This window comes from Enterobacter sp. J49, from assembly GCF_002148625.1.
Classification (GTDB): domain Bacteria; phylum Pseudomonadota; class Gammaproteobacteria; order Enterobacterales; family Enterobacteriaceae; genus Enterobacter; species Enterobacter ludwigii.
The window spans coordinates 57,672-173,014 of sequence record NZ_MWPY01000031.1 but is presented as its reverse complement, the minus strand read 5'-3'; the positions used below and the strand labels follow the sequence as shown (position 1 = coordinate 173,014).

96 protein-coding genes and 7 pseudogenes (2 of these 103 cut by a window edge) are annotated in these 115,343 nt (G+C 48.1%); 47 read left to right on the top strand and 56 right to left on the bottom strand.

Annotated elements, in window-relative coordinates; translation table 11 throughout:
- The 5 genes from BJP35_RS12575 to BJP35_RS12555 all read right to left on the bottom strand — a co-directional run.
- On the bottom strand, positions 1-1,222 hold the 5' portion of the coding sequence (locus BJP35_RS12575; protein WP_086463259.1) for a heparinase II/III family protein. 776 nt of this gene lie to the left of the window's left edge; the window shows 1,222 of its 1,998 coding nt (coding positions 1-1,222); the start codon lies at positions 1,220-1,222; its stop codon lies beyond the left edge, outside the window.
- A 20-nt stretch (positions 1,223-1,242) separates the two neighbouring features.
- Positions 1,243-2,514: an MFS transporter gene (locus BJP35_RS12570; RefSeq protein WP_086463258.1), complete on the bottom strand. Its 1,272-nt coding sequence runs from the start codon at positions 2,512-2,514 to the stop codon at positions 1,243-1,245.
- Between the two features lie 283 nt (positions 2,515-2,797).
- A complete protein-coding gene (locus BJP35_RS12565; protein ID WP_086463257.1) occupies positions 2,798-3,781 on the bottom strand; it encodes a PTS glucitol/sorbitol transporter subunit IIB in 984 nt (327 codons plus the stop codon).
- Positions 3,772-4,152: a PTS glucitol/sorbitol transporter subunit IIA gene (locus BJP35_RS24270; protein ID WP_143349632.1), complete on the bottom strand. Its 381-nt coding sequence runs from the start codon at positions 4,150-4,152 to the stop codon at positions 3,772-3,774. The genes BJP35_RS12565 and BJP35_RS24270 overlap by 10 nt, the downstream gene beginning before the upstream one ends.
- The gene (locus BJP35_RS12555) at positions 4,152-4,670 is read right to left on the bottom strand and encodes a PTS glucitol/sorbitol transporter subunit IIC (RefSeq protein ID WP_052768135.1); all 519 of its coding nucleotides are present in this window, start codon (positions 4,668-4,670) and stop codon (positions 4,152-4,154) included. Before BJP35_RS12555 ends, BJP35_RS24270 begins: the two co-directional genes overlap by 1 nt.
- A gap of 284 nt (positions 4,671-4,954) precedes the next feature.
- On the opposite strand from BJP35_RS12555, the gene BJP35_RS12550 reads away from it, so the two are divergent.
- Positions 4,955-5,407: a helix-turn-helix transcriptional regulator gene (locus BJP35_RS12550; protein ID WP_143349631.1), complete on the top strand. Its 453-nt coding sequence runs from the start codon at positions 4,955-4,957 to the stop codon at positions 5,405-5,407.
- A 445-nt stretch (positions 5,408-5,852) separates the two neighbouring features.
- Here BJP35_RS12550 and BJP35_RS12545 read toward each other — a convergent pair whose 3' ends face one another.
- The 4 genes from BJP35_RS12545 to BJP35_RS12530 form a co-directional block, all read right to left on the bottom strand.
- Positions 5,853-6,548: a hypothetical protein gene (locus BJP35_RS12545; RefSeq protein ID WP_086463255.1), complete on the bottom strand. Its 696-nt coding sequence runs from the start codon at positions 6,546-6,548 to the stop codon at positions 5,853-5,855.
- Positions 6,549-6,550: 2 nt separating this feature from the next.
- Complete coding sequence (locus BJP35_RS12540) at positions 6,551-7,057, bottom strand: hypothetical protein (protein ID WP_086463254.1); 507 nt, start codon at positions 7,055-7,057, stop codon at positions 6,551-6,553.
- Positions 7,054-7,884 carry a ParA family protein gene (locus BJP35_RS12535; RefSeq protein ID WP_086463253.1) on the bottom strand — a complete coding sequence of 277 codons (831 nt, stop codon included), beginning with the start codon at positions 7,882-7,884 and terminating at the stop codon, positions 7,054-7,056. The genes BJP35_RS12540 and BJP35_RS12535 overlap by 4 nt, the downstream gene beginning before the upstream one ends.
- A 1,011-nt stretch (positions 7,885-8,895) precedes the next feature.
- Positions 8,896-9,768 carry a hypothetical protein gene (locus BJP35_RS12530; protein WP_086463252.1) on the bottom strand — a complete coding sequence of 291 codons (873 nt, stop codon included), beginning with the start codon at positions 9,766-9,768 and terminating at the stop codon, positions 8,896-8,898.
- Positions 9,769-10,043: 275 nt separating this feature from the next.
- Between BJP35_RS12530 and BJP35_RS12525 the strand changes: the two genes are divergently transcribed.
- From BJP35_RS12525 to BJP35_RS12515, 3 genes are all read left to right on the top strand, one after another.
- Positions 10,044-10,946, top strand: a complete 903-nt coding sequence (locus tag BJP35_RS12525; protein WP_086463251.1) for a hypothetical protein — start codon at positions 10,044-10,046, stop codon at positions 10,944-10,946.
- Between the two features lie 38 nt (positions 10,947-10,984).
- Positions 10,985-11,284: a hypothetical protein gene (locus BJP35_RS24445; protein WP_179193667.1), complete on the top strand. Its 300-nt coding sequence runs from the start codon at positions 10,985-10,987 to the stop codon at positions 11,282-11,284.
- A 261-nt stretch (positions 11,285-11,545) separates the two neighbouring features.
- Positions 11,546-12,304 (top strand): hypothetical protein, encoded by a 759-nt coding sequence (locus BJP35_RS12515; protein ID WP_086463249.1) that lies wholly within the window; start codon positions 11,546-11,548, stop codon positions 12,302-12,304.
- Positions 12,305-12,675: 371 nt separating this feature from the next.
- Here the strand turns inward: BJP35_RS12515 and BJP35_RS12510 are convergent, their stop codons facing one another.
- On the bottom strand, positions 12,676-13,281 hold the full coding sequence (locus tag BJP35_RS12510) for a hypothetical protein (RefSeq protein WP_086463297.1): 606 nt from the start codon (positions 13,279-13,281) through the stop codon (positions 12,676-12,678).
- Between the two features lie 220 nt (positions 13,282-13,501).
- On the opposite strand from BJP35_RS12510, the gene BJP35_RS12505 reads away from it, so the two are divergent.
- From BJP35_RS12505 to BJP35_RS12485, 5 genes and pseudogenes are all read left to right on the top strand, one after another.
- The gene (locus BJP35_RS12505) at positions 13,502-13,849 is read left to right on the top strand and encodes a hypothetical protein (RefSeq protein ID WP_086463296.1); all 348 of its coding nucleotides are present in this window, start codon (positions 13,502-13,504) and stop codon (positions 13,847-13,849) included.
- A gap of 146 nt (positions 13,850-13,995) precedes the next feature.
- A pseudogene (locus BJP35_RS24625) lies at positions 13,996-14,194 on the top strand (hypothetical protein).
- A pseudogene (locus BJP35_RS12495) lies at positions 14,191-14,373 on the top strand (hypothetical protein); the annotation flags it as partial. The pseudogenes BJP35_RS24625 and BJP35_RS12495, both read left to right, overlap by 4 nt.
- A gap of 150 nt (positions 14,374-14,523) precedes the next feature.
- Entirely contained in the window at positions 14,524-15,732 is a 1,209-nt protein-coding gene (locus tag BJP35_RS12490) for a DNA cytosine methyltransferase (RefSeq protein ID WP_086463248.1), read from the top strand.
- Positions 15,729-16,379 carry an Eco29kI family restriction endonuclease gene (locus BJP35_RS12485; protein ID WP_086463247.1) on the top strand — a complete coding sequence of 217 codons (651 nt, stop codon included), beginning with the start codon at positions 15,729-15,731 and terminating at the stop codon, positions 16,377-16,379. The genes BJP35_RS12490 and BJP35_RS12485 overlap by 4 nt, the downstream gene beginning before the upstream one ends.
- A 393-nt stretch (positions 16,380-16,772) precedes the next feature.
- Here BJP35_RS12485 and BJP35_RS24440 read toward each other — a convergent pair whose 3' ends face one another.
- On the bottom strand, positions 16,773-16,949 hold the full coding sequence (locus BJP35_RS24440) for a hypothetical protein (protein ID WP_179193666.1): 177 nt from the start codon (positions 16,947-16,949) through the stop codon (positions 16,773-16,775).
- Between the two features lie 141 nt (positions 16,950-17,090).
- On the opposite strand from BJP35_RS24440, the pseudogene BJP35_RS24265 reads away from it, so the two are divergent.
- Positions 17,091-17,216, top strand: a pseudogene (locus tag BJP35_RS24265) (IS481 family transposase); the annotation flags it as partial.
- Between the two features lie 123 nt (positions 17,217-17,339).
- Here BJP35_RS24265 and BJP35_RS24435 read toward each other — a convergent pair.
- From BJP35_RS24435 to BJP35_RS12470, 5 genes are read right to left on the bottom strand one after another with little or no spacing between them, the layout of a single operon-like run.
- The gene (locus tag BJP35_RS24435; RefSeq protein ID WP_179193665.1) at positions 17,340-17,477 is read right to left on the bottom strand and encodes a hypothetical protein; all 138 of its coding nucleotides are present in this window, start codon (positions 17,475-17,477) and stop codon (positions 17,340-17,342) included.
- Entirely contained in the window at positions 17,474-17,641 is a 168-nt protein-coding gene (locus BJP35_RS24430; protein WP_179193664.1) for a hypothetical protein, read from the bottom strand. The genes BJP35_RS24435 and BJP35_RS24430 overlap by 4 nt, the downstream gene beginning before the upstream one ends.
- Positions 17,628-17,972, bottom strand: coding sequence for a hypothetical protein (locus BJP35_RS12480; protein WP_086463246.1), 345 nt, complete (start codon positions 17,970-17,972; stop codon positions 17,628-17,630). The genes BJP35_RS24430 and BJP35_RS12480 overlap by 14 nt, the downstream gene beginning before the upstream one ends.
- The gene (locus tag BJP35_RS12475; protein ID WP_086463245.1) at positions 17,963-19,066 is read right to left on the bottom strand and encodes a hypothetical protein; all 1,104 of its coding nucleotides are present in this window, start codon (positions 19,064-19,066) and stop codon (positions 17,963-17,965) included. Before BJP35_RS12475 ends, BJP35_RS12480 begins: the two co-directional genes overlap by 10 nt.
- A gap of 35 nt (positions 19,067-19,101) precedes the next feature.
- The gene (locus tag BJP35_RS12470; protein WP_143349630.1) at positions 19,102-19,581 is read right to left on the bottom strand and encodes a hypothetical protein; all 480 of its coding nucleotides are present in this window, start codon (positions 19,579-19,581) and stop codon (positions 19,102-19,104) included.
- Positions 19,582-19,902: 321 nt separating this feature from the next.
- Here BJP35_RS12470 and BJP35_RS12465 point away from each other — a divergent pair, with 321 nt between their 5' ends.
- From BJP35_RS12465 to BJP35_RS24615, 6 genes are all read left to right on the top strand, one after another.
- Positions 19,903-20,217: a hypothetical protein gene (locus tag BJP35_RS12465; protein ID WP_143349629.1), complete on the top strand. Its 315-nt coding sequence runs from the start codon at positions 19,903-19,905 to the stop codon at positions 20,215-20,217.
- A gap of 38 nt (positions 20,218-20,255) precedes the next feature.
- Complete coding sequence (locus tag BJP35_RS12460; protein ID WP_086463242.1) at positions 20,256-21,296, top strand: HNH endonuclease; 1,041 nt, start codon at positions 20,256-20,258, stop codon at positions 21,294-21,296.
- 682 nt (positions 21,297-21,978) lie between these two features.
- Positions 21,979-22,713 (top strand): hypothetical protein, encoded by a 735-nt coding sequence (locus BJP35_RS12455; RefSeq protein ID WP_086463241.1) that lies wholly within the window; start codon positions 21,979-21,981, stop codon positions 22,711-22,713.
- A 608-nt stretch (positions 22,714-23,321) separates the two neighbouring features.
- Positions 23,322-23,948 carry an HNH endonuclease gene (locus BJP35_RS24620; protein WP_256971759.1) on the top strand — a complete coding sequence of 209 codons (627 nt, stop codon included), beginning with the start codon at positions 23,322-23,324 and terminating at the stop codon, positions 23,946-23,948.
- A 70-nt stretch (positions 23,949-24,018) separates the two neighbouring features.
- On the top strand, positions 24,019-24,585 hold the full coding sequence (locus BJP35_RS12440) for a hypothetical protein (RefSeq protein ID WP_086463240.1): 567 nt from the start codon (positions 24,019-24,021) through the stop codon (positions 24,583-24,585).
- Between the two features lie 620 nt (positions 24,586-25,205).
- A complete protein-coding gene (locus BJP35_RS24615; RefSeq protein WP_256971758.1) occupies positions 25,206-25,604 on the top strand; it encodes a hypothetical protein in 399 nt (132 codons plus the stop codon).
- A gap of 74 nt (positions 25,605-25,678) precedes the next feature.
- On the opposite strand, the gene BJP35_RS24425 is transcribed toward BJP35_RS24615, so the two are convergent.
- Complete coding sequence (locus tag BJP35_RS24425; protein WP_179193663.1) at positions 25,679-25,828, bottom strand: hypothetical protein; 150 nt, start codon at positions 25,826-25,828, stop codon at positions 25,679-25,681.
- Positions 25,829-25,946: 118 nt separating this feature from the next.
- Complete coding sequence (locus BJP35_RS12430; protein ID WP_086463239.1) at positions 25,947-27,311, bottom strand: RES domain-containing protein; 1,365 nt, start codon at positions 27,309-27,311, stop codon at positions 25,947-25,949.
- A 94-nt stretch (positions 27,312-27,405) separates the two neighbouring features.
- On the opposite strand from BJP35_RS12430, the gene BJP35_RS12425 reads away from it, so the two are divergent.
- The 7 genes and pseudogenes from BJP35_RS12425 (at position 27,406) to BJP35_RS12395 (ending at position 37,502) form a co-directional block, all read left to right on the top strand.
- Entirely contained in the window at positions 27,406-27,690 is a 285-nt protein-coding gene (locus BJP35_RS12425; protein WP_256971757.1) for a hypothetical protein, read from the top strand.
- 647 nt (positions 27,691-28,337) lie between these two features.
- Positions 28,338-28,817 (top strand): hypothetical protein, encoded by a 480-nt coding sequence (locus BJP35_RS24610; RefSeq protein WP_256971756.1) that lies wholly within the window; start codon positions 28,338-28,340, stop codon positions 28,815-28,817.
- Positions 28,818-29,521: 704 nt separating this feature from the next.
- The gene (locus tag BJP35_RS12415) at positions 29,522-33,373 is read left to right on the top strand and encodes a hypothetical protein (protein WP_086463238.1); all 3,852 of its coding nucleotides are present in this window, start codon (positions 29,522-29,524) and stop codon (positions 33,371-33,373) included.
- A 481-nt stretch (positions 33,374-33,854) separates the two neighbouring features.
- Positions 33,855-34,397 (top strand): DUF2335 domain-containing protein, encoded by a 543-nt coding sequence (locus BJP35_RS12405; RefSeq protein WP_086463237.1) that lies wholly within the window; start codon positions 33,855-33,857, stop codon positions 34,395-34,397.
- A gap of 501 nt (positions 34,398-34,898) precedes the next feature.
- Positions 34,899-35,279, top strand: a pseudogene (locus BJP35_RS24605) (IS3 family transposase); the annotation flags it as partial.
- Between the two features lie 106 nt (positions 35,280-35,385).
- On the top strand, positions 35,386-35,754 hold the full coding sequence (locus tag BJP35_RS12400; RefSeq protein ID WP_086463236.1) for a hypothetical protein: 369 nt from the start codon (positions 35,386-35,388) through the stop codon (positions 35,752-35,754).
- A gap of 812 nt (positions 35,755-36,566) precedes the next feature.
- Positions 36,567-37,502 carry an ATP-grasp fold amidoligase family protein gene (locus BJP35_RS12395; protein WP_086463235.1) on the top strand — a complete coding sequence of 312 codons (936 nt, stop codon included), beginning with the start codon at positions 36,567-36,569 and terminating at the stop codon, positions 37,500-37,502.
- On the opposite strand, the gene BJP35_RS12390 is transcribed toward BJP35_RS12395, so the two are convergent.
- Together BJP35_RS12390 and BJP35_RS12385 are read right to left on the bottom strand one after the other, a co-directional pair.
- A complete protein-coding gene (locus BJP35_RS12390) occupies positions 37,499-38,560 on the bottom strand; it encodes an ATP-binding protein (protein ID WP_086463234.1) in 1,062 nt (353 codons plus the stop codon). The genes BJP35_RS12395 and BJP35_RS12390 overlap by 4 nt on opposite strands.
- Positions 38,557-39,261, bottom strand: a complete 705-nt coding sequence (locus BJP35_RS12385) for a response regulator (protein ID WP_086463233.1) — start codon at positions 39,259-39,261, stop codon at positions 38,557-38,559. The genes BJP35_RS12390 and BJP35_RS12385 overlap by 4 nt, the downstream gene beginning before the upstream one ends.
- A gap of 286 nt (positions 39,262-39,547) precedes the next feature.
- On the opposite strand from BJP35_RS12385, the gene BJP35_RS24840 reads away from it, so the two are divergent.
- The 4 genes from BJP35_RS24840 to BJP35_RS12365 all read left to right on the top strand — a co-directional run bounded on the left by BJP35_RS24840 (position 39,548) and on the right by BJP35_RS12365 (position 44,821).
- Entirely contained in the window at positions 39,548-39,934 is a 387-nt protein-coding gene (locus BJP35_RS24840) for a transporter (RefSeq protein ID WP_373419692.1), read from the top strand.
- A gap of 206 nt (positions 39,935-40,140) precedes the next feature.
- Complete coding sequence (locus tag BJP35_RS12375; protein ID WP_086463231.1) at positions 40,141-41,055, top strand: ABC transporter six-transmembrane domain-containing protein; 915 nt, start codon at positions 40,141-40,143, stop codon at positions 41,053-41,055.
- Positions 41,056-41,092: 37 nt separating this feature from the next.
- Complete coding sequence (gene kexD, locus BJP35_RS12370; RefSeq protein WP_086463230.1) at positions 41,093-44,209, top strand: multidrug efflux RND transporter permease subunit KexD; 3,117 nt, start codon at positions 41,093-41,095, stop codon at positions 44,207-44,209.
- 75 nt (positions 44,210-44,284) lie between these two features.
- Positions 44,285-44,821, top strand: coding sequence for a GNAT family N-acetyltransferase (locus tag BJP35_RS12365; RefSeq protein WP_086463229.1), 537 nt, complete (start codon positions 44,285-44,287; stop codon positions 44,819-44,821).
- Between the two features lie 214 nt (positions 44,822-45,035).
- On the opposite strand, the gene BJP35_RS12360 is transcribed toward BJP35_RS12365, so the two are convergent.
- Positions 45,036-45,509: a GNAT family N-acetyltransferase gene (locus BJP35_RS12360; RefSeq protein ID WP_086463228.1), complete on the bottom strand. Its 474-nt coding sequence runs from the start codon at positions 45,507-45,509 to the stop codon at positions 45,036-45,038.
- Between the two features lie 230 nt (positions 45,510-45,739).
- Between BJP35_RS12360 and BJP35_RS12355 the strand changes: the two genes are divergently transcribed.
- Together BJP35_RS12355 and BJP35_RS12350 are read left to right on the top strand one after the other, a co-directional pair.
- Positions 45,740-46,723, top strand: coding sequence for an alpha/beta hydrolase (locus BJP35_RS12355; protein ID WP_086463227.1), 984 nt, complete (start codon positions 45,740-45,742; stop codon positions 46,721-46,723).
- Between the two features lie 188 nt (positions 46,724-46,911).
- Positions 46,912-47,452: pseudogene (locus BJP35_RS12350) on the top strand (integrase).
- 54 nt (positions 47,453-47,506) lie between these two features.
- Here the strand turns inward: BJP35_RS12350 and BJP35_RS12345 are convergent.
- The gene (locus BJP35_RS12345) at positions 47,507-48,421 is read right to left on the bottom strand and encodes a DMT family transporter (RefSeq protein WP_086463226.1); all 915 of its coding nucleotides are present in this window, start codon (positions 48,419-48,421) and stop codon (positions 47,507-47,509) included.
- Between the two features lie 103 nt (positions 48,422-48,524).
- Between BJP35_RS12345 and BJP35_RS12340 the strand changes: the two genes are divergently transcribed.
- Positions 48,525-49,439 (top strand): LysR family transcriptional regulator, encoded by a 915-nt coding sequence (locus tag BJP35_RS12340; protein WP_086463225.1) that lies wholly within the window; start codon positions 48,525-48,527, stop codon positions 49,437-49,439.
- Positions 49,440-49,750: 311 nt separating this feature from the next.
- Here BJP35_RS12340 and BJP35_RS12335 read toward each other — a convergent pair whose 3' ends face one another.
- Both BJP35_RS12335 and BJP35_RS12330 read right to left on the bottom strand, forming a co-directional pair.
- On the bottom strand, positions 49,751-50,497 hold the full coding sequence (locus BJP35_RS12335) for an SDR family NAD(P)-dependent oxidoreductase (RefSeq protein WP_086463294.1): 747 nt from the start codon (positions 50,495-50,497) through the stop codon (positions 49,751-49,753).
- Between the two features lie 72 nt (positions 50,498-50,569).
- Complete coding sequence (locus BJP35_RS12330; RefSeq protein ID WP_086463224.1) at positions 50,570-51,259, bottom strand: YafY family protein; 690 nt, start codon at positions 51,257-51,259, stop codon at positions 50,570-50,572.
- Between the two features lie 1,310 nt (positions 51,260-52,569).
- Between BJP35_RS12330 and cspG the strand changes: the two genes are divergently transcribed.
- The 3 genes from cspG to BJP35_RS12320 all read left to right on the top strand — a co-directional run bounded on the left by cspG (position 52,570) and on the right by BJP35_RS12320 (position 53,722).
- The gene (gene cspG / locus BJP35_RS12325; protein WP_086463223.1) at positions 52,570-52,782 is read left to right on the top strand and encodes a cold shock protein CspG; all 213 of its coding nucleotides are present in this window, start codon (positions 52,570-52,572) and stop codon (positions 52,780-52,782) included.
- A 160-nt stretch (positions 52,783-52,942) separates the two neighbouring features.
- Positions 52,943-53,182: a hypothetical protein gene (locus BJP35_RS24250; RefSeq protein ID WP_143349627.1), complete on the top strand. Its 240-nt coding sequence runs from the start codon at positions 52,943-52,945 to the stop codon at positions 53,180-53,182.
- Between the two features lie 327 nt (positions 53,183-53,509).
- Positions 53,510-53,722: a KTSC domain-containing protein gene (locus BJP35_RS12320; protein ID WP_086463222.1), complete on the top strand. Its 213-nt coding sequence runs from the start codon at positions 53,510-53,512 to the stop codon at positions 53,720-53,722.
- 324 nt (positions 53,723-54,046) lie between these two features.
- Here BJP35_RS12320 and BJP35_RS12315 read toward each other — a convergent pair whose 3' ends face one another.
- Positions 54,047-55,069 carry a S66 peptidase family protein gene (locus tag BJP35_RS12315; RefSeq protein WP_086463221.1) on the bottom strand — a complete coding sequence of 341 codons (1,023 nt, stop codon included), beginning with the start codon at positions 55,067-55,069 and terminating at the stop codon, positions 54,047-54,049.
- 668 nt (positions 55,070-55,737) lie between these two features.
- Here BJP35_RS12315 and BJP35_RS12310 point away from each other — a divergent pair.
- On the top strand, positions 55,738-56,148 hold the full coding sequence (locus BJP35_RS12310) for a hypothetical protein (protein ID WP_218778080.1): 411 nt from the start codon (positions 55,738-55,740) through the stop codon (positions 56,146-56,148).
- A 605-nt stretch (positions 56,149-56,753) separates the two neighbouring features.
- On the opposite strand, the gene BJP35_RS12305 is transcribed toward BJP35_RS12310, so the two are convergent.
- Positions 56,754-57,074: a hypothetical protein gene (locus BJP35_RS12305; RefSeq protein WP_086463220.1), complete on the bottom strand. Its 321-nt coding sequence runs from the start codon at positions 57,072-57,074 to the stop codon at positions 56,754-56,756.
- A gap of 12 nt (positions 57,075-57,086) precedes the next feature.
- On the opposite strand from BJP35_RS12305, the pseudogene umuC reads away from it, so the two are divergent.
- From umuC to BJP35_RS12280, 4 genes and pseudogenes are all read left to right on the top strand, one after another.
- Positions 57,087-58,010, top strand: a pseudogene (umuC, locus tag BJP35_RS12300) (translesion error-prone DNA polymerase V subunit UmuC); the annotation flags it as partial.
- 319 nt (positions 58,011-58,329) lie between these two features.
- Positions 58,330-58,794, top strand: coding sequence for a PACE efflux transporter (locus BJP35_RS12295; RefSeq protein ID WP_086463219.1), 465 nt, complete (start codon positions 58,330-58,332; stop codon positions 58,792-58,794).
- A gap of 870 nt (positions 58,795-59,664) precedes the next feature.
- Positions 59,665-60,072 (top strand): NUDIX domain-containing protein, encoded by a 408-nt coding sequence (locus tag BJP35_RS12290; protein ID WP_086463218.1) that lies wholly within the window; start codon positions 59,665-59,667, stop codon positions 60,070-60,072.
- A 1,167-nt stretch (positions 60,073-61,239) separates the two neighbouring features.
- On the top strand, positions 61,240-62,241 hold the full coding sequence (locus BJP35_RS12280; protein ID WP_086463216.1) for a Kdo(2)-lipid IV(A) acyltransferase: 1,002 nt from the start codon (positions 61,240-61,242) through the stop codon (positions 62,239-62,241).
- 28 nt (positions 62,242-62,269) lie between these two features.
- Here BJP35_RS12280 and BJP35_RS12275 read toward each other — a convergent pair whose 3' ends face one another.
- From BJP35_RS12275 to BJP35_RS12230, 10 genes are all read right to left on the bottom strand, one after another.
- Positions 62,270-63,802, bottom strand: coding sequence for a cyclic diguanylate phosphodiesterase (locus BJP35_RS12275; protein ID WP_086463215.1), 1,533 nt, complete (start codon positions 63,800-63,802; stop codon positions 62,270-62,272).
- Between the two features lie 961 nt (positions 63,803-64,763).
- Positions 64,764-65,294, bottom strand: coding sequence for a GNAT family N-acetyltransferase (locus tag BJP35_RS12270; protein ID WP_086463214.1), 531 nt, complete (start codon positions 65,292-65,294; stop codon positions 64,764-64,766).
- 4 nt (positions 65,295-65,298) lie between these two features.
- On the bottom strand, positions 65,299-65,568 hold the full coding sequence (locus BJP35_RS12265) for a DUF1778 domain-containing protein (protein WP_086463213.1): 270 nt from the start codon (positions 65,566-65,568) through the stop codon (positions 65,299-65,301).
- A gap of 701 nt (positions 65,569-66,269) precedes the next feature.
- Positions 66,270-66,749: a hypothetical protein gene (locus BJP35_RS12260; RefSeq protein ID WP_086463212.1), complete on the bottom strand. Its 480-nt coding sequence runs from the start codon at positions 66,747-66,749 to the stop codon at positions 66,270-66,272.
- Positions 66,746-67,492 carry a winged helix-turn-helix domain-containing protein gene (locus BJP35_RS12255; RefSeq protein ID WP_086463211.1) on the bottom strand — a complete coding sequence of 249 codons (747 nt, stop codon included), beginning with the start codon at positions 67,490-67,492 and terminating at the stop codon, positions 66,746-66,748. Before BJP35_RS12255 ends, BJP35_RS12260 begins: the two co-directional genes overlap by 4 nt.
- A gap of 657 nt (positions 67,493-68,149) precedes the next feature.
- Positions 68,150-69,103: a spore coat U domain-containing protein gene (locus BJP35_RS12250; protein WP_086463210.1), complete on the bottom strand. Its 954-nt coding sequence runs from the start codon at positions 69,101-69,103 to the stop codon at positions 68,150-68,152.
- Positions 69,094-71,385 (bottom strand): fimbria/pilus outer membrane usher protein, encoded by a 2,292-nt coding sequence (locus BJP35_RS12245; protein ID WP_373419691.1) that lies wholly within the window; start codon positions 71,383-71,385, stop codon positions 69,094-69,096. Before BJP35_RS12245 ends, BJP35_RS12250 begins: the two co-directional genes overlap by 10 nt.
- Positions 71,306-72,082 carry a molecular chaperone gene (locus BJP35_RS12240; protein WP_086463208.1) on the bottom strand — a complete coding sequence of 259 codons (777 nt, stop codon included), beginning with the start codon at positions 72,080-72,082 and terminating at the stop codon, positions 71,306-71,308. The genes BJP35_RS12245 and BJP35_RS12240 overlap by 80 nt, the downstream gene beginning before the upstream one ends.
- A 2-nt stretch (positions 72,083-72,084) precedes the next feature.
- Positions 72,085-72,582 carry a spore coat protein U domain-containing protein gene (locus BJP35_RS12235; protein WP_086463207.1) on the bottom strand — a complete coding sequence of 166 codons (498 nt, stop codon included), beginning with the start codon at positions 72,580-72,582 and terminating at the stop codon, positions 72,085-72,087.
- 256 nt (positions 72,583-72,838) lie between these two features.
- Entirely contained in the window at positions 72,839-73,477 is a 639-nt protein-coding gene (locus tag BJP35_RS12230; RefSeq protein ID WP_086463206.1) for an EAL domain-containing protein, read from the bottom strand.
- Positions 73,478-74,610: 1,133 nt separating this feature from the next.
- Between BJP35_RS12230 and BJP35_RS12225 the strand changes: the two genes are divergently transcribed.
- Complete coding sequence (locus BJP35_RS12225; protein WP_086463205.1) at positions 74,611-75,861, top strand: MFS transporter; 1,251 nt, start codon at positions 74,611-74,613, stop codon at positions 75,859-75,861.
- Positions 75,862-76,134: 273 nt separating this feature from the next.
- Here the strand turns inward: BJP35_RS12225 and BJP35_RS12220 are convergent, their stop codons facing one another.
- The 4 genes and pseudogenes from BJP35_RS12220 to BJP35_RS12205 form a co-directional block, all read right to left on the bottom strand.
- A complete protein-coding gene (locus BJP35_RS12220; RefSeq protein WP_086463292.1) occupies positions 76,135-76,734 on the bottom strand; it encodes an NAD(P)H-dependent oxidoreductase in 600 nt (199 codons plus the stop codon).
- A gap of 74 nt (positions 76,735-76,808) precedes the next feature.
- A complete protein-coding gene (locus tag BJP35_RS12215) occupies positions 76,809-77,402 on the bottom strand; it encodes a TetR/AcrR family transcriptional regulator (RefSeq protein WP_086463204.1) in 594 nt (197 codons plus the stop codon).
- Between the two features lie 46 nt (positions 77,403-77,448).
- A pseudogene (locus BJP35_RS12210) lies at positions 77,449-77,803 on the bottom strand (hypothetical protein); the annotation flags it as partial.
- A 292-nt stretch (positions 77,804-78,095) separates the two neighbouring features.
- Complete coding sequence (locus tag BJP35_RS12205) at positions 78,096-78,965, bottom strand: LysR family transcriptional regulator (protein WP_086463203.1); 870 nt, start codon at positions 78,963-78,965, stop codon at positions 78,096-78,098.
- A 100-nt stretch (positions 78,966-79,065) separates the two neighbouring features.
- On the opposite strand from BJP35_RS12205, the gene BJP35_RS12200 reads away from it, so the two are divergent.
- On the top strand, positions 79,066-80,052 hold the full coding sequence (locus BJP35_RS12200; protein ID WP_086463202.1) for a zinc-dependent alcohol dehydrogenase family protein: 987 nt from the start codon (positions 79,066-79,068) through the stop codon (positions 80,050-80,052).
- A 464-nt stretch (positions 80,053-80,516) separates the two neighbouring features.
- On the opposite strand, the gene BJP35_RS12195 is transcribed toward BJP35_RS12200, so the two are convergent.
- From BJP35_RS12195 to BJP35_RS12180, 4 genes are all read right to left on the bottom strand, one after another.
- The gene (locus BJP35_RS12195; RefSeq protein WP_086463201.1) at positions 80,517-81,509 is read right to left on the bottom strand and encodes a tyrosine-type recombinase/integrase; all 993 of its coding nucleotides are present in this window, start codon (positions 81,507-81,509) and stop codon (positions 80,517-80,519) included.
- Positions 81,510-81,841: 332 nt separating this feature from the next.
- A complete protein-coding gene (locus BJP35_RS12190; RefSeq protein ID WP_086463200.1) occupies positions 81,842-82,480 on the bottom strand; it encodes an SDR family oxidoreductase in 639 nt (212 codons plus the stop codon).
- Between the two features lie 8 nt (positions 82,481-82,488).
- Complete coding sequence (locus BJP35_RS12185) at positions 82,489-83,430, bottom strand: alpha/beta hydrolase (protein WP_086463199.1); 942 nt, start codon at positions 83,428-83,430, stop codon at positions 82,489-82,491.
- Positions 83,430-84,350: an alpha/beta hydrolase gene (locus BJP35_RS12180; RefSeq protein WP_086463198.1), complete on the bottom strand. Its 921-nt coding sequence runs from the start codon at positions 84,348-84,350 to the stop codon at positions 83,430-83,432. The genes BJP35_RS12185 and BJP35_RS12180 overlap by 1 nt, the downstream gene beginning before the upstream one ends.
- 138 nt (positions 84,351-84,488) lie before the next feature.
- Between BJP35_RS12180 and BJP35_RS12175 the strand changes: the two genes are divergently transcribed.
- Positions 84,489-85,388 carry a LysR family transcriptional regulator gene (locus BJP35_RS12175; protein WP_086463197.1) on the top strand — a complete coding sequence of 300 codons (900 nt, stop codon included), beginning with the start codon at positions 84,489-84,491 and terminating at the stop codon, positions 85,386-85,388.
- A gap of 168 nt (positions 85,389-85,556) precedes the next feature.
- Here the strand turns inward: BJP35_RS12175 and BJP35_RS12170 are convergent, their stop codons facing one another.
- On the bottom strand, positions 85,557-86,198 hold the full coding sequence (locus tag BJP35_RS12170) for a recombinase family protein (protein ID WP_086463196.1): 642 nt from the start codon (positions 86,196-86,198) through the stop codon (positions 85,557-85,559).
- 167 nt (positions 86,199-86,365) lie between these two features.
- On the opposite strand from BJP35_RS12170, the gene BJP35_RS12165 reads away from it, so the two are divergent.
- Positions 86,366-89,353, top strand: coding sequence for a Tn3 family transposase (locus tag BJP35_RS12165; RefSeq protein WP_086463195.1), 2,988 nt, complete (start codon positions 86,366-86,368; stop codon positions 89,351-89,353).
- Between the two features lie 173 nt (positions 89,354-89,526).
- On the opposite strand, the gene BJP35_RS24595 is transcribed toward BJP35_RS12165, so the two are convergent.
- The 3 genes from BJP35_RS24595 to BJP35_RS12155 all read right to left on the bottom strand — a co-directional run bounded on the left by BJP35_RS24595 (position 89,527) and on the right by BJP35_RS12155 (position 91,061).
- Positions 89,527-89,655 (bottom strand): hypothetical protein, encoded by a 129-nt coding sequence (locus BJP35_RS24595; protein ID WP_256971753.1) that lies wholly within the window; start codon positions 89,653-89,655, stop codon positions 89,527-89,529.
- A 174-nt stretch (positions 89,656-89,829) separates the two neighbouring features.
- The gene (locus tag BJP35_RS12160) at positions 89,830-90,282 is read right to left on the bottom strand and encodes a hypothetical protein (RefSeq protein WP_086463194.1); all 453 of its coding nucleotides are present in this window, start codon (positions 90,280-90,282) and stop codon (positions 89,830-89,832) included.
- Positions 90,279-91,061 carry a winged helix-turn-helix domain-containing protein gene (locus tag BJP35_RS12155; RefSeq protein WP_086463193.1) on the bottom strand — a complete coding sequence of 261 codons (783 nt, stop codon included), beginning with the start codon at positions 91,059-91,061 and terminating at the stop codon, positions 90,279-90,281. Before BJP35_RS12155 ends, BJP35_RS12160 begins: the two co-directional genes overlap by 4 nt.
- A 386-nt stretch (positions 91,062-91,447) precedes the next feature.
- On the opposite strand from BJP35_RS12155, the gene BJP35_RS12150 reads away from it, so the two are divergent.
- From BJP35_RS12150 to BJP35_RS12135, 3 genes are all read left to right on the top strand, one after another.
- Positions 91,448-92,077, top strand: coding sequence for a LuxR C-terminal-related transcriptional regulator (locus tag BJP35_RS12150; protein WP_179193661.1), 630 nt, complete (start codon positions 91,448-91,450; stop codon positions 92,075-92,077).
- A gap of 96 nt (positions 92,078-92,173) precedes the next feature.
- Complete coding sequence (locus BJP35_RS12145; RefSeq protein WP_086463191.1) at positions 92,174-94,954, top strand: autotransporter outer membrane beta-barrel domain-containing protein; 2,781 nt, start codon at positions 92,174-92,176, stop codon at positions 94,952-94,954.
- Positions 94,955-95,773: 819 nt separating this feature from the next.
- Positions 95,774-96,184, top strand: a complete 411-nt coding sequence (locus BJP35_RS12135) for a hypothetical protein (RefSeq protein WP_086463189.1) — start codon at positions 95,774-95,776, stop codon at positions 96,182-96,184.
- A 182-nt stretch (positions 96,185-96,366) separates the two neighbouring features.
- Here the strand turns inward: BJP35_RS12135 and BJP35_RS12130 are convergent, their stop codons facing one another.
- From BJP35_RS12130 to BJP35_RS12120, 3 genes are all read right to left on the bottom strand, one after another.
- Positions 96,367-96,714: a hypothetical protein gene (locus tag BJP35_RS12130; RefSeq protein ID WP_086463188.1), complete on the bottom strand. Its 348-nt coding sequence runs from the start codon at positions 96,712-96,714 to the stop codon at positions 96,367-96,369.
- 25 nt (positions 96,715-96,739) lie between these two features.
- A complete protein-coding gene (locus tag BJP35_RS12125) occupies positions 96,740-97,498 on the bottom strand; it encodes a hypothetical protein (protein ID WP_086463187.1) in 759 nt (252 codons plus the stop codon).
- A 141-nt stretch (positions 97,499-97,639) separates the two neighbouring features.
- On the bottom strand, positions 97,640-98,569 hold the full coding sequence (locus BJP35_RS12120; RefSeq protein WP_086463186.1) for a hypothetical protein: 930 nt from the start codon (positions 98,567-98,569) through the stop codon (positions 97,640-97,642).
- Positions 98,570-99,002: 433 nt separating this feature from the next.
- Here BJP35_RS12120 and BJP35_RS12115 point away from each other — a divergent pair, with 433 nt between their 5' ends.
- Positions 99,003-102,122: a hypothetical protein gene (locus tag BJP35_RS12115; protein ID WP_086463185.1), complete on the top strand. Its 3,120-nt coding sequence runs from the start codon at positions 99,003-99,005 to the stop codon at positions 102,120-102,122.
- A 1,563-nt stretch (positions 102,123-103,685) separates the two neighbouring features.
- Here BJP35_RS12115 and BJP35_RS12100 read toward each other — a convergent pair.
- Positions 103,686-105,146, bottom strand: a complete 1,461-nt coding sequence (locus BJP35_RS12100) for a colicin-like pore-forming protein (RefSeq protein WP_086463182.1) — start codon at positions 105,144-105,146, stop codon at positions 103,686-103,688.
- 621 nt (positions 105,147-105,767) lie between these two features.
- Here BJP35_RS12100 and BJP35_RS12095 point away from each other — a divergent pair.
- Positions 105,768-106,214, top strand: a complete 447-nt coding sequence (locus BJP35_RS12095; protein ID WP_086463181.1) for a TonB family protein — start codon at positions 105,768-105,770, stop codon at positions 106,212-106,214.
- 1,503 nt (positions 106,215-107,717) lie between these two features.
- Here the strand turns inward: BJP35_RS12095 and BJP35_RS12090 are convergent.
- The 4 genes from BJP35_RS12090 to traD form a co-directional block, all read right to left on the bottom strand.
- Positions 107,718-108,275, bottom strand: coding sequence for an Ail/Lom family outer membrane beta-barrel protein (locus tag BJP35_RS12090; protein WP_086463180.1), 558 nt, complete (start codon positions 108,273-108,275; stop codon positions 107,718-107,720).
- A gap of 29 nt (positions 108,276-108,304) precedes the next feature.
- A complete protein-coding gene (locus BJP35_RS12085; protein WP_086463179.1) occupies positions 108,305-108,616 on the bottom strand; it encodes a hypothetical protein in 312 nt (103 codons plus the stop codon).
- 304 nt (positions 108,617-108,920) lie between these two features.
- Positions 108,921-114,026, bottom strand: a complete 5,106-nt coding sequence (mobF, locus tag BJP35_RS12080) for a MobF family relaxase (protein WP_086463178.1) — start codon at positions 114,024-114,026, stop codon at positions 108,921-108,923.
- On the bottom strand, positions 114,026-115,343 hold the 3' portion of the coding sequence (traD, locus tag BJP35_RS12075) for a type IV conjugative transfer system coupling protein TraD (protein WP_086463177.1). The gene runs 758 nt beyond the window's last position; 1,318 of the gene's 2,076 nt are visible here — the last part of the coding sequence; its start codon lies beyond the right edge, outside the window; the stop codon is at positions 114,026-114,028. The genes mobF and traD overlap by 1 nt, the downstream gene beginning before the upstream one ends.

Below are 115,343 nucleotides of genomic sequence, written 5' to 3'. Positions count from 1 at the left end.
GCTTGTCGTAGTGATCGTGCTCGCCCCCGTACGGGGTGTGTTTGAGCACTACGGCCCGGCCGTGTTCGGGACGGCGGATAATGGTGATGCCGTTGTCCGGATCGTGATAGTTCCCCGTCTCCCGGACCGGCTCCGTGAGGCGCAGGCGCGGATCGCCGTAAAGGAACGCCGCCAGGCTGGTGCGCGGCTCCCGGTCGTAGATGATGGAGAGCATCCGGGCGCAGGCCTCGTCCCCGGTGCAGGCGTAGGCAAACTCGTACAGGTCCGGGTACCTCACGGTGTCCTTGAGCGGTATACAGTCGTTAAAGGCAGGCTCGGTGTCATCGGGCATGAGCAGGTGTAAGGGCAGGGTGAGCATCCTGCGGTACTGCGGCATGCTCATCATGCTGTACTCCTGATGGGCGTAGCGGATCATGCGCTCAAACTCGAAGAAGCCCTGCAGGGCATAGTGGTGGTAGTGCAGGGAGCCTTCGAACCACAGCCCGCCCTTCAGCACGCCGCAGCGGAGCTGGTCCCGCAGCCCCCATGCCTCGTTCACCCCGACCTCGAGATAGTGCGCGTCGTCCAGCACTGCGCCTGCCATGGCCAGCGCGCTGTTGATCCGCACCTCATGGTTATGGAGCTGCTCCCAGCGCTTGCTGATAAGAAACTCGGCGCAGGCGCGAAGCAGATCCCGCTCGATGACCAGCCGCTCGTTCTCCGTCAGGTCGTCGAAAATCAGGTCATACCCCTTCACAAACTCGCACAGACACAGTGCGTCGCAGAGGGTCTGGGCGTTCATCTTGCCGGGGCCGTTGTAGGGGATCCCCCCGTGCTCGGCGTAGCCGGGGTAGTACCGGGCGTACTGCATGAGGATCTCCCGCACCCGGTTAAAGTAGGTTTTGTCGCCGGTGAGCATCCAGGCGATGCCGAGCTGGTAGCAGGCCCGGGCGTTGAGATCGTTGAGCTTGCGCCACCATCCTCCCCGGAACGGCTCGCCCGTCAGGACCTCGTCGCCGACCGGGCAGCGGTAGTGCTCGGAGGCGTGGCGGTCCCAGATAAGCGGCACGCCGTGGGTGGGGCAGAAGTAGAAGAGCTCCCAGCTGGCGCAGCCGGTTTCCGGCACCAGGACCGGATTGTTTAGCATCACGTCATTGTCCTCACGGATTTTCGTGAGGATGCGGGGATCGTCCTGATACGCCTGTCTCAGGCGCTGGATATCGGCTTCACTGAACTGTTTCATGGTGGTTTCTCCCTGTGGGGTTACAGACCTGGAATAAACGCGCTGTCGTGCGCGGGGGCGGGACGGGGCTGCCGGAGCAGCGTCCAGAGCAGGGCGGCCCCGATGAGATCGAGGAAGCCCAGCACGTCAAAAACGAGGTGGTAGCCGATGCTGGCCACGGCCGCACCGATGAGAAGCGTGCCGGTAAAGCCGCCCACGCCGCCGATGAGTCCGGCAAAGCCGGTGACGGTCCCGACCTCGCTCTCGTCGAAGTAGTCCCCGGACATGCTGATGACGGTGATGGAGGCGCACTGGTGGGCGAACCCGGCGACGCAGAAGAGGGTGATGGCCATCCCGGCGCTGGTCACGTGGTTGATGAGCGGCATCAGGGTCATCAGGAGGGCCGCAAAGGTGAAGGTGATCCGCTTGGCGTTGACCAGGCTCACCCCCCGGCGGTTGAGCATTTCCGCGCAGAACCCGGCGAAGAGGCAGCCCACGTCGGCGGTGAGAAACGGCAGCCAGGCGAAGAGGGCAATTTGCTTCAGGTCAAGATGGCGGACAGTGACGAGATAGAGGGGCATCCAGAAGCCCAGCGCCGCCCAGGTGGGGTCGGCAAACATCCGGGGCAGCGAGATGGCCCAGAGGTCGCGGCGGGGCAGCAGGGTTTTTAGCGAGACGCGGCGGCGGACCACCGGTGACGTGTCCCGGCCGATCAGGGCGAGCTCAGCGCCCGACATCAGGGGATGCTTCTCCGGAGCGCGGTAGGCCACGCACCAGAGCACGGCCCAGAGGATGCCGAAGACGCTGGCAATGACGAAGGCGACCCGCCAGTTATAGTGCAGGATGGACCAGGCGACGACCGGCGGGGCGAGCATGGCTCCCGCCGAGGTGCCGACGCTGTAGACCCCGCAGGCGAGCCCGCGCTCCCGGGCGGGGAACCACTGGGTGGAGACCTTCATCCCGGCGGGGTTGAAGGTGGATTCGGTGAGGCCGATGCCGAGGCGCAGTATCATCATGGGGATCCACGAGCTGAAGAACCCGGTCAGGGCATTAAACACCGACCAGAGGACGGCCATGAGGGAGAAGACCGCGCGCACCCCGAACCGGTCCATGATGTAGCCGGCGAAGACGCCGCCGATGGGATAGGCCAGGTTGAAGGCGGCGGTGATCCAGGAATACTGCTGCTCGGTAAACCCGATTTCCTTCAGCATGGTCGGGGCGGCAATCCCGAGCGTGTTGCGGGACAGGTAGTTGGTGATGGTGCCCAGCATGACCAGGACAATAATGTACCATCGCAGATTCTTGATTTTCATGGTGTAGCGCCTCCTTTTCTGAGGGGTAAGGAACAGATGTTGTTGTTATTGCCGGACGCGAGCGGCACCCCGGATACAGCCGGGAGACCGCCAGCCACCGGCGTCGGTAAAACACAGGCAACGCGGGATAGCCAGGGGCCTCCCCGCCGCCGGGTGAGCCGAATTCAGGCAACAGCCATCCCCACCCGGTGAAGGGTGTTGTCAACGCGTGCTGTCAGGCCCTCGCGGGCACCCGCTCCGGCGACGTCCGGTCCGTCAGGCCCGAACCGTCACCCGCCCGGCGTCAGGTGAAGAGCCCCGTGGCGCAGGCCCAGCCAATGACCACCGCCAGGGGGCCGGTCAGCTGGCGGGAGAGCAGGAAGGCCGGGACCCCGGCGGCGATCGTGGCCCGGGTGGCCCCCTGGGTGGCGAGCCCGACGGGAATGAAGTCGCACCCGACCTGGACGTTGATGGCGAACAGCGCGGGCAGGGCCAGGGCGGGGGGCAACGTCCCGGCCCCGATCTGCGTCCCGATGATGACTCCCACCACCTGGGTAAAGGCCGCCCCGGGGCCGAGGAGCGGCGAGAGAAAGGGAAAGCTGCAGATGACCGAGAGCAGCACCAGCCCCCAGACCGAGCTCACCAGGGGGGTGAGCAGGTGCGCGAGAGCGGTCCCGACAGTGGAGTCTTCGGCGAACGCCATCAGCAGGGCAATAAGGGCCATAAAGGGGAGGATGTCACGGAGGGCCACCTGGATCGCATCCCGGGCGGCGTCGCGCAGCAGCGGCAGCATCTCCCCGAGCAGGACGGCGAGACGCACTTCCGTCGCCACCACGCGCCGCACGCCCCGGAGGGGCTCCTGCTCCTGGTGCACCACCGCGTCGTTCACCGGGAGGGTGAGCGGCTCCGGGTCGGGAAGGCGCTGCCGGTCCGCCTGGGCCAGCTCGGTGAGGGTGACGCCGGAGACCCAGGTATCGTCGTCGATGAAGCAGGCGAGGCGGCCCCGGTAGCTGCCCGGCCGGACGTTGATGACCGGGATATGCTTCTGCGGGTACAGGCCGCAGAGAAACGACCCCGGATCGTCCAGAACCACGCAGAGAACCTGCTCGTCCGGGGGCAGGATGGCGTAGCCATTGACCAGCTCGGACTCGGTGAGAGCGGCGAGCTCGATGGCCACCGGGTGAAAGTCGCCTCCGGTGAGGCAGAGAATGACGCGCCCGCTGCGCACCGGCAGCCAGAGGCCGGTGCCGGTGCCGCCGGGGCCAGGCCGGACGTGGATCAGTTCCATGGGTATCCCTCCTCGATGATAAAGTCGCCCCGCAGGTCGCGCATGTCCGGGGCGGGACCGCCCAGATGCAGGGCGGCGTCATGCAGGGGCGTCAGGGCGTGGTCGAAGCACAACACCAGCAGCCCGGTGCTAAAAAGCGATTCCCGGGCCCGGTCACCTGTAGCGGTGATGAGAGACAGGCGGTGGCCGAGGCGCAGCGCGTCGCCGGGGCCGAAGGGCTGCCGCTCGTCCCGGAAGGTGCACTCCAGCGGCAGGGCGTACGCCCGCAGCCGCCCGGTCATGCTGTCCGGACAGGCAATCAGGATCCCCCGGGAAAGCCAGCGTTCGACATACGTTCCGGGCTTGCGAATGCGCGCATGATAGAGCTGCATCAGGCTTTCCTCCGTGCCGCGAGCCTAAGGAAAATCCGCTCGGTGACGATGCCCCGAATCAGCCCCACCACCACGGCCGTGAGCACGTAGCGCAGGGCCAGCTGGGTGACGGAGAGCCCGTGGGCCCGGAGCCCGGCGCAGATGCTGAGCCAGGCGACCAGCTCGGGCGTGACCACCCCCGGAAAGGCGGTGGACATGGGATGGGCCAGCGTGGTGAGGGCATCCTCAAAGCCGGGTTTGCTCTTCTCGGGCAGCACAAACCCGAGCGCCAGCGCCCCGGGGGCCCGTAGCAGCAGCCAGCCGATGACGGGCAACAGCCCGTAGGTCAGGATGCGCGAGCGCCCGAAGGTTCTGGCCAGCGCTTCGGTCCGGGCGGTCCCGGCAAGGCGCAGGGTCACCGTCAGGAGGATGCGCAGTAGCACAAAGGCAGGCAGGACGGTTCCCGCCAGGGTGATAAAATGGCCGTAAGCGCAGTGGATAAAGCCAAACACGCCCCCGGTCAGGCTGAGCAGTGTCATGTTCAGTCCTCTCTGGATGTAAAAAAAATCCGGGGTGCCCGGGCTAACCGGACGGGAGGAGCGAGCATGACGGCTACAACAGTCAGAGCCCCCGGGAACAGTGGCGGTACAGACTTCGCCTGCTTAGTTTTTTCAGGGCGAGCGCAGGCGTGGCATTTCAGCCCTGTTTATGCGATTCTCAAAGATGGATTTACAAGCAGAGATTGCTTGTATTATGTACAAATAGGCTGCCACGAAATTTCGCGAAAGTAAAGTGAGTTTTCGTGATTGGTCGGTTTGTTTGCATGAGCTATTCAGGCAAACAATTAGTTGATGTTTTGGAATGGCATATGACTAATAAGAAAGTAACTGACGATGCGAGTGATAGCGATTTCAACTTTGGTGAAAGAATCGCGCTGGCGATGGAACAATCGAAGGATACGATAGGTTCTTTAGTGGAAAAAACAGGCATCCCTGATTCAACTTTGAGGGGGTATATAAACAAGAAATCCGTACCTACAGGGTGGACCCAAATTCGCAAGATAATCAAGGAAACAGGCGTAAGCGCGTCTTGGTTTTTTGGTGAAAAGCAGGGCGATGAGGAAAGAGCCGAAAGGAGTGTAGCTAAAGATTTAGAGTTACTAAATGGTCTCTTCCGATATATGGATCCAACTCAGCGTGGAGAAGTTCTCAAACGTATTTTGGACAGTCTTTCTGAGCAACTGAAAACGCAAATCGAGAAGGGTAAGGAAAAATGATCTTTGTTATCGGTTTTCTTTCGTTTAAAAAATGAAATGTTATACATAGAAAATGATTGAAGAACTTTACGTTCTTCAATTTGAAATTAACTAGCTGTAAGTCAGCCCTCAAAGGCCGCGTCATCCAAATGGCCAGCTGCGGGGAAGGGAGTTAATTTCGGTTAGTACTAGAAAAAGAAAATGAAGAACTCCATCAAAAAACCTAATTCTCATTCTCTGGTGAAAAATTATGAATCGATAACTCTATGGTCGGTCGGTTGTGTGATATTCGGGTCGATTGATAGTGTTTGAGTATATGCTTGATAGTATTGCTAATTTTAGTATATTCAAAGTGAATCTAAATGTGTAATTGACGGATGGAGATTTTTATTCTAATGCGTGAAATTGTCTGATATCCAACATAAAAACTATCGTAATAGTGATAGTTTTTATGTTAATAGATCAACTATTCATTATAAGAATGGAGTTCAGCTCGTTGTGCGGGGGTTAGGCTAATAAGTATTTTTTCTCTATATTCTGAGGCAAAAGAAAAAAATGCGTCACGATACATTTTTATAACTATAATAATCATTGATTTAACAGTTTTATCAATAACTTTTGACAAACTATCAATGCTGGCTATATCTATTTCTGGAAAAACATTAAGAGCTTTTATATGCGCCATTTCCTTTTTCGTTGCAGTGTGAACATGGCTACAAAGAGAGGAATACTCTTTTTTTAATATCTCATAGATATGAGGGTTCTGCTCAAATATTGAGTGCTCTCCGGTCCTTTGTATAACTTTAAAGAGGGATTTTTCCTCTAGAATAGATGAGTCAATCAGACAGCCTATTGATTTTATGAAGTTTTCAATGCAGCTACGCATCATTAAATTTGCTGGCTTATAAGCACCGTTAATAACCAGAAACATGGCAGTACCGAGATCAGATGAAGTCTCTTGTAATCTTTCCATCGCCTTAACATCCACTTTATTTCGAGAAAAGTGAAATAGACAATATACAAGAGACATAAGAGAGTAGTACCTCTTGTGTATCATACTTATTTTACCTTTGGTTTTTTCATTTCCAAAGATACCCACGATTTTATATTCGGAAAAATGATTCACCAACTCGATGAAATCTTTATTCAATTCTCTAGACATATTCAATCCTTATTAAATATATCTTTTATTACTTGATTCCAGTCATATGCTTTGTTTTGAGCACTAGATAATATTTTCTTTTCTTTAATTTTACTTAAAACAAGAGGGTTATTAGACATAGAGTTTATTACATTATAAGCCTTCTCTAAGTCCGAAAGATTTTTGTCATGAACATCACAAACTATTATCCCTATCATCTCTTCACGTGAACGTTTTTCAGGACGACTTATTTCAATACCTAAAGTACGTGCAAAATCATCAATGTCTTTATTTTTTTGAAATAAATCTTTGTCCAATAAGATTCTTGGAAGATAACCTACGAGATAACCTTTAATATCATCTTTGTTATTTTGTATATATCTTTCTGAAACATCTAAATTGTCATTATAGACGCTGTTAAGTAAATCTGAATAATTAATTCTAGAAAATTTCTTAGAAATAAAAGAAAATTCTTCTAAAAAATTAATGAGCTGTTTGATCTCTTTTTGTGTGATTTTTTTATCAATCATATGTCACCTACCCTGGAAAGGAGTTCATCAACAATCTTTGAAAGAGAAAGCTTCATCTCTTCGTCTGTTAAATTGTTAACAAACAAACCTCTCGTTTGAAATCGCGCTAGTTCGGTACGTTTACTAAGATAAGATGTAAAAATCTTATCTCGCCAACGTTTTTGTTTTTTGAAGTATCTGAGACTTTCTTCATATAAGTTACTATTACCTTCAACCATATTAAAAACGATACCAGCACATTCTATCTTAAGATCGAAATTATCGCGCTTTTCACTTATGATACTATCTAAAAGATCTATGCCTGTAATTGAAAGAGGGTCAGGTTTTGCTGGTATCAAATAATAACCCGAAGCTATCAATGCACTAGACATCCAAACCGATGGGGTGGGAGGGGTATCGATTATGACATAATCATAACTATTCTCATGAAGTTTTAGGAAGCGCCGTAGCTTATTTTCAATTCCTTCGCCCGGTTTCATTTCAATTTTATATAATCCAAGGCTTCCAGGTATAATATGGAAATTAGCATTCAATTCAACCGGCTTTATGTCTTTTAATTCCTTAGGTGAATTTACCAAAGGACCAGTCATGGTGGATAACTGAATCTTAGAGCTATAAAAAATATCACATATGTTATCTCCACCGTTTTTCATGTGTTCAACGTATCTTGCAGTATCCATGACACATTGTGTGGCGTTAAATTGTGGATCGATATCGATTAATAATATTTTTTGCCCTAGTTTATCCGAAAGGTGGTCGGCAATATTAGTCGCCAATGTAGACTTACCAACTCCTCCTTTCATATTAATCAAGCTTATTACTTTCAATTATTTTTCTCCCGAGTTTATTGTCAACCAAATCCATATAAATAATTTTATATACTTTATTAAATATATTTATTTTAGCAGTTCTTTCTTGAATAGTAAACACTATGTGTCATTAAAAATAAATAAATTCATATTGGTATTTTTGTGATGCTAAGCTTAAAATTCTTGCTAATAATGGAAAAGACAACAGCACTTATACAATCGCTATATTTATCCGAATAAAGTATAAGATCAATTGTCGTTATGCTTCATCAGCAACATGCTAATCCTTCATTAGTAGATGCGTATTCTCAGTAAGATCAATATGTAAAAGAACTCTATTCAAATGGATACTTATAACACAGATGAGCGCGATTACCATAGTTGACATTTAAACTAATCATTCTTTTAGAGGGTTTTTCAGTCCGTCAGGCGATGAAGGTATTTACTGTAATCTGTATTGGTCTCGGGTACATAAATGAAAAAGAATAGGCGGTAGCGAGCTTCAGAATCATAGCGTTTAAAAGCACGTCGTATTTTCCTCTATCCCTGGCCCGGGTAAACGGTGAGGTACCAACAGTTAGCCAGTTCTGCTGCAGTGCCTCGCTAGATATCCTTATGAAAAGGGTCTTGGTGATGCTGATGATAACCCCAAAAGCCAGTTTCTGTCGCTTCCCGACACCGTTGATACAGCACCACTCGTATCTGCTGCGGCATCAATTCTTGCCGGGAATGCTTCCAGCGACTCCGTAGAACATTTCATGACAATTCGTAAACGGTGCAAAGAATGGCGGAATTAAGACCCCGTTCCCCTGGTAACGGGTTAGGCTCAATAAACTAGGGCAGGGTAACTCGCATGCTACCAGCATAATCTTGTTGTGTAAGCTATTTGATTGTTGGCAAGGGAAGGGCAAAGCTTGTAGGAGCTATATCTTAGTTGCCAGAGCCTTGAGCGTGGGAGTCGGCTTTGAGCCAACAGCGGAAGTATCTAGCAACAGTCTGCATTGACCAATGGGGAGCAGGTCAATATGTCTATTTAATAATTCCATTTTTGAAAACCATCTGCTTAGTGCCGGAAATATAGTTCTGCACAATACCTAATAAATCTTTGGAGTAATCAATCGTTGAAATGGTTTCTGCTGGCTTGCTATGTATATACGTAAGCGAAAATCCTTTGAGCTTTATACTCAGATGCCCATTTTCAGATTCTAAGTACGCGTCATCTAACGTTTCCTTATATGTACCTTCACCGTATTGAATGTCAGGTATTCTTCCAGCCAATGAGTTTGCTAAGTCATAGAGGGAATACCTAGAGTCAGATGTTTTATCTACAATGAATATCTCGTTGTTAAGTAGTCTACTGAAGCTCGAATTAATCGTTTCAACGTTTAAATCATTTCTTGATTCAAGCCATTTTGCATCGACTAACGGTGAGAACGAAGTTATTCTTGGTGGAAAAATTGCAACAATATTCAACTGGATTGTTTTTATCAATGGCGTACCATCAGGAGCACACCAATCGTTATTGTCAGCCTCGCGGACAATCAATAGATCGATTTTATGTTGTTCCGCTTTTTTTTGCGTTCCGCTTTGATATCCAGTTTTTGTGGCATATATTAGCCTTAGTCCGGGGATGTCGGCAGTTTTACCAATAAATGCGTCAATTTTTTCAATGGTTATAGACGAGGCATAGTCCTTACATTCAATTACTGATTTATATTCATACCCTCCTAGGTTAAATTCCCAATAAACATCGAATTGTCTTGTTATGCCGTTTCTATCAACTATTTTTTTATTTACCTCAACATTAATGTTTTTTAAATGAGAGATTTGTTCTGCATTTATCAAACTTTGTTGTATAGCTCCAACAAACTCTTCGTAAGCCTTACCAGTATTTTTAGTCATTGTGCACCCTTTTACCATTCGTTAAAGCAACAGATAGCTATTTGTACACCTTGAATCCATACGCGGATTTTTGCCTCTTCGCGGTGTATTGCACGATGTATTGCAACTCGCAAAATTGATTTCTCATTAGACGAATTTTATCACATAAATCATCTACATCCTTTCATATTTGACTCATGCAGCCAAAGGACGAAGAGCGCGACCTTAACCCGTTTAATCCCCTCAAACTTCTTCGTATAATGAGCTGAAACGCGCCTCGGCAAAAGGATGTCTTCATGGATCTCTTCCCTGATATTGAACAGGCTGTGCCCTTACCCCATGAAGTAGTGCTCCGTTACATGGTATGTAAAATCCGTGATAACCGGTCGGAAGAGTGGCTTGTAGAGATGTGCAGGAAAAACAACCTCTCTGATGTCTGTCAGGAGTATCTTCAAAAGGGAGTGCTGAAGGCTCTGGAGGGGGAACCTGATGTCAGTTTTTACCCGCCAAGACTGACCATTGAGCTGGTGCCCCGGACATGCTGGTTCGATAACGTCAGAAGTGCGGTATCTTCATCGGACTGGAAACGGTTACGGCAACAAACGGCCAGAACAGCAGGGTGGAAATGCCAGGTCTGCGGCGGAAAGGGGCCACGATGGCCTGTGGAGTGCCATGAAATCTGGCATTACGATGATGACAGGCAGTGTCAGACCCTCACCGGGCTCATCGCGTTATGCCCATCCTGTCATGAAGTCAAACACATGGGGTTCAGCGGGCTCCGGGGTAAAAAGGACGAGGCGGTGGCTCATCTGGCGCTCGTCAACGGCTGGTCCCTTCAGGGCGCATTTGACTATGTGGATGAGGCCTTTGACGTGTGGCGGGAACGCTCTCGTCATGCCTGGCAACTGGATATCTCCTGGCTCGAAGCGCAGGGGATTAAACTCCGGGATGAGACAGCAGCAGAGGGCGACAACATCCCAGCTGAGGATCAGCTTTCGCTGGAGCTTGAGGTTGCGCCTGTCGCGACGCAGAGCACTGTAGTGCCCGCCGTGGTGGAACAACAGAGCATCTCCGGCGATGAGAGGCCAATCCAGAAGGACAACCCTGTATCCCGCTCATCGTCCGTAGGGTCAACGTTCTGGTCAGTCTGCCAGCGGGTGTTCTGCCAGGTGAAAAAGGTGATACGGGAGCAGCGGTGATTAGACCCGTGGCGATTCAGTCCCGGTGAGAGAGGCGAATGCGTTTAGCGCCGGATGAAAACGCATCTCTTTTTTCAGGACGTAATGTCGATCTGGCTGGTGATGAGCGCATCCCCTTTAAACTGTATCGGTGTCAGCAGATCGACACCGGTCTCAGGTACATGCAGGGAGACGATGAGGCTGTAGCGCGCTTCAGAATCATAGCAGTTCAGAGCACGCCGTGTTTTCCACCCGCGCTGCTTTCTGGCAAGCGGTTTGGTTATGGGCAAGGGAAGGGCAAAGCTTTCCCAGGAGATATGTCATTGATGTTTGCGCTTGAAACGTGCGTCTCCCCTTGATTAAGAATAGCGTTGCATCGACCTGTTGAACCCACGGCTCTTAAAGGACATCTAACACACCTTAAAACAACATTTACAAGTATCCTATTAATGTCAGGTAGAAACCTGAATCCCGAAAATTTTCGAACTAGGAGAGCAATATAATACGGCAGGTATAAACAAGTACAAAAAGGAGATGAGGACTATAAATTGGTGATGAAATGCTTTAACATAATGGAGGTTCTTGTTTTTTTGGATTAAACAACTTTTTGTGACACAGATATGAACGCTTTACAACGCTTAGCTTCCCAGATATACAGGTTTGTGCTTTTTCCTTTTTTTATTTTATTGCTGGTTATCATAGGTATATTCTCCGCATGCATACTTTATAACACACTGGCGCTTAAAACCGATGCTGGTTCCTTTCCGGACTGGATAGCCGCCGCATCCTCTTTGGTAACAACAGTTATAGCGTGGCTTGCATTTAGATCTGCCCCACACTGGTTACAACAGAAAGTGGACGAAAAAGCGTTAAATGACGCAGAGTTACTTATTGAAAAATATGTCGATTTGCGGCTTATCCTTGGTCGGATGAAACTGGCTAAAGAGAATCTCATATCAATCTTTAGTAATATTGATGCTAAGGAGGAGCTATATGGGCAGGTCATACGTGCCGTGGCCGAGTTACAAGATAAAACCAGCGCCCTTAACCCAGCCCTCAAAGAGCTCGAGAATCTCCAGTCTAAATTATCGCGAAGGGGATGGTCGATTAAGAAAGAATACGTATTTCTTGATGAATCAGGGCTCGGCAGGATCTTACTTCTTAATGAGTTTGACGATTTGATCTCAACTACACTTCTTACTAACATGTCTTTACTCGAACATTCAACGCGAGGTGATAATGAACAGTCAGTCCGTGAAATGATTACAGAACTCAATGCAAACAGTAAAAGGTTTGATGATGCATACATAAAAACTGCTATCATCACCAATAAAATCCTTAATTTAACTCGTCCTGTTGTTGATATTTTCCATAAGTGATAAGAGTGCCAAATTTGTAATTATTCCTCTACTGTAGGGGGTGTTGATTTTAAATTAGCAATAATTACTATCAGTTCAGGAAGTTAACTTTAGTGAGTGTGACCTGCCCCCTGTATTAGCTACAACCGTCAGTTAGTAATGTCGGTTGATTTTTCTTCATATTTCCTGTTTCGCCAGTCCGTTATGAATTCAGTCGGTGTTTGGTAATCCAGCGGTGCATCTTGGATTGCGTACCTAAGTGCGTGGGGGGAAAGTGCGGTAAGAAATGCGCCAGGTGCGTGTATGACGAAAAAGGCCTGATATATCATCAAGCCTATAAAAATTATATTGCTCAAGGTGAAAAAAAATTAACATGTATCGCTTGAAAAGGTTTATTTTGTGTCAGTTAGAACACCACTTTTCCTTAACGCCCGCAATGTTATGTTAACATTTTCTTTTAATACAAAATGTTGCGTTTTTAAAGTTTTTGCATAATCAATGAGCCCTTTTTCTTGGGCTCGAAGCCTTTCAAGGTGAATTTGTTGCTGAGTCTCAGCATAAACAAAGTTCCAGTGTTCTGTTTTTTGTACTAAATCATTATTCAATCGGTACGAGTCAATCATACCCTTGCCTAATGTATAGGTTTTGATAATGTTTTTTCTGAGGTCGTGGTCTTTGATTCTTCCTATCAGAAAGGTATTGCCGTTATAAACATTAAAGAAATCACTTACTAAAGGGTAATACCAAAAAAGGGGGTGTCCATCTTGTAAGGATTCGAGTCGATTCCCCATTGTTGTTTGATAATTTTCGAAGACAGTTTCAATTTCGTCGTGAATTGCTTGAAGTAAACTTTTGATTACCTGAAGCTCATTATGCTCGGCAATTTCCTTTTGATTAGCATGCGATTGGTTTGTCGCTCGAAGCGAAAAGTAACCAGCGATAATCCCGCCAATCACAGCACTGATAACTGATATCGAAACTGTGATAAAAGTATTCAAGTGTTTTCTCCAAAAAGTATCCAGCAAAAAAATGTTCATAAGTAAGTAATTTATCCGTAGGATTAATTATATCTAAATCTATTTTCTAGATAGTTTATTAATTATTTATCGATATCCTAAATAAGGAACGATTACTGTAAGATAGTAACTGCAACTTGCTACTCGCATTGTTTTGGAAGACTATGACAAAGAGAAAACTCTAACTCCTTGGATGATGAGCATGCATCGTTTGAAAGAAATTAAGAAAAAGCTCGACGCAATCGAGCAAGCGCTGAACGACCAATACCCACGTTTCAAAGCGGATCCGGCATTAACAGAGCTTATCACTGAACTGAAAGACTATGTAGATTCTGAGCGCAAGCAACTAGCAAAGCAAAAAGCGCGAGGGGAACTCACTGAGTTTGAATCCTGCTTCATAGAACCTGCGGTCAGAGATGTATACCTTGCTTCGTTGGACAAAATCAGACGGGGATCTAAACCCAGCAGTAGCGTCAATAACAACATTTGCGATACATCTATGACCCTAAGTTATTGGCTCCATCAAATTGAAGAAAGTCAGGAGAAATAAAAACTGACTATGTCGTTTCATCAGGCCGGGGAGACCCGGCTTTTTTGCGTTTGGAAATGATTAATCTGTTTTTCTAAAAAAAAATTAACTCACAATTTTTAGCAATTACTCATTGTGTCCTGTTTACTTATACAGTAGAGGTCATCCTGACAGTCATGAACGATTTAAACACTGGCGAGACTAAAGGTGTCTCTATACATCTGGACGACGGCTTAAGCAGTACCGCATTGACCATCTTAAAGCTCACCCGGGACGCCGTTACCCGGCGTTGCACAGATTGTTCGGCATGCTGTTAACGCATGGCTTAATGAGTTCAGCTTTGCAGTAACGGAAGTTGGAAAATGAAAGGCTGGTACGCCATAAAAACAGCCAGTAGTGGTAACAGTGCTGATATCAGCATTTACGAGGAGATCGGCGGATGGTGTATCACTGCCCAGCAATTTTCAGAGGAGCTGAAAGCCCTGGACGATATTTCACATATCAACTTTTACATTCACTCACCTGGTGGCGATGTTTTCGACGGCAAACATGCTAAAATTTCATGCTGTCTGCAGCTTTAGCTATCAATGGCGCTTAATTTGCATGCTTCCTCCGTTACAGAGCATTGCAGGTTTCGATACGTGAATTATCTTGATAAAATGCAGCTCATAAGCCACAGGCGGAGATTAGTTAGAATGAAATCAGTAGAGCTATTTGCCGGAGCTGGCGGCTTGGCTATGGGGTGTGAGATTGCAGGCTTTGAGCACCTGGCTGTCGTCGAGTGGGATAAATGGGCTTGTGATACGGTACGAGAAAACCAGAAAAACGGTTTCCCTTTGCTTGAAAACTGGGATTTGTTTGAAGGTGACGTGCGAGAATTCGACTGGTCTCAGGTCCCCAAAGGCATCGACCTTCTCGCGGGAGGACCGCCTTGCCAACCGTTTTCCATTGGCGGCAAACACAAGGCAAATTCCGACATGCGGGACATGTTCCCGGCGACAGCAGAAGCTATCAGACGTATACGACCTAAAGCATTCATTGTGGAGAACGTGAAGGGGCTTACCCGTGCCACATTTGCCGCCTATTTTCAGTATATTCAGCTTCAGCTTGAGTTTCCTGAAGTCCCTCCAGTCCCTGGTGAGGACTGGAGCGAACATCTCAAACGGCTGCAGGAAGAAAGGACCAGCGGTAAGCATAAAGGCAAAGGCCTGACTTATAATGTGCTCGCAACGCTGGTCAATGCAGCTGACTTCGGTATTCCGCAGAAGCGAGAGCGCGTTTTTATCGTGGGATTCAGGGACGATCTGGGAATTGAGTGGTCATTCCCTAAACCAACTCACAGTTACGATGCGCTGCTTTACGATCAGTGGGTGACCGGAGAGTACTGGAAACGTCATGGCCTCAGGATGCCCGTGCCGCCAGCAAAACTGGAGAACCGCATTGTTAAGCTCAAAAAAAATCCTCCGGATACGCTTCCATGGAAAACGGTAAGAGACGCTATTGCCGATTTACCGGATCCCGAGACACCAGCGGCGTCCCGAATTCGAAATCATACCTTCCAGGGCGGTGCCAAAGTCTATCCTGGTCATACCGGAAGCCCGTTAGATCTGCCAGCCAAAACGCTTAAAGCGGGCGATCATGGTGTGCCCGGTGGGGAGAATATGCTTGTTCGTGATGATGGCTCCGTGCGCTATTTTACCGTTCGGGAAAGTGCGCGTATCCAGACGTTCCCGGATAGCTATCGTTTCCATGGCAGCTGGACAGAAACTATGCGCCAGCTCGGAAATGCGGTTCCTGTCCATCTGGCATATTGCGTGGCATCAAGTGTTGCGGAAAAACTATTAACCTCGGAAATAGGCAACATGATCAAGCAATCACAAAATAATAAAAAGGTTTCTGCATGACAGGTAACGTCATTCCATTTAATCCACTGGACAAGCAAAACTTAGGGGCCAGTGTTGCGGAAGCTCTGCTGAGTAAAGATGCACATCCACTCGGCGAGCTTACTTCGTTTATGGGGGCGGGTATTTATGCGATTTATTACACAGGCTCCCATCCTGCCTATCAGACTTTATCTGAGCTCAATAAAGACAACAAATTCCTGCTTCCGATCTATGTGGGTAAAGCGGTGCCGCCGGGCGCGCGCATGGGCTTAACAAATCCTGACATTGTTGGCAATGTCTTGTTCCGGCGTCTGAAAGAGCATGCCGAAAGCCTCAGAGCTGCGGAAAACCTCGATATTAACGATTTTTATTGCCGTTTTCTCGTAGTCGATGATATCTGGATCCCTCTGGGAGAGTCACTGGTCATCTCCCGTTTCAAACCAATATGGAATTCCTTTATCGACGGATTTGGTAATCATGATCCGGGACGGCATCGCTATACCGGACTTCGTCCTCGTTGGGATTTCATGCATCCGGGGCGAGGTTGGGCCCAGAATCTGAGAGAGCGAAATGAAACAGTTGATGAACTCATCCGTGATGCACAGCAGTACCTTATGAATCTTCCTCCGTGCTTAGCTCAGCGTTTCATTGAGGCAGATGGTGACTAAAGAATATTTACATAAAGTCGACAATATTAAGAAACATCAATAAGCTCAGTAGTTATCTTAAGCTAATATCATTGTTATGTTAGATGATGATGCTCTTATCCGGTCAGAGTTAACCATTCATACCGATATATTAAAACCGGCCTCACCAGCCGGTTTTTTTACGCTTTCACATTGCCCTTTCAGGTAACCCCTATTCATCGATTGACTTGGGCCCCGCTGACTTATAGACCATGATGTTAGTCGTGTCTTTATCAGCAGTGTGGGTGGACCCCACAGAAGTAATGTCCTTCTGAAGCCACTGTCTACTCCCCGCACAAGAAATTCCCCGGTACGGCTCAGTCCGGGCCAGAGAGAGGGATATTATTAGATTCAGATTAAAACGCATCACTGTTTTCAGGACGTAATTTCGATCTGGCTGGCGATGAGCGCATCCACTTTGAGCTGTACCGGCGTCAGCAGATCGACATCGGTCTCCGGTACATGGAGGGAAACGATGAGGCTGTAGCGCGCTTCAGAATCATAGCGGTTCAGAGCGCGTCGTGTCTTCCACCCGCGCTGCCTCCTGGGCAAGCGGTTTGGTTGTTGGCAAGGGAAGGGCATAGCTTTCGCAGGAGGTATGTCATTGATGTTCACTGGTAAGAATGCATGTCCGCTTTGTGCTAATAGCGAACGTTACTAGCATGTATCTGTATCAATCTATGGAGCAGGTAAGAATGGCTAACTCACTATAATAATGAACGGACCCATCAGGGAAAAATGTGCTTTGGGCGGACGCCAATGGATACATTACTTGATGGAAAACGCATCTGGGCTGATAAAAATTTAAGCCAGAGGTAATCTGACAGACACCTGTATAAATAACCGGTAACTGTCAGATCAGGTCTGAGCTAATACATATCAGATAACGAGTAATGGACATCATCAATATGCTACATATGCTTGATCATAATACTTCGTCATTCATCGCTGGTCACTATCACGAAACTTTTTCTTTTTTGCCTCCTGCATCGCCTGATGTCTTCTTCGTCTGGGCACCTCATTGGCGCCAAAAAAAATAACAAAAGCAATTAAAGCAATAACAATAAATAAAATAATCATTTGCCGTCCTTTTTCAGTTTTTTATCAATCCCATTCTCTTCCTTTTCAAGCGCTTTTTTACGATGTTTTTCAAGATGGTCTGAAGCCTTTTTCCCTACAAAAGCTGATGAAATGGCAGTCACTAATAACCCAACAGCGGTAAGGATGTTTTTACTTTGTGACAAGACCATATTCCTCGTTCAGTAATCTGTAGAAACCTTTGTCTATATTGCCGTTATCGAAAGGTTCCCGGCCATGGACATCGATTAAAGTATTACGCAGTTTTTGTATCTGCGACTTTAAATCATCTACCGACATTTCGCCAGATGCGTACTCATACCTCAGTAGTTCAAGCGAGACAATCGTTTCGAGTTGGGCGGTATCAGCAGCATTAAGGTCTTTGCTTTGCCGCAAACGCTCAGCTGCTGCTATCACTACAGCAGGCTCGCAACAGTCATCGGAGTCTTCAAAATGATAAAAGTTTTTCGTATTAGTGGCATGGTTTACTAAACGCATACAGTTTTTACCCAGTCGTCAAAATTTGATTCGCTGTCATTAAGTACGGCAATAGATTTCTCGTAATGAGTCATAACCTGACGATGCTGTTTATGGACTATCAACACCGAGCGGGCACTGTTCCAGAGGAACGGACCGGCAATAAGGTAGTTCAGCTTTCCGGTTCGTCCAAGAGTTCCAGTTACAAGCAGAAGCATTTGTATAACAAGCGCAGTGCCATAAGCGATCACTGCAAGTTGCGTCTTATGTAGCTCTTTTTCATCTTCAGGAGTATCCAGTCCCCTATGGGCAAAAGCGCCATAAGAGAGTAAAAGTAACTTCATAACAGCGTAGCTGGATGCATCTGCTGCGTTTATTGTTCCGTACTCATCTCCAAGAGCTTCCATCAAAGGGTTAGAAGCCGCATAGCCTGATGATTTGGTTGGGTCCTCTTTCCATTCTGTAAAAAAAGAAGAAAAGGGTAAAGGTAACCCTTTCGTTGTGGGTAAATCGGAAAGATAGTGGGTCAGAATATGCAGGATTGCTTTAAGATGCAGGCCGAGTCCACTACTCCCTGGAAAGTTACTTTCGAGGTATTTTAGTACCAGTGAATATACAGTTTGCCCACCGACATCTTGCCCTCCATACGTATAACCGTCTGGCAGCTTCTGATTGAGGTTAAAATCGTGCCCAAAGATAGAACGATGGTTACCACCTGCCCGGTAATCTAAGGGGCTGGCACCTGTAGCCTCAGGCTTAAAATACTCATGCAGCTTTACGAACTTTTCTTCCAATGCATCGGCATAGTGATTTGTAATATGCGCAGCGCCAACCCCCATGATCCCAATGCAGACTGCCACAACAATATCATTAGAATTGAGCGCACGATAATCCATCGATATCTCCAGGTCGGCAAGCATCGTCTTGAAGTCTATCGTACCGACTGCCATTTTTGCCCTGTCATCCAGAGACAAGTGAGCTGTGGTCGGATCAACTACAATTTCACCCGTATGCCGCTTCACCAGATAGTCCAGGTTGGTCGCTCTTTGATCCCAGTATTCATCTTCCGGTTCTGCTATGAAAACCGATTTAATTTTGTGCCATATATTCGCCATTACGTCCTCATGTGCTTTTTTAAGCGGAGCTATGTTTAAGGCTGGCTATCCGTCAGCATGATGGAATAGTGGATCCCATGTGGCAGACTGATTGATAAAGGCTTATTGAGTGTCAGCGGGATGGCCTGTGGTGCAAGTGGTATTGTCCTGACGATACCTCCTACCAGACGGGCATTCACATATTGCTCGTGATCATAGTAATTTATCTCACCACTAATCTCGGCCGTACTGTTTCCTTTATCTGCGTATAAATCGACATAGATTGTCGCTGCTGCAAATTTTCTGTCAAGATCAGAGGTGAATACTTTTCCACGCAACGGGCGGAGTGCGTACAGTAGCAAATTACGAGTATTGTCTTTTTTCAGAAGGCTGTCAGCGGTTACAGTTATTGTGATTGGCCCTGAAACTGGTGACTGCATTTCAGTTCTCAGGTACTGCGTTTTGTTTTCTGAAGGCATAGTACTGCATCCCATCAGCGCAATACATAAAACAGCAATTCCTGTCATTCTGTTCAATTCAAGTATCCTTCTTTCATTATCATCAAATGATAGTCATTCTGTCTGTATCGGCATGGTTCACAAATAGTTGATACTAATAAGCTCGGAGGCTATGAAAAGCGATACCATATCCGGCTCATGAGATGAATGTTGTTAGTAACCTCTGCTTTGGTTGTTATCCTTTCAACTGGTTACTCCGCTCCAGGTCCATTGATGATCATGTGCAACGTCCGCTCCTCGCTCAAAGCAGCCATATGAAATGGATGGATGACAGTAAGCAGGTTAGGCCACAGTGAGGGGGCGGTTAGGCATCTGGCCTACGTAAACGGCTGGTCCCTAGTGGGTGCATTAGACTATGTGGATGAGGACTTTGACGTGTGGCGGGAACTCTCTCGTCATGCCTGGCAGCTGGATATCTCCTGGCACGCAGCGCAGGAGATCAAACGCCAGGATGAGACAGCAGCAGAGAGCAATAACTTCTCTGCTGAGGATCAGCTTTCGCTGGAGTTTGAGGTTCCGCCTGTCGCGGTGAAGGGCACTGCGGTGCCCGCCGTCGGGGAGCAGAGAAGCATTTCCGGCGATGTGAGGCAAATCCTGAAGAATCATAGTCCTTTCAACTCTATCGCAACTTTTCACTCTGAGTCGAAAGGTTAATAACAACTGGCTTTTATCAGATCATACAGGTTTATACGATGAGTATGAGGCAGAAAGGATATCCAAACGGTCCCCTGGTGAGAGCAATATGGGATTGCTGTGATGAGCTGTATGAGCGTTTAGGCCGTGTTCCTGAAAGACAGGAACTCTTGCAGGAGATGAAGCTACGGGAACCCGAAAGGGCAGGTCTAAGTACTTATGGAAGACAGAGAATTGAATGGAAGCTGTACCACGGTTTTGAAAGCACGGAGAAAGCAGATAGTTGCCTTAATATTATACCCGAGGAATTTTTAGAGCCACAGCTACGCCGAGTTGTTTATGCCGTTACACAACTGGGGGAAGTTTCGATTCCACAGGTCATTGAATGGCTTGATTTTAGCAACGCCCCGCTAAAGTTGAATGAAATTCGATCACAATTCCAGGCACTCACTGTCAATGATAATCAGCGTGCTCGATATCGTGCATCCCGTACCAGCATGGTTAGCGATCAGGGGCATTATATGGACAAGCTCTTCCGCACCGGAAAAGGGAGGGCGACCCGCTATGTTCTTTATGATCCAAACATACACGGTGTCTGGGATATTGGCGATGACGGAAAAACGCCAGTAGAGATTGTAAAACCTACTTCCCTGGAGAGGTTAAGGATTTTGCATGAATGTACTGATTGTCCTGAGTTAAAACTAGAGGATATGCGTGCAAGAGTGCTGAGGGAAATTGTGGATCGTGAAGGTCAGCCTATCTTTCGGAAAAGATTACTGGATGCCTACAATCGAGCATGTGCAGTTACCGACTGTGCGATCGCTGAATTACTTGAGGCTGCTCATATAATTCCTTATTCAGGTGCGCAGCATTGTAAGGCCATGCACGGAATACTTCTCAGGACCGATATACACACGCTATTTGACAAAGGGCTGCTTTGGATAGATCAGAACTTTAGGGTTAGCCTCGACACTGGGTTACTAAACAGTGAGTACGGTCATTTACAGGGTAAATTAATGAGATTGCCGGAGGCACGAATGGATCGCCCACTTAAGGCTCATCTTGCCTATCATCGTGCGCTTTTTGTAAATAAATTATGATGTTATATTGAATGCTCGAAAGCAAGTTTGACCTGCTCCCCGTTGATTGACACACGGCGTTGTTAGCGCCATTCATTGCGACTTAATTATGAACGTCTGTTGGATGCTCATTACTGAACTGACGATGCGTATCTGCAAAATTAAGTTTTGTTATCTCAAGACGTTCAGAGCCTGCTGGTGCGACAGGTACCGGTTAGACAAGATAGTATGGAGGATTAAGCCGCCCTGAGGCGGCTTGTCATTATTTGCGTGGCTTCCCAGCATCCGAGCGTTTTTCTCGAACTCTACCATCATTGTTACGATCACGGGGCTGCGTTCCACCGCCGGGTTTAGGAACAACAACGCCTGGATTAAGTGGTCTTCTGTCCGCCATATTTCTGTTTCCTAAAAAAATGGCAATGTTGCCGTCTCTTTTGATACGCCTGGTATCGTTACCTTTCAATCATGATGGGATGATATGTTGCGCAGCATCAACTTTTCCCTCATCCCACTTACAGTGAACATTCCACATATGTCCATCCGCTTGGTGCCAGAAGCTCATGTTCTAACTCTATACTGTGTCAATCTAGGGGGGAGGTCAACGAAGTGTGTGATTTAGGTAGGGTCGAAGGTGAACAGAGTTGTGCTATCTTATGATTTTTTAGTAGGCATAGCCTGCTTTAACACAGCAAACAGGTATAAGATGAGCGGAAATAGCTTTAGGCAAAAATTGGCTGACAAAGGGCAGGAGTATTTTGAGAACTTATCAGCGGATAAATTACGAAATAATTTCTATGGTTATTTGATAATCTCATTCGCCATATTCAACTTTGAAAACATCATACTCATTCTTAAATCAAAAGATAAGATTGAGATGACTTTGATCTACATCCAAGCTCAACCCGAATTTTCTTGGAATTTTTTTTGGAAGCCGCTTTGGTTTGGAATCGCGGCGTCACTATTAATGCCAATGATTACGGCCGCCTATGTAGTTTTCACTAGTGTTTTTGACTCGATCAGAACCGAGAGTAAAGGCTTCGGATCAACCTTATGGGAACGGGTTAAGGTATACAATGAATCAAGGTTGAACAGTGCAAAGGAAGAGTTGGTCGAACAAGAAAAGAAATTAGTTATAAAAAAAAACCAGTATAATGATATTCAAAGGGATATTAGAATTCTTGAGACCACTCGCTCTGACTTAGAAAAATATCTAATAGAACTAGCGAAAGTGTATGCAATTTATAACAATAATTACTCTCATAGAGATATGGAAGGATTGATAGAGCAATTAGAAAAAGCTGACATTTTGAAACACTTCCCCGATAAAAACACCTTAATCAGATTACATTCATTTTGTAAGCAAAATCCTTCAAAACCTATTTTAGATAATACATCCGAATCTACACCAGTTAGCGATACCTCCAAAGAAGTCATTTAAAGCCTGGCGGGATCACTTCCCGCCATTCTTCGCATACTCAATGAATTTCTTCTCTGCCTCTTTACGCGACATACCGGTCATTACGAGGGCATCAACAAACGTTTGTTTCTTCTGACCTGCTCCCCATTGACTGATACACCGTGATGTTAGCGAAGCCTTCCTTCCGACCCTGACAGAACAAATGTTATTCTTAAGCCACTATCTACTCCTCGCGTAAGAAATCTCGTGGCCCGCTAAGTCCAGGCAAGATGATCACAACTACTTTACTCTGTACCGGTTTTAGCAATTCGACGTTGGTTTTCGGTACAGGGCGGAAGACGATTAGGTAACCAGACCAGCCCCGGTAAACACTAGCCTCATCGGAGGATACAATCTGCGTATCATGTTATCTCCCTGTGACACCGTGTGATGCTGCCCCGCAGGTTTCGCCCGCGAATTGATAACGTTGTCTAACCTGTTCATCCTCTGAAGCAGATGGATACACGACCAAATTGCTCCTGACCACATTCCTGTAACCTAAGGACGAAGAGCGCGGCTTTACCCCGTTTAATCACCTCAAAGCCTTTCGTATAATCGGCTGAAACGCGCCTCGGCAAAAGGATGTCGTCATGGATCTTTTTCGTGATATTGAACAGGCTGTGCCCTTACCCCATGAAGAAGTGCTCCGTTACATGGTATGTAAAATCCGTGATAACCGGTCGGAAAAATGGCTTGCTGAGATATGCAGGAAAAACAACCTTTCTGATGTCTGTCAGGATTATCTTCAAAAGGGAGTGCTGAAGGCTCTGGAGGGTGCACCTGATGTCAGTTTTTACCCGCCAAGACTGACCATTGAGCTGGTCCCCCGGACATGCTGGTTCGATAACGTCAGAAGTGCGGTCTCTTCATCGGACTGGAAACGGTTACGGCAACAAACGGCCAGAACAGCAGGGTGGAAATGCCAGATCTGCGGCGGTAAGGGGCCCAGATGGCCTGTGGAGTGTCATGAAATCTGGCATTACGATGATGACAGGCAGTGTCAGACCCTCACCGGACTCATCGCGTTATGCCCTTCATGCCATGAAGTCAAACACATGGGGTTCAGTGGGCTCCGGGGTAAAAAGGACGAGGCGGTGGCTCATCTGGATCTCCTTAACGGGTGGGACCTGCTGGGAGAGACGATTCATTGCGAACTGGTATTTCAACACACCTCATTATCAAATTGTTATTATTGTAACCATCTGACACTAAAATGATAATTCACAATTCATCAATAAAAACGCGATAATGGTATTTTCATTTTAGGCATATCCTTAAGGAACCAAAATGGATGATGAAGAAGAGGAATACCTGTCTGATTATGGGCTAAGGCGTAAGAAGTTCGAATATGATCGCCGTATCCACTATGGATATATTTTTGCTGTAGGGCTGGAAGTCTATATTGTGATCATAGGGAGTCTGGTTAATGAGAGTATCTTTTCCCGAATAGGCTATGAACTGCCAGAAGGTGTAGAGTTTCCGCAAAACGGAATGGCTGAGGTATATTTTGACGTTTACGACGGCATGGGCGGGTTAGGTGATTTTCACCACGTTTCGTTTGCTGGTCTCGGCAGTGCGGTTGTTCTTCAGAAGGTTTCACTGGCTCTTATTGCTCATTATGAGAAATTTAACGTAGGCGGATTTGTCTTTCAGGCTGCAACAGGTGATGATGTCGATCGAGGGCGGCGAATCTCCCTTGAAGAGACTTATGACTATTTGCTTGGGTTAAAAAGTGAACCACGCTATAATGAACGTACTGGTATGCAAAAGAAAGCTACGCGCAGATTGCTACCGGAAACGCTGCAGGCTTACAAATCAGTCAAAGAAGGGAGGGCCAATTATGCCGTATTATAATAGACAACAGCGATCACCTCTTCGTGACCCGACGACTGATGAGAAAAGTGCTTTTCAGTCTCTGATTTCATCTGAGCTCAAGACGAATTCAGCCGATTTAGGTTCGCGAGTAGAAGGCCTTAAAGCAAACCTTAACGCAGCCCAAAAGCAATCTTCTGCCACCTTACTCCGCAAAAAATTGAAAGGTCATATTGTGCGTGAGTGGAGCGAGATCTAACCCTCTCCTATCGAAAAGCCGCAAATGCGGCTTTTTTTTTACCCCTCGTTTGCTTTGCAGGGGGGTAATGAACGCTCTGAAAAGTGAATCTGACCTCAGCTTTTACCCATCACTACAGCCGATAGAGCTGGTCCCCCGGACATGCTGGTTCGATAACGTCAGAAGTGCGGTATCTTTGACGGACTGGAAACGGTTACGGCTACAAACGGCCAGAAGAGCAGGGTGGAAATGCCAGGTCTGCGGCGGAAAGGGGCCCCGATGGCCTGTGGAGTGCCATGAAATCTGGCATTACGATGATGATCGGCAGTGTCAGACCCTCACCGGCCTCATCGCGTAATGCCCTTCGTGCCATGAAGTCAAACACATGGGGTTCAGCGAGCTCCGGGGTAAAAAGGACGAAGCGGTGGCTCACCTGGCTCTTGTCAACGGCTGGTCCCTTCAGGGCACATTTGACTATGTGGATGAGGCCTTTGACGTGTGGCGGGAACGCTCTCGTCATGCCTGGCAACTGGATATCTCGTGGCTCGAAACGCAGGGGATCAAACTCCGGGATGAGACAGCAGCAGAGGGCGATAACATCCCTGCTGAGGATCAGCTTTCGCTGGAGCTTGAGGTTCCCCCTGTCGCGACGCAGAGCACTGTAGTGCCCGCCGTGGTGGAACAACAGAGCATCTCCCGCGATGAGAGGCCAATCCTGAAGGACAACCCTGTTTTCCGCTCATCGTCCGTAAGGTCAACGTTCTGGTCAGTCTGCCAGCGGGTGTTCTGCCAGGTGAAAAAGGTGATACGGGAGCAGTGGTGAATCACCAAAGGAGAGGTGAGCATGACTTACTCACACAATCTGTCAGTAGGCGTTCTCGTTGACATATACACTCTTCATCGCGGCAGCCAGGCGGCAATGCTGACATCATCCTGCGTTAACTGTTCTGTTATAAGAACGTAGCGCAGTTTTAGCATAACGTGGATACCAATAGGGCCACCCGGCTGTTGCTGTGCTGGCTTGTCCGGAATGCTGAATATGGCCACTGCCTACATTCCTCATCAGGCCTGATCAGCTCGGAACATTGACCGTACAGGAATTCTGCCCTTGTGTTCACAAGGTGTGTACTGGACGGCCTGCAGTAAGTTTTCCGAAACAGCGGCGCTAAAAGTCAGAGAGATCGTCGAAAGGTTCGGGAGGCATGGGTTGTATCAGGTCTTCCCCCTGATTGACAGGCGCTTGACTGGTTATGAACGTGACCCCAGTAATATTATGGTACGTCATGCCCTCAGTGATAAGTCTTAACGTAGGCTCAGGAATACGCGCGAAAGCCCTCGAACCCACATAAAGTTTTTTTTGGGGCACCCCGACTATAAGCTGAATTTCGGGGCCGAAATTATACGGGTTGTCTTCTGCGTATTCATAAAGCTCAACATTAAAACGCCGTGATTCATCGGCTGCATGCCTGACGGCAGAGGACTTATTGAACAGTACAATATTATAACCTTTTCCGGCCTGCACTTGAGTGGACTTAAAGCTTACGCCATCAAGACCGAAGGTTTCCCGATCACTTAGAAAGTCGGCAACAAGCTGAGTGATCAGATAATCGCTGTCCTGCCTTTTTCCAAAGGCGGGCAGAGTAAGTTTTCGGGAAAGCGTTCTGAAAAATACCGCTCGTTCATTGGTTTTTCGGGTCTGGGGATCAAACTTACTACCGGAACCGAAGCTGAGTGAATCCAGGGCGGAAATATCGAGAACCCTGAGGGCCCGCAGCGGAACAAATGGTGCCGTCACCACAATACTGCCGACCGGTGGTCTGACTTCTGCAATAGCCACATCGACGGATGTGGCACCGTAAAACACGGATATTCCCTGAGCATTCATGCGCCCAGAGCGTGCCAGGGAGGGAGGGGGAGGGCCAAAGTATTTTTCAGGTTGTTCCAGGGCTTGCTTGACTTCCTCTTGGTTTTCAAAGACCCTGGCACGATAAAGCCGAATTTCTTCTGTCAGCATTTTTACCGGAGAAGAACTATCCAGGGTTTTCAGTTTATTGATATCCCGGAAAAGAGAATCCAGAAAAGCATTGGCCTCCCGGTTAAAATATCGCGTTTCATTCAGCAAAGAATCTGTAGCTTTTCGCCAGGAAGAACTGAGTTTCCCTGTGGAATAGGTAATGTGGCGGTAGACAAAGGCATCGTTATACCGTACCCCGTCAAAATCATTATGCGGATTGAACTTTTCAGCCAGTAGATTGTAGATATCCTCGGCCACCTCGAATTCAACGCCCAGTTCTTTATAGATGACCTCCTGTGCGCTGTCCCCATGACCACAATCATAAATATCCTCATAGGCTTCAAAATAATATTCAAATACGTCATGCATCATCGCGAGGATATGTTCGACGTGAATATTTATACGTTTTCGTTTGCAGTAAGAGCAGGCCTGATTACTGCTACCTATTTTTTTGATATGTTGCCTGACGTAGGCATCACCCACACACTGATGACAAAGGTACTTTTCTTCCCACATTGTGAACCCGTCCGTAATCTGATGATATTGCGTTACTTTCCTGTAAGTTCATCATCAAATCAAGTTGCCAGCCATGCAATAGAGAAAGTTGTCTATGCCCGTTTACCGGCCGGGTATCCGCAGTGAGGCTGAATGTGACGAGCTGGGGTTATGGCCACTCATCTACATCTGGAATGTGGATCGTAGTGCTGGCTCGTTCAGCCTTTCTGTTAACGGTAAAGCCATTGCCCACCTCCTGGAGCCTGCGTATGTTGAAATTCGTGATGAGGCGATGAAGGAGATCTCCGAGGCTTCAACGCGGTCCGTGCTGGCAACCATAGAGAAAACCGGCCTCATGCCCGATGTTTTGTTCGCGTATGACGCTGAGACCAAACAGTAGTGAGCTGCGCCGCACTTGGTAACACATCACGATGTAAGTAACGTCTGCATCCAGATAGATGGTGCCATCTCACGGAACCACGCTACACCTGGCGTAAGAAATCTTGCGGCAGGGATGTCCACGAAGTAAACCTGCTCAGAACCCCTGGAGAACAGTTCGCCCGTTTCAGGAAGCGGCTCGCTGAAACCGTGCCACAAAAGGTGGCATTTCGTATCGCTCCGGGCCGAAGTTCTGACGAGGATCACGTGTGAGGCTGGTGAAATTTGTTATCAGGAGGATGGTCTGTCTTTAGACGGGGGCTGGCCAGGGATTGCATCGCCAGTAGGTTATGATCCCCTGAGCTCGTATCCGACAGTGTTGTTGGATAACATTGCTGGCCGTGATGGGAGAATACTTGATCGGGCCATCCATGAGATTTTGTCTTATTGGCCATGGCAGGATTACTGAGGCGTCGATGTCATCACGTGTCAGGAGAAAGCGTTTATGCGTGACCGGACGCTTAAACGAGAAAAGCCACCCCGTAGGATGGCTTTTCCGGTACTAACTAAAACGCACGGGTCCGAAGAAATCCGCGCCTTGATGATCTTAATGTACCTACATCTGACAAAAGCGTCAACCTTATGCAGCAAAGCGTCGCGGAGGACGACATGCAACTGGAAGACTACATTTCATCCGAGCGTCTGAATAGTTATACGGACATTCTTAAGTTAAAGCCTGAAGAGGCGCTCGGCGGATATAACTGGAACAAGGCACTGTCAGCTGCGATGCAGCCGTTGCTCCACTGCCTTGAAGTCACGTTCCGAAATGCCATTGATTATGCCATCCGTCATAATCCGCCACCGGGAGCAACAGGCTTATGGCGAACGGATGCTTACTGGATCTATGACCTGCCTCGTCATATCGGAGACAAAACGTACATCCGACAGGGTAAGCGATTCAAAACGGACGGGCGGGGAAACCCCCGGACATTTCCCGACGGCAGCCCGATGTATCATTTCACCGCCTGGGAAGAGACCTGTGTACGCAAGGTCTCGAAGCGCATTATCGACGCTGGTAAACCGTTGACCCCTGAGCGCGTGATCTCCGGGCTGGAACTTCGGATTCTGGACAAATCTGCTTACGGCTGAATATGAAGAATCAAGGAAGCTCTCTCTGCTGTGGCCACACCTGACCTCAGATGTCTTTCCCTCACGTCCTGCACACGTAAAGCGCCATCATCTTGAGCAGAAGTTCAGTCGCATTCGTGACCTGCGAAACCGTCTGGCTCATCACGAGGCGGTATGGAAGTTTCAGGAGCGTAACGCCCGGGGAGCCCCCGATTACAGTCGTCCCGTTTATGGGCTGAACGCGTCGCTGCATCTTCTGCGCCGGGCCTGGGAAGATATTCTTGAGGCGCTTTACTGGATCAGTCCTTTGCGACACGCCGCTTTTCTGTCGGAAGGTCATCATGTGCGATTTGAAATGCTGGCAACGTTAGAGGGTCTGCAGTGTTACACCGGACGAGAGAACGTCACGGGTAACTTAAATATCCGGCCCAGCCGTGAAGCCAGGAAATTAATCCGGTCATTGCGTCAAGGAAAAACGTTGAGGATCACTGATCGCGACCGTCTGCTGGCTGTCATCGGCCCTGACTGGAGTCGTCTGGAAGAATAAATTGCACAAATCAGTGATGGCCTCCTGGAGCAATGCAAAAGGCACGGTATCCAAATCACAGAAGACTCGCGCCTGGCTTATGCTAACGGGCGGTTAGTCCGGGACAATCTGGTCCGGATTGCATAATATCCTGAACAACGGTTGTTAATAATTTTACTGTTTCTCAGGACGATGCGCTGTGGCGATCTTTGATATCGAAAAAGATGAATTACTCGGACTTTCGGATACGCTTCTCGAAGAGTTAATTGCTCGCCTTGCTGAAGCCGACGTGGCGGCCTGCGGTCACAGCCCTGCGCGGGTGCGCTGGTCAGGATCGATCAACGCACCTGATGGTGGAGTGGATGTGCACGTGCAGCTGCCGGTTGAACAATTCAGCTCCGGATATATAGAGCGACCGGATACCGTCTTCCAGGCCAAAAAGCATAAGATGCGAAGGGCAGATATTCTGCGAGAGATGGCACCTTCTGGCGTCCTTTCTCCCATGATATCCGAGCAGGCCGCAAAGGGGGGAAGCTATATCATTGTCAGTCTGGACGAGGACTGCTCCCCCTCCATGCTTGCCGAACGCGTCAGAGCGATGCAGGAGGCTGTCAGGCACGATCCCTGTCATGCAGATCTTCATCTGGCCTTCTATGATCGCGCTAAACTCGCGCAGTGGATACGTCAATATCCGTCGGTGATGCTCTGGGTGAACAGAATACTGGGGCGGGGATATTCCGGCTGGCAGCCTTATGGCGCATGGAGTTGCCCTCCTGAGGGGGCGGACGATACCCTGATTACCGCCTCCGGTATCACGATTTCACTTCCGTCTGAGCAAGGTCGCCCCCTGAGTATTCAGGATGCCATCGGGCCGATACGCCAGCTTATCCGGACTACCCGGAAAGCCGTGCGTATTACCGGCTTATCGGGCGTGGGTAAAACGAGGATCGTTCAGGCCTTGTTTGAGGGATCCATCGATACTGATGCCCTGGACCGCACCCTGGCGGTGTATGCCGATACCGGTGACGATCCGAATCCTTCGGCCGCAGCTATGCTGGAACGCCTCATCGCTGACCAGCGCAGCGCAATAATGGTTCTCGATAACTGCCCGCCTGAACTTCATGCCTCCCTCGCGGCAAAAGTCACCTCTCACGGAAGCAGGATCAAACTTATCACCGTTGAGTATGATATTCGGGAAGACAAACCCCAGACCACAGAAGTGATCCACATCGAGGCGGTAGGGCCGGACGTTGCGGAAAAACTTCTGCTGCGCCGTTTTCCCGGTATCGGACAGTTGAACGCCCGTCGGATCGCGCAGTTCTCTGACGGGAATGCCAGAGTCTCACTGGCTATCGCCGAGAGAGTGGAGGAGGGGGAGTCGCTGGCCGTTCTGTCTGATGCACAACTCTTCAACCGGCTTTTTGAACAGCGCCACGGGCCGGACGAGGGATTACGGGAGCAGGCTGAACTCCTTTCGCTGGTCTACTCATTTTCGAGTGACGTATCTGAAACAGGCAACAGTGAGCTGTGGATCCTGGGCTCGCTCGCGGGTTATTCACATCACCAGCTCTACCGGACACTCAACAAGCTGACCGATCGCCACATTCTTCAGGCCAGGTCGCACTGGCGAGCCATCTTACCCCATGCTATTGCGAACAGACTGGCTGCGTCCGCGCTGGACAGCTTTCCGGTCGCGTGTCTCAGGTCTGCCTTTGAAGCGCCGGGACGCGAGCGCCTGCTTATGTCCTTTGCTCACCGGCTGGGGCTTTTACACGATCATCCGGTGGCAAAGGCGATTTCTGCCGCGTGGCTTCAGTCGGAAGGGGTGTTGGGTAATCTGCTGGCCTTAGAGGATGAGCCGGTTCGTATGCTGGAGTACATTGCGCCGGTGGTGCCGGACGTTCTGCTTAACAGGATTGACGAGGTCCTCAGGAGCTCAGACTTTAAAAGCCGGGAAAGACGATACGATCCGCGCTGGAGCACTATCCTCAACCTTTTGCAGACCCTGGCCTGGGAGGCGTCATACTTTGACCGTTGCGCCAGCCTTCTTCTGCACATCGCCGATAACGAAACGGATAAACCTGGTCAGAAGAATGCACGGGAGATACTGACTCTGTTCTGTCAGCCCTACCTGTCGGGCACACACGCGTCTCTTGAACAGCGGATTACGCTTCTGGAAAAATGTCTCTCATCAGGTATGCCACAGCGTCGGGCGCTCGGACTGAGAATGCTTTCTGCCGGACTTAGCGGTTCGCCGTGGACAGGCTCGGAGATCTGTGAGTTTGGTGCCCGACCGAGGGATTACGGGGCAGAACCAGACTATGAGGCGTTGATGACGTGGCGACGTGCGTTCATTGCGATTGCCGTTCGCGCAGGAAACGACAGCGAGAGTCATCTTGCCAGCGGTGCACGGACTATTCTGGCAAATTCACTCAGCGGCCTGTGGAGCGACAGGAAGATGTGCTCCGTACTGGTTGATGCCGCCCGTACACTGCATGCCCGTCTTCCCTGGGGAGAGGGCTGGAAGGCGATTCGCACCCGACTGCACTTCCTGCGAAAGGATCCTCAGGTCTCGCCTTTGCTGCTGGACACGCTTGATGCACTTGAAAAGGAGCTCAGGCCGAATGATTTGCTTTCTGCCATCCGGCATTATGTCCTGAGCGAAGATCGATACAACTGGGTGCTTGATGACGACTTTTACCAGCATGGCCATGAACGATACGCTGAAGCCGAAGAGCGGCTGACGGCCAGAGCAGAGCAACTGGGGCGTGAGTTTGCCGCATCAAGGCTTTGTCTTTCTGATCTGAGACCCAATCTGTATTCTTCTGAGTGGATGCCTTACCGGCGCGCATTCGGGCAGGGGTTGGCTCAGGGCGCAGTGGATCATCGTGAGCACTGGCATTTGCTTTTAAGCGAGCTGGACCAGGACACTACTGAAAATAAGGATTTTTCGGTATTTCTGGGCTTTATCGACGGTGTGGATCGTAGTAATGAATCCCTGGCCCATGAGTTTCTGGATCAGTGCGCTGTGCATCCATCACTGAGTCGGGTCCTGGTTAAAATTCATCCTCAGCGCGATTTTACCGAAACGGATTTCAATCGATGCATGTCGCTTCTGGATAAACCGGATATCCGCCCGTTTATGTTTGACACCTTTTTGTGGGATAAAAAGTGCCGGCATCTTCCAGCTTCCCGGGTGCTCGAACTGGCCGAACGACTGTTAGCCCTGGAAAGCGGCGAGGAAGCGATCCTGAGCGGGCTCGGTATGAGGCTACATGGCAAAAAGACGTCAGAGGACATGCCTGGTCCCGAACTTCTTCACATCGGCCTCAGGGCGGCCATTCAGGTTTTACAAAGAGAGACTGACCTCCGGGGCAACCTCGTTGATGACTTTATGGAATCGGTCGTGGCGGCGGCACTGCAGTCAGATGATCACGACGGGCTTAAACATCAGTGGCTGGATGCTGTCTTCTCAGCGATTGATAGGCACTACGGCTATATGCATGACTATCGTAAAACCATAGAGACAACCGTGGAACTTATCCCTGAAGCGTTTCTCTCGCGTCTCTTTACCGGTTCTCAAGACCAAAGGGTTATGCGCTTGTTCTTTATGCGAGGAAGCCTTGGGGATACTCCGCTGCTTTCAGGTGTTGACATCGAAACCCTCATTAACTGGTGCTCCTACAGTGACGATCCGGGCGTGTGGGCATCTGTACCGCAGGGGTTCGAACTCTGGGTAAGTGTTTCAGACTCAGGCGGGACGGTCTTACATAAAAATGCAGTCAAGTTCCTTGAGGCGGCACCTGACCCTTCCGTGGTCCTGGAATCTTTTGCTGACTTAACGAGTCCGACAAGGAGTATTGGACGTACTGGCCATATTGCAAACATATTGCAGGTACGGGCTGACGCTTTCGGTGAACTCATCCACCACCAGCGGGCTGATATTTCAAAGGCTGCAAGAGACATCCATGAAAGCTTAATGCTTATGATAGAGCGTCAACGGGATCGGGAACAGCGGGAAGATCGTAAAGGCGAACAGCGATTTGAGTGAAGACTCGGTCCGTTGGCCCGAGAACCTGCATGATGGTCAGAGAGGGCATACGCATCCACTTTGAGTCACTTCTCGAAAACAATAAGGGAGTTGGCATGACCCTAAGGGTGTTAAGCCTTACACGGATACAATTATCAATAAGTATTTACACTCATTGTCGTTCAAAGCATTATACTGATGCTTGAAATTACCCTACGGGTAAGATGTTTAGTTGAGGTGCATATGAGCAGAAGATATAACAAAGAGCTGGCTTTAGAGTCAGGGAGCCCTTTGGGTATCGCTCCTCGCTCTGACTACTCCAGATTTGTCAAAAGAGACGCATCTACGGGCCGGTTTCTCGAACAAGACATGCGTGTCGTTGGCGATGATCTGCGCAGGTCTGCGACCACTGTTTATAAAAAATATGTTGTCAGAAATGGTAAACGGATAGATGCACCGCAAGGCACAGTGTTTGCGTTAACGCTACCACAGGAAGGTTTTGATGCAGCCGGAACACCAAAATCCAGTTCCACAGGCTTCGACAAATACGCAAGGCTATACCGGGAAACAAAACGATAGTCCTGAATTTGAAGAAGTAGAGGAAGATCTCAGTAAGGAGATTATCCAGCACCCGGATGCCTTTTCTCGTGTGCTGGACAGGCCTGAAATTCAGGAGATCGTTGTCGCGCATCATGCGTTTCAGGGGCCATTGCCACCTCCTTATCTTCTCAGGGGGTATCAGGATATCTTACCTGATGCCCCTGAACGTATATTCCAGTTGACCGAGAAGGAATTTTCCCACAGACAAAGAATGGAAGAAAAAGCCCTTGATGGTGCAATTAACAGAGACCAGCGAGGCCAGCGTTTCGGTCTTGGCGCTACCCTTTTCACAGTAGCATGCGCGACAGTATTAGGTCTGACAGGCCATGAGGTTCTCGCGGGTGCGGTTATTGGTACAGTAGTCGCTGTCGCATGTATTTTTGTTCTCAGGCAGAAGCCTGTCATCAAAAAGAAAACTGAAGACAAAGCGTCAGACGAAGAGTAACCCGCCCTTGGGCGGGTTTTTTGGATATACCCTGGCGATTCTTACAGTCTTAAAACATGTCGATGCAATCCAAAATATCGCTTCTTGCTTCGTCTCTTGTTACGTAGATCTCTTTCTTTCATCAAACTTTGTTTACACCGCACTGTTGCCCGCTATCCGTGAATCTTGCGATAGTCCTAAACGCAACTGGATCCCCGCCAGAAATGCTTGATAATCCCCGTCAGCTTCAACTCAGCATGTTATCGTCGTAAATGCGGCTGCTGAAATCAGACGTAAAACTCACCTGGCATCCGACAGAGCATGCCAGTAACAGGTATAGTCATTGATACAGGCATGCTACAGTCGGACAGCTTTGCGATGAACGCCATAATATGTCCCGTACATCAGTAACCCGCTTCAGCTCCTTTTAGAGTTGACGGACCCCAGCCTGAGTATCTGATTGTCTTTATTAGTTAAGGAGTCTGGCCCGTATTTCTTTATTCAGAGTAAAGGCTGTAGAGGCTAGTCGGCTGGCCGATGAAGCCCACGCTCACACGTGAACTGGCACTGGATGCGCTGATGATGGCGGTCTGGCGCGTAAACTGGACAGCGAGGTCATAGTACATCGAGCACGATAGCCAGTACGGCTGCGATGAATGGCAACGGTTCTGTCGGGCTAATAATCTGGTACCCAGCATGAGCCAGCGTGGCAACTGCTGGGATAATGCGACTACTGAATCGTTCTTAAGCTCACTAAAAAAAGAACGCATCATTAAGAGAATATAAAAAAATCCGAGATCTGGCCTGGGCGGATACTTCGATTACATTGACGAGTTCTACAACCTGTCGCGGCGCCGCAGTTATCTCGGCGGCGTAAGTCCGGAAGCCTTCGAACAGGCCACACCGTTAGGACAGGAATATTCTTCTGTCTTGGGATCAGTCCGATTTCATTTTTTATTTATACGGCTGGTATAATAAAAGCCACAAACAACATAGAGTGGAAAGTGATATGGGCATAATTGAAACTATATTTTCTTGGTTTAGCGAAATGGTAAATGCTTTTCGTGATTCATCTGCCTATCTAACATGGGCTTTTTTTTCTGTGATAGCTGTTTACATGACTTGGATAACCCTTGATGTGCAGCGAGAGAAACATCTGTCAAAAGGTTCTGCCAGAGCCCTGGCGTGGGGAATATCCTTCATTTTCTTAATTATATATGCAATCAATATAGTTGCTATTGCACACTCGTTCGAAAAGCCACTTGGAGACGCTGGGGCATCAATACTTATAATGGTGATCACATTGATGTTAGTCATCAACGTCTACCCCGTACTATCAGGTGTAGTGACTGGAATGAAAAATAATAAAGATAACTAATACTATATACATCTCTAGCCGATAAGCCTACAGGAACTGTGATTGTGGATTCTTGCGTATATCCGGTCGCTGGTAGAAACCCGGAAAATGACCTTGTTAACTGACGTGAGTGATTGATGCTTTTCTGTAGTGATGTGGTAATAAAAAGCAGGTCATGTTGTATAAGTTGTTTGGTTGTTGGCAAGGGAAGGGAAAAGCTTTCGCAGGAGATATGTCATTGATGTTTGCACTTGAGAATGTACGTCCGCTTTGTGCCAACGGCAGATGTACTAGCTCTACGCTGAGTCAGTTAACGGGGAGCAGGTCACAGGCCTCAGGAGCTGATTTGTAGGGTTTCACGAGGGATGTCGAGGATTACTTATCGGGATGGTAATGGCGAGCTTACCGATCAAACACCTTCGCCAGTTTCTGCTGCATCGGAAATCTGTCCGCGAAATGTCTCCAGCGGCTCTGTATGCCGGTTCATGTCAAATCGAAAACGGCGTGAAGGGTGGCCGAATTCAGATGCCGTCATTGGCAGATTAAAGTGGTTCATTGGACGAGAATAGATTCGCGGGATACTTACATTTCCACCGGCGTTACCTTCAGGTACAGCGGATTAGGTGTTGGCAAGGGAAGGGCAACACCTTCGCGTGAGATATGTCCTCGCTGTTTGCGTGTAAGAATTTGCGTATGCTTTGTGCCAGGAGCGGACAATAGTCCGGATTAATTTCTGTTAATAGTGAAGTATGCCGGTCCATATACTCTCCATAATTTGCTAAAAGTAAATCAATAATCCTCTGCCAGAATTGCCGTTCTGAACAGGAGGTGTTATGAATAACATAAATTATCAATTAAAATATATTGAGTATTTATTGAGAAAATGCAGAACAATTTTGACCAGTGATTCAGCATTTCATGCTGAAAGGCTAAGCAAAATTTCTGGAAAATATCCGGATTTACGTAACCCAGTAACGCTGAACGAGAAAATTTGCCATCGTATTTTATTTAGATGCAACCCATTTTATACAATGCTTGCTGATAAACTTCAGGTCAGGGAGTATGTTGAGAAACGGACAGGTTTAATTAAACTTATTCCTTTAGCTGGCATCTATACTAGCGTTGATGATATTGATTTCGACAAACTGCCCGCTAAATTTGTGCTAAAATGCAATCATGATAGTGGTAGCGCGGTCATATGCACAGACAGAACGGATTTTGATCTCGCCAGGGTTAAAAATAAATTAAAACTATCGCTTAAAAAGAACATGTATTATACAACCCGGGAGTGGCAGTATAAAAATATATCCCCTGTGATCCTCTGCGAAATGTATCTGGATCTGTTTTTCAATAAAAACCGGAACGTCACTCCGGAAATGTTAAGGATACATTGCTTTCACGGTATAGCATGTTTTATCGAGGCTGATTTTACTGATCGCGATGGAAATGGATTCATTAACGTCTATGACAGAGCGTGGAATTTGCAACCCTTTCAGATGGAATACCCAAATACGCCATCCCCGGTTGATGAACCCGAATCATTTCATAAATCCATCATTGCTGCTCAGGCGCTGGCAAAAGAAATTGACTACTGCCGGGTCGATCTTATGCTAAAAGGAGAAGATGTCTATTTCAGCGAAATAACATTAAGCCCCAAAAGAGGTAAACTTAAAATCACCCCAGCAAGTTGGGACGCCAAACTCGGCAGTATGTGGGACCTGTCGCCTGGTAACGCAGGCTCAATCGAGCCTGTATTCTCAAGCCCTTAAACAGGCCATGACAGTCTGAAAAGTGAGCCATTTTCGTGTGTCGCGCTATAGCTAACGTCTCCACCGTGGGCGCGCATAATGGCTTTTACTACCGACAACCCTAAACCACAGCCCTCTGGATTAATATTTTTGGCGTATTCTCCTCGCTGAAAAGGCTGGAATAAGGACTTCTGGAGTTCTTCAGGAATTCCGGGGCCTTTGTCCTGAACAATAATAAAATTATCATTTCCCGCAATGCCATTCTTTACTAAAAGCGTTTGTGATGTGGAATATTTTAAAGTATTGTCAAAAAGAACGGTCAGGCACTGGATAATACGTAAAGGATCGCAGATGCAACGCTGAGAGCCAAGTTCAGTCACAATGTTAAAGCGTTTTTTTTCAAAGTCAGGCAAGAAGGTATCAAGCGCACTGGCGATCGTTGTCGCAAGATCGACTTCACTGAGCATCAAGGAATATCCTGCCCCTCCTGAGGAGCTCACGACACGAAGGTCCTCGATTAAGTTAGTCAGACCTTCCGTTTGTTTAAGGAGGTTTCTGAACAGCGACGGTTCTGGTTCGAACACACCGTCGACCAGCCCCTGCAGCCTCCCCCGTAAAATAGTCACCGGTGTTCGGAGTTCATGCGCGATGGCAGCATTCCATAGATTTCTCTGAGCATCCAGCGTCTGCAATTTTTCCGCCATTTCATTAAAGTCATCAACGAGTTTATTTATCTCACCTAACTGCGAGCCCGGGCTAATTGCTCTCGCGCTCAGGTTTCCCTGTGAGATTTGTTTTAGGCTGTAGGCCACATCATTCAAGGGTTTTAATATTCTTGCCGACAGTTTTACGGTAAAAAAAAGTGAAACAACCAGACTGGTAATGGACGCGATCAAGATCCACATCCAGTCAAAGAAAGTCATATTATCTTCATTGCCTGCGGCCATTCCTCCTGGCAGATAGTCAATCAAGAAACTATAAAATAAGTATGAACCGAGTATGGCAATGGCAATAATTACAAAGGTTAACGACAACATATATGTCAATATCTGACGACTCAGGATCGTTTCTTTGTTCATTTTTTGTCACCCAACCGGTAGCCTAATCCTCGGATGCTTTCCGGAATGCCTTTCAGTCCGGCATGTTCAAGCTTTTTCCGGAGTTTGCTCATATGGCTGTCTACAGTGCGATCCAGCGAGTCTCCCTCAGGCATACACGCATCAAGTAACTCTTCACGCGAACAGACTTTTCTCGGGTTTCTTGCCAGATAGGTCAGAAGCTTAAACTCTGTGGTGGTAAGTGCTGGCGTGGAAACCTCACCTTGTGCAGTGATTTCAACGTAAAATTCATCGGGATAGATCGTTAAATAAGGCGTTCTTATAGGCCGTGAATGTGTCGCCTCTGCAACCGGTCTGGTTCTGCGAAGTACGGCTTCAACCCTGGCGATAACCTCTGATGGATTAAAAGGTTTTATCACATAGTCGTCGGCCCCGAGCCTGAGGCCCATCAGTTTATCCACGTCTTGATCCAGTGCTGTAACCATGATGACGGGAACATTAGTTTCCTTTCTTAACGTTGTGAGAACGTTCCAGCCATCGTATACGGGCAGGTGAATGTCCAGCAGCAGCAGGTCAGGCTTGTGTTGACGAGTAAGGTAGATTGCCTGCTCACCGTCTCCAGCTCTTAGGGTTTTCATGCCCGCCTTATGTAAATAGCCTGTCAGTATGGCAGCGATGTCATCATCGTCTTCTGCGACGATAATCAGGTTATTGTTGTTCATATTTTCTTCCCGGGTATTGATGACAGCATGTATTTTAGCGCAAAAAATGCCTTTTACCGTCATGAATAAAGGTTTTCACTCAATTATTAACATCATTTTTAGGTCGATTCGTTTTGACAGATACCGTTTTAAAAAGTTCAGAGAAATATTTCGGTGAAATTGACACAGCCAGCCCTCCATACTGTCTACACATTTCAGAAATAATCAACCAACATTGTTCAGTAAAAATCGTTCACCAGGAAAAGCTTAGTGCTGAAATTTAGGTTGCAGTGTAAGGAATGTAATCATGATAACTAAAGTTATCTTCCGACGTGAGAATTTTATTGCCTCACTGTTGTACTCCATAATCTCATCCGGACTGTTATATGCCTGGTTTTATCTTACGCAGACAGTTAATGAGAAAGTAGAGTCAACGTTACCGTACTCTACATTTTTCCGGGCACTGATAATCTTTGCGGCATTATCATTCTTCATTCAGAAAAGGCCCGGGGTGTTAAAAAATCTCATTGCCATAACATCTGGTTTAATCCTGGTTTTCATACATACCATCATTGTGTTACATCTGCTTTTTAACACTCTGCCGGATATTTATGATGCTGTTTTTTATTACGAGTGTTTTTTAGTGATCTTTTTTTGTGGGTTGCCAGTGTACTTAGGCTTTAGATTGATTTGATTCCATTCATTGTCAGCAAGACGAACGGCGTTGGACGTGACTACACACATCCTCCATAAACCGTCCATTAACGATTGATATCACAACGTTATACTTAACATATATTCTTTATCATCGCTGGATTATGCTGTTTCATTGAGACCTGAACTGGATAATTAAGCTGTGGCTAAATCGTTTTATTTTCCGATGCGAAATTCAACTTCATCATGATTTATAAAGACAAAAACAACGAGCCAACGGCCCCCGGGGTTGCTATCTCACTTAAGAACCTCGCCTGTCGCTACAGAAAGAAACTGTGCATTACTTTCCTGCTCGTCATTGCTGAAAACGTCGCATTCCTGCTCTATCCCGTTCTGGCGGGCATGGCGATAAATGCCATCCTTGCGGGGCAAACCTCACGTGCGGCCATTTATGGCCTGATGGTTCTGTTCATGTGGAGCATGGGAGCCGCCAGACGTAGCGTAGATACGCGAACTTTTGCACGGATCTACGCAAGTCTTGCGGTGACAGTAGTATTAGCTCAGCGAAAATATTCGCTCAGTCACTCGACGATCGCCGCGAGAGTCACCCTTTCCCGTGAATTTGTGGATTTCTTCGAGCTGCACCTGCCCGTATTGATCACCTCGATCATTTCCCTTTTCGGCGCAGCAATAATGCTGTTATGGATTGAGTTCTGGACAGGTATAGCCTGTTTGATCATCGTGGCAATACTGATGTGTTTTGTCTCAGGCTATGCCTGTAAAAATGAGATATTCTACAGACGGCTGAATAATCGCCTCGAGAAAGAGGTCGATTATGTTAATAAGGCGTCTTTGGGAGCCCTTAAACGGCATTATGACACGCTTGCCCGCCTGCGCGTGGTGTTATCCGACAGAGAGGCATGGGGGTATTTATCCATAGGCGTTCTGGTTTCTGCGCTCTTTTCCATGACCATTATCAGGATGAGCATGGAATCCGGAATTAATGCCGGACATATTTATTCCGTCATGACCTATATGTGGATGTTTGCAACAAGCCTGGATGACGCACCACAACTTCTTGAGAAATTTTCCCAACTCAGGGATATCGGTAAACGGGTTTCGACAAATGATGAGATTTCTTTATCAGAAAAACCATGCTGAATTTTTACCCTTTGTATGTTGACTGGAATTACATCTGATGCCGCACTTTTTCATTGAGCGCCCCATTTTCGCATGGGTTATCGCCCTGTTTATTGTTCTGACAGGAATATTGTCTATTCCTCGTTTACCGGTTGCGCAATACCCTGCCGTTGCGCCACCCGGCATTATCATTTCAGTAAGTTACCCTGGTGCCAGCCCGGAAGTTATGAACACGTCTGTCGTCTCTCTGATCGAACGTGAAATTTCCGGTGTTGACAATTTACTGTATTTTGAATCTTCCAGCGACACGACGGGGATGGCGTCGATTACGGTAACCTTTAAACCGGGAACCGATATCAAACTTGCCCAGATGGATCTGCAAAACCAAATTAAGATTGTGGAGGCTCGCCTGCCGCAGTCCGTAAGACAAAACGGGATAACGGTTGAAGCGGCTAATTCCGGTTTTTTAATGATGGTGGGTTTAACGTCTCAAAACGGAGCCTATCAGGAAGCTGACTTAAGCGATTATTTCGCCAGGAATGTGACGGATGAACTCCGACGCGTACCCGGTGTAGGGAAGGTCCAGCTTTTTGGTGGAGAAAAGGCGCTCCGCATATGGCTGGATCCGATGAAACTACACAGCTATGGACTGTCTGTTACGGATGTATTAAGCGCTATCAGTCAACAGAACGTGATTGTTTCACCAGGCAGAACCGGAGATGAACCTGCGACGAGCGGTCAGGGGGTGACCTATCCTATTACGATAAAAGGACAACTCTCTTCTGTTGACGAATTTCGCAATATCACGATTAAATCCCAGGTTTCCGCTGCCCGGGTGACGCTGGCAGACGTTGCCCGCGTGGAATCCGGGTCACAAAGTTATGCATTTGGGATCCGTGAAAATGGCGTCCCGGCAACGGCGGCAGCCATTCAGCTTTCTCCTGGGGCAAATGCGATAAGTACTGCAGCGGGTATCCGCGCGCGCTTAACGGAACTATCCGGTGTGCTTCCCGAAGGAATGACATTCACCGAGCCTTTCGATACGGCTCCGTTCGTTAAGCTATCGATATTAAAGGTGGTTGAGACATTTGTTGAAGCCATGGTTCTGGTCTTTTTCGTGATGCTGCTGTTTCTTCACAAGATACGCTGTACGCTTATTCCTGCGATTGTGGCACCCGTGGCGCTGCTCGGCACCTTCACCGTTATGTTATTAAGCGGCTATTCCATCAACATTTTGACCATGTTTGGGATGGTGCTGGCCATCGGGATTATCGTTGACGATGCGATTGTGGTGGTAGAAAACGTCGAACGGCTGATGGAAGATAAAAATATGTCTCCACAGGATGCGACGCGCGAAGCGATGCGTGAAATAACGCCGGCAATCATTGGTATTACGCTGGTGCTTACTGCGGTGTTTATACCGATGGCCTTTGCCAGCGGATCCGTGGGGATTATTTATCGCCAGTTCTCTATTTCAATGGCAACATCTATCTTACTGTCGGCATTCCTGGCCCTGACATTAACCCCTGCGCTTTGTGCAACCCTGCTCAAACCGCATGACCGACATCAGGGTAAAAGCAGCGCATTTTCAGCGTGGTTTAACGCGCACTTTCATCGTCTCACTGCGTTTTACACTACTGGGCTGAGTTTTGTTTTAAAGCGTACCGGCCGGATGATGATGATCTATGCCGCACTATGTTTGTCATTGTTTGCCGGTCTTTCATCCCTACCTTCATCATTTTTACCCGATGAAGATCAGGGCTATTTTATGTCATCAATTCAACTTCCTTCTGATGCCACGATGCAGCGGACGCTTAAGGTCGTCGATCGCTTTGAAGATGAAATTGCCCGCCGTGAGGCGGTGGAAAGTAACATCATGATACTGGGATTTGGTTTCTCAGGATCAGGTCAAAACTCGGCCATGGCATTCACCACCCTCAAGGACTGGAAGCACCGTAAAGGTATCACCGCACAGGATGAAGCCGACGCTATACAGTCACAAATGGCCAACGTGCCGGACGCGGTGACGATGAGTCTGCTGCCTCCGGCAATTTCCGATATGGGAACCTCATCCGGATTTACGTATTACTTACAGGACAGAGGCGGGAAAGGCTATCGGGCACTCAAGAAGGCGGCCGATGAGCTTGTTGTACAAGCAAATCAAAATCATCAGCTTGCCGATGTCTACATTGATGGGCTTGGTGAGGGAACCAGTCTCGCCCTGCAAGTCGACAGGGAAAAAGCGGAGGCCATGGGCGTGTCGTTTGATGAGATTAATCAAACCATTTCCGTTGCGACAGGTTCTAATTATGTCAATGACTACACCAATAATGGCCGGGTTCAGCAGGTTATCGTCCAGGCGGATGCGCCTTACCGGATGCAGCCAGAACAGCTTTTGGCCCTGTCTGTCAGAAACCGTCTCGGGCAGATGCTTCCGTTATCGACTTTTGTGACGCTTTCGTGGAATGTTGTCCCACAGCAGTTGAATCGCTATCAGGGGTATCCTGCGATACGCATAACCGGAAGTGCCGCGCAGGGAAAATCGTCGGGCACCGCCATGGCGGCGATGGACAAACTGGCCGAGCAGCTGCCGCAAGGTTTTGCAGGAGAGTGGGCGGGGAGTTCGTTACAGGAAAAGGAGTCCGCATCTCAGCTTCCGGGTCTTATTGTGCTCTCAATACTGGTGGTATTTATGGTGCTTGCTGCTCTTTACGAAAGCTGGTCCGTCCCCTTCGCGGTAATGCTTGTTGTTCCTTTAGGGCTGCTCGGCGCTGTGCTGGCCGTGTCCGTTACGAATATGTCGAATGACGTCTTTTTCAAGGTGGGCCTGATAACCCTCATTGGCCTTTCCGCCAAGAATGCGATTCTGATCATCGAATTCGCGAGGCAATTGATGAATGAAGGAAAGCCCCTTATTGATGCGACATTGACGGCTGCAAAGCAACGCTTACGGCCAATACTGATGACTTCTCTGGCTTTCACATTAGGCGTGGTTCCGCTGATGCTTGCCAGGGGGGCCAGTGACAGCACGCAGCATGCGATTGGTACCGGTGTATTCGGCGGGATGATTAGCGGAACGCTACTGGCCATTTTCTTTGTTCCGGTATTTTTCGTGACGATCACACACTTTACTGGCATGCGTAAAGACAGATCGGGGAATAGCCGGAACGGCTAATCTCTGCCCTGTGTTCCGGCCAGTTTAAAGGAGACTTCTTGCTGAACTGGCTGGCATTACATTATCAAGGACATTATGAATATCATTGCCACTCAAAGGTTACTCATTCGCCCTTTTAAGGGAGAGGATGCGGCAGCACTTTTCGATTATCTCTCTTCACCACGTGTTCCCTGCTTTCAGGATGAAAAGTTACATTCACTGGCCGAGGCGGAGGTCGACGTGGCTAAACGGGCCACTGATCCAACACAATTTGCCGTTTGTCTAAAAGAAACCGATACGTTAATCGGACATCTTTTTGCGGACAATAGCAGCGAGCCAGACAGCAATACCTGGTCAGTAGGCTGGCATTTTAATCAACGTTATGAACGTCAGGGATATGCGAGCGAGTCAGTTGCTGCACTGTTTGATTATTTATTTAAAGTAAAAGATGCCAGGCGTTTGTATGCCTGGGTAGAAGTTTACAATCTGGCCTCTCAAAAACTCTGTGAACGTTTGTATATGCGACATGAAGGTTGTTTTAAAGAGTTTGTCTCCTTTGAAAACGAGGATGGTAAGGCAAGATATGACGACACAAATATCTATGCTTTATTGTATAAAGAATGGACAAAGTAGAAGGTTATGAAAAATGTTTACTCTTCTCTCATAACAGACCTTCTGACCTGCTCCCGGTGATTCAAGACACCTTGATGTAAGCAGACATTGCGAACTTCCGGTTCTCACTCGGAGTGCACCTTCAGCGCCACCGCCCAAGTCTACTCTGTGCCAGAAGCGGACACTGCAAACTCAGGAGTAAACTGGCCAGCCCGGAGATCAATATGAGCATAGGTCAGGCGGGATTTTTTACATTGGTATAAATATCCGGCCGGGTAATACTCCATGCATAGTTTTCCCGATTAACGGGTTCGTATCCAAATTTTTGATAGAGCCAGGGAGCTGTTGTTGTAAACAACATGATTCTGCGAAGCTTATCAAAGACGGGATGGTGATGTATGCATTGCATCATCCATCTTCCCAGCCCTTTTCCCTGATATTCCTCAAGAATATATACATCACAAAGATAAGCGAATGTAGCGTAATCTGTTATCAAACGGGCGAAACCTATCTGGGTTTCATCATGATAAACGCCGAAATTAAGACTGTTTTCTATTGATGCCTCTACAATGGACAGATCAATCCCGTTAGCCCAGGTTGACCTCGTCAGATAGCAATGGATAGCCTGTACATCCAGTTTTTCCCTGTCTGTACTCACCAGGTAGTTATCCTTATGCCACTCATGCTTTTCTGAAATGCTCACGGACATACCTGCTTATAGGGTTATGGAAAACCTGACCTTATCACTTGATGTAAAATCATGCTATCAGTGCTGCATTCGCAATATCTAAAGCTTGCTGCTGGTATCAATGAGGCATTACGTCCGCTCAACGCTCACAGTGGACGTTACTGATGCCACAGATGCATTATTCAATGGAGAGAAGGTCATATTTCTAATATAAATTGACAGGTACGCAGAGTCTTACAGGAAAATCACTGATGAATATTACCTCCTCTATTGCCCTGTTGAGCGCTTGCCCATTTACGAGGCTGCGCGGAGCGCCGGTGGCTTTTTCCGAAACCGTCCTGGATGCCGCTGGGCCAAAGGGGCCTTTAAAAGGTACGTTCCGCACTCCAAATTCAAAACCAACTGCCGTTGTTCTTATCGTTCCTGGCTCCGGTCCAACCGATCGGGATGGAAACAACCCTCTGGGTGTGAATGGATCACCTTACCGACTTCTTGCTGAAGGCCTGGCTGCAAAAGGCTTTGCAACGCTTCGTATCGATAAACGTGGAATGTTCGATAGCGCAATGGCCGTAGAGGATGCCAATGCAGTGACGATTGCTGACTATGTTGAAGACGTTCGAGCATGGGTAAAAGTGCTGAGACGTGAAATGCACACTCCCTGTATTTGGGTTTTAGGACACAGTGAAGGAGGCGTCGTCGCACTTGCCTCGGCTCAAGAACAGGATGTATGCGGTGTGGTTCTTATCGCAACGCCCGGGAGACCGATGGGCGAGGTGTTAAGGGTGCAACTTAAAGCTAATCCGGCAAATGCGTTGTTATTAAATGAGGCATTGCCGATTATTGATGCTCTGGAGCATCAGCGGCGGGTCGATACAACGAATATTCATCCAGCACTGCAAAATCTCTTTAATCCTGAGGTTCAGGGATTTTTGATCAATGCATTTTCATATAATCCAAGTCTGCTCATTTCCACCATTTCCAAACCCGTGTTAGTGCTACAAGGACAACGAGATCTACAGGTGAAAGAAACGGATGCAAGAATGCTTAAGGCCGCGAATCCTCAAGCGTCCCTGATTATACTGCCCAATATGAACCATGTTATGAAAGAGGTGACGTCAGGAGATCGCAAGGCGAATATCGCTTCATACGCTGAACCCGCGCTCCCTTTAGCTCCCGGTTTAATCGACGCTATTGAACATTTCCTTACCCACAACTCACATTTTCCCGAAAAGTAACAACTGCTCTGGTCCTGGTGTCCTGCCAAAAAATTTACGTTTAAAGAGTTCAGCATGCTTTAAAGCATTCGTCTGCTTATCGTTCATATGGAACAACCATATTTACATCTCCTGACCCAATGGAGATTGAGCACGACAACATCCCCTGGAACAAGGACCGGATTATTGGGTAGAAACGGCTTCTTCAGATTTTTCATATCGGAGGAATACGTATCCGACTTGAGCTGGAAGGAAAAGGACGCGATTTAGCGCTGTTTAACATGGCTCTGGACAGTAAACTTCTGGGCTGTGATCTGTTTGAGTTAAAAATTTCTGATGGGCCTAGGGTCACTCTGTTTCGGCCAGAGCGACAGTGCTGCAGCCAAAACGGGAAGCCCTGTTTAGTTTGAACTGACTTAAGGAACCAGAAAGGCTGTAGCAGCGTGGATCAAAATGGCTCATCGATGTAGTAGGGGCTATGTGTTCAAATCCAGCGTCGGTTCTTCACGACACATTTCAACCAGATACAATAATCGTATTTTCATGGATGGATTGAGAGGCATGGTATCGACGAGACGCTTTACCGTACGCATTCTGTACGCAGAACCAGACCATATTTTATCTATAAAAAACCAAGAATCTCCGGGAGAACCAACTTCTCTTGGGCCAGAGGAACGGGAAAGCATAGTCCGCTACCCGGGCATTGAAGTAGACGATGCCCCGGAGATACCAGAGCCGATTGAAGTCTAACCTGCTAGGGCTGCAACAGCAGCCTGTGCCAGAAGTGGAAGTAGTGTGTTTCGTTTATGACTTGATAGCCTTGAATGCTGGTTTCGCGGATTTGCCTGAGCAGAGTGCAATACCACAGACTATCAACAGCGCGCTGATCAGATGATATAAATGTAATGGCTCACTGAGAAACATCACGCTGAATAAACCACCACTCAGCGGGATAAAATGGGAAAACACTTCTCCACGCGTCGCACCAATCGCCTGAATACCTTTATTCCACAACAAATACGAGAGCCACGAGGGAAAAACAATCAGGTACAGCAGACCAATAACTAAACCGCTGTGACTAAATTCGACAAGGGGCGGAATACCATTTTTTAACACAGAGAAACTCAATATTGGAAGAAGCACTATAGCACCTATCGTCGCGCTGACGGCCACAAACGCATTTCCCCCCACTTCATGAGGTTTAAGACGCAGAAATGCGCAATATACCGCCCAGCTTGCTGCAGATGCCATCGTCCACAGATCGCCACGATTGAGATGCTTCAGGGTATCCAGATGCCATATATCCCCCTGCATCACCAGCCAGACCACACCGAAAGAGCTGATAATAACCCCGACGATATTCTGAAATTTAATTTTTTCTTTGAAAATAGTTATATTGATCAGTAAAACCAATGACGGAGTCGTAGACAAATAAATGGCAGCATTAAGCGAGGAAGTATATTTCAGGCCAATGTACAGCGTCAGTGGAAATAATACCTGCCCACACAAAGCCAGGAAGGTAATTATGTGAAAAGAACGTTGCATAACACTCCATTGCCTACAAATCTGCCTGTAATAAAGCGCTACCAGCAACAAGGCAGTGAATATCCAGCGAGCAGAGGATAACAGAACAGGGTCAACAAGACTGACTAACAGATGTCCTACCACATAATTCCCGCCCCAAAAGCACGCGGCGAGAGTGAGTAATAAATACGGCATAGCTGTCCCCCCTTAATAGTATATTTTTGTTCCCTGGAACATTACCGTGATGAAAATGGAGATGCTAATATAAAGTTTTGCTCAGATGGCATCGTTTTAAACTATGAAATTTACCCTCAGGCAACTTGAATTTTACATAGCATTAGCAGAAACATTGCAAGTTTCTAAAGCAGCCAGCCGTTGTCACGTTTCGCAGTCTTCCATGACTGTCGCGTTACGGAATCTGGAGGAGGTACTTAATGCACAGCTCTTTCTGCGTCAGCCAAAAGGGATCCGGCTCACTTTGGCGGGAGAACGCTTTCTGACGCATGCCCGCACGATCATCAGCAACAGCCACATCGCCCTGGAGGATTTGCATTGCCAGCCAGAAACGACTACCGGAAAAGTACGGATAGGGATAGCTCAGACGCTTTCGGCTTACTTGTTACCGGAGATGTTGAGTGACATTGAAAACCGTTTCCCCTTACTGGAAATTGACTATTTCGAGGCCACTGCTCCTGACCTGCTGGCTGCCCTGCGTCAGCATCAGATTGATTTTTGTCTAATGCTTACTTCGAACATTCAGCGCGACAGTGACCTGGAGGTCGAAACCATTATTCGATCGCTACGCCAGCTGTGGATCTCCCCGGGACATGCTTTGCTGAGTCAGTCTGTCATCCGCCTGCGGGATCTTGTGAAGCTGCCCTTTTTGATGCTCGAAACCGATGAATATCCCACAGTGATCACCCATGTCTGGCAGCACGCTGGCTATATGCCCTCCATCCACTTTCGAAGTAACTCCTTTGAAGCCGTTCGCAGCCTCGTGGCCCAGGGCAACGGTATCACGATCTTATCCGATCTGGTCTATCGCCCCTGGTCGCTAAACGGTCAGCGCGTCATTCGTCGGACGATTGAAGACTGTATCACCTACATGGACGTCGGCGTGGTCACCAACGCCGGACAACCGCTGTCAGCCCCAGCTCAGCGATTTAGGGATTTTTTACGTTCGCTGATTGTAAGACTTGAGGGTAAGAATTAAGTGTGTTGTTAAAAGCCCGTTAAGGGAAACGAATGAATAGTAACAGCTTCGGTGGTCATCCTTTAAGTTAGCGGGTTAATGATAATTTCTGTTCCTCACTGACGGCGGACCTGTAGCACAGCAAGCCCGTCCGTTTCGTGCCAGCAGAGGAGGTCTTAACTCTACAATGGGTCAATCAAAGGGGAACAGGTCAGAAATATTGTTATCAGCAGCCCCACAGCGGAAGCGTTAACTATATAATCTGAGGTGCCCATTGAGATTACCGCTTTGGTGAGGCAATTCTTACAGTGTAAAAGGGCTTGAGAGGCATTTTACTCGGCTAAATAGCCACCATCTATTGGATAAACGCCTCCGGTACAGAATGCTGAATTATCTGACAGCAAAAATAATATGAAGTCTGCTATTTCTTGCATTTTTGCCATCCTTTTCATAGGGTGGCTATTTGCGAAACTATGTACGATATTATCCGGAAATTCACTCATTCGTGGGGTTTGGACATAGCCCGGAGCGACTGCATTAATTCGAATGCCTTTCATTGCAAATTCTAGCGCTGCGGTTTTAGTTAACCCGATGATACCGTGTTTAGCCACGGTGTAAGGTGCTAATCCTGGAATGCCAACCAGACCATTTACTGCCGATAAATTAACTATAGAACCGCCATGTTTCATCATCTCAGGTATTTCATATTTTAGGCAGTAAAAAACGCCACTCAATGAGGTGGCAATCACATTATTCCAGTTGTCAACTGTCTGCTCTGTTATGTTTTTACCATGTTCACCTGTTAAGCCTGCATTATTTACAGCATAATCAAGTCTGCCGAAATGTTTGATAACCTCATCTATCATTTGCCGTACTTGTTCGGGCTGTGACACATCACAACCGATCCCCAGCGCTTGTTGCCCCTGTGAAGATAATTGTTGCGCTTTTTGTTTAGCCTGCTCTGAGGAGCGGGAGACAATCACGACCTTCGCGCCATGTTTGTGTAATTGCTCTGCGACTGCCTCACCGATACCTGTAGTGCTTCCTGTTATGACAGCAACTTTATTCTGGAAATTCATAATACCCCCCCTATGAAGTAGCATTGAGTCTTTCATCGGGGTTAGTATACAAGTTAGTTGTGACAGTTTTTGTCAGTACTCTGTCTCTTCACAGATCCCTTCTTTTAATCTCCATTTCTTCAATAAAACTGTCCTGCTTTCACTATATATAGAATCCAGTTGTACCAGCTCTTCAATTTTGTCAGATCTAAAATGACGAAAATCATTTCTCATCTCACACCATGCAACTAAAAGCCAGCATGACTCCATATATACCAGTCCTATGGGCCATATGACACGGGCAGAGTAAGTATCTTTCTTGTCACAATACTTTATCTTTATTCTCTTTCGCTTTTTAATAGCATTGCGGATGTCCTCAAAAAATATCTCATTATTTTCTGAAGGACCAATCAGATAAGATTGACTCTCAATAAGGTTTTTTAATTCAGCGGGAATGACAGCGTGGATTTTGGCCAGTGCATTCCTTGCGTTTTTTTTGAAATCAAAATCCGTATTATGAGATACCCAATTTAATCCAAGTGTAATAGCATTGATTTCTTCATGAGAAAGATTTAAGGGTGGCAAATGAAAGTCAGACTTAACGATATAACCAATTCCAGCACTACCTTCAACACACAGGCCTTGATGCTGTAGCGTCCTTATATCTCTGTAAAGGGAGCGCACACTTATTCCTAATCTTTCAGAAAGTGTGGACGCAGTGATCGGATATCTTTGCGCCCTTAATATCTGTAGTAATTCGAGAAGCCTTTCAGTTCTGGTCATGTTGATAAATCCATCTAGATTCTGAGACGAAATCTTAAAGCATCTGTTGTATACGCATCTTAGTACAGAGTAAGCGTAAACGCTTACGTTGAACTTCCCGATTGATAAATACAGCGCTATGTCCATAATGCGTCGATCGGCGGTAAAGATGAGTATAACAGTCCGCCCCGTGCCAGAAGCGGATGTTGTCTCCTTTACCAGTCAGTCGTGGTTCCGTCGGGTCAATCATGTTCCCCAAAACAGACTGGAAAAAAACGTATAGGATCTTTAAAACCCGCACCCTTTAGCACTTCAAAGACAGTCTCGTCCGATTGCAGTGGTTCTGCCTCCTGTAAAATTTTGTTCAAGTAGATTTGCAGGAAACTAACATTTCCACCAGCGTTAACCGCAGAGTAAGCGGTTTGGTTGTTGGCAAGGGAAGGGCAAAGCGTTCGCTTAGCGCCACTGGCGGTCGTTGCCTTGAGTAGCGGGATGCAGCGCGGTCACAATTGCTGTTAATAAAACCATGTTTTAAAAAACAGTATTGACCTGAAACCTCAAATAAGTAAATTAGTACTCAGCAGCACAATGTAAGTGATCAGTAACTCATTAAGTAGAAATGATTTTTGGTTAAACCATTTTGCTTTACAGGCCACGAAGTTTGTTGTTTGGGATGCAGTTCGCTTTCAGGCCTCGTAGTGATTGTGCTGATTCGCAAAATGGTGGTGTGAGCGCGACGATGTAAGGCCTTGTTTTTAGTTGATGCTGACGGTTTCATTTTTTTGTTGATAACCGTATCAGCAAAGGGCAACGCATCAAAGAGTATATGTCGCGATGGGGAATGTGCTTGTTTACGTTTCAACGCTTAGGTTTTGAAAACGAGGGCTGTATATAACGAGATAAATAGAGGGAGGTTTTTTGCTATTAATGCCCAATATTATCTGTAGTGAACGTGTACATTTGAAAGCAGTCTAAATAGCAGTATCACTTTATAAGTCCATTAATGTTAAATCTGAAGTCTGTAGTACCTTAAAAGCCCTGGCTGCAATGGTCAGGGCTTTTAAGATTACTCACCTCTATGAATTGTAAGTTTTCCCAACAGATTACTGACAAAAATAATCTTGCTTATCAACTCATATGAGTCCACGATACGTCATCGGTTTGGCATACAGACCTTATGAAAGCAGTTTTAGTAAAGCAGTCCTCATTTCAAGCGTTCTCCTGAGATACTCTTCTGCATGAGCCTCCTCCTAAGTGCCCAGTAAGTCCTCATCTGCAAGCAGGCCATGTTCGCCACAACGTGTGGCTAAAGAAAATTTAAGGAAGTATCTATGTCGAATAAAATGACTGGTTTAGTAAAATGGTTTAACTCTGAGAAAGGTTTCGGCTTCATTACGCCAGCTGACGGCAGCAAAGATGTTTTTGTTCATTTCTCTGCCATTCAGAGCAACGAGTATAAAACGCTCGACGAAGGCCAGAAGGTTGAGTTCTCGATAGAGAACGGAGCTAAAGGTCCGGCTGCCGGAAATGTTGTTGCACTTTAATTGCGATAATGACACAGACGCTTACGACAGCGATGACGGCACTGGCCTGAGCAGATAAGTGAACGTGATAAAAAAACCCGCCCTGAGCGGGTTTTTGTGTTTCAGGGATGGCATGCAACAAAGATGACGATCATTTTACTGCAGTTGCTGGAGTGAAAAAATGAAACCAAAGAGTGCAAATCCAATGATGGTGACAAAAAGAAAGCCGATGAGTAATTTCCAGCCCAACACCCTTCCTCCTTCCGTCTGTTTAATCAGCCTGATAAATAATAATATTCATGATGCACAGGTCAACCGGTGCGGGTGTTTTTCAGAACAAGCAGTATCCGTGACTTTCCCAGGAAGTCTTTTTGCCTCTCTTACGTCATTACCTGATAAAGACCATATATGGCAATCGTGAATTAGGTCCCATCAGATTTTGCAGTACTGGCAGGAGGTTACCCGGCCATTCGAGGAGACTGGATAGATGTGATTCGTCGCATTTTGTGGTGTGTTCGTTGTATAGCTATACCAGGAAGCGCGTACCGTGCCCCATAAACCGGGCGCGTGCGGTCAGAGTGAATAGCTGGATTTGCTTCAGGCAGTCTCCGCTCCTCAGCACAGGGGGACTCACATTGTCTGCGTTATGGCTTACTGACAAATAATAAAATAATTTTGTGAAACAACCCTTTGAGACCTATGCGGGTGTACTATGGGTTAGCAAAGATGTTAATAATGAGGAAATAATATGCACTTTCAGAAAGTCATTTCATCACGAATCAAATCCATAAGTTATTTTTCATCTGAAAAAGTGCTGGAGGTGGCTTTTGTAGATTCCGCTACCTATCAGTACATTAAAGTGTCTGAAAAAACCCATAATGACTTTCTAACGGCAAAATCCAAAGGCCGTTTTTTTGAGGGTGTTATTAAAGGTAAATACCTTTGCCGAAAAACTGGATGAGTCTTTAAAGGCGATAGCCTGACAAAAGCAAAAGCCCCAACAAGTGGCCGGGCTGGTAAGTTTAGAATTTACGGCACGCATTCCATGTGAAGAACAAAATATTACCGGATATACACGATAACCAGGAATCTCCGGGGGGGGCCAACTTCTGTTGGGTCATAAGATGCTGAAAAGCATAGTCCATTATCTGGGCACTGAAGTCGATGATGCGTCAGTGATCCCTGAATCGATTGAAGTAAAGGTTGTCAGTGCGGCAACCGCAGCGCTGTGCCAGCAGTGGATTTGGACTTTTACTGAGCATCGCGCTAGTCAATGGGCCACAGATTAACGTAAATACTGCTCTGTAATTGCGACAGTACGACTGTCAAAATCGATTCTCAATGAAACACCAAGCGGCAGTGTCAACATTGGATGCGTATGGCAACAATCAAAACCGTCTATCAGCGGTAAAGGCTTATCCGCCAGTACCTCCAGTAATACATCAGAAGGCTGGCGCCCGCTGCCTGCATCATCAAATAACTCATGCTTACCCAGAATAATTGCACTGACTTTATCAAATATGCCGTTCAGTTTGAGCATGGAAAAGGAACGTTCCACAGTAGCAATATCCTTCAGGCTATCTTCGATAAACAATATATCTCCGTCCTGAATTTCAGGCATCCATTTGCTTCCCATAATTCCGGAAAGCGTATCTAGGTTGCCACCTATAACCCGGCCTTCGACTCTGCCCGTTCCCAGAAATCTACAGTTGTTTTCATAAAGGTTTTTGTTTCTGAGGGGTTCAATGGTGTCCCAGTTAAGGCACTCATCTGTCCATTTTTTTGGAAGAGTATAACAATACGGGCCTGTGTGTGACTGCATCAGTACTTCGCAGAAGGACTGATAAGTTTCATCTACTAAAGGAGGAAATTCACCAAAAGAAGCAACCAGTGCCGGACCATAAAATGTAACCAAACCTGTTATGGCAAAAATCCCTGCAAGAAGAGCTGTTGCATCGGAATAACCAATGATTATCTTTGGGTCTTGTATCAGAGCCTGGTAGTCAAGATATGGCAGAAGTGAGTTACTGTTATTTCCACCAATGGTAGACATGATGCAGCGGACATCAGGGTTACGAATGAGCGTATTGAGCTCTTCAGCCCGGTCTTTAATTGTACCTGAGCGGTAGAAATCTGACTGGCCCGTCAGGGTACCACCTGTAAGCTGAAATCCTTTCTGTAGAAGGAAAGATTTTGCGCGATTAAATCGGTTAGGTGCCGTTGCAGTTACAGGAGAGGATGGGGAAAAAAAACCTATAGTATCACCAACTTTTAAAGACGAAGGCAGCAGCACCTGTTTAAAACACATGTCACTTTGTCCTTTGGCTGAATTGTTTGAATATTAATCAGGTCAGTCAGTTTGGGAACAACAATCTCCCTATTAAACAGGGATTACGGGGGCAGACCAAACGCTGAATTGCTGCGCCCGAATGCTGAATACAGCTATTCATGGAAACTACCACAAGGAGAAGATGTAAGAAATATGAAGAAGAAAGTTTTGCCATCTGCCAGAAGGGTATAAAGGCCTAATTTTCACTGTGGCACCTTTTAGACTCAGATCTCCGGACGTGGTGGTCATGGCGAGTTTGCCTGTCAGATAACGCGAATTTTGCACGCCAGGGCGACCTCTCTGTGTTCAGTCGCACATAACTGCATGCAAAAGGGGGGGAACCCAACAATACCCCGCCTCAGAGGAGGCTGTTGGGAAGGGCGTTAATCATGAAGCGAAGAGCGTATATTTTGCCCCTCTTGTCGCGCCGGGCGTGATGTATGAAGACCGGCCATTGAGGGAACGCGATGGCTCCTGTTCATGAAACGACGGGAAGAACGGAAATTCTGATAAAATAGTAGTTTAATGTCATCGTGCTGACTGTCATTGCCTGTGTGGTGTTAGCTCATCGCACGGATCCGAACCCATGACTCAGCCCCGGTGGGGGGAGCTCGCACTCCCAAAACAGCTGAAGCAGGAATAAAAAGATGAATGGATATAAAACGATGATTGCAGCCCTGGCGCTGGTGGCTGGCGCAGTCAGTGCCCAGGCAATCCCGAATACCACTGGTAACACGACTTACGGCAGCGCCGGGACCAGTACGAAAAAAATCGGCAACACGACCTATGTCAGGGATGACCACGGCAATACCACATCATACAACAAGGTCGGTAGCACGATTGTGGGAAGCGACGGGAGCACGATGAAAAAGATCGGCAACACGACCTATGTCAGGGATCGCCACGGCAATACCACGACATACAACAAGGTCGGTGGCACGATCGTTGGCAGCGACGGCAGTACCATGAAAAAAATCGGCAATACAACCTACATTAACGACGGCCACGGCAATATAACGAAATGTAACGTGGTTGGCTCATCGACGTACTGCAAGTAAGCTGAACGTCTACCGGATACATCAGCAACCCACAGTGATCAGTAAGGAAGGCGATCGAAGAATTTCCCCCTGGCTGCAGGATGTGTACTGTCCGGTTGTGTAAGCCATACCCAAAAAGATCACAACCGAAGCTCGTTGCAGTCGAGGCACCATAGTCTGCGCGTTACACCGATCCGCAGCTATGCAGGCAGAGGATGACATGGAGTCGTTGTTCAGCATTAACCCGTCGTTTCACCTGAATTGTATGAAAGTCATCGCCGCGTCCAGGCAATAAAAAAGGATCGCCACCCGTAAGTTAATCGTTACTGCCGGTACGCTGAAAAGGCAGAACAGGCCACACCAGCACGTCCTTAAGCTCCTGGCAAAAACAGACGAGGGCATTACAGGCGTCTCAGTTTCAATGCTCTTTTTATCGATGTTTCTTCGGCGTTGGTATTCTTCGCATCAGGGGCAGGTAGAGCCTTGCACTGGAGAGCCTAACAACAAGCGTAAGTAGCAAATCGTAAGAAAAAGCAGTGTATTCAGTAGGATACAAAAAATCCTTCATCATCATAAGGATGAAGGATTTTATGCGGGATATCTTGAGCGCTCAATTGATAAGCAGATTAGACTCTTTTATGGCTTTTGAGCACGCCATTGCTGTCGAAGATGAATAATATGTTTGCACCCAGGCCATTCTGGCATATCACCCCGTCCGTATTCACCTTGTCAGTTATACCCTGGCAAGCCATGTTACTGACGTAAGGCTTGATCTGGCATTTGAGTGTTTTGCCATCCTCGATCACGAGGTGACTATTATGGATTTCGCTCGTTACCGGGTCCGGGCATGTTCCTTCACCCCAATTAACACCATGATGTTTTTCAAAAGCTGAACATCCTTGAAGTAATAATGCACCCGCTATCAAAGTAATAAGATGAACCTTCATTTTTTTAACTTCCTGTTCGAATTTGGTAAAGAGATCCGCACAACGGTGCTGAAACATACTCACCTGACGGTCGGTGTCGGGATAGCGCAAACAAAAACGTTAGCTAAGCTGGCCAATCATGCCGCCAAAAAATGGCACCGGCAGACTGGGGGAGTCGTGGATCTCTCAAATGTTGATCGCCAGCGCCGGCTGCTGGCCCTGGTACCGGTGGAAGATGTCTGGGGCGTTGGCAGGCGGATCAGTATAAAGCTTCATGCGATGGGCATCAAAACGGCGCTGGATCTTGCTGAGCAAAGTACGTGGACTATTCGTAAACATTTCAATGTGGTACTGGAACGAACGGTACGCGAACTCCGGGGTGAGCCTTGCCTGGCTCTGGAAGAGTTTGCTCCAACGAAGCAGGAGATCGTGTGCTCACGATCTTTTGGTGAGCGTATCATTGACTACGAGGAAATGCGGCAGGCGGTGTGCAGCTATGCTGCGCGAGCGGCTGAGAAATTACGTGGAGAGCATCAGTATTGTCGCTTCATTTCTGTCTTTGTGAAGACTTCTCCCTTTGCGTTAAACGAGTTGTATTATGGTAACAGCGCTTCTGTAAAATTACTTACGCCAACGCAGGACAGCAGAGATATCATTCATGCTGCGGTGAAATGTCTGGACAAAATCTGGAAGGAAGGGCATCGCTATCAGAAAGCCGGTGTCATGCTGGGTGACTTTTTCAGTCAGGGTGTCGCGCAGCTGAATCTTTTCGATGATAACGCGCCGCGTCCGGGTAGCGAAAAATTAATGGCAGTTATGGATCAACTGAATACCAGAGAAGGCAGAGGAACACTGTACTTTGCAGGCCAGGGGACCCGCCCATCGTGGCAGATGAAGCGCGAGATGCTTTCTCCCCGGTATACGACAAGGTTATCGGATCTACTCGTTATCCGGTAAAACCAGGTCCTGCCCCTCAGGTGTTTGACGAATCTCAGCGAGATGACAACTAATGACCGCGGAGAGTTTCCTGAGCTAGGATCCTGTAGACAGTCCCGCACTTAGAAAAGTACCTGTGCTGGCGAACACTTATTTTGGCATAACGTTGCCCTTTAAACATAGCCAGATGCCCGTTGCCAGTAACATGGTGCGTGTCACTGCCATTCCATGAGATTTAGCATTGGCAGGATAAAGTACACGGGCAACAGTGCCATACGATTTAAGAAATATTGAAGTGTGAGTGATAGTATAAAGGCAACTGAAACGCGTAGATACGTATATGGAAATTGAACTGAATAAGAGTGTTAAAGAAAGAATATTTCATGCGGTGTTGTTTGAAGTCATTTCAAACGTCATTATTGCTTTTTCTCTGGCCTGGATTATGAACGTTTCGGTCCTGACATCAGGATCGCTTTCAGTCATTTCGGCACTCACGGCTACGGCGTGGAATTTTATATTTAATAAGATTTTTGATGAGTTACAAAAAAAATATCATTTTAGGCGTACTTTTGTAGTGCGAGCCCTGCATGCCGTTGGCTTTGAGACCGGACTGATTGTCGCGTTACTTCCGGTTGCCATGTTCATTCTTGATTTGTCCGTTGTCGAGGCATTCTTTGTCGAGATCGGCTTAGTGTTGTTCTTTCTCCCCTATACAGTGCTATTCAACTGGATCTATGATTATCTGCGTTGGGTTTGCGTAGGACGAAAAGTGATTACTGCCGGGAAAGATGCCAGACAGCCATGAATCATCGCTGTTAGTGGGGAAGGGGCTAAAGAAACCGACATTACGGTTTTATCTCAGGCCAAGTAGCCCTTTTCATCGTTGAGTCAGCGATGGCTGTCGCCTGCGTACGAAAGGACCTTCTGTGTTGTAAATCGTTAACCCTCAGACACTGTGCCAGATATCATCAGATGCCGATCGTCTCTACCCGCATATACTGCCTGCCAGTAATGGAGCGGAAATGCTCAGATAACTCGCGTCTGTGCTAAGAAATGGCATATCAACTAAGGGCAGGCCACACTGTTCGCCAAATTAAAACCGCTTTGAGGCCCAGGCATCTGAAGAAAATGGGAGGCATATCTTTCATCCATCGTCGTCAAAGGAAGCGTTAGTCCAATGACTCGTTCGCGTGGCTTCCTGACAAGGGCATCACAGAAGTAACCCTGCATTGTGCTTCAGCAATTCCGTTATTGCATCAGGCTTTAACGTTGAAATGCATTTTGCCAGCCTTAAGGTAAAAAAATCATGGTTATATCAGTGAGAAAAACAAAATTTTCATTTCTGGCTGAACCCTGCTGCCTGCTGCCTGCTGCCTGCTGCCTGCTGAACGATGAGTGTGAGATGAGGGGCTGATTTTATTTTACGACACTGGATTTGTCCTGCTTCTGTTCAGCTGAACGAAGACCTAAGGCTAGAGCCTTTGTGCATTTTATGATTGCATTTTATACAGTAAGGACGTGCGTGGACGATATCCGCTGTGACGGAAGATGACTTTTGAGGTGATTTCACCTGGCCATTCTGATGTAATGTTGTTTTAACGACGCGCAGAAATGATGAAGATTCTGTCGTCAGTTTTAAGCCGGGAATGACCTTAATCTGAAGGATATAAGCGTAGTGAAAACTCAAAGTGAAATTCATATTGCTGCGGCCATTATTACGGATGCCGAAGGACGTTGTTTACTGGTCAGAAAACGCGGTACGCCATACTTCATGCAGCCAGGAGGGAAACAGGAAGCCGGTGAGCTTCCGGAAATGGCACTTATGCGTGAGCTTCAGGAAGAACTTAACTTTATTGTTTCCTCTGAAGAACTGGTGAAGGTGGGGCATTTCAGGGATCACGCTGCAAATGAGCCCGGGCATATGGTATGTGCCGAAATTTTCGCGATATCAACAGAAAAAACAGATTTTGAACCGACAGCAGAAATTGAAGAAGTCATCTGGTATCAGCCTGACCAGCCTCAGCACCTGAAACTTGCCCCCCTTACAGAAAATCACCTTCTGCCTTTGCTGAAGAGCCGGTAAAAAAGTGCGGGCCGCTTCTGTTACACAGAGGAGCAGGTATAAGCACCGTGAGAAAGGGAAGGTGATATGCAGCGATAAAAACTGCATCTCGCCTGCGTACTTTATCTTTAAGGACGATTACGGCTCTCTTCGGCTTTTTCGGATAGGATTAACCTTGATAGTCCAGGGCAACGTTCTGCCAGCAGGGGAGCAGTGGTCCGGAATTCGCCTGATAAAGCTGAATACAGATGTTTCAGGACAAATCCTGGCTGTGGTTCTTCGCTTGTCTTTGCTTATACAGCTATATTCATATTCAGCATTTGATAATGCTCTCGATAGAATAATTATATTGTCGTGGGGGTTCTCCCACATTGCAGAGACAGCTGCATGACCCTGACCAACAGCGCATCGTTGGTCTTTTTTTGGTATTTATCATCCATCCTTTTATATCTTTGTATCGTGCCAAACCCTCTGCCTGTGTTGTCGCTGGAGGGGAGATAGCTGATTGTGCAGCCACCCGAATGAAAAAACATCTGTGCCTGTTACTTCCCTGATCTTGTGATCGAACTGACTCTGAAAAATCAGCATAAACGCTTCGTCAGACTACAACGTTCAATGGTCGTGTCACGTAAATAATGAATGAACATTAAGTCAGAAGTGTGCTATTTCTGAAATGGAAAACGGCATGTACCTGTCCTTGACCCTCCCCCTAACAACCAAATCTTCCCCCAAATATTATCTGGTTATCTGGTTATCTGGTTATCTGGTTATCTGGTTATCTGGTTATCTGGTTATCTGGTTATCTGGTTTTTGAGACCCTATGCCCGCAATCGCTTTTGGATAATGCGTGAATCAGTCGCACATCGGATGTGCAAATAAACCATAATCGATAAGAGTGAAGTCATTTGACCAGTAACCATCACAAGTTCCTCCGCGGAAAATGAACATAACTTGCTAAAATAAAACACATATTCTCGCTTGTGTATACGCACGGTTTTCTAAAAAACTATCTCGTGACAAATCGACAATGACTGTATTCTCCACATGATTACCAGAGCCCTGTTTCGCAAAAAAAGCCAAAAAAAACCTGATTCAGCCCTTATAATTCTCCTCCCCAATGCATATGGATAACGACGAACCCCGACACAGAAAAAATGAACGACTGAATGGTTAAAAGGATAATTAGTCATGACAAAATTACCTCAATTCTCCTCTGCTTTTATTCATCCCCGTTACTGGCTAAGCTGGGCGGGTATTGCGGCGCTCTGGGTCGCGGTGCAGTTACCTTATCCATTTTTGCTTAAAATGGGCCATACGCTTGGCCGGCTGGCCATGCGTCTTTTACCCCGCCGTGTTGATATTGCCCGCCGGAATCTGGCTCTTTGCTTTCCGTTGATGAGTGATGAGGAACGTGAGACATTGCTGGTGCGAAATTTTGAATCGGTCGGGATGGGGGTGATTGAAACCGGTATGGCATGGTTCTGGCCAGACAGGCGAGTACGTAAACATTTCAGTGTTAGCGGCTATGAGCATATGGAAAAGGCCCGGTCGAGAGGGAAGGGTGTGGTACTCATCGGGATGCATTTTCTGACGCTGGAGCTCGGGGCACGTATATTTGGCATGCTGAATCCCGGGATTGGGGTTTATCGTCCAAACAATAATCCTCTGCTTGACTGGCTGCAGACCCGTGGCCGCATGCGCTCTAATAAATCCATGCTGGATCGTTATGACCTGAAAGGGATGATACGGGCGCTAAAGCAGAATGAAATTCTCTGGTACGCACCTGACCATGACTATGGCAGAACCAACAGCGTGTTTGTACCCTTTTTTGCCGTTCCGGATACCGCCACCACTGCCGGGAGTTACATGCTGGTCAAAAGTGCCAGTCCGGCCGTTATTCCGTTTGTACCGCGACGTAAAGCGGATGGCACAGGTTACGAGCTGCTTATTCTCAACGATATCAGTGACACACTCAGGGGAGAGGGTAAAGAAACGGTCGCGGCACGTATGAACCAGGCAATAGAGCAGGCGGTCATGATGGCGCCGGAGCAATATATGTGGCTGCACCGTCGGTTCAAAACACGCCCCGCGGGACAGCCGAATTTGTATGCCAGAAAGGAACAGGCAGCGGACGTGAATACGACGTTTTCTTCCGGCAGGCTGACAGATGATGTCAGTCCGCAGTCCTGACTGCCTGAAGGATGGCCACACGCGGTTTTCAGCTCATATCCTGTTGTCGCCTGTACCACGCGTAAAAATCAACCGCGGGAAGGGGACGGGCATAAAAATACCCCTGAACATAAGGTACACCGTTTGCTGTCAGCCAGTCTGCCTGTTGGGCTGTGCTGACTCCTTCAGCAATGGTTGCGAAGCCCAGTCGTTTGCTCAGACCGATAATCGTATCCAGAACGGGCGTATCGGCACCGGCAAAACTCAGGGTATCGATAAAGCTCTTATCGATTTTCAGGTAATCCACAGGCAGAGTCTGAAGGACATTCAGGGAGCAGTAGCCGGTTCCGAAATCATCTACCGCTACGCGACACCCTTTTTGCCGAAGCTCGTTCAGTTTGTTGGCAGCCGTACGGGTATCTTCAACCAGTGAACGCTCCGTGATCTCCAGTAACAGCGTAATCGACGGGTCGAGCGGAACCCAGAGGCGCAGTACATCTGTCACAAATGTCTTGTCAGCTAAATGCGCCGCAGCAATGTTGACACCGAGATGAAAGGGGGCAGTGACTTGCCAGTTTTGGATATCCTCTGCAATCAGAGTAAACAGATGCCGGGTGAGGCTGATGATCATGCCATTTTCTTCCGCAGCACTGATGAATACCGCCGGAGAGATGGTACGTCCGTCTTCGCGTTGCCAGCGCATCAGGGCTTCGGCACCGGTGCATTTGCCGGATGTCGTTTCGCACACCGGCTGATAATGAACATAAAACTCCCCTTCAGTTATCCCTTTCCTGATTTCTTCCGCCAGAGACATCTTTCTTGATTGCCAGCGTCGTATTAAAAACAATACAGTCAGAGACAATAGAACTGATAGCGGCCCCAGAAACAGCATATTACGCAGGAAATAGTGGCGAAGCGACAACAGTGGGGTCTCAATTTCAAGCTGTGCCTGACTGAAAGCAGAACTGAATTTTGCCTTAAAGAAGTTGCCGTGTAGGCCTGTTGTTTCTGGCATCATAATAACGGGACCGTCGCTGAATCGTAATTTCAGCACCGAATGATTTTCATCATCCAGAGATTCCATCAGGTCTGTAAGATATCTTGCGTCCACCACGCTGAACGCTGTCATGTGGTTGCCTGCAGGTAACGCGAAGATGATCGCCTCCTGCCCGGGTACCGCACTAGTACCTGCGATAGCCGTTATCCTGATATCCTTCGTATGTGCAAAAATTCGTGTTCCGTAAACCGCTAAGACATTCTTTGTTGTGGAGCCTGTGACAGAAGAACATATGAGAATATCATCCTGTACTATACCGGTACTGCGAATATAGGGCGTTAGAGCACCTGTGGCCGTCATCTTATCAAGGACTGTTTCGCAGGGCTGAGCTGCCATGTCGCGGGTGACGAGAGTAGCATGCCGAGCAATGGCAGTAACATGATCGACCTGACTCATCAGAATATCCGCTATTATCGATATATCTCGTTTAAGCTGTCTCACTGCCATTCCCCCTGACAGCAAGGTAAACAACAACGCAGGGAGAAAAATGCTAATAACCAGTGTTTTCTTACTCAGTCTTCTCATCGCTCTCACTTAATTATTTAGACTTATCAAACACCGTTAAACAGGTTTCAGCAAGATGCTGATTTGAATAAACCCCGTCAGTTTTTCGTCTGTACTTTGACAAGACATCTGCGATGAGTGGCTATTAACCTTCGTCCTGCCACAGCTAATAGCGACAATGACTGTTGCCAAAGAGATATATTCAGGTCAAAGGTAAGGTTGATACGTAATGATATTACAGCATGGCATGAATAAACAGGAGCATTAGTCCAGAGCACTACACCTTATCGCAGGAAGTCTGGTCATCGCCAGCGATTTGGAAACAGCAGCAGGCTACAACTGATGTAAGCGTTAATAGTGCTTTATCGAAACAGGTACTCTCGGACCAGTTGGGACGTTCGCCATACTGCATCCACAATGTTCTCATTGTACGTTGCGAGTGCTCATGTCAGAACAAAGAAAAGCCCCTGTATCTTATTTTGCCAGAACCAGCAAAAGCCTAATGCCGGCGATTATCATTAGTTACAACATACATATTGCGAGCCAAACTTACGCACCTGTAACTCGCTCATGATTCTGTTACCCAGAGCCCCTCTCTAACGCCTTTTTCAGACCTGAGCAAAGCGGAAACACCTGAGAAAAACCTATCCTCTGCAAAGCGCCGCCGCCCCGGCCCGAAGGGCCGGAAAGACCTTGCTGTAATATTATGGATGTTGTAACTACACATTGCCGTTGCTGTCGTGAAAAGAAGGCTTAGCAGGGATGGGGGATTATCTGGCTTTTACACCTGTACGGTGGAGGGGCTGTTCAGGGCAGCATGCAGGACCGCCGGTTTCCCCTTGTAAGAACGTCACGCTATTTTATGGCCAGACTGGATGTTCCCATTAATAATACGTTCCGCAAGCCCGGACGGGGCCCCCTCCGGCAGGGGGCTGGATACGCGGTCAATGACACCCGGCGTGGCACAGAGAATGTCTATAGTTTATTCGTCCTGAGCTTCGAACAATTCTTCTATCGCCTTTGTGGGATAAAAGAGAGAGTTACTGTTTTCTTTCTTGAGCTGTATGAAGCCAAGGCCAAGGTAGAATTTTTTGGCGTCGTCAGTAAGTGCTTCAACAAACATTCCATGAATTCCAACAGCCAGGGATGCCTGATACACAACCTTCATGGCGTGCGTTAGAAGCAAATCTCCATATCCCTGACGCTGAATGCTTTTATCGATGGCTAAACGCCCCAATGTGACGCAAGGAACGTTTTTATAGGGCACACGTTTTTGCTGAGTCCTGCTCGGGAAATACACCTTTTCAAAGCAACTCCCGGACAAGGTGTAATACCCCACAACATGTGGTTTTTCCTCTCTCGTGACGAGCACATAACCACGTAAAAACTTGCCAATATGCTGACGCTTCAGGTGGTCTGTGAGAAAAGTATTAAGATACTCTTCACCGCAATCGAAGTTGCTTACATCATACTCAACGTCTTCAGAAAAAATTTCTACTTTTAAACCGTCCACATAATTACTCCAAATTCTGGAGACGCTTAGCAGCTCGTTTTAGTCGGTCGTTCGGTGCCGGTGGGTTACAGAGTGCATCCATGACAAGATTCCATGATTCCTCATTGAGGATCAGGCGACGATGCTGATCAATAACTTCCGCGGCACGTGCAGAGGCAGTGCTAACCATGAACTGTGAAATTGACTGGTTAGTGATTGCTGCAGCTTCCTCGATCATGCTCTTGTCGTCTTCGTTTAATCTAAGATCGATACGCTGTTTCTTCAGTGCTGACATGGTCTATCTCCTCGACCACCCGTGGTACAGGAAGGGCGGTCAACTCCTCGTTACGTGTGAGCCAGAGGCTCACACTATTTGTCTATGTTTCTTGCCTGTAAGCGGTCTTGCACATAAATAATGTACGGAATTTTACCGTACGCACATGATAAGGATGAGGTATACGTTTTTCAACCACAAGTTACAAACAAAGCCAGGAGCAGCACGAATTGTTGTTGTGCAGGATCGGTAACAAAGTTGTCAAGATATCTCTTGCGTTTAAACACCAGTAACTGCAAGGACTCAATGTTGTCCAGCGCAGCTTTCAGTACAGGAAAAGGCAAATTGCTGCACGGGCCACAAGGCTTAGCAGGAAAGGGGCCTTAATCATGCTTCTGCACCTGAATAATTTACAGTCTGTTAACGTTGAGTCCCGGTCAGCATTGCAGGACAGGCAGCGTTCCGCCAGGCAGGAACATCGCACTAATGGCCGGCCAGAAGCCTGCATTGCCAGATAATCCCATCAAAAATTCTTTCCGTAAGCCCGAAAGGGAATCCTTCAGACGCGCCATCTGCGTCTGTGCAACCCGCCTCCCGTCATGTTCAGGTAGCGATGAACAGAGGCATTCATTTTCTACTTCATCACCTTCGCTCCGGGCCGCTGGTAACGTTTATTAACGTACCGGATTCATATCGTCAGCAGCACTGCTCTAAATCATCCTTTAGCACAGGAACGCCGGTGTACGAATGCTGCCTATTAGCCAGTGATCACCCACTTTATTTATCGTTATATAACGTCCGGAACGCTCGCTTCCATCGAAGAAAAAACGTTTATACACCTCATCAGGGGTGGTATCACTGCTGCTCGCCGTTTCTTTAAACTCTGTGAGTTTCCATGCGGCAGGGGTGGCGTTTATTGGTGCAATCCTGACTTTAGCCTCCCGGCGAAGAATATGGACACTTCCCTTGTAGGTAATTGTACCGTCATTAACGAACACGCCTGTGCCATCCCCGTTAAGCAGAAACATAAAGGTTGCTTTCATTAGAAATTGACCATCTCCCCCTGACTGTTCCAGGTAAGTATTACATTTCAACTCAGGTGAGCGGTGGTTATCAGGGAGAAGCAGGATGCCAGCCGCTAGCAGCAGCATGGCTACACTTAAAAGCCACCCTCGTTGAATGGTGAGAGGCATGATGTTCATTCTTCCCTCCAGCTGCTGTCTATCCGGTTGGTGCAGTTGTAAAAGCCATTCACATTTCCACGACAGGTGGAGACGTATAAATTTCCGGATTGCTCTGCAAGCACCTTTGAATCCAGGAAAAAAAATAAGGTCCCCGGAGTACTGCACGAAAAATGTGTTTTATCAATAAAGTGCTGTATATTACTAATAAGTGAAGCCGAAAGGGAATTATCGTATTCAGTTAATGCATATACCTTACACTTATCGATAACTCCCGTAAATTTGGGTGAAATGTTAAGATTATCAGTTTGTTGCGGATAAAGTTTGTAAAACATGCTCGCGATGACCAGTAGCATTGAGCACATAAAAAAAATCTTAAGATTAATATTTGAGATTAAGCTTTTTTTAAAAAGTGCGGGAACCTGTTCATGTAAAGTTTGAATGGCGATATCATTATTAAGAATGAATCCAATGCGAGGCACCGTGGTTATTGTATCGTCAGAAAAACCATAGCTGTGAAATATTTTTCTAAGCTGTGAAATAAACTGATTCAAACTGTTATTTGAACCCTCCTTTCCCCAGCGATCCCATACATGCTGAAAAACCTCTTCACGCGTGATCACTTTTCCATGATTTTCAATCAGGCATTGCAGCAAACGGTTTAAAGTAGGGGTTAAAATAACTTTATCATCTGCTTTTTCTTTCAACCAGATAGCGCCATCATCCGGAGAAAAAACAACTTCTTTATTCAGGATGTGGTACATAAAGCGAGCCTCTCCAGGGTTAATTTAATGTATTAAATGATTATTTTCAATCAATTAAGTCATTGAAAAAAGTAAAACTTGCCATCATGACACATTCAGAAAGCAATACGTTAAATTGAATAATAATATAATATGCTAATGTTTTACATTAACTATTGTCAATGCTTGCCGTTTTCTCCGCACATGAGAAGGTATTATTTTTCAATATAAACATGAATGTACTATACCCATCAAGCTTAATAGCACTTTACGTCAAAAAAGAGAGTGTCAGATTTATTACAGGAAAATGTAAATCTGTAAAAATAAACTGTGGATGATGAGTGAAAATCACTAAGATGGGATTTACAGTGCTACATATTTTATACAATGTAATTATTTATATTTTACAAGATAAAACATTGACCTACACAATGTTATAAAATAGTTCTCACCTCGTTAATACTCGCAACAAAAACAACCTTATGCTTGTTTAAGCAATGTTTAATTTCCGATGGTAATATATACGCTATAAAACCGCACATAATTATATAATTACCACTGAACCATTTCACACGAGCTTGAAATGCAGTAATTCCAAAACTGAATAAGGCCGCAAACGGCCTTTTCAGCAAATATATCTTAATATCCAAACTAGCAGAATGAGGACCTGGGTATACGTTAATACGTCAACGTAATTATCACGTCATCAGCAAATTCTCCTGTCCCGGTCATGGTTTGAGCTGGAAGCTCGCCGTAGACGGTGACATTTTTCGTGCCTCCGGCATTATTGGATGTAGTTAACGTATCACCACTACTTTGATCGCCCCAGCGTTGTGTTGCACCTGCATCTTGCCAGATCCCATATCGCAGGCATTGTCCTTCCATATTACACAGCTGTCGCTGATTTCCATTGGCATGATTCCCTTTGCCCATAGCAAGTGAATAGGACATTCCGGCCGGACAGTTTATGCTTAGGGTGGCCGTTGAACGCGTTGGGTTTAACGTCGCGGCACTTGTGATGACGCCGAAGTTCAGCGGTGTGACGTATTCTATATTGCAACTTGCTCCGATAACGGCCTCTGCGTGGCTCCCCCCCTGAATTTGTTCTCCTTCCGCCGAGCCGTCTGCGCAACTTTTTAAAGACTCCTGACGGGAGGAACTGTTCCAGGAAATGCGCAGATTCATATTATAGTTGTAATAGTGTGTCGCCGGGAGGTGACTCTGTCCCGCGGGGAGGGTGGCAACGAGTGGAAAGCGGCCATTCACGTTAGTATTACTTTCGGCGAGCAGTGTTTTCTGGATAAGGCTACCACTGGTAGCGGTCCCCAGCTCCTGTGAACGGGCAATTCCATTAAAGATCCGAAAAAATAAAGGGTATTGTCTGCCCTCTGTATCCCCAAGAGACAGCATCTTAAAAGGAGGGGTGTCAACACTACTCAGGCAGACGTTGATATACTCTTTTGCTCCATAGTCGGCCTGGCAGCTGAATTTTACCTCTGTATTTGTAGAGGCCACCTCACCGGCCGCCACCTCGCCAAAATTGATGGTTGCACCTGAAGTTATCCAGCATCCCGCCGCGGTTGCCTTTAAAGAAAGCAACAGCAGAAATAATAACGATATTCTCAATAACACACTTGTTCTCCAATATTCTGTATCGCGGAGGTTGTACGTGGCGCAGAAAGGGCGACCCGGCATGCTGTCTCACCCGTCTTCACGACCAGCTGACCAGGTTGTGGCGGGTCTTCAAGCCAGATGAATCCATCATGTCCAACGATAGTGGCACCATGAGGGGTCGAAACCACACTCCCCAGCGGCAACGGACGATGCCCGGCATCCACCAGTCTGGCCTGTACAGTCACCGCCTGATGTATATTAAAATGGGCTTTTACTACGCTGCCATTCCCCGGTCTGGCGTACATATCGGTAACAGGGGCAACGATGTCTGCAGGCAGATCCAGCGGATTGATGGTGACCTTACTGTTGTGATAACGCGGTAGATCCGTCAGCAGAAGATAACCTTTGTCATCGGTCTCACCTGCCGGGCGATTTTCCAGCTTCACCGGTACATGTCCGATGCCGTTCGTCGATATCAGTGCCAGGCCCATTCCTTGCTGGCTGTAACGCAGTGCATGTACAGTATTATCGAGTAACGTCAGACTGCCTTCGCCGGAAGCATACTGGTTTCGCTGGTTATCGCCATGTTCCAGCCCAACGTGCCACTCTCCAGAGCGCCCCAGATAGCCTACATCGGCATACTTTTCGCTGCGTTCACCTTTCCCAAACTGCCATGACCATCCACCAGTCTGGCCATCCGGTTGGTGACGATAGTCAAGTCGGGGCGTCTTGCGGTTGGCTTGTACAGAAAACGAATCTCTGCGGCCTAACGGTACCGTAAGCATGAGCTGAACAGAGTTTGATGACTCCTCGAATGAACGTGTAAAGCTCAGGGTTGCTGAGAGGTTCTGCGGCAATGAAGCGGACCAGGACGCATTCAAATAGCGATGTTTGCTGCCCTGAATAGTTTGTTGTACCCAGCCTGCCCCCAGCGAACCGAAACCGTTAAATGAATGACTTGCCCATAACGTATTGCTGCGCTTAACGGGTAAAGCACCGCTCATTCGGGCATTGTCGGCAAAGTTATCGTCGGTGCTAACAGTGCTGGCGGAAAGGCCGGTCCCGTTACCGTTCCACTGCCAGCCGAGTCCCCATTTAGTCCCCTGGCCGTAGGGGCTGTCACTTACCGCTACGTGCTGGCTGATAATTCCTATCCCTGGCGAGATTAACCAGTCAGTTCCCGTGCCTACGTTGTGCAGATTACGTTGTTGTTCGGTATGCACAGCCAGTGTCAGTTGGTTGCTCATGCCATATCGCCATCCGGCATCAAGCATTGGCGAAGCGGAATAATCATCCGAACGCAGCGTATAATTTTTTCGCATCCAGCCGAGATCCAGCGAACCGCTGCTGAGTCCCTCAGCCAGCATCCCGGGCGCACCATACAAATCGAGTTGAACAGTACGACGTTGACCATTGATGTCGGTTATGACCACCTGGGCCTGCCCGCTTCCAGTAAAGGAGGGCAGGGTGTCCAACAGATAATCTCCGGGCGTCACATGCTGGCTGGTCTGTTTGAGGCCATCGACATAAAGATCAATCGTTGAAGGAAGAACTGCGCTGTCACTGTATCGGGTCCGCGGTTCGGTGTTGAGCTGCGGATTGAGTTCAAAATTGCGTGCCCAGTGCAGCCCGCCGAAACGTACCTGCCGGCTCCAGCTGGAGCCTGTAGTAATACTGTCCCCCAGCGCAAGAGTGGTTAATGACTTTGTGTCATCCCACTGCCAGGTCGTGTCGAGACGGGTGTTAGCCCCCCCTCCAGCGCGGTTTTCATCTCCTGCATGGCTTGCAAAACTGCTACTGATCACACCAGGGAGTCCCCCCGAAGCACTTAGCGTAGTCAGGGCATTAACCCTACGCTGCCCCTGGGAATCATTGGCATAAAGCGAGTAGCCAAGCGTAAAAGCGCGTATTGGCTGCGCTTCTGGATAGGGATAGAGCTGCGTTGGCGTATCAAGAAGCAGATGTTGCCTGCTGTCGAGTGCCTTTGCATCGGCGGTGATGCTGACGTGCTGAGAAAGGACATCAAGACTCACTTTCAGACCAGGTTGTGCCGTCAGCTCAATCCATTCGCTTTGGCCATCCGGAGCGTGAAGTCCCAGTTTTTTTATGTCGGCACGACTAATCCAGAGAGAATTCCCAACCACACGACAGGCCCATAACTCCCCTCGCGGGGAGTGATTTACGGTAATTGCCAGCCATTGCTGATCAACGGCTAAAGGCTCAGCGTGGGCTGGTAGAATCAGCGGTAGCCACAGCAGACGCACGAGTGGCGATCGGATGCAACGGAATATGGCTGGCATGATGGTCATCATTGAGGTATACGCGCAAAGCGCTGAGCTTATGTTGAGAGGTTTGCTTGATTGTCAGAAGGGTGGTTTGCCCCGGAAGTACATACCCAGCAAGTCCATGAATAGAGCCAACAACGCGATCCTCAGCTGTCAAAGCCTGAAGATTACTGAGGCGTAAGTGACGTGCTCCTGAGTTATAGCAACGAATCGTCGCTATATTCTTCGTCTGCTCACAACTGACATCATCCTGATCTGCAGGTTTTTGCTCGCGTCCGGTAATAAATACGGGAATCGAATAACGCAGCAGGAAATGCACAGCATTGGGATTGGACGGGCCAGAAGCCCTGTTTGGCAGCTCATCGATCACCAGACGATAGCTTTGCTCCTTCACGCTCACCCCGGGTTGCAGGACGATAATTCTTACCAGTTGCCTCTCGCCCGGTGAAAGAGACGTCATAGCAGGGCTGCTGATCAACTTATCTGTTGGCCTTAAGACATCTTTATTGTCTTTCTGTGACCATTCATAGACTCGTATCTGCGCATGGATCGATGTCTCCCCGGTGTTCGTGACGTACAACGCCGTTGCCTTCTGGTGACTCTGCAACTCAAGCGTCACAGGGGCAACCTGAAGCGTAGCGGCGGATGTATAGCGGGATAGCGGGATTAATAGCACTAACCAGAAAAAGAGCAGGGACAGAAAACGATACATGCTTAGTACACCAGGTTCAATGTGACGTCATCAGCGTATGTGCCAGCCTGGGCAGTGGTGAGCGCCCCCGCATCTATGACCCCGTACAAAGTTTCCGTTTGTCTGGAACCTGTCCCGGTATCGGTAAGCCCCTGGATGCTGGTGATTTGCGCCTTTTTACCTTCATCAGCGTAGAGTTTCCAGGCTATATTTTTTGCACCTGCCTCATTATTTTCGGGTTTTAGCCAGAAGGTTCCATTTTCGGTGGCGTCGCTGCTAGCAGCGAAAAGTGTAAAAGGAGTACCGTTGGTGCAGATTATATCGACCTGCGTACTGGCTTTTATTTCCCCTGCCTCCTCCGAGCTATGTCGAGAGAAATTTAAGTCGTTTGCATTGAGCGTACAGGATTTGACGACTTCAAGAGAAACATGCATTGACGCAGTCTCCGTGTTGTCTGCAGAGTTAGCGACAACAGGAAGCAGATAAATGGAACCGCATACAATAGCGGAAATAATTCTCATGATATTTTTCCTTAAGTAAACAACAGTACAATGACAACTAAATGCCGGTTGTTTAAGCCGACGACGAACATAATAAAATTCCGTCTGATTCGGCAGTTCAATATTCACTGCGCGACATTATGAAAGCAGGCAGCTTTACAAATATACCGTGGCAGAAATGCATATCTGAAAAAACACCCCCTAAATCTCCCAGTCAAACCATAGGACGCGGCTGATACTATGCCTACCTAAAAGCAGGCATACAGTAAAATGGAGTTCATGCATTTTTCCAGAAAAAACCCTGACCAAACTCAGCAACACTAGCACGCGCTAATGCCAAATCACTCTCCGTTTCAATACCTTCTATCAGAAGCTTATTTGTAAAATACGTGCAACACTGTGCAAGTTGAAGAAACTCATTCCGTTTTTTACGTCCATTCCAGAAGGTATATTTATCAATTTTGATGCCATCAAAGTGGATTGCACATTCAAACAATTTCCACAGAATAGTTTCAGTTACATCATCAGCCCATACTTCACTTCCCCTCATGCGCAACTCATCGATACACTTGCGTAATGAACAAATACGTACAGGGTCTGATTCAATCATGTTTTCAAGATCGGTGATCTCAATAACCAGTTTCTCAGGATAAAGAGTTTCTTCACGTAGCCGTGCCAGGAAATCCGTTTCCAGCAGTAAAGAGGATGTCGCATTAAGATGATATTTCTCACCCTCTTCAGAAAACGTGGTATGACTGAGTTGGGCAAAAAAATGTTTTTTTTGCTCTGGCACGGCCATTAATCCAAAGTGCTCTTCCAGATCAACGTGCGGTTCTGCCGTAGAGAGGAGCTCCCACGCAATTATGTGTTCACTACGGAGTATCCTGATGGATTCGTATTTATAACCAGTTAACATGATGAAAGTACAATACTCCTGCCCGCCAAATCAGAAGCGAGAAACTCTACATCAAAACCACTAAAGTCGCATTTTATATAATAAATAACACAATATATAGGTTTATATTCTGATAAGTAATGACTTTATAGATTTTTATAATTACATAACACGTGTATTTCCGCAGTCCACAACTCTCTTACGGGGAGGGGCTAACGCCCGAACTGGACCTTTTACGTACAAATTTTTCTCAGGACTGGTGGACAATATGCCACTCTGCATTGTTTTCCATGTCCACAGTGGTCATTAGTAAATATGATGCGATCGGTTTAAATTGAAAGAAGTTTCTTATTGCCGGAATTACTCTGCCAAAAATATAGCTCATAAAGAGTCTCATTAGAAACGCGAATCGTGACAAAACATACAGATTAACAACATTGAACCTAAAATTTCCTTATGCACTGGAATCTGATTACAGAGAGAGATTCTGAGATCCGGCGTTGAAAATACAACATGTTATCAATAGCGTGTCTTTAGTATGAGAGCCGAGGACACTGGTTTCGGTATTTTCCATTGGATATATCTACTTCGTGAGCAATAGATATTATTCAGTGTAAAATGAAATAAGGAACGTCAAAGAAGAACGTTCTGGCAACGAGTATGGTCATACTGTGTCATCACTGTGTATTAATCAACGTGGAGGAAGTCACCTGAAATCTAAAAAAATTATTTGCCTGAGCGATTTGGCTTTCATTTTCATAGCTATGTTGAATGTAGTGGGAAAATACACGCCTGTTAATCCGTCTTAAGCCCGTTATATAGTCTCGATATATCGTCAACTTTGTCATTGTCAAAACTGTGGAAGCCAGGGTTCTTCGTGTGTTCTCACAGGGTCAAAGATCATAGAGTAACGGCAGGCCTGCGCCCTGGTTCGGGTAGCGGTTGCTCTGGTATTAAGTGTCGCATTTTTCGGTCTGTCTCATCCTTTCATTTATATTTCACTATAAAAAAGCACTATCACACAATAAGATTGCATATTAAACATTTTTTTAACATTTGTGTTGCAGTTGACGCCTGATAACTTTATTAATATTAATCCCTTATAATCTATAGCGCCTTGATCTATTAATAATAGGTAATGATTAGGAAAACTTATGACAATAAAACCTGCCGCTGAAGTTAATGTGGCACCAGGTCTTTTTCAAACGCTAAAAACCTTCCCGGCGACCGTCCATGCACTGCTCTTTTTTACATTTGTAGTACGGTTTAGCTATTTTATGGCTTGGCCATTTATCGCAGTCATCATGACGCAGAATTACCATATGTCGCCTGTCGCTATTGGTGTGGTGATGACCAGCAGTGCCCTGATCTCAGTGGTGCTCGGTATGTATGGCGGACAGATTTCTGACAGGTTGGGAAGGCGGATTATACTTCTGCTGGGCTGTGGGTTTTCCGCCGTGGGTTATATTACTCTGGCGCAAGCCACCGGGATAGGGCTGTTTATTACAGGCCTGATGATTATCGGAGTGTGTTTTGCGTGGGTTGATCCCCCGGTAAGAGCCCTGATGAGTGATTTGCTGGTTGATAGCCGTCGTCGCGCGCTAGCCCTTCAAATGCGTTACTACCTGATCAACGTCGCGGCAGTGTTTGGTCCACTGATAGGGATAGTCTTCGGCTTGACTTCGCAAAAGGGAACATTCCTGTTAACCGGACTAACCTATCTGCCGTTTTTTGTCTACGTGCTGCTTTTTATCCCTGCGGGTAAACTGTCTGGAGAGCAGACCGACAGCGCTCCGGTGATTAAACTTCATCAGGTGATAGGGATTATTGCCAGGGACAGAATTTACATTGCAGCATTGCTGTGCAGCATGTTATGCAGTGTGGTTTATATCCATTATGAAGCCGTTTTGCCTCAATACCTGATGTTACTTGACGGCAATTCGGCGGTTAAGTTGATCACCGTAATACTGGTTACGAATGCCTGTACGGTACTTTTATTTCAAAGTTTTATTATGCGCTTTCTGACGCAAGTCAGCCTTCCCAGACGTATTCTTTTGGGGGGGATCATTTTCGTTATCTCTCAACTCTGCTTTTATTGCACGCGCTCAACGGAAATGTGGGCATGGCTAATGGGAACTGCTGTGTTCAGCATGGGGGAGGCAATTCTGATGCCAAACCTCAATATTATGCTCGATCAATTGGCACCGGTTGAGCATCGTGGAGCCTATCTTGGTGCCTCAACGTTGTCCACACTTGGCGTTGCTGTCGGGCCGTTAATGGGGGGCGTGATGCTGGCCATGACCGGGGCGGGAGTTTTTATATGTACCGCATTACTTAGTGTGCTGCTTTGTACGATTATCTGTGTCTGCAGGATCAGCATGCTTGTACGTCTCCAGGATTCATAATACTGAGAGGCACTACGTGTGGCAGGGCATTTCATCCCGCTTCAAAATATCCGCCTCTCACTCTGAGCTGTTGCTTTCTGGTTCTGAATGTGGACGACAGCGGTAACGTGACCCGGCGCGGGGTGCGAGGTGCTAGAGACACATGCTGGCACCTGCATGACGAGCTATCGCTGGGTATAGGCGGCGTCATTTTTGAAGTAAAACACGATGGTTATCAGCCTGTTCCTGAGCATGATACCGCCGCATGGTCACCAAGCGGCGGCACCGGACGCTTTACTGCATGTTGCTGAGTCTTTGCAGAAAATCCTCAACCTGCTCAGGTGTAACCGTGTCTGCCTGGTAAAGGATATCGAACTTAACGTTCTTCAACCCGCAGAAACCAAATACACCTTCGATTATCTGCGCCTGAATAGCCGTCGAATAGCCGTGTTTATCGAATCCGGTGAGATCGCTGCCGCCGGTGGCAATCAGGCGGACGGGAACATCACGCAAGTTGCCAACAATCCTTCCGTCGTCGGCCACTTTATACGCCCAGTTCAGGGTTAAAACGCGATCGAACCAGCCTTTCAACAGTGCGGGGACCGACCACCAGTAGATGGGGAAGACAAATACCAGCATATCCGCTCGCTCGACACGTTGTTGCTCGCGCAGAATATCCGCGGGAAGTGCGCTCGGGTCCCCGTGATACAAATTGAGATCGGCGCGAGACATGGCAGGATTAAAACCTTCAGCATGAAGATCAGCGATCTCAACCTGCGAACCTTTCTCGCGTAATTTCCCTGCAATGCGGGCGGCCAGCGAATGGGATAACGATGTGTCGACAGGATGAGCCGTCACGATGAGCGCATTATTTATGGCATGTGTAGCAGACATAGCGACCTCGGAATGGGGGAGAGTGGATGTGTATATTACTATTGGTAACTTAAGTGTCAATCCGCCCCCTGCGATCATTTTGTGCTGTTCGCGTAGCTCTCCAGTACGCCGGTCATAGCACCTCTGAGGGTATCTTCCGCTACATTTCGCGCAAGCACGCCGTCGCCCGCAGCGGTACTGAGCGCGTCCGCCGCGCCAATGATGGCGGTCAGTGCAGCTTCCCCCTGAACGCCTTTCAGCACGATAAAGGGGGAAAGTGCGATGCGCAGGCAATCGGCACATTCGGCCACGCACGCCTCACGAAACGTCTGCAACGCGCGTGAACCGGACAGCGCCGCGGCGATTGGCCCGGTTTCCGGCCCGGCGGTAATCGCACAGTCGATATAGGCAGCGCTAAAAAAACGAATTGTCTTGTCCAGGGTTTTGCTGTCCACCGCTAGCGTCTCACGGAATTTCGCTAGTTGCCGATCGCTATAGTCCTGATACAGCGCCATCAGCAGCCCTTCACGATCGCCAAAGTGATCGTAAGGGATAGGCTTTGTCACACTGGCGCGTTCGGCCAGGTAGCCCAGCGTCAGCGCCTCCGTGCCTTGCTGACGAACGATTCCGCGCGCTACCTCCAGCAGCTGCGCGCGACGATCCTCTTTTCTCAAACGCTTTACAACCATACTTTCCTCAGATCTGTTATCTACCCATCGTAGTTTACACGTTTTTTGCACGACCGAATTGGGTATCCCCATAACCACCTGTGGCGTTTTTATTGTTGATTCTGAAGACGCTGGCTTTGTCGCTGGACAGCGCCAGTGGTTTACCGTACTTTTCCAGATAGCCCCGGGTGGCTTAAAAATCAGTGAAGGTGGATTCCGGTTTACAAAGCGGAGTTACATCAGGCGACTGATTGCGGGCCAGATTCAGGGTAACGCGACAGAAGGTGTCTGCTCTGGCGATCGGAGAAGCCCAGGTGCTGCGCGGCCGTCTGAGTGGTCAAACGCAGGTCGACAACATCCTGAATGATCTTGAGTCGGTTAACTTCATCCAAAGTGAAAAACTCCGCTGCATGAGGCGTCATCAAAATCGCTCGATGCCGAATCTACACGACGGACATCTTAACTTAGCCCAGCGCGGACATGACAAATTTGCTGTCACAAAGTCAGTGCGCATAACAAAGATTATGTTAAATTAAATATCTTTTTATATATTAATCAATTGCTTACATAAAGTGTGATACCCTGCTCCGCTCTCAAAACTTACTGTAGTAGCTAGATCAAGAATGCCTGTTTCCAATCAGAAAGCAGCCATCGACGCATCTAACAAATCTGGGCCGAATCAATCAGCTTTTTAATAAACAGCCTAAGAAAGGGTCAAATGTTCGCTAACGCTTCGATCGTCGCATCCAAAAGCGCGCGCAGTCGCGCAACGCGACGCAGGTCGCGGTGATAGCCAAGCCAGACATCGCGGCCCGGCGGCGCTTCGCCCAGATCAATACGCTGCAGTCCTGATGTCGTGTCGCCAAGCGGACAAGGGAGCACAGCAAAGCCGCCACCTTCAGCACACATGCGCGCCTGAGCTCCGCGATTGTTGCTGCCAAACACGATCTTCGCTTTTGGCAACATGCGCTTGACCCACACGACATCAGGCAACGTGCCAAAAGCACTGTCCATGCTAATGAGCGTTTGGCCTTCGCCATCGCCAGGGTGCGGTGGGACGAGGTCGAAGCGCCCGTACAACGCGTAATCCACATGCATCAGCTTGCGCTGGATGACATCGGGTTCATCGAAAGGTGTAATGCGAAAAGCTAGGTCCGCCTCGCGCCGCGCAAGGTTGTATCTGCGCGAGTCCGTGACAAGCTCCAGCGATACCCCCCGATGTCTTGTAAGAAACTGCGCGAATACGGGTGTGAGCACGTGAATGCCGAACCAGTCTGATGACGACACCCGCAGCAAGCCCGTTAGATGCGCGTCCTTGCCGGCTAGCGCGCGGGTGAAGCCTAGTACTTCTTCTTCCATTCTCTCGGCGTATGACAGCACTGCCGCGCCTTCGTCGGTCAGTATAAAGCCGTCGCTCGTGCGCTGAAACAACACGTGGCCAAGCGTTTCCTCCAGCGCGCGCAACCGTCGGCCCATCGTCGGCTGTGTCTGTCCGACGAGCTTTGCCGCCGCGGCCAACGTGCCACTATGGGCGATGGCGAGAAAGATGCGGACATCATTCCAATCCAAATTCTGTCCAATCATTTTTGTTTGCCTGCCGTGCGATAGTGTTGGTTTACGTTCTTTTATGCATGGGTGAGTATGAACTCATAAGCATGTTTGTTCAATTTAGAAGGAGGTCATCATGTCCATGCAAGCACTCGTTCTCAATTACTACAATGGCCCTCTCGAACTGAAAGAGCTTTCGCAGCCGCGGCCTTCGCAAGGGCAAGTTCTGGTGCGCATTGCGGCAAGTGGGTTGAATCCGCTCGACACCAAGATTCGCGCCGGTAGCGCCGCGCACGCCAAGCATCCATTGCCGCTCGTGTTGGGTATTGACATGGCCGGCGTAGTCGAGGCGGTTGGCCCCGGTGTCAGAGCATTCAAAGTTGGTGATGAGGTTTACGGAATGACCGGCGGGGTCGGAGGTATCCAGGGAACGCTTGCACAGTACGCAGCTGTCGACGCAGATCTGCTCGCACTGAAGCCTTTCAACCTGTCGATGCGCGAAGCCGCTGCCTTGCCGCTCGCTTTCATCACGTCGTACTCGGGTATCGTGGATCGGGCGCATTTGCAATCTAGGCAAACGGTGCTTGTGCAAGGCGGTGCGGGTGGGGTTGGACATGTGTCGGTACAACTGGCGGTAGCACTCGGGGCAAAGGTATTCGCAACAGCGAGCCCAAGTGACCAGGAACTTGTCGCGCACTTGGGAGCCACGCCAATTGACTACAGCGCGCAGTCTGTCGAGCAATATGTCGAGTCGCTGACGCAAGGCGTAGGTTTTGATCTGGTGGTTGATACCGTCGGCGGTGCAACGCTCAATGCATCTTTCGCAGCGGTCAAGCATTTTGGCCACGTAGTCAGCGCGCTGGGCTGGGGAACGCATACTCTAGCGCCGCTTTCGTTCCGTGAAGCGAGCTATTCAGGCGTGTTCACTCTGTATCCACTCCTTACAGGTAAGCATCGTGCACATCACGGAGCCATGTTGCAAGAAGCCACACGCCTGGTGGAAGCGGGCAAGCTCACGCCTAATCTCGATTCTCGCCGGTTCGATCTGCATTCGGCAGAGCTCGCATACGACGCAATCACGAGCGGCACAGCGCGCGGAAAAATCGTGGTGGACGTTGCCTGAGGAATACAGAACGCTCGGCCTGGCATGGGTAATCGATTACTGCCGTTTCCTGGCAATAAAGAAGAATGACTGAATTGGGCCAGGAGTTCGCGTTCCCGGCGGCAGGAAGATGACGTAAGGAGTCAGGGACAGAGACATTACCGATATGTGGAACTGAGCAGACACTAAGGTCAGATGAGGGTAAGACCGCATTGGCCGACCTGCAGCCGACCAGAAGGAATCAGCGGCAGACCGTCGGCCAAAGCAGACAATCGAACATAAATCAGCAGGAACAAATAACCAGTACATAAATAATACCGGTACAGCGAGCCTGAGAGAGCGTGGCAAACGTGATGCGGCTTTATGTCGAGAATAGGAGGAAGCCGAGATGTCTGATTATCTCGGCTACTAAAATAATTAGTCGGTAGAGAATCCGGCCGGTAATGCTCGCAATGGCAAGAGCAAGACACGAATTGTATTTATCTTCACAACCCGAACAAATTCAGTCGTTCACGCGCTGTCTGCAATCTTTCTTCACCGCGGCGGTCATATTGCTGGGTGGTAGTGACGCTGGCATGACCCATTGCATCCTTTACAGTGATTAAGTCCTCACCGTTATCCAGCATCGCGGTCGCAAACGTTCGTCTCAAATCATGCGGAGCACATTTAGCAATACCAGCCTGCACCTGGCGCACTTTCAGAATATGATACACCGCCTGGTCGGTCAGCCTGTCATTCGTCAGAGCATCAAAACGGCGGATTCGCGTGAAAAGGGGTCCCTCCTTTTCTCCACGTACCTCATCAATCCACGTCTGTAGTCGCTGCCAGGTCCCGGCCGGCATATACGCGAGTCGTTCTTTATTTCCTTTTCCCAGCACCCTCAGCGCACGGTCACGCGTGACAATGTCACTTAAATTCAGCCCGACAGCTTCTGAACGACGCAGACCACATCCGAGTATTGTCCCCAGCAAAGCTGCGTCGCGGGGTCCGATACAGCTTTTGTCAGCCTGGCAAACAGAAAAAAGATTCCTGATTTCACTGGTTGTAAGAGCCCGACCGCGGGGTAACCGGCTCCCCCTCAGATTACGCACGGCCAGAATATGCTGATAGCTTTCGACGTCCATCATTTTCATCATCCAGGCCTCCCTGGCCACCCCCTTCAGGGCCGAGAGGTAGGTGTTGACGGTAGCCGTCGCCCTTCCGGTATCTCTTAAGAGCTCAGTGACCGCCATTATGTGATGGCGGCGAAGACTTCCCCAGATGCAGGTACTTGCGCTTTCAGCTCCCAGTAATCGGGCGACCACGCCCAGAAATGAGCCCATCGTCTGCCGGCTACGCGGGGAATTGAGAGACAGCAGGTATGCCCGGGCAGGATCTACCGGAACTTCCGCTCCGGTCAGCGCGGGCAGGTATTCATGATTGGGGGAAATTGATGTCACCGGACGGATATGGTCGGGTTTCTCGTTTGGCGGGCTCATTCAGGCTCTCTTCCGGCCAGTCAGCATCCGGCGCGCACAATAAATATCGGGATAAATGATACTGCCAGAAGCACATTGTGAAAGTCTACTTTTTCAAAGGTACATTTTAATAAGTAGAAGATACTGAAACCATTCTTCGGACATTGCAGCACGAACAGCTATTGATGGGGTCAGTTTGGATATCGAAAATTATTGTACGTTAAGGCCATTTTTTGTACTTCCAGGCCGCGGTAAGGGCGATCGATCACGTTGACAGGCAGCTTTGAGCGAGGAGCGGACCTTCCGCCCCGTTACTGCAATACGAGCAGCGCATGTAAAATGGAATGATCGATTTACATAAAGTACGGCTTGTCACCATCGGACCCGGGCTGGTTAACACCAATATTTTCACCGATATGTATTTCTGGCTTATCAATCATATCGGCTATTATTGCGGCGACGCTTTTTCGGGAGACGATCGTGCCTCTGAACGGTTCATCGCGCGCGGTGAGTTCATAGTCAATCGTATCTTCATCCGTTAACCAGGCTGGTCGCAGAATTGTGTAATCAAGCCCGGAGGCTTCAATCGCATCCGCCGCACGGCGGAATGGTCTGAGAGGTTCGCCAATAATGGCGTTATTCCACTCGCCGAATTTTCCCGGGACTTCATCATAAATACCGAGAGAAAGGACGAAAATCAGGCGTCTTAGGCCAGTGGTTTTCATCGCCGCAATCACCGCCGTCGCCTGAAGATCTAAATCCTCACCCGTCAGGTTGGCGTAAACCACATCCTGACCCACCATGGCCTGTTCCAGCGCCGCATGGTTAAACACATCGCCCATGATAATCCGGCTATTGGCCGGGTGAGGCTGTGCGATTTTTTCTGGCTGACGGGCAAATAACGTTTGTGTTACGCCCGGTTTATCCGTCAGCTGACTGATAACATGGCGGGCAATCTGCCCGCTGGCACCCAGAATAAGGACGCTTTTCATCATGTTCTTCACAGGGCATTACTCAGGTGTGCGGAAAAGAACGGGAGCACTTTTGCCATCGCGTCACGAACCGCTTCCGGTTTGTCATACAGTTCGTAATGCGAAAAATCGGCTAATGAGACCAGCTGACGGTCACGCGAGGCTACAGCCCGGCCATAGATTTCCAGCCCGTCACGATAAGCCCCGAAAGCGCCCACTTTTTCACCGACCACCACCATCACGGGTTGAGTCAGCAACACTTCAGCAAAAGCGAAGGCATCCCAGGCCAGCGTTTTCTGCGCATGCGAGAACACCATTCGCGTTGCCCCGCCAGGCTGCTGGCCGCGCGGCGTTTTGTAGTAGTCTGTTGCCTCAAATACGTCACGCTCAGTCAGTCCGCTGGCCTTTGCCATTTCCGGGCTGGCGGGGAGCAGTTCATTAACCTGAACCTCCCCCCCGCGGGCTTCATTTGTACGCTGTGCCGCCATCGCATTCAGCGCGCCAATAGGGTCGTAATTGCTGAAACCTTCGCGAAAAAGACGGCCGATATTTACGCCGGTGATGCTCACCACAGCTTTAATCCGTTTCTCCGTCAATGTGGCGTTAATGGCATAGCCACCGCCGCCGCAAATACCCAACACGCCAATCCGTTCAGCATCGACGTAAGGCAGGGTTACGGCGTAATCAATAACGCGACTGATATCTTCCACGCGCTGAGTCGGATCCTCCACCCAGCGTGGAGAGCCGCCTGACTCCCCCTGGAAGCTGGCGTCATAGGCGATCACGACATAGCCTGCTTCAGCCAGCGCTTTTCCGTAGACATTGCCGGACGTCTGTTCCTTACAGCTGCCAAAAGGGTGGACGCTGATAATTGTCGGATACTGTTTTGACTCATCGAACGCCGGTGGAAACTGAATGCTGGCGGCAATGTGCCAGGCCATATCGGCGTTCTGGATTTGAACATCTTTCATTACAGCGTCTCCTCAAAGAACGGGGCTAATACGGAAACTGCTTCAGCGACGTAGGCTTTACCGTCATACAAGTCCATGTGGTTAGCGCCTTCGACAATGTGGTACCGCTTATCCTGGCTTGAGGCACGATCGTACAGATCGTCGCTCATCCATTTACTCCCCGCTACGCTACCCGCCACAATTTGCAGCGGCTGGGTCAGGTAAACCTCCGCCATATGGTATGCGTCGTAGGTAATGATCTGGTTGAGGCTGCGCAGCGTGGCGTATCCAGGGGCCGTCGGGTACTGTGCTCGTGGCGTGTGGTAGTACTCCCAGGCCTGGCGCAACTCTTCATTTGGTGCATCAGACTCTTTCATGGGCGCCAGCGGCATGGTGGCATATTCACTGCTGCTGATATCGGTACTACGGGCATTTGAACCGGCTTCAACATACGGCAGTGCATCGATGGACTTCACATTGTTTTCCCAGCCATTACGGAACATCGAGCCGATATTAACGGCGCTGACCGTTCCGATGGCCTTGATGCGACGATCCTGAATCGCGGCATTGGCGGTATAGCCGGCACCGGCGCAAATTCCCATCGCGCCAATTTTCGCGCTGTCGACATAAGGCAGTGTGGTCAGGTAATCAATCACTGCGCTGACATCTTCGGTACGGATGTACGGGTTTTCCAGCTGGCGCGGCTCTCCGCCACTTTCGCCCTGATAAGACGCATCATAAGTCACGGTCACAAACCCTTTTTCTGCCAGCTTTTCGGAATAGGTTCCGGCAGTTTGTTCCTTAACGCCACCTCCCGGATGAGAAACCACAATAGCCGGGTACTTGCGGCTTTCATCAAATGCGGGTGGGAAGTAAAGCACGGCGGACAAAGAGATTGTCGGGATATTGCTGTTGGTGAAACTGATTTTCTGGTTCATCATCCGGTTCCTCATTGGGCTGTCGGTTATCTGTAACGCTTGATGGGATAACTATAGCCATTGATTATTAAGATGATTAGACCCAAAATAATGATTGGACTTATCATTTAAATGATTAATTGCCCGGATGAAAACACAGAGATGAAACGCGATGAGATAGCAGATCTGATGGCATTTGTGGCCGTCGCCGAAGAGCGTAGTTTCACCCGGGCTGCTGCCCGTCTGGGCATGGCCCAGTCAGCGTTAAGCCAGATAGTTCGTCGCACGGAAGAGCGGTTAGGGTTACGGCTTTTAACGCGAACCACACGCAGCGTGGTACCGACGGAAGCAGGTGAACAACTTTTGTCTGTCCTTGGTCCAATGCTTCACGACATAGACTCGACTCTGGCCTCATTAGGTGATCTGCGTGACCGCCCCTCTGGCACAATACGCATTACCACGGTTGAACATGCCGCAAAGACAATATTGCTGCCCGCCATGCGCACGCTGTTAAAGTCCCATCCTGAAATTGATGTGCAGCTCATCATTGATTACGGCCTTACCGATGTCGTCTCAGAGCGCTTTGATGCCGGGGTTCGCCTGGGGGGAGAGATGGATAAGGATATGATTGCTGTTCGAATCGGGCCCGATATTCCGATGGCGATAGTCGGAGCTCCGGACTATCTCTCCCGAAGAGGTATTCCAATTTCAGTGGCGCACCTGGTCGATCATCAGGCTATCAATCTGTACCTCCCTACATCGGGTACCGCAAATCGCTGGAGATTAATGCGCGGAGGGCGTGAAGTCAGGGTTCGCATGGAAGGACAACTGCTATTAAATACAATAGATCTGATCCTCGATGCTGCTATTGACGGGCACGGACTGGCATATCTGCCTTATGATCAGGTACAGCAGGCTATTGAAGAAAAAAAACTGACCCGCGTTCTGGAGAAATTTACACCAGACTTACCGGGGTATCATCTGTACTACCCACACCGCCGCCATGCGGGTTCGGCATTTTCTCTGTTAATTGATGTACTTAAGTATAAGGGATCTGTTTAGATATCTTTTCGATGATGAGTTCAGGCATTCAGGGGAAACTCGTGCATTCTGTACAACGTCCGCTTCTGGCACACAGCGGACTTTACTTACATAGGTGGGCGTACAAAAGTGGTTACAGGGCCTAACTATTACGCCATGACTAGAAATATACACTGTTATTCCAGTTTTTCATGCAGATTCATTATCTTTATAAAGCGCTTGTATCCGGCAAACCTGTGAAGCACTGTAGCCCGTTGCATCTGCCGTTTCACGGATGCTCAGTTTCTTGACCTGCCGGTAGTACAGGACTTTCTGATGTCGTTCCTGATCGGCCTGCTTGCCCCGATATTTACCCAGCGTATGCGCCCGTTCAATTCCCTGCTTTTGTCGTTGACGACGACTCAACCAGTCCTTATGTGACATTGCGGCCATCAGGTCGATAAGCATGTTATTGATGGCGGTTATCACTGCGCGGGTGATTGGATCAGCCTGAGAAGGGGCTTTATCTGACAGTGCCTGCCATGAGGTGGGCACATCCAGGCTGACAATTCGCAACTCGTGTTTTTCTATCTGCTTTTTCAGCGTCATCCAGTCGCTGTTGCTCAGACGGGTCAGGCGGTCTATCTGCTCGACCAGTAAAATATCATTACGGTGACTGTCCATCAGTAAACGTCCCAGTTCCGGGCGGTCAAGTTTTGTCCCGCTGATGTTCTCCCGGTAGTAACTGGCTATTTTATACCCTCGTTCCTGAACGAACTTCTCCAGCATCTCTTTTGCCCGATCGGCGAACTGATCTTCCGTCGATGCCCTCAAATAAGCTCTGATGAACATTTTTCCACCACATTATCGCATTTAGGTTATTGCATTTTATCTATCGCATATAGGTTATGTCATTCATTGTGTGTCGTCACGTTTTAGTTATGGCGTCAGGGTGTACCCTTATGCGATAAGCATTTTTGTTAAAAATACCGCACCGAATAATTTATGAGGGAAACTATATGGCAAGGAGGCAGGTTCTTTCTCTTTCGGAAAGAGAATCTTTACTGGCATTACCGGACGATGAGTTAACGCTGACACGAATGGCGTATTTTAGTGAGCATGATCTGGCGCTTATCAGTGCTCACCGTAAACCCGCCAGCCGTTTTGGTTTTGCCGTCCTTCTTTGCTATCTGAAAAATGTCGGCTTTGCACCGGATAAAAAAATCCCACCCTCTGATGCGCTGCTGAAGCATATCGCCAGCAGGCTAAAACTTACCGGGGATCTCTGGCCTGCTTACCTTTCCGGCAGGGAAACCACGCGACGCGAACATTTAACCGAACTGTACCGCTATCTTGGCGTACAAGCTTTCACCGTCAAAATACAGCAGGACTGCATTACACACCTGCTGCCGATGGCGACGCGCACCGATAAAGGTATTCTCCTGGCCGAAGAACTGCTGGTCTGGCTCCGGAAGAACAACGTGATAATCCCCGCGATTGATGTCGTGGAGCGTACCTGTGCGGAGGCCATGGCTGGCGGCGATAAAATCGTATTTCAGACCCTGAATGCCTCGTTAACTTCGGCTCACAGGGATGCCCTGGATCGTTTGCTTGAGTCCTCAGTTAATCAGCCTTCCAGGCTGACATGGCTTCTGCAACCGCCGGGTAAAATCAATGGTAAGAACGTGCTGCAACACCTTGATCGGCTCAGTAGCATTGAATCGCTGGCATTACCTGAAGGTATAGATCGTACCATTCACCAGAACCGGTTGCTGAAACTGGCGCGGGAAGGCCGAAAGATGAGCAGCCGGGATTTGACCCGATTTTCAGCAGCCCGGCGTCATGCGATCCTGGTATGCGTGCTGGAAGAAGCCAGAGCCACACTGACAGACGAAGTGATTGAGCTGCATGAGCGAATGCTGAACAGCCTGTTCAGTAAAGCCAAAAGAACACAGGCTGAGCGCCTTCAGCAGACCGGCAAGCTGATCCAGTCAAAACTGAGGCAATACATCGATGTAGGTCAGGCGCTGTCTGAAGCCCGTGATTGCGGTGGCGATCCATGGCTCGCAATAGAAAACATACTGCCATGGCCTGAATTTGTCGCCAGTCTGGAGGAAACACGCCATCTCGCCAGAAAGAATAATTTTGACCCGCTGCATATTATTACCGAGAAATACAGCACATTACGGAAATATGCCCCGCGCATGTTGTCCGCTTTGCAGTTAGTCGCCACCCCGGCAGCGCAACCTCTGGCCGATGCGCTGGTTGTGATCAAAGACATGTACCGGAAGCAATCCCGCAAAGTACCGACGACGGCACCGCTTGAGTTTGTCCCTGAAAGCTGGCGCAAGGTAGTGATGACTCCGGCGGGTATTGACCGGCAGTACTATGAATTTTGTGCGCTCAGCGAGCTTAAGGGGGCGTTGCGTTCCGGGGACATCTGGGTCAGAGGCTCACGGCGCTACAAAAACTTTGATGATTACCTCATACCCGAAAAGGACTTTGACAAACTCACACCGGCGCTGCCACTGCCCGTATCAGCTGATTATCATGAGTACATTACCAGCCGTATGACCCTGCTTCAGTCCAGACTTGAAGAGATCAATGCCATGGCCGCGCGTGGTGAACTGCCCGATGTGGAAATAACTGACAGGGGCGTAAAAGTCTCTCCGCTGGATAACAGCGTTCCGGTGCAGGTATCACCGCTCGCAGAGCTGGTTTACAGCATGTTACCGCGCCCTAAAATCACGGAAATTCTCGACGAGGTAAACAGCTGGACGACGTTTACCCGACATTTTTCGCATATAAAAAATGACATTAACTGTCCCGATACCCGCCTGCTTCTCACCACCATTCTTGCGGATGGCATCAATCTTGGACTGACTAAAATGGCAGAAGCCTGCCCTGGAAGCACCAAATCATCACTTGAAGATATTCAGGCATGGTACATCCGTGACGAAACCTATTCAGCTGCCCTCGCCGAGCTGGTGAATGCGCAGGGGAAGCGGCCATTAGCGGCGTTCTGGGGAGACGGGACAACCTCATCATCGGATGGGCAGAATTTCAGAACTGGCAGCTCAGGCCGATACGCAGGGCAGGTTAACCCGAAATACGGACAGGAGCCCGGACGTCAGTTTTATACCCATATTTCGGATCAATACAGCCCGTTTTACACCTGCATAATCAGTCGGGTCAGGGATTCAACCCATGTGCTCGATGGCCTGCTGTACCACGAAAGCGACTTGGAAATCAGGGAGCATTACACAGATACAGCGGGTTTCACCGATCATGTTTTTGCCCTGATGCATCTGCTGGGATTTGCGTTCTGTCCACGAGTTCGGGATCTCCACGACAAGAAGCTGTTTATCAAAGGGAAAGCGGATCAATTCCCGGCGCTTCAGTCGCTGATATCCACGACCAGCCTGAACCTGAAAGAGATCGAGATTCACTGGCGTGAAGTGCTGCGTCTGGCGACCTCGATAAAGCAGGGAACCGTAACGGCATCCCTGATGCTGAAAAAACTGGCCAGCTATCCTAAACAAAATGGCCTGGCAAAGGCACTGAGAGAAATTGGCCGCATTGAGCGAACGCTGTTTATGCTCGACTGGTTCCGCGATCCTGCACTGCGTAGGCGGGTACAAGCGGGACTGAATAAAGGTGAAGCCCGTAACGCGCTGGCGCGTGCGGTATTCATGCACCGGCTGGGAGAAATCAGGGACCGAAAGCCGGAAAATCAGAGCTATCGCGCCAGCGGACTGACGCTGCTGACGGCGGCTATCTCCCTGTGGAATACCGTGTATATGGAAAGAGCGGTCGATGCCCTGAAGCGTAAAGGGGGGAAGATTAACGAGCAACTGCTGTCGCATTTGTCTCCGCTAGGCTGGGAACACATCAATCTGACAGGCGATTATATCTGGAAAAGCAACCGGATACCGGCTTCCGGTAAGTTTCGTCGGCTGAGACCCGCTAAAGTCGAAAGGTCAAAAAATAGCCTTAACGTACAATAATTTTCGATATCCAAACTGACCCCAGTGTGTGCGATGGCAGAACGGTATCGAGGAGAATGTTGCCTCATACGGGACAACGGGATCAGAAACATGCAGTAGCCCCATGAAAGACGCGCGTGAGGTTCTTGTTCGTTAAGCGGATACGTATATCCTGTACAATAGCCAGATAGGCTTCACGGGGTTGCAACCGTTCTGACCATGTTTTCGCGCTGCTCTCGCGTAATATTTACTTCGCCGCATATAAGTGCATTAAACGTATCGACAAGCATTTCCAGTTTGTTTACAGTTAATTTTAAAGTCATAAAGCAACCTCCTTAATTATTGCTTGTATTTTTCCAACCTGATGGAGGCTTCGCCAGCGCCAAGGCTCGGTCTGACCCGAGTCCAGTTGACTGGCGGCGGCCTTCGGCCTCCAGAAAAACGTTCTGCTATCAGAATCCGCACGAATCGGCTACATGACAAGATCATACGTATTATTAATTGATATCATGGCAGATAAATACCGGAGAAGAGGCATTACTGATCAGATATGAACTCACCAGAGTTTTTTGGATGCGGTAAATCCGTGGACCATGAAATAAATGTCTCAATGCGACGGAATCCGGCAAGTTATCGGCACCCTGCACAGTAGTATTCAGCGGTGTCAGCTCGTAAATGCTATCCTCTATGTTGATGATCCTGACCTTTAAGTTAAAGGTTCTTTGCACCGTATATTTTTTGGGAGGCTGAAGAAGTTCCCCTTCCAGGGATATATAGCTGGGAGCGTCCTGCAAAATATCCCAGATATATTCCCCGTTGAAGGACACTGGATCGTCTGCATCGTTGAGAACAGCAGTGAAATGCCCTTCACAATGGATTCTTTCGCTTAATGCACTAGCATGCGCAGAGAAAAGTGTCGCCATAAACACCGCGATCGTTATCGGTTTCATAAATCGCCTCCGTGTAAAAAATAATAACTGTAGCAATAATAGCTTTCCTTCAGAAGGGTACAATGCGCAATGAACTCTCTTCCTCGGGATGGGCTGCGGTTAAAGTCGTTGAGAGGATTTTGCAAAAAAACAAGTACTCTGTCCTCTGGCCCACAGTTTATCCTGAGTATTTTTAATAATACTTTGGTTCTTTGTGAATATATTTTTTTTATTTTATTACTAATTTCACTTTCTGGAAAATAGACCTCACACTGATTCATTTGTTCATATCTCACCCATCCGGCATAATGTAAATCAGAGTGCGGGGTGAATTTAGATAAAGTGAAATGTACCACCACAACCACAAAAATGATGACAACGACTAACCAATAGATATTCTCATTAATGTTTCGTAGGACGCCGAGCATACCCTTTCGCAGGACGTTTGATCGAGTTTTTTTTGTTCCTTTTGTTTCCAGGGGGTTGATAACCGTCGCATTAAAACGCACTCCTTCTTTGGGTATGTTTTCGATTATCGTATCATCAAAGCCATACCGCTGAAAGTTCCTTCTGATCACACTCAGATATTGTGAAAGACTGGTTCCAGACGGCGTGAGCCCCCTTTCTCCCCAGATATATTCAAACAATTCTTCGCGCGAGATTACCCGGTTAGGGTTCTCCACGAGATAGGTTAGCAGACGCATTGGTGTGGCGGTCAGAACTATTTCAGGTTCATTTAAACCAACAGAACTCATCCCGCTATGTGTAACCTGAACTCGGTTGTTAATTATATAGTTCATATCCCCTCCCGCACAACGAATCTTCTGATAATGCTTCTCATTTAAGTAGGTGTAACTCTATCTAAAACCAATACTTTAGCAAATGCCTTCTTTTCTGCTCTTTTGACCATTAAAACATTAGACAACGACATAATATGCCAGAGCAGCGTCTTCCTGCCGTTACTTCATGGTATAACAATTTAAAAAAAACCACATAATCAGTATATTAATTCAAAAAAGACTAAAATTTAGCTAAATCAATTCAATATTTATTTGATACTGGTTTAAAGTTCCATTTATCCGCTGAATCCTTAATATTTATCTGGTTTTGATTGCAGCGGATCTGGCGGTCATTCCGCAAAACGTGCTGTATGTATACCTGCACCAGGAAAGGGAAGAGTGATGAGATGATAAATTTAGTCTTTAATAAAGCGGGTAATTTCTTACTTCATTCAGCTCTTGTCGCTATAAGTAAGGAATGTATACCCCATGAATTTAACAGTACAAAGCAAAGTCATTTCATTACCGGTATCGTTGTTATTGAACTGGCCAATTACAAATCGTTACGGGAACTGGTTAATTATCTTGTCAGGATCAAACTGGCATCACCGGCCACAGCGGTATTATTGGTCATTTCAGACGAACAAACAATTCCGACGCTGGGCTGCAGCACAATAAAAATATCAGCTCCTGTTTCCGCTTGGAAAAAAACTTTAGCCAGCCTTAAGCGTAACGGAAACAATATTGACTCTGTGGTGCGTGAATGCATGTCATTCATTAGCCATCAACGTCTCTCAACCAAGCAGGTCAGCGTGATTGACTGTCTTGGAAAGGGAATGAGTCCCGGTGAAATTAGCAAGCATTTATTCCTGTCCGTAAAGACAGTTTATACATATATTTCTCTTGCCAGTAAAAAGTATGGATTTTCAAGTAGTAAGAAATTTCACCGCTACGTTATCAACGAAACGGAGGCCAAAGTGTCATGTGCAGTGAAGTTCACGCTTCGCCTACCCCTAAATGATCATATTATCTGGTGATGATATGTATCCCTAATCGCATTTAAATGAATTTGACTTGCAGATTCTAAATTATCAACTAAGCATTATTTATGCTCTTATACGAGGTACGATCTTATGGTTTATCCATCAAAGCCGAGTTACATCAAGCGGAAATGGAAAAAAGAGAAATATTTCTCTATTAAACAGCTCGCCTTACTCATTTCAGTGAGTTCCGTGCTGTCTCCCTGCTACTCACTTGCGGAGGGGATTGAATACAAAGTTGACGGGATTAATGACAACTTTAATTTAGACCCTGGATCGCCTTACTACGTCACCATTGTTAATGGTGGTGTGCTGGATGTGGATCATAAATTTCTCGGCTCTACCGGTAATACACCCCATTCACTCAGTAATGGCTCCGTTCTTAACATTTTTGGGGGACAGGTTTTCGGTGACATAATCACAAATGATGGAACGGCTAATCAGATTAATATTTCTGATGGTGCGTATTACACAGGGCGTATTAGCCTGCTACCAGGCGGAGCTGTTTCCATAGCTGACGCAGTGGTAGATGGAAGTATCAACGCCGGAGGCGCTGCGTCTGTTACAGGGTCAGAAATTGTTAATAACAGCACAGATGAACATACGATTAATTTCACAGGGGCTAATAATACTCTTGTCATTGACAATTCAAATATTTCGTCAAATTCGTCAGCCGGATATACGACCCTTCTCGTGGACGCTCCCGGTGCTGAGGTAGGAATTAGAGACTCCTCTCTTACAGAGAATTCATCAATCGGCTCAGGGGTGGCAGCTGTTTATCTGTCTGCATTTGATCACGCAACGATATCCGGAACACAAATTCAGACCGCTGCCCGTGAAGCCCTGACTGCGTTGAGGGGAAAGCTTGTGCTCCAGAATAGCGATATATCCTCTTCAGGGAATATTGCTTATTTTCATGCAGATGCTGACACGGTAATCTCCGGGAGCCGTATTACTTCAGGCGCACAAGAGGCAGCATCCTGTGGTTCTTCAGGTCAGAGTGACTGTACAGCCATCAGTTTCCTGGGGGGAAGCCTGAACATCATTGACGGGGCCCGGGTTGAAGGCAATTTTTCCGGAATTATTGCCAGTTCCTCCCTACTTTCACCTGATGATTATACTTCGGCGTTGCTGATTGATAATTCAACCGTTAACGGGGGAGATGCTGCCATTAAGGTGAACACGGGAATAAAAAACAGCACAATCACCCTGCAGAACCAGGCGGCCTTAAATAGTACCAGCGGTACGCTGATTCAAATTCTGGACGATGCGCAAAGTGCAGTTACCGTTGATAACAGCTCCCTGACTGGCAATATCATAGCCAGCGAAACGGCTGATTTTAATCTGACTATGCGCAACAATGCCACACTCGTGGGTAACCTCACCGGTGCTGACAGTCTGAACATGGTCTCAGGCAGCAGCTGGAGCATGGCTGGAAATAACATAGTTGGTGTTCTGACCATGGATAATGCCGCTGTCGATTTTAACAGTGGAGATGGTTTCCGGACCCTGACGGCCGACAATCTGAATGGGAGTGGTCGCTTCCTGATGCATACCGACCTGGCGGCTGGAAGCGGTGATTTTCTTAACATCACAGGTGAAGCGAATGGCAGTCATATGCTGGTCATCCGTAACACTGGTACTGAACCTGCGGAAGGAGCTGATGCATTGCAAGTTGTGCATACCGGTTCTGGAAATGCTCAATTCGCAGTGAACGGTGGCAAAGTGGATGCCGGGGTGTGGCAGTATTCCTTGAATCAGCGTGGAACCGACTGGTACCTAACTCAGGATGTTTCGGACAACCCTGATAATCCTGACAACCCTGATAATCCTGACAACCCTGATAATCCTGACAACCCTGACAACCCTGACAACCCTGATAATCCTGATAATCCTGATAATCCTGATAATCCAAATAATCCTGATAACCCGGACAACCCGACAGTGCCTGACCGCACCACGACGCCATCCACCGATGCCGTTCTGAGCATGGCCTCTGCACCGATCTATATTTTTAACAGCGAGTTGCAGAATCTGCGATTCCGCCACGGTGACGTCCAGGATAACAGCATTAGCCCGGGCGGGGTCTGGGGACGCTATCTGGGTTCCGATAACCGTATCAGTGGCGCTGCAGGTTCAGCCTATCGCATGAGCCAGAATGGCATTGAGATTGGCGGGGACACGGTTATTGATATGGCTAACGGGCAGCTTGCGGTCGGGGCTTTTGTGAGCTCCAGTGACAACAGCATCCGCCATGCACGCGGTGGTAACAGTTCGGTGAACAGCACCAGCGGAGGACTGTATTCAACATGGCTTGACAACGCTGGGTTCTATGTCGATGCCGTGCTGAAGGCCAGCCATTTCAGCAATGATCTGCACACCCGGATGACAGACGGCACACCGGTGAAAGGCGATTACAGACAGAATGGTTTCGGGGGGAGTCTGGAGTCAGGAATGACCTACACCCTGCCGGTAGAGGTGTGGATTCAGCCCTATATACGGGCCACGGCCTTCAGAGCCGAGGGGAAATCCATCAACCTGGACAACGGCATGAAAGCCCGGATCAGCACCACTAAATCCCTGCAGGGTGAGGCCGGAGTCAACGCCGGAATAGCTCTTTCTTTGGCCGGGATGCCGGTAAAACCTTATGTCAAAGCCGCGGTCAGCCATGAATTTGCGGATAATAATACTGTCCGTATCAACGACAGCTGGACATTTGATAACGATATATCCGGAACCACTGGAAAATACGGTGCAGGCGTAAGTGCCCAGCTCACGAAAAATGCCGGGATTTGGGTTGAGGCAGATTATCAAAAGAGTAACCGTACCGAATCCCCGGTGACAGCGAATGCCGGTTTCCGCATTAATTTCTGAAAACCTGACGGCTACTGCTGTAGCTGCGCATAGCCTGGACATTCGTTATGGACAAAACGTTCCTGCTACTGCTTTACCTGACTGGCGTGCTGTCCGGGTATTGGCTTGCCTTTGTAATCATCCGGCTCTATATCGTGTAGTGCCGGAGGGCTGGTTTATCTGCCGGGATAGGCCTCCACCCCTGCCGGTTCCCGCGTTTATCAACGGGTGTTACTGTTTTTGCACGGGAACGAAATTAAGCTAATCCCAGTTCCTCAGCGTCCTGAATATCCCACAAGGAGGAGCAGACCTGAGGTCCTGGCACGGGGGGACTGTTAGATTTCCGGATTTGTGTGCCCCGGCCCAATGCTTAATTTCTGAACCGCTGAAGAGTTATATGACAAGGAGTTTAATGGTGCAATGGGAAGTCAGTTATACGATTTTCTGCCCAGAAACAGGGACAGCTTTTGCGGTTGTCCGCTCAGTAAAAAACCTAAAACTGATTTTATGGTATCAGGGGGAATACTGGCTCAGTAAGAGCTGTGAAATAGAGACGTCTGCTTCAGGCTTCATTGTTAATGGCAAACTACGCGATATTACAGTTCTTCATGTATTCCCGTTTACCACAGTCCTGTGGGAAGATCTTATTCTGAAAAGCAGGTGTCCGGGTAATACGGACCCGTTTATCAGAGACTGCAGTCAGCATTTAATCTGCCGTTTTTCCCTGTGTCCCTTTGGCGCTATCCGCGCCGACACTAGGCACTGAGTCCTCCATATTTCCGGGCCGGCTGGATCGCGGCCCAGTTTCCCCCGAAAACTTAAGAAGGTAATGAGTAACCAATGATTAAATTAGCGCTTATTATGCCCGCCCTCCTGTTAACTATCAGTGTATCTGCTTTTGCGAGTGAAAAAATAATCCAGCCGCTGGCTATAGCCAAGACTTACTGCGGTACCACCTTTGATGCACTAAGAGGCGTCTGGTCAGGAACATCTCCGACTGCCACCCTTGTTACAGAGGCGGTACACAAAATTAATGGGAGTGGTTACACGTTTTCAGACTTCGCCACTGAAAAAGGTAAGCCTTACAGTGAAAAGGATTTTAGAGACCAGCTAACCCTTGCGTTAACCAATATGGAAACGAATAAAAATACATTTAAAAGGAGGCAGGATTTTGAGAAAAGTATGGATGTACAGGAGTTGGCATGTCTTGTTCAGAGAAGTATGCCTGACCGCTCCCGCGACAGAAAATAAGACCATGGGCACCTGATGAGGGCACGCTGTCGCTGCTCGGCGAAATAATACTGCGGTTAGTATGTTCTGGCTTCACTCATTTCGCGGTCAGATCCGAAAACTCCCGGAGCCGGAAGTCCGGTGTAGTTTTTGTGTGAATAAAAAAAGGCCCCCCGGAGGGACCTTTTTTGAGGGGGTACATATTAGTCGTGAAGAAAATCACTGCTGAGCAGGCGGGCCTCATCCGGAGTGAGGAAGTCAGATGTCATGTCTGCAAACCGCACCGGATCAGTGATGGTACCGAAGCGCCCAATCTCTTCGCGGATCTGGCGGAGAAGACTATCCGGAAGCTTGCGTGCAGCACGGCTGGCACAATCAAATATATTTCCCGTCCCGACCGGACTGTGCACTAAAGCAGGTCCGGTATACGGCAGGTATTTTTCCAGCATGTCCTCTGCGTAACGGATGGCCGTACCCGGCTCAAGAGCCGAGGTTTTCAGCGTACCAAACTGCGTTTGCGGCTTTTCTGATTCCTTCCGAAAGACAGTCATGGAGATGACAATCAGACCTTCAGACTCATTCTGTAAGTTTTCCTGTCTTGTCGATTATCGGTTGCAGTTTTCTGATTAACTCCTTCAGGTCATACATGCACTCGCAGCAAGATTGCTTCGGGTGGGATGGATTTACGAAAGGGTTATGACCAGGCGACAGCTGCCCCTTCATATCCGTCATATGTCTAATTACAGTGAACCAGCTGCAGTCGTTAATTACATTGAGGATATAGGTCGTTTCTGCATCCAGGTGTAGCCGTGAATCCATCAGACGCAAAATCTCTTTCTGCAAGCGCACATTTTCATACTGAAAATACTGGAACCAATCTGCATAAATCTGCTGCGGACTGAACTGAACGAGTAAAGGCGAATTTTTGGTGAAGGGGGACAACCCCGTAAAGACCTGATAAAAGTCATTGGCAGTAGAGTCATAGCTCAGCGTGGCTGAAATACCCTTTATGTGTCCCTCAAAATTCATTGTTAAACGTGTCAGGATAAAATTAACAAAAGCGGCGCTGGTCTTCTTTTCCGTATAAAGCGGAGGATGAATGCAGAAAATATAAAAAATGTAGCTGGCGATGACCGAACCAAGAATGCCCTCAACTACCGGACTGACTGCTGACATAAAATCCAGTGGAGCGGGAACGCTATTCAGAATCAGTACCTTTACCAGAAGAACCGCTAAACTGCCGAGTCCAATCCAGTGATAAGGCGCATCTACCGCACGAAGGAAGCGCCACACCTTCAGCATTTTACCTGTTATATTTGTATTCATGATTTTCATATCTTCCTTACATAAAGAGCATCCTGATGTCTGTCCGCTTCGATAAGACGTAGTTGTCTCATCAAACAAAACACTATACAGACAGAACGGTACAGAAAAGGCCCCGGAAGGGGCCTTAAACGCTGTGAGGTAAAACCAGCTTTACAGACGGGACTCGACCGTGTCCGTCAGCGCCACAATAATATCAGACACGCCAGTTTCATTATGCTCCTCATCGATCCCGTTGCTGTACACATCGAACTCGCACCGGCCGTCAATGAAACGGAACCCCGGCTCAAATTCCCCCTGTGCGTTGGTGGCCGCACAGCTGTATCCCTCACGGGCCGGGGCATGGAAAATGCGCTGGGGCAGCACCGGAAAACAGAGCCCGTCAGTGGCCCTGCTGCCGGGAAGGACAGCTGCGGCCTCAGGCGTCAGGGTGATGATGACGTGCCACGCCCCGTAGCTGTAGTTTTCGGGTCTGAACAGCCGCACGCTGCCGAAACGGCGTTCGAGCGTGTGATCGAATGACCGGAACGGCGGAAGATGACGAAGGGCCCGCAGCTGGTTAACGTGCTTAACATACTGGTAATAATGTTCCGCAGTCGGGACACGGTACACGGTTTCCCATGCCTTCTCGATGACCGCTTCCTCAGAAAAGGCCACTTCAGCGAAGAGCGCAAACCACAGCGACGTGCCTTTCAGGACGCTTTTACGTCCTTCCATCACCTGGTCCGCGCGCACCGGCAGGTACGGGGTGTTCCTGACTAGGATTTGCTGCAGCTGCGCTTCATTATCTATCTTCAGCAGCTTCTGTAGCACCAGGTTCCATCGGGTACCAAAAAAGCTGTCCATCATTTCCGGCACGGCCGGTAGGGAACAGTGCTGGGCAATCACCTGATCCAGTGCATCAACCAGCGGGTTAAGCATGCCGAACGTGCGGATGGGATCGGTATATTTCTCGATGATCAGGTTACGCACCAGGACGGATTTGGGTATGCCGGTCAGGGTGGAAACATGTCCGACCGTCGTGTCCACATCTCTGGGTATATTGCGGATGGTGTAATCCACTCCGTTTTTTTCTTCAGCCATCTGAGTTAACCTCTTTAGGAGCATTTATGTAGTTCAGGTCCGTCGGGAGTCTGCCAGGATACACGGCGAACCGTCGTTTACCGCCCATCATCGTCGGAGTGATACTTTGATGATGATGGGCTGGTACCGATGACTTTGCGTGTTGCGCAGTCTTTTGTCAACACGATCCTGCCCACTACGTCTTCATGTGCTCCTTCAATCCTTAATTTGCCAGCTACGTCATAGGAACATGATTTCGATGATGTTAATCACCATTCGACGATGGCCTGTCTGTTTTTCATTCACACGTCACACTGGAGTTCCGAAAAAAGGCAAAACCGGATTTTAGGATGACGAAGCCTGTATGAAGGGCATCGGGTGACATTTTCCAGAGAAATATTTCCCCCAACGGCTTATTATTCATGGAATTTCTTATGGATAATGCAGGATATTTATGTCTGGAAAACTTCTGAACAGTGTCTCGTGGCAGGTCAGAGCTGGGCTCCGACGGAGCCTGAAGTCGAACCGGGATTACAAAAATCTTCGCTGGAACCCGGTGGAGAGAATACTTATTGCCTGCACCACCCATTACATCCGGGCTATGCTGGTTTTCTGGTCCGCAGCCTTCGGGGCTGTTGGCGTGGTCGAATATTTTCGACCTGTATTACAACCTTTCTCTCTGCAGCATTTCAAGGGTATTACCACGCTTTCAGGTTGGATGTCTAATTTACTGGGTAGCCAGTTGACTATTATCGGTATCGTTTTTCCACTTGTCGTGGGCCTCATAAGTGTTCTGTTTCAAAAAAAATCAGCAAGGATCCATATCCAGTCAGCATATCAACTTCATTCCGGATATTTGTTTGCTGGTCTGAGTGGACTGTCACTTGCCGCATTTATTGTGTTGGGCGGTATGACGTTATCTGTTGGTGACAGATACCTTAATACAGCCTTCGCCGTTACTGCTTTTGTGTGGATGTTTTTCAATATTATTCTCTCTATCTGGTTCTTCGTCTCCAGTCTGAATGTCCTGGATGAGAGCAAGCGCGATCGACTAATGAATAAGTTTTTTTTGTCTCAGATAGTGGATGACTACATTCAAAAGGCATATATTCTGGCGTGGCTGCGCTACCCGGGGGCTAACGTAGGTGAAAAATACCTCGGTAATATTAAAATACTGCCTTACTCAATCTCTGAGAAAGACGACATGCTTCATATTAAATCTAATATCAGTAAAGGTGATGTTGTTACAGATATTTATATAAGGCCATTTTTATTTCTGCTGAGAAGGCTAGAGGCGGTAGATGGGCAGGATGCGGAAATTATCATTTTGCCCTCCTTTGGAGTTCGTTCTGGTGAACTGACTTTATTGTCATCGAAAAATATCAAGCCTGTTTCAGGATTGTGGCGGTGGTTATTTAGCCGTTGTATTGTAACAGGGCGCCCTGGGAACAAAAGGGATCTGGATGATATTACTTTTGATTTCTTTGGTGAGGCTTACGATGCACTTAACGATAAAAATATTAGCGTCTTCAGGACAGGGATTCAAAGATTAACAGATACCTATACCTCTATCAAAAGAAGTTACAATTACGGGGTTGATAAAAATTATCTGGATGAAGTAAAAGAATCAGGATTTAGCTATACTTTCAGTGATTCATTCCATTATGAATTGAGAAAGTTTTTTCGTGAATCCGTAAAATCAACGGAATATTCAGGCGAATATTTCCGTGAATCGATGGCCATTCCATTGCATGTGTACAGAAAAACACAGAACACGTGTTTTACCGATTTCAGACAGTTTTTACTTTCGCTTTTCAGGGTGTGGCATGTGTTAAACGATTGGAAAGCGGGACTGGGGGGCCCCCTCTCGGCCAGCCAGGAGCTGACTCACCAGGCCCTTATCCGCGAGTATATCGGACTGTGGGAAGGCTGGGGTATGACCACGATCACTGGCAAACCCGGGAGTGAAGATTCTACTGGCCGCCTGATGTATCATCTGCATAATACCGCCAGGCTTCTTATTCCTTCAGTGGTTGCCGATAATGCCTCTTCCGTGCGATACGCTCACGACGTTCTCTGCCTCTGGTTTAATCAGAGCCGGTTTACACGGTACTGGGAGGAAGAGTACCGCTGGCACAGTTTCTTCCTGACTCCAGATTATCTGTCCCTGAAGGAGACAGATCCGCAGTGGGATATGTTACTCAGGGGCAGCATGTATAAAAAAGATGCGGCTTTGTCCATTATATTTTCAAATGCCTTATCTGATTTGCGGTTGTTAATGGCAGGGTATCTTATTGCTCATTTTGAACCGCAAAAAAATATTGACTTAGCCGATCTTGTGAATCATCTCATTATGTCTGAATTATATGAAGATAGAGATACACATGACACGCTGACGCCTGCATTCAGATGTTCTGTCGATATCATTGACATGATACTGAGAATTGAGCACTGTAATCTGCATACGAATACAAGCTGGTACAGTGGGTTATCCGAAACCATTGAAGTGATGAACTCTTTTAATGAGAGGCCTTATATTCCCGGGCGGGTGTATACAGGAGTAAATGAGGATATTGGCAGCCTCTACGGAGCGTTCTCCTTACTGGCCATAAAGCTCGCGCGACCAGCTGAACAGGTTACGCAGCGCGTTAATGAAGCCCTGGCGGGAAGGTTGTTTTCCTATTTCAGTAAAGACAGAATAATTTCTATTCTTGAACGACTGAAACGAGACCCTTCAGTTCCTTATGAAGGCTATATCATTTCAGAAGCGGATTATGCAACGAATGTGGTCTTCTTTAATGATGTTCTGGATAAATACATAGATGTCTTCAACCGTAGTAAAACGGCAGATATCGTTGCCGCTGAAGTAGACCAGGAGCGACTCAGAAATACTGATACTCGTCTTACAAATGAACTTCCTGGGGCATTGTCTGAAGATGTTCTGCTTAAATACTTCACGTTTACTCAGAATTCACAATGTGATCGCAACTGGCTGGTGAGATACATTCCTGTTGGTGTTTCCAAAGATTATGTTGCCAGAGAGCTTAATCAGAATGTCTACGGAGATTTCCCTTCGGTATCAGAAGTGAAGAGAAATATTCTCCACAGACTGCATTATGAACTGTGGAAATCACAGGCTAAATTAACGATTGAGGTCAATAATCTCGAAACGCTGTTAATGGAAGTCGCGCAACGGTCCGCAGATCAGAATAACTACATTCTGATGATCTATGGTTCCCGCTTTAGCGAAGAACTGAGGGAGCTGGTCTACCAGCCGGAAAGACATGATGCGTTTAGCATACATGTTGATGTGCACGCCAGAGGTATCCGTTCTCTGCCCTTCAGGATCAATAACTGTCTTATTTACCTTGTCCTCAATTCCGAAAAGGAATTTTCGCTCATGGTCAGTGCTGAATCCTTTGGTGAACTCAGGCTGTTCAGGTATCCGGATGGAACCCTTTTCAATACCTTCTACCGTAGCAGTGACGATCCACTTGAAGGTGTAATGAAAACGCTCTGGGAAATGGAGATGGAAATCACTGATACACCAGTCGCCCGGTTTGAGCACAACTGAGCAAAAAATACGGCGGCCCTTGATGGGCCGCTGTAAAGTTGCTTTTTAGTTAATAATTAACTCTAATTGCGTCATTAATGGCAATAATCTACTTCCCGCAACAATCCAGTGTTTTTTGTGCTCTTCATGCAATAGTCCTTCTCTTCCTCTCCTGAGATCCGAAAAGATGCTGTTCCGGATCTGCCGGAAACGCACCGGCGCGCTGCGGCTCGGAAACACAACATGTGACACGCCGTCAGCGGCGTTTTCATCTACATATTGTGTTACCTCCCTGCCCCGCAATCCGGCCTGCTGGGGTAAAAAAGGCCGCTTTGCTTATTCCATGACCGTGGTACACTTCCGGAAACTGCGAAATAACGCAAAAATCGGATCAACGCGAGACATGCTTCCGGTAATTTAACAGCGTGTCTATATGGCAGCTAATTATTATCCAGAAAATAATGATAGCTTGGGAAAATATCCCAGCGTGGCCGTCCAGTGCTTCAGTAAATAATGACTATGGAACGGGACTATTGAGAAATGAATAACTGGACGGGATGAGATGCCATTTTATGTAGTGATGGATCAGCGCGAAAAAAAACTTTTAATAAGTAGACTTTTATCAGCCCTGGCAAGTTAAATCATTATTAACCTCCATTTTCAATCAACTCGTTAGCCGTTTTCCGGCCGGACCGGGCCAGGCGATGAACTAAGCTGGGTCTGCCGCAGTCGTCATTCCGCTGTATAAGGATGTCCCGACTGCACTGTCCCCCGGCTTTACCTGGATTCTCCACGGAGCTGGCAGGACATGGTATCGTTCCTGTACATCGCCGCCGGTATACTCGCCACGGCCTCGCAGGGATAGGGGGTGAGCATCTTGACCTGCTGTTCAAACACCTCTGCCGTAACCGTAATGAATTGTCTAGTACACCAAATAGTCATTTTCATCTTTGAGGCATGTCTGAACGAGCTACCAGATGAACTATCTTTACTATCAGAAACAGATAGTTCATAGCGTTTATATATATAGAATGTGGTTAATCAGATATATTAATAGAGCCCTAGAAGCATACGTAAGCACATTATAAAAACATCTCGCCATATAAATTATATTTTTAATTGCGCATTATACTTCGCTTACTAAAACGTTGTTGCCTCTCTCGCCAAACTCAGATAGAATGATAGTGAATTAAACACTTATGACTTATACAAAATGACTATTAAATATTATTTAAGATATTGCCTATGGGGATTCATTGGGTGTGGTTACTTGATTTATACAATTTTAAACGATTTAAACGAAGGAAAAATATACCCGGCGTATATACCTTACATGCCGTATGTAGCAGCATATCTTCTAATAAGCGCACTTGCATTCCCGTTTGACTTTTATGTTTTTGAGAAGATCACATTGAAAGTAATGAAAAAAGAAACATGGAATGACTATTTCGGATCGAATAGTCCATCATGGAGTGCGTTTCCTATTATATACCTCTTATGTGTCATTTTCTCACTACCCTTGCTTATGTGTTATCCCTTCATTCATAAGAAACGCTAAGGCAATATTTGCCTTAGCGTTTTTTGTCACATTCCGAGCGAGGAATTAATCGCTTTTAGCACATTTTCATTACTAAATATAACACCTGCAAGAGTAAGTGTAATACCAAACCCAATAATCCCCATAGGCATTCCAGCTGCGGCGAACGCAATAGCAGCCAATTGCCCCGCAGTATTAGTTAATGCGATAGACTCAAGTTTAGTGATCGCATCTTTCCAATCACCGGTTTCAATACCTTTTTTAACAGCAGCACCTAGATCAGCAAGATCCATTGCTTTATTGAAAGTCCCTAATACTTTTGAATAAGCAGCGAGTTGCCTGGCGATATCAGCTTGGTTTAGAGATTTAAAAGCATTTGAAATAGCAGCTTTATCCGCCGCATTCAACTTATTAACAGCCGTTCCTTTATATTTATCAAATAAAGCAAGTGCTTCGGGCACACTTCGAATCTTTGCACTTCTTGCTTGTGCAGCAAATTCCTGAGCAAGACGAGCAGCTCGATCCCCAAACTTTTTCGATACGGATTCAAAAAATGCGGTGGTCGTCGTAATTGCGTCTTTCATATCAGTTGCAGAAGCAACATCTTTGTCAGCATTCTGTTTGTTTGTGACAGCTATTGGTAATGCTTTTTGAGCATCTGCCAGAGCCTGCTGAGCGGCCGTGATCTCACTTTTTCCGTTTGCTAAAGCTTTTTTTGAGCTGTTTAGGGTATTTTGGGCCTTTTGAGCTTCATAGCCGGCCTGTTGCCAGGCACGAAACTGATTAGAAATGGGATCAGCTTTTGCAAACTCGGCCATGGATGAAGCTTTAGCTTGAGCAGTATCGAATATTTTTTGGGTAGTATTCACTTCGGCTTGTAATTTTGGGATTGCGTTTTCAGCATTTGCCAAACGTGACTTGGCCTGAGGAACATTTGCGTTTGCCTTGGCGAGATTATCTGCCGCTAACTTTGCTTTAAGTTGAGCCGCAGTCACAGCATTATTAGCCAAGGTTGTACGACTGGGCGTAGTGGCAGATACTCCTGTTACCCCAGAGTGTTCCCCGGGTTCAGGTTTCATAAAAGATCGGTCAAGTATCGAATTCAGAACTCGAACCTGACTAGTTGGTGTTTCATTTACGAGTTGTGAATTTTCGGCAGTTAGTTTTATTCCATTCAAAGTGCTGTTACCAGTCCCATCATTACTCAACTCTCCCCACGATGTATGTTTGGTACCCGAACCTCCACTGTTCCCTGTAGGGCTGGTATAGCCTCCCATTTCGTCAGCAAAAGCATGAACTGGACCTACGCCAGCAATATCTCCCGACCATCCACCCTCGCCATCGCTGCGAAAGTTTGAAACTTCGGAAGGCTTCACTCCCGTCAGTTTTGCAAACTGTCCAAGTGCCTGCGATGTATTCCCAGAACCACCTCCAATGCTACCAGAATCATCTCCACCACTATGAACACCATTGTTCCAGCTACCACCAAAACCTGTAAATCCTGGCATATTATTTCCTCTTGTTATGTATATTCCAATGTTTTAAGAAAGAGCGTAATGTGCGATTTAGTGCCGTAAGTGAAATTAATTTTGGCAATTTTTAATACTTAAAAACATCAACATCTCGCCCCACACAACTGTACATGCATACAGTACTGCACATGTTAGTCCTCATGAACTTACGTCGTCAACAGGTTTTTTTTCTTATTTTTCGCTATTTACAGGCATGGATCGTCACTCCTATCCTTAACCTTTGGATACGCACTACAAATGACTCTATTTGTTGAATTGTTCTCGAAAATATACCTTGAGATGATATATTAGATTATGATATCTATATTACCAAAAGCCTCCAGAAGGATGTCCAAGCGATCTAAATAACATTCTTAACAATAGAGAAATATCCAAAAATCCTAATAATTTTCTAATCAATAAGAAGATCACAACCATTAAAAAATCCGCACTCCTTAAAAAGGATAGAGATATTTGAACCACGCTGTGTTTTTATGTGGAAATCAGGTTTGTATATACGAACCATGAACCCCAGGCAACGCATTTATACTACCCAGTTTACTTTTCTTTAATCATTGTATTACTATGATTTCTTTACAAACCTAAGGATATGTCATAATGCTTTCATTTCGAGTTTTATCATCAGTGCTTTTAATACCGTTGTTTTTGATGGGTTGTGCTTCGAACAAAGCTACAGATAGCCAAAAGGCTCGTGCACAAGATGACTTTCCTACATTCTCTACCTCAGCGGCACCCACAGACCTTATAATTAGGCAATCACTGCCCTACTACCCAGCTAAAGCATATGGTTCAACTAAGTCTGGCATAGTGACTGCGCGTTACCGCATCACAGATGCAGGTTATGCTGAGAACGTTCAAATTGTTGAGTCGACACCACCGGGAGTATTTGATCGGGAAGTTCGCAGTGCCATCAGTAAATGGCGCTTTAAACCGGGTTATCCAAAAAACAACGTTGAAAGCAGAATTAGTTTTAGCCCTAAAGAAGGTCCAAAATTTTCCGGTCCCCCGGTGATTATAAAAACAGATAATACTTACACAAAGTAAAGACCAGGAAGGATTCAAAAGTGTTGAGCTTCAGCTCTTTATGATACGGGGCTCAATAACTTCTGATGCCTACTCGCTACTTCTTAAGTTTAGCGGCTAAGCTGGCCAACTACTGAGTAATCATGAAGTTGGCAGAGTCAAAGATTTTAGATAGTTCTGTCCAGTTCAATCGAGGTAAAAGCTTAATTTATAGAACTTCACTGAAATTTTTTTGATGGCCGAGGCTGTACGGATGGTTACCTGCGCCTGCGCGGCACTCACAGCCTATGGAAAGACAGCAATAGTTTCAGGTGGGGTGCCTTTTGTTAGCATATTTATAATCGGTCAGCCCCAGAACTTCCGCCAGATTGTTGTTGTTCTCAAGGGGCGCGGTATAATCGTCCTGTGCTGGCGTTGCCAGTCCAGCCTCTGATGCCGCCTACCGGATGTTCTCAGAAATGCGTCTGCCCTCATTATGACTGGTCTCGCAGATGGCATTGCGGTAAGTAACATTCAACAACGGTTCTTTCTGTTCCCAGACGAATTCAACTGCTGAGCCGCCTGAACTGAGGCTTCGTTGCGACCACCAAAGATTAGCCACTACTTGACGATATACCAGACGACTGGCTGCGCTTAAATGACCTTTCCCAGCTTTGGCGCGAAACTGTCGCATAATATAAGGAATTCTATTACCACGACGTTCAGCTTTACCTGCAAGAAGGCCTGAGTATCCGGCTCATCCAGAAGGGAAACCTGGTTCTTGATCACGCTGAGTGTAATCATCTGCTGCTTACGTGGTGGTTGCTACTCTGCTGACCATTACCTGAATCTTATGATTGACCACCAGGTAGCCTTTAGCAACCTCGCCGATTCGTCACTCTATTCAGCCCTAAACGTCAGCTGAAGTGTTGAAGCGTGTATCGACGTGAAAATCTTAGTGTATGTTGTAACTATTTTTTAAATCGAGTATGGCATCGTTTATGCTTATTTGAGGTCCAGTTGCTGTATTGCCTCCCCGAAATCGTTAAGCATAAGCATTCTCTATGGCTCCATAAGAGTACGCATTCACTAGTGGAAATCAGCTTTGTTTATAGGACCGGTCCAATGATATACTAAAAACCATACCAGGAGAGAAAATTTAGTCCTATTATTTACTTTAAAAAGTTTGCCAGATGCCCGGTGAATAAGGAAAAATCCAGTAAGCCAGTACGCCTAAAAAAATAAGAAATATAATGACACACATTATAACACCCTTTAAAAATCGCACCCATAAGTGATGTCTCGGCATCTGTCATCCTCCTTATGATTTATTACTTTTTTATTAAATATAATCTTTTCATCAGTACTCTTTCATTAGCTGAGCATTTGATTTATTGCGTAAGTCGGAAAAAACTTCGCATCTGATAGAATCAAACATATTACTTATAAAAATGTTTATAAGTAATTTTAAAAATGAAGCCGTATAAAACTGGATCGTCGACGTTGTTATCCGCAAAGAGACATTTACCATTTAGCCGTATCAGGTTACCACTGATAACCCAGGCTGACGTCATACATATTGAGAACCTTTCCCCTTACTTTTTTATCTTCATACTTTACCGACTGCGTCCCGATACTAAAAAGAATATTTTCCGTCAGATTAATGATGACTCCCGTGCCGTAACCGAAACCTGTTCGCCTGTAAGATGTGTTCGTTACGACATCATCTTTCCTGTTTCGGTACTGGACCGCCACCCGCCCGACGCCTGCCGTGGCATACAGACTGAGTACAGGCGTGACGTGCCAGTAAGGACCGACACCAAAATATTTTATGTCGCTGTTTTTTATGAATTTGGATGTGTCTCCCCTGATGCCATTCCCTTTAGGGTTGCTGTCTGAATACAGATATGACAAGGAGGTCATAAAACCTACAGAGGAACCATCTTCCCGGTACCCGTATTTCACCGTAAACCCATCGGCACTTTGCACATGGCGTTCATGGGTCAACGCATAACCAAGAGTTGTAAATAGCGTTCCAGCTGCTGCTGTTCCAGTACAGACAGCCAAAAAAAATAATGAAAGAAGAACGGTTTTAATTTTCATGATGGTCCTCACAGTTCTTTTTAATGCTGTTATGCTTTCCCTGTTAAAACGGTGATACCACCCGTTGTATTTCCACCGTGGGATATTTTTTCCTCGACCGCAATACTGGCAGACTGATTGGGCTCAATCACACCCGTCCAACCGGTACAGTTTACGCTCCCCAGCTGAGCTTCCACCCTTACCACTTCGATATTATTGATTTTCACTACCTGCCTCGCATACGCTTTTGTGCCCTGCCCGATAGCAAGTAAGACAGGAATAACGATAAAACGACGATAAGATGCTTCCGGAAGGGAATAAATACTATTGCTCTTAATGTCATAAATCTCAGCAATGTCCATAACATGCCCTCAGGTTATTAATTAATGCTTTACCCCTGCGTTTTGACAGAATTATTGTATCCAACAACACCGCGCATAAAATCAATATTCCGTCAACAGCACAAGGGCCATTACGCCACGACAGGAAATACTCTCTTAATTTTATAATTTTGTGAGGTTACGCAAAATTTATCTTCGCAAGTTTCAACCGTTCTAAAATTTTCGGCCTAATCACCAGAGGCCTTCTCTTATTCTTATACACACGTTGTGGCAACGATATCCCCCGAATCTGTGGATATCTTCACTCCGGTTCTGATAAGCCGGATTACCGGTCAGATTCATCTCTCTCCTTCGTTATGCCCGGGTAATTCTGTAGCCCCTCCTCTTCCTTCGCCCGGGCCTGCCTTCCCGGATGTCGCTCAGACAAAGTCTGCCTCCCCTTCTCAAACTCGGGCTCCGGATACTGAAGATGATGTAACGGGCTTACCTCTCGGGTCGTAAACGCGACGACAGACCGGCTGTAATCACGAGCTTCCTTCTGCTGGCGTAATACTTCTGCGCTTACCGCCTCGTCCATATTCAGTCTGTCGTTCATTCTGAGGCGGGACGTCTCAGCGAACGGTGGAACCGCCATCTCCGGACTTTCCCGGGCGGAAATATCCGTAACAGTTCCTCCTGTCACACGCCGGACAATCAAATCCTGCAGCGTAGCCTTCGGCGCTCTGACGATAACACCCTCTTCCGGGTATGACTTCGCCAGGATCAGACCGTCACTGACTGAATCCGCCTCCCGCGTTTTCCCGCTGAAGCTCCGCTGTATCAGCGTAAACCCGGCTTCGTTCTCCCCCAGACAGTGCCACTCACCAGACAACCGTCGTAACCGTCCGTTCTCATCACGTTCACCCTGACAGAGCATGATTGCCTGCAGTTTTCCGGCGAGACCAAACACCGGCAAGGCGATATGAGGAGAGGGATATTTTGTTCCTGCCGGGATGACCCTGGCCTCCCGGCATACGCCAGGCAGATCCTGTATAAGACGATCGCAGGCCATTTTTTTCAGAGGCTTGGCTCCCTTCCACAGACGCCTGACCAGCGCCGTCATTCGCTCGTTTTCGCTCAGGAGAACATCATGTGCGGTTGGACGGTCTGACGATCCGGAAACCCGTTCCAGCCATCTACCAAGATTGTCGGTATAAATCTGAACGTGCTCTTTAGCCCGAGAGAGCGCGACATAGGTCTCACGAAGCGTGGCGAGAGACGCCCTCGCGCCCTCTGCGCCAGCCAGAACAATGACATATCTGGCGCTCGCGCCCTGTGCCTTGTGTGTCGTGCCGGCGTAGCCATAATCAAGATGCCGGTCCGCCATCTCCTGACCCGGTTTCAGTAGCCGGGTGATCTCACCGCGGGTCAGGTGAATTTCGCCGGTTTCGACGACTGCAGACACCCGCCAGTTTTCGCCAGCGGTACGTCCCCGCTCGCGATCGGAACGAGAAAAGGTCACACACTCGCCAACAGAAATGGCTATCTGGCGAGACGTAAAAATAGCCACGTCGCGAAGGCTGCTTTCAAAGGCAGAGAATAACTGTACCTGTCCTGTGTCATCCACCAGCTCCACTATCCCGCCTGTCTGGCAGTCTTTTCTGACGTGAATTTCGTAGTAACGGTCGTTAATCAGCGCCGTCTTGCCGGCATGTTCAGCCATTCCCTGGACGGATTTGAGCCGATCGCTGTGCGTTTTCTCTCTGTCCAGAACCGTAATAACCGTTTCCGTCCCCAGCTTGCCGCGGGCCTGCAATCGCTGATGAATGGCAACATTCACTGCATTTTTATCAGCATTTGTCTGGGTGACAATGAGGGTGGATGCTCTGCCTTCTGCCGTCCGTCCCGTAAAATCCGCCACTACCGCGGCCAGGACACGATCGCCTTCCTCTTTTTTCTGATCTGCCGTCTGTGGCAGTGCTATCACGGCCCCGGCAGGTTTCCACTGGTCAGGCTCACGCGGAACGGTATCTGGATCCTGTTGACGAATAATATCCAGTGCTGCGGGTACACAACGGTTCGTCAGTGCATAGATCGCAGGCTGCAGAAAGGGTACCTGACGAACGATATCCTTCATGATCGCCGTATTGAGGGGGCTCCGCTCCTGTAATAACGTAAAAGGCGCGCCATGCGCAACCGGGAGCAGCTGGTCGCGATCGCCACACAATACGGCTCGTCCTCCGCCGTTCGCAATATGCTGCATGCATCCGGCAAAATCCCGGTTCCCGACCATCGAACACTCATCCATCAGAAAAAGAGTCTGCCGAAAATCCGGAGACGCCCCTGACTGAATCTCACGTTCCGTCTCCATCAGAAAGCTGGCCAGAGTCTGTGCTTTTATGCCGCACAGCACCATTTCTCCCACGGCCCGGTGCGTGGGGGCCAGCCCGACAACCACTGGCCGCCCCGGTGCCGGTAGGGTCTCAAGCGCTGTGAGGACCGCCTTCATCTGGGTTGTCTTTCCCACCCCTGCATAGCCCTGAACGGCCACGAAACGATCGGCACTTTCAAGGATCAGCCGGGACGCGTGGCGCTGGTCGTCCGTGAGTCCTGCCGGAAGGGTCACCGTGCCCTGCGCTATCAGAGGCGGTTGCGTGCCCAGCCCCTCCGCCACAAGCCGGATAATACGCTTCTCGGCCTCGTATGTTTCGGCCGTCACATAGCGCTGCAGCACTGCCCCCTGCGCCCCGGGTACAGGGATCAGCTCGCCGGTACGGATCTGCCGGCGCAGTTCTCTGTCCACGGCCTCTTTGCCAAGAGAGGGATGAAGCGGCAGTGCATTTGCGAGTACGTCCATGCGGTTAAAAAATACATTGCTGCCCTGCGTCAGACTGACGGCCTGTCTGACTGCTTTTTCCGTGACGCTCATTAATGCGTCCCGCCGGGTATCCAGGGCGGTCGCCAGCTCGTCTCCGTTCTGGTTTACCTGAGAAAGCACGGTTCTGGGGCCTGAAAAGCGTGACAGCCGCCGCCGGGCATCCTCCGGTGCAAATGACGTAAAGATGCGAATGCGGTGTCCGCTCCGGGCCAGCGTGCCAAGCAGTCTGCCCGTCATTTCGCGACCTGCGACGGCGGCAAGGACAACTCCCTTTTCCTGCACGCAGCCTCCCGGCGGGGTGACATAGCCATAACCCGCTTTCAACGGTTCATGCAGGGAAATGACCCGGTCTTTTCCGCGATGTCTCACCGTCAGGCTCGCGTCATTTATCGTTTTTACCGTGACACTGTCACGTGAGTAGGTTTTTCCCTGCCGGGCGAACCAGATGAGTTTTTCTCCCTCTGCGACCTCAATCGTGTGCGGTTGATACAACCCCCAGTCGGCATTAATCTGGCTTAACTTCACGCCTGTTTTATGGCCTGCATCATCCTGTAACCTCAGACACCGTGTTTCGGGACTGACTCTGTCGATGATGTAGCGCACCACCGAGCGTTTTTCGGGTTCCCGGTATTCCAGCACCATCCCTTCCCGGTAAGTATCCAGTTGACGGCGATTTTTACGGTCCAGCCATACAGGAAGCAGTGTATCGACCCTGACCGTTCTGTTACCGAGGCATCCTCGTTCAAATAACGTCTGGCGGATCCTGGCGGTCAGGGCGGCCTGCTCGCGGGGTCCACTGACCTGCGCGGCCACGGTTTCACCTTTTCTGAAATAACCCGCATACTCCTCCGCCAGTAAGGCATAGCGCTGAACCTTATCCGCCTCGCTCTTCACAGCATATGTGACCGGCACCGATGTCCCGTGCAGCCTGATCACGCCGGCCTCTTCCAGGATCTGAAGCGCATTACCGGTTCCCTGCCTGCCGCTGCTGTCGATCATCAGGAGCTGAGACTGTGTGCGCAATGCGGTATCCATCACGGTTACTGTGTCCCGGAGGGAAAGGGTTTCAGCGCCGGCGACAACCCAGGTGGCCTTCTCCGGCAGTTCAGCCTGAGAAAGCCTGTTGAGGGTCAGCACCGTTCCTGACCCGAGCGATTCTTTTTCCAGGAACCGCGCAACGGCCCTATCACTGGCCAGAACACGAAATGCGCACCCCTGCGATCTGGCAAGGTCAGCGGCAGCCAGAACCGTTTTACGCAGGTTTTGCATCCCGCCGGCCAGACTGATAATGGCGATGGGTAGCCTCCCGTCCGTCAGTGATGTCGGCAATACGTCCGACGCACATCGCGTTCGAGCCATTCCGGGCACGGATTCATTTCGTATCCGGCGCGCCAGGTCCTGCAGGCTGAGTTCATCCAGAAGATGGAGCGAAGACGTAAACAGGCCTTTTTCACGATCGAGGGGGATAAGCAGTTGTGCACTGATTGCCTCTTCAATGGCCTGTCGGGCCAGCAGGGCTATATGCGATCGGGCATCAAGATTATTCAGGCTTCGGTTCAGCACGTCGGAGTACGTAAAGCGGGTGCGTTTCTCACTGAGCAACGATATGGCATCTCTCACAGCCTGGCGAACATCGGCAGGCAGGCTCTGCGTCTCCGCGAGGCTTTCGCGCTTCCGCCTGCTTCGTTCAGCCGCCGCCTTCAGCAGCGTCGGGTATGTAAAGCCATTCTGTTCCAGTCGTTGCTTCCAGTCTGCCAGCAGCATCGACCGGTCCGGCAATCCCTGTTTTTGCTGTCGGGTTGCCAGGGCTGCGATATCGCGTGTCTTCAGGGGGGCATCCTCACCCACCGCAGCCCGTATACGTTCAGTGCGCCTTGAGAATAAGTCCACTGGCACACCTTCAATTTCCCACAGTCCATTTTTGCCTGTAATGACCGTTTCGAAGCCCATCGCTTCAATGCGCTGACGGAGTTCATGGCGATAAATTTTTCCAAGGGCCACCTGGAGGGCGAAGAGGGTTTCAATGAAACCACTTTTCCCGACCTTATCGCTGGAAAGTGTTCTCCACCGTCCCTGATATTCCGTGATGTTAAGGAGAATGAGATGTGTGTGGAGATGGGGATCGAGCTCCCGTGACGTATCATGATGAAACGCAGCGGCCAGAATTTTTCCGGTCATAACGGTCTGTTTCACACCCTCACGCATTATTCGTGTTGTGGCGAGGTGTTCAATTTCGTTCATCGCTACGCTGATCGCCTGCTGGTGCGCCTCCAGAAAGCGTCGATCCCCCATGACCAGCCCGAGCACGGAGACGCTTTTTGGTGCAGACAGCGTCAGATCGTAGCCGGGCCGGTGGATATTTTTTCCACCAGACATTCTTGCCAGACTGATCGCCCCCGGGAAATAGCCCGCGAGCGCGCGGTCAATATCGTGGGGTTGTACGCCCCCCTGCAGACCCATCGTCTGGGCAAGCGTCCCCATCCAGCAGGAGGCCTTTTCGCCCAGAAAATAATAATTGTCCCCGGCGAGGTAATAATCCGCACCGCCGCTGGCGACCGGGGCGATCGTCAGCATTACCAGTCATCTCCGGGCGGGGGGCTATCCGAGCGGGAATGCGTAAGAAGGTGTTGCTCGCTTGCACGAAGTGCATGCCCCGCTGGCAAGCCCGTGCGTTCCTGCTCTGGTCTCCTCCCCCTTTCCCCGGTCATCTTCTCGACAATCAGGCCCTCCGGCACTGCCTGCTTTCCGACGGCATCATCTGTTGATGCCGGATGGTCAGCGCCACAGGTACAGCCCGCGGTGACGGCTTCTCCCGGATCGTCCTCCAGCGACGCGAGCAGCCGCATCACACGTTCATTCTCCAGGTCCCGGGAGCGGATTTCCGCGTCTATTTCCTGATCGAGGCTGTCGTTGAGCTCGCGCGGAAGAAATTCAGGGGCGATGATATCAAGATCTTCAAAGCGCATGTTCATTCGCACCACCGGGTATTGCCCGGGCAGTGTCACAAAGCAGCTTAAATCAGGCAGGGACTGTATATCCGAATAGTTAACGAGATACCGATCTTCTTCCTGCTTACTGAATGAGACTCCGTCACGTACCGTATCAGCCCCGTAGCTGTACTGCTCACTGAAGATGCGGGCGCGCCGCTGACCCAGCTGACGCATGACGTAGCTGGCCACACCTTCATCCGGTGAACGGAAAAAAAAGCGCGTATTGAGCAGGTCCATCATTGCGTCGGCAAAGTCCTTTCCATACGTGAAATCGAGCTGGGGTTTGTTCTGGAACCCCAGGACGAAGCAGCCACCAAATTTACGGGCTTCCGACAGGACCAACGGCAACTCAGGAAGTTTATGCAGGGAGGTGAGTTCATCAAAAATAAACCACACCCGACGGTTCGAGTTTTCCCCCATTTCCAGCAGACAGTTTGCGGCCTGAGCCAGCCACATGGAGATCAGGGGTTTGAGCGACGTGTGTTGTCGGGCGTTTGATGTGATCCACAGCCAGCCACGAGGCTGTCCGGGTTCATTTACCCGTGTCATCCATTCCCGGATAGCAAAACGCGGCCTGCCGGTGTGTTCAATTCCCTGCATATACCGCAGTGCCTTCACATAATTCGTCAGAACACCGCGTATGGAGATCGCCGTTTTCTCCACCTTTTCCTCCATCAGATTAGAGGCTTCTGTTCCCGCAACGTATTCGCGCAACGCCTCCAGATTGATGGCCAGCAGGGTGCGCAGCAAACGGTTATAGGTCCGCTGAGGGTCGTTTTTCAGACGAGCAGAGACCGCAGTAAAAATCGTACGGGCAGCACCGGTCCAGAAGGGATCTTCCCGCGTACCCTGCGGGATCAACGTATTGGCGATGGAATCGTAATCCGGCGTGGACTGGCAC

Bases quoted from the DNA above. Each gene is read 5' to 3' on its own strand.
- BJP35_RS12295 (WP_086463219.1), top strand. From the start codon at position 58,330: ATGGAAATTGAACTGAATAAGAGTGTTAAAGAAAGAATATTTCATGCG.
- BJP35_RS12460 (WP_086463242.1), top strand. From the start codon at position 20,256: ATGAGTATGAGGCAGAAAGGATATCCAAACGGTCCCCTGGTGAGAGCA.
- BJP35_RS12245 (WP_373419691.1), bottom strand. From the start codon at position 71,385: ATGCCAGCCATATTCCGTTGCATCCGATCGCCACTCGTGCGTCTGCTG.
- BJP35_RS12475 (WP_086463245.1), bottom strand. From the start codon at position 19,066: ATGGCGAATATATGGCACAAAATTAAATCGGTTTTCATAGCAGAACCG.
- BJP35_RS12215 (WP_086463204.1), bottom strand. From the start codon at position 77,402: ATGGTTGTAAAGCGTTTGAGAAAAGAGGATCGTCGCGCGCAGCTGCTG.
- BJP35_RS12190 (WP_086463200.1), bottom strand. From the start codon at position 82,480: ATGAAAAGCGTCCTTATTCTGGGTGCCAGCGGGCAGATTGCCCGCCAT.
- BJP35_RS24610 (WP_256971756.1), top strand. From the start codon at position 28,338: ATGCAACTGGAAGACTACATTTCATCCGAGCGTCTGAATAGTTATACG.
- BJP35_RS12320 (WP_086463222.1), top strand. From the start codon at position 53,510: ATGCACTTTCAGAAAGTCATTTCATCACGAATCAAATCCATAAGTTAT.
- BJP35_RS24445 (WP_179193667.1), top strand. From the start codon at position 10,985: ATGCGTTTAGCGCCGGATGAAAACGCATCTCTTTTTTCAGGACGTAAT.
- BJP35_RS12555 (WP_052768135.1), bottom strand. From the start codon at position 4,670: ATGACACTGCTCAGCCTGACCGGGGGCGTGTTTGGCTTTATCCACTGC.
- BJP35_RS12345 (WP_086463226.1), bottom strand. From the start codon at position 48,421: ATGCCGTATTTATTACTCACTCTCGCCGCGTGCTTTTGGGGCGGGAAT.
- BJP35_RS12200 (WP_086463202.1), top strand. From the start codon at position 79,066: ATGTCCATGCAAGCACTCGTTCTCAATTACTACAATGGCCCTCTCGAA.
- BJP35_RS12550 (WP_143349631.1), top strand. From the start codon at position 4,955: ATGAGCTATTCAGGCAAACAATTAGTTGATGTTTTGGAATGGCATATG.
- BJP35_RS12530 (WP_086463252.1), bottom strand. From the start codon at position 9,768: ATGACTAAAAATACTGGTAAGGCTTACGAAGAGTTTGTTGGAGCTATA.
- BJP35_RS12115 (WP_086463185.1), top strand. From the start codon at position 99,003: ATGTCTGGAAAACTTCTGAACAGTGTCTCGTGGCAGGTCAGAGCTGGG.
- BJP35_RS12255 (WP_086463211.1), bottom strand. From the start codon at position 67,492: ATGTACCACATCCTGAATAAAGAAGTTGTTTTTTCTCCGGATGATGGC.
- BJP35_RS12235 (WP_086463207.1), bottom strand. From the start codon at position 72,582: ATGAGAATTATTTCCGCTATTGTATGCGGTTCCATTTATCTGCTTCCT.
- BJP35_RS12145 (WP_086463191.1), top strand. From the start codon at position 92,174: ATGGTTTATCCATCAAAGCCGAGTTACATCAAGCGGAAATGGAAAAAA.
- BJP35_RS24840 (WP_373419692.1), top strand. From the start codon at position 39,548: ATGATAACTAAAGTTATCTTCCGACGTGAGAATTTTATTGCCTCACTG.
- BJP35_RS12310 (WP_218778080.1), top strand. From the start codon at position 55,738: ATGAATGGATATAAAACGATGATTGCAGCCCTGGCGCTGGTGGCTGGC.
- BJP35_RS12390 (WP_086463234.1), bottom strand. From the start codon at position 38,560: ATGAACAAAGAAACGATCCTGAGTCGTCAGATATTGACATATATGTTG.
- BJP35_RS12340 (WP_086463225.1), top strand. From the start codon at position 48,525: ATGAAATTTACCCTCAGGCAACTTGAATTTTACATAGCATTAGCAGAA.
- BJP35_RS12120 (WP_086463186.1), bottom strand. From the start codon at position 98,569: ATGGCTGAAGAAAAAAACGGAGTGGATTACACCATCCGCAATATACCC.
- BJP35_RS12150 (WP_179193661.1), top strand. From the start codon at position 91,448: ATGATAAATTTAGTCTTTAATAAAGCGGGTAATTTCTTACTTCATTCA.
- BJP35_RS12375 (WP_086463231.1), top strand. From the start codon at position 40,141: ATGATTTATAAAGACAAAAACAACGAGCCAACGGCCCCCGGGGTTGCT.
- BJP35_RS24620 (WP_256971759.1), top strand. From the start codon at position 23,322: ATGGATCTTTTTCGTGATATTGAACAGGCTGTGCCCTTACCCCATGAA.
- BJP35_RS12480 (WP_086463246.1), bottom strand. From the start codon at position 17,972: ATGCGTTTAGTAAACCATGCCACTAATACGAAAAACTTTTATCATTTT.
- kexD (WP_086463230.1), top strand. From the start codon at position 41,093: ATGCCGCACTTTTTCATTGAGCGCCCCATTTTCGCATGGGTTATCGCC.
- BJP35_RS12505 (WP_086463296.1), top strand. From the start codon at position 13,502: ATGCATCGTTTGAAAGAAATTAAGAAAAAGCTCGACGCAATCGAGCAA.
- BJP35_RS12525 (WP_086463251.1), top strand. From the start codon at position 10,044: ATGGATCTCTTCCCTGATATTGAACAGGCTGTGCCCTTACCCCATGAA.
- BJP35_RS12540 (WP_086463254.1), bottom strand. From the start codon at position 7,057: ATGATTGATAAAAAAATCACACAAAAAGAGATCAAACAGCTCATTAAT.
- BJP35_RS12100 (WP_086463182.1), bottom strand. From the start codon at position 105,146: ATGCCAGGATTTACAGGTTTTGGTGGTAGCTGGAACAATGGTGTTCAT.
- BJP35_RS12360 (WP_086463228.1), bottom strand. From the start codon at position 45,509: ATGTCCGTGAGCATTTCAGAAAAGCATGAGTGGCATAAGGATAACTAC.
- BJP35_RS12240 (WP_086463208.1), bottom strand. From the start codon at position 72,082: ATGTATCGTTTTCTGTCCCTGCTCTTTTTCTGGTTAGTGCTATTAATC.
- BJP35_RS12185 (WP_086463199.1), bottom strand. From the start codon at position 83,430: ATGAAAGATGTTCAAATCCAGAACGCCGATATGGCCTGGCACATTGCC.
- BJP35_RS12335 (WP_086463294.1), bottom strand. From the start codon at position 50,497: ATGAATTTCCAGAATAAAGTTGCTGTCATAACAGGAAGCACTACAGGT.
- BJP35_RS12155 (WP_086463193.1), bottom strand. From the start codon at position 91,061: ATGAACTATATAATTAACAACCGAGTTCAGGTTACACATAGCGGGATG.
- BJP35_RS24435 (WP_179193665.1), bottom strand. From the start codon at position 17,477: ATGATTATTTTATTTATTGTTATTGCTTTAATTGCTTTTGTTATTTTT.
- BJP35_RS12170 (WP_086463196.1), bottom strand. From the start codon at position 86,198: ATGTTCATCAGAGCTTATTTGAGGGCATCGACGGAAGATCAGTTCGCC.
- BJP35_RS12195 (WP_086463201.1), bottom strand. From the start codon at position 81,509: ATGAGCCCGCCAAACGAGAAACCCGACCATATCCGTCCGGTGACATCA.
- BJP35_RS12085 (WP_086463179.1), bottom strand. From the start codon at position 108,616: ATGGACATTGCTGAGATTTATGACATTAAGAGCAATAGTATTTATTCC.
- BJP35_RS12160 (WP_086463194.1), bottom strand. From the start codon at position 90,282: ATGAAACCGATAACGATCGCGGTGTTTATGGCGACACTTTTCTCTGCG.
- BJP35_RS12385 (WP_086463233.1), bottom strand. From the start codon at position 39,261: ATGAACAACAATAACCTGATTATCGTCGCAGAAGACGATGATGACATC.
- BJP35_RS12305 (WP_086463220.1), bottom strand. From the start codon at position 57,074: ATGAAGGTTCATCTTATTACTTTGATAGCGGGTGCATTATTACTTCAA.
- BJP35_RS12400 (WP_086463236.1), top strand. From the start codon at position 35,386: ATGGGCATAATTGAAACTATATTTTCTTGGTTTAGCGAAATGGTAAAT.
- BJP35_RS12490 (WP_086463248.1), top strand. From the start codon at position 14,524: ATGAAATCAGTAGAGCTATTTGCCGGAGCTGGCGGCTTGGCTATGGGG.
- BJP35_RS24250 (WP_143349627.1), top strand. From the start codon at position 52,943: ATGAAACCAAAGAGTGCAAATCCAATGATGGTGACAAAAAGAAAGCCG.
- BJP35_RS12275 (WP_086463215.1), bottom strand. From the start codon at position 63,802: ATGAGAAGACTGAGTAAGAAAACACTGGTTATTAGCATTTTTCTCCCT.
- BJP35_RS12125 (WP_086463187.1), bottom strand. From the start codon at position 97,498: ATGAAAATCATGAATACAAATATAACAGGTAAAATGCTGAAGGTGTGG.
- BJP35_RS12265 (WP_086463213.1), bottom strand. From the start codon at position 65,568: ATGTCAGCACTGAAGAAACAGCGTATCGATCTTAGATTAAACGAAGAC.
- BJP35_RS12545 (WP_086463255.1), bottom strand. From the start codon at position 6,548: ATGTCTAGAGAATTGAATAAAGATTTCATCGAGTTGGTGAATCATTTT.
- BJP35_RS12440 (WP_086463240.1), top strand. From the start codon at position 24,019: ATGGATGATGAAGAAGAGGAATACCTGTCTGATTATGGGCTAAGGCGT.
- BJP35_RS12090 (WP_086463180.1), bottom strand. From the start codon at position 108,275: ATGAAAATTAAAACCGTTCTTCTTTCATTATTTTTTTTGGCTGTCTGT.
- BJP35_RS24595 (WP_256971753.1), bottom strand. From the start codon at position 89,655: ATGACTTTAAAATTAACTGTAAACAAACTGGAAATGCTTGTCGATACG.
- BJP35_RS12315 (WP_086463221.1), bottom strand. From the start codon at position 55,069: ATGTGTTTTAAACAGGTGCTGCTGCCTTCGTCTTTAAAAGTTGGTGAT.
- BJP35_RS12230 (WP_086463206.1), bottom strand. From the start codon at position 73,477: ATGTTAACTGGTTATAAATACGAATCCATCAGGATACTCCGTAGTGAA.
- BJP35_RS12180 (WP_086463198.1), bottom strand. From the start codon at position 84,350: ATGATGAACCAGAAAATCAGTTTCACCAACAGCAATATCCCGACAATC.
- BJP35_RS12405 (WP_086463237.1), top strand. From the start codon at position 33,855: ATGCAGCCGGAACACCAAAATCCAGTTCCACAGGCTTCGACAAATACG.
- BJP35_RS12165 (WP_086463195.1), top strand. From the start codon at position 86,366: ATGGCAAGGAGGCAGGTTCTTTCTCTTTCGGAAAGAGAATCTTTACTG.
- BJP35_RS12225 (WP_086463205.1), top strand. From the start codon at position 74,611: ATGACAATAAAACCTGCCGCTGAAGTTAATGTGGCACCAGGTCTTTTT.
- BJP35_RS12175 (WP_086463197.1), top strand. From the start codon at position 84,489: ATGAAACGCGATGAGATAGCAGATCTGATGGCATTTGTGGCCGTCGCC.
- BJP35_RS12135 (WP_086463189.1), top strand. From the start codon at position 95,774: ATGATTAAATTAGCGCTTATTATGCCCGCCCTCCTGTTAACTATCAGT.
- BJP35_RS12430 (WP_086463239.1), bottom strand. From the start codon at position 27,311: ATGTGGGAAGAAAAGTACCTTTGTCATCAGTGTGTGGGTGATGCCTAC.
- BJP35_RS12395 (WP_086463235.1), top strand. From the start codon at position 36,567: ATGAATAACATAAATTATCAATTAAAATATATTGAGTATTTATTGAGA.
- BJP35_RS12260 (WP_086463212.1), bottom strand. From the start codon at position 66,749: ATGAACATCATGCCTCTCACCATTCAACGAGGGTGGCTTTTAAGTGTA.
- mobF (WP_086463178.1), bottom strand. From the start codon at position 114,026: ATGCTGACGATCGCCCCGGTCGCCAGCGGCGGTGCGGATTATTACCTC.
- cspG (WP_086463223.1), top strand. From the start codon at position 52,570: ATGTCGAATAAAATGACTGGTTTAGTAAAATGGTTTAACTCTGAGAAA.
- BJP35_RS12130 (WP_086463188.1), bottom strand. From the start codon at position 96,714: ATGACTGTCTTTCGGAAGGAATCAGAAAAGCCGCAAACGCAGTTTGGT.
- BJP35_RS12425 (WP_256971757.1), top strand. From the start codon at position 27,406: ATGCCCGTTTACCGGCCGGGTATCCGCAGTGAGGCTGAATGTGACGAG.
- BJP35_RS12095 (WP_086463181.1), top strand. From the start codon at position 105,768: ATGCTTTCATTTCGAGTTTTATCATCAGTGCTTTTAATACCGTTGTTT.
- BJP35_RS12330 (WP_086463224.1), bottom strand. From the start codon at position 51,259: ATGACCAGAACTGAAAGGCTTCTCGAATTACTACAGATATTAAGGGCG.
- BJP35_RS12355 (WP_086463227.1), top strand. From the start codon at position 45,740: ATGAATATTACCTCCTCTATTGCCCTGTTGAGCGCTTGCCCATTTACG.
- BJP35_RS12570 (WP_086463258.1), bottom strand. From the start codon at position 2,514: ATGAAAATCAAGAATCTGCGATGGTACATTATTGTCCTGGTCATGCTG.
- BJP35_RS12515 (WP_086463249.1), top strand. From the start codon at position 11,546: ATGAACGCTTTACAACGCTTAGCTTCCCAGATATACAGGTTTGTGCTT.
- BJP35_RS12205 (WP_086463203.1), bottom strand. From the start codon at position 78,965: ATGATTGGACAGAATTTGGATTGGAATGATGTCCGCATCTTTCTCGCC.
- BJP35_RS12485 (WP_086463247.1), top strand. From the start codon at position 15,729: ATGACAGGTAACGTCATTCCATTTAATCCACTGGACAAGCAAAACTTA.
- BJP35_RS24270 (WP_143349632.1), bottom strand. From the start codon at position 4,152: ATGCAGCTCTATCATGCGCGCATTCGCAAGCCCGGAACGTATGTCGAA.
- BJP35_RS12565 (WP_086463257.1), bottom strand. From the start codon at position 3,781: ATGGAACTGATCCACGTCCGGCCTGGCCCCGGCGGCACCGGCACCGGC.
- BJP35_RS12220 (WP_086463292.1), bottom strand. From the start codon at position 76,734: ATGTCTGCTACACATGCCATAAATAATGCGCTCATCGTGACGGCTCAT.
- BJP35_RS12280 (WP_086463216.1), top strand. From the start codon at position 61,240: ATGACAAAATTACCTCAATTCTCCTCTGCTTTTATTCATCCCCGTTAC.
- BJP35_RS12455 (WP_086463241.1), top strand. From the start codon at position 21,979: ATGAGCGGAAATAGCTTTAGGCAAAAATTGGCTGACAAAGGGCAGGAG.
- BJP35_RS12365 (WP_086463229.1), top strand. From the start codon at position 44,285: ATGAATATCATTGCCACTCAAAGGTTACTCATTCGCCCTTTTAAGGGA.